Source organism: Corticimicrobacter sp., from assembly GCF_040137905.1.
Taxonomy (GTDB): Bacteria; Pseudomonadota; Gammaproteobacteria; order Burkholderiales; family Burkholderiaceae_B; genus Corticimicrobacter.
The window spans coordinates 57,672-142,390 of the sequence record NZ_JBEFDG010000071.1 but is presented as its reverse complement, the minus strand read 5'-3'; the positions used below and the strand labels follow the sequence as shown (position 1 = coordinate 142,390).

Genomic DNA, 84,719 nt, shown 5'->3' with positions numbered 1-84,719 from the left:
CAGGGTCCAGGGCGGATTGATGAGGAACATGCCACTGCCATAGAGTCCACGGCCATCTGGTGAGGGGGCATGTACGCTCAGCGTGGCGTTGAGCCAGCTCTTGACCGGCAAACGCATCAGTTTGCGGGGCAGGTCATGTGCCTCGCGCCGCGATACCAGGGGATACCAGACTGCGAATACGCCATTGGCAGCGCGTTGGAGACCCTCCTGAACAGCATGCAGGGTTGAGGCGTAATCCTGCTTGTTTTCGTAGGAGGGATCGATCAGCACCAGGCTGCGTCGAGTGGGGACAGGCAGCAGCCCTTTCAGGCCATCAAAGCCGTTGGCCACCTGCAGTGAGGCCTGGCGCTGCGCAGCCCGCCCGGCTTCGCGCAGGTTGGCCGACAGCACCTGCTGTTCGGTGGGATGCAGTTCGAACAGTCGCAGTCGGTCGTGCGGGCGCAGGGCGTCCAGCGTCAGCCAGGGTGAGCCGGGGTAGTAGCGCAACTGGCCATCCTGGTTGTACAGGCGAATGGCATCAAGGTAGCGGCTGACCAACTGAGGCTGTTGCGAGTCGGCGGGCAGCGACCACAGACGCGCGATGCCGCTTTCGTATTCTGCTGTCTGGCCCGCCCAGTCACCCTCCAGGGCATACATGCCGGCACCGGCATGGGTATCGATCACCCAATAGGCGGCTTCCTTGCGATTGAGGTAGTCCAGCACCTGGACCAGGATGGCGTGCTTGAGAACGTCGGCATGGTTGCCGGCATGAAAGGCGTGGCGGTAGCTGAACACGGCTCAATCCCTGCTGCTGGTGTCGTGTTTCATCAGGCGCTCTTTCTCGCGGGCCCAGTCACGGTCGCGCTCGGTGTCGCGCTTGTCGTGCAGTTTCTTGCCGCGAGCCAGGGCGATGTCGAGCTTGATGCGCCCACCCTTGAAATGCAGGTTGAGCGGCACAAGTGTAAAGCCGCGTTGCTCGACCTTGCCGATCAGCTTGCTGATTTCCTCTTCCTTGAGCAGCAGCTTGCGAGTACGCATGGCATCGGGGTGGATATGCGTCGACGCCGTGGGCAGCGGGCTGACGTGCATGCCCAGGATCCAGATCTCTTCGTCGCGCACGATGACATAGGCCTCCTTGAGCTGGACGCGACCAGCCCGGATCGCCTTGACCTCCCAGCCCTGCAGGACCAGACCGGCCTCGAAGCGCTCGTCGATGAAGTAGTCGTGGAAAGCCTTGCGGTTATCGATGATGCTCATGCATGTTATACCGGTAAAATCCTGTCATTCTATCCATTTACCGCGTTCCATGCATACTGTACAGCGATCTGTCCTCGTCCCCTACAGCGCGGCCCAGATGTTCGATCTGGTGGCCGCGGTCGATAAATACCCTGAATTCATGCCCTGGTGCGGCGGCGCAGCGATCCTCTCGCAGGATGAGCAAGGCATGGTGGCCACGGTCACGATCAGCTTTGCGGGGCTCAAGCAGCGTTTCACCACGCGCAATACGCACGATTATCCAGGTCGCATCGATCTGAAACTGGTCGATGGGCCGTTCTCCAGTCTCGAGGGCCGCTGGCAGTTCCAGCCACTGGCAGAGGATGCCTGCAAGGTACTGTTCACGCTGGAATATGATTTTTCCAGTCGGACGCTGGCAACGCTGGTGGGACCGGTATTCAACCGCATCGCCACCAGTTTCATCGATTCCTTCACCAAGCGTGCCGAATCCTGTTATGAGTGAAAAGGCATCGCCAGAATCGATGATGATACTGATTTGCCATGTGCCTGCTGATGTTGCTCCCTGGCAACAGTGTATGCAGATAGCCGTGGGCTCGACAGTCGGGCAGGCATTGGCGGCCAGCGACTTTGCCATGCGCTTTCCCGGCCAGGATCCCTGGCTGGATGGCGTGGGTGTCCATGGCAAAATGGTCGGCCCGGAACAGGTGCTGCAGGCGGATGACCGCATCGAGATTTATCGACCATTGGTATTTGATCCAATGGAATCACGACGCCGGCGTGCAGCACATAGACAACGCCAGAAAACGGACCGGAAATCCTGATTTCAGGCCATTCCGGCCACCTGGGCAAGGAGACGACATGAAGCAGGGCAACAGTGACGCAATGTCTACGGCATCTCCGTCTACGGCATCTCCGTCTACGGCATCTCCGGGTACAGCACAGCCTGCTGTTCTTTTCGAAGAGCGGCAGGCAGGCAGTGGCCGCATCGGCATCGCGACCCTCAATGCACCGCGCACGCTCAATGGCCTGACGCTGGGCATGGTCGATCTGCTGTATCCGCGCCTGCGGCAATGGGAAGACGACCCTGACATCGTTGCCATCGTGCTGGCTGGCGCAGGTGATCGCGCATTCTGTGCGGGTGGCGATCTGCATGGGCTGTATCGCGACATGTTGGAAAACGGCAGTGCCGCACCACAGGATCTGGTCTATGCACGTACCTTTTTCGAGCGAGAGTACCGGCTCGATCATGCCATTCATCATCTGCGCACGCCGGTGCTGGTCTGGGGGCAGGGATTCGTCATGGGTGGCGGCATCGGGCTGATGGCCGGTGCCAGCCACCGAATCGTACTGCCCAACTCCCGACTGGCCATGCCGGAAATCAGCATCGGGCTGTTCCCTGATGTGGGGGGAACCTGGCTACTGGCACGGGTGCCGATGCATGGAGGTCGTTTTCTGGCGCTGACCGGTGCCCAGTTGCAGGCAGAGGACGCCATTTTTGCCGGTTTGGCCGATTATCTGCTGCCCGAAGGGGGCTGGACTGCCTTGATGAACGCCCTGGAAACGACGGACTGGCCGAAGGACGTGGTGGCCCGACATGAGTGCCTGCATGTCTTGCTGGCAGGGTTGCAGCAACCCGAATGTGGGCCTATGGGGCCATTCCAGACGCATATCAGGCTGATCCATGCGTGTTGTGCCCATGCCGAACTGGATGCCACCTGGACAGCCCTGGCGGCCCTCGCGACGCATCCGGATCCATGGCTGGCACGCGCCGCACAGACCATGCTGGCCGGTGCGCCTGGTTCGGCCAGGCTGGCCTGGACGCTGATGCAGCATGGCCACGGGCGTTCGTTGGGCGAGATATTGCGCATGGAGCTGGATGCGGCGCTGCACTGTTGCGCAGAGGGTGACCTGCAGGAAGGTATTCGCGCCCTGTTGATCGACAAGGATCGCATGCCACGCTGGTCGCCGGCCACGCTGGCTGATGTCGATATGGCCTGGGGCGAGGCGCGTATCCGATTGGACTGGCCGGGTGCTCATCCCCTGGCGGATCTCGCTTGATTGACAATCAGGAAGCGGAAACACATATGCAAGCCGTTTGGGTCTTCAATGGTGCCATGGCGCGTTTTCCGTCCGGAGTCTTTACTTCTCTGGATCACGCCAAGGCCTGGATAAAATCGAATCGATTGACAGGTGTATTGACGCAATACCCTTTGGATCAAGGGGTTTATGATTGGGCGGTGGCAAAGGACCTGTTTTTGCCGCAAGAGGAAAAACAGCGATTGCCCGCATTTATCGGCAGCTTTACGTGTGCTGCCATGGAGCATATGCATTTTGAGGACGGCCTGGAGGATTGAGCCTGCCAGGCCATGTCTCTGCATTGCGCGATGGCGGCAGTATTCAGTCTGCCGTACCTTCCAGCGAGTAGGGCAACGCAGCAGGCGCAATCAGGCCGGCAGCGCTTTCACTGCCGAGTGCGTCAGGCTGAAGATAAAGCGGCCCGTCCATCAGCGCCAGCGGGGCCTCGAACAGCAGGTGCAGCACATCGCCCTGTCGGGCCGCATTGATGACGCGGCCTTCCGGGACAAAGGCTCCGGCATCGTCCTGTCGGCAGATATCCAGTCCGGGCAGGGAGTCTGTACTGGTTTCCAGTCCTGCCGGCACAGTGACGCAGCCTGCCGTCATGCGGCGCTTGACCGTGGTGCGGTAATGGCTGCGCGCCACCACTTCCTGGCCTGGATAGCAGCCCTTGCGAAAATTGACGCCACCGATCAGTTCGAAGTCCAGGCTTTGCGGAATGAACATATCCTGCGTAGCTGCCACGATCCAGGGCAGGCCGGCGCGGATATCCTCGGCCAGCCAATCCTGTGTTGCAGCCAATGCCGGACCTTCGGCTTGCGACGACAGCGCTGATTGAAGCGTTGCAGGCAAGGTCTCTGCATCCTGTGCTGCTGCGTCAATCACCAGCCAGCGGCCTACGCCAGCGCTGCCTGCCGGCATGCCGATCAGCGTCAGGCCATCGACTTGCTGCAGTGCCCAGGCATGGTCGGGCATAGCGGTGGTGGTATCCGGCAGACCTTCAGAGCACACTGCCGAATCGGCAGCAGCAAGGCTGCAGCCCAGAACCGGGGCATTGTCCTCGATCAGCAGGCGAACCTTGGCGCGCAGCACGAACATGGACAGGCGCTTGTGGATGGCGGCAGCGATGCTGCGCGACAGCAGCATGACGACTTCCGGGCCGTTGGCCCCCTCATGGCGCCAGACCAGCATGCTGGCGAGCATACGCCCTTTGGGCGAACAGTAGCCAGCGAGACGGGCCTGGCCAGCAGTCAGCCCGCTGATATCCTGGGTCATCTGCCCGTGCAGGAAGGAAAAGGCATCTTCACCCTGTGCGCGAATGACGCAGAAGTCAGTCAGACGCGCAATGCGTGCATGGGTGGCAAGGGATGTGAGCAGTGAGGCAGTCATGTCGGCAAATGGATTTCAATGTATGGCAAACCAAAATATCATAGTCCCTGGAACACATCCGGTACACTTCGGTTCACATGAAACGCATCATCCTTATTTTCCTGCTCGGGCTTCTGTCCCTGGTCCTGCTGCTGGCCGCTGCGGCAGGCGGAGCCTGGCACTGGGCCAACAAGCCTCTTTCCGTTGAACCGAACAAGGTCGAAATCGTCATCGAAAGCGGCGGCACGCCGCGCAGCGTCGCGCGCCAGCTCAATGAGGCCGGTGTCAGCCTGCACGAAGATGCCTTTGTCTGGCTGGCCCGTCTAAGTGGTCTGGACAAGCGCTTCAAGGCCGGTGCCTACGAAGTTTCGCCTTTGGATACCCCGCTGAGGCTGGCCCAGCGCATCGCCGATGGCGATGTCACGCTACGGCGCCTTACCCTGGTCGAGGGCTGGAGCTATCGCCAGATCAGGGCAGCGTTGGCAGCCCAGTCGGATATCAGGCAGACGCTGGAAGGGGTGGATGATGCCCAGTTGATGGAGCGCCTGGGCAGCGAGTTTTCGCATCCAGAAGGCCTGTTCTTTCCGGATACCTACACATTTGCACCTGGCACGACCGATTTCGAGATTCTCAGGCAGGCCTACCAGGCCCAGTTGCGCAGGCTGGACGAGGCCTGGCAGACACGGGACAAGGAACTGCCCGTCAAAACGCCCTACGAGCTGCTTGTTCTGGCCTCTATCGTTGAAAAGGAAACGGGTCATCACGAAGATCGGGCAGCGGTCAGCGGCGTCTTTGCCAACCGTCTGCGTATCGGCATGCCGCTGCAGACTGATCCGACCGTGATCTACGGCATGGGTGAGCGCTACCAGGGGCGTATTCGCAAGCGCGACCTGCAGACCGACACGCCCTGGAACACCTATACCCGCAATGGCTTGCCGCCCACGCCGATTGCCAGTCCGGGGCGGGCGGCACTGATGGCAGCAGCGCAACCCGGCACACACAAATACCTGTATTTCGTATCGCGCGGCGATGGCACGAGCGAGTTTGCCCAGAATCTGCAACAGCACAATCGCAACGTTTCGCGCTTCATTCTCGGAAGAAATCCATGAGTGACACAGTCACCGGCCGGCAGCAAGCGCTGCGTGGATGTTTCATCACACTGGAAGGCGTCGATGGTGCCGGCAAGAGCACGCATGTCGACTGGATTGTCACGCAGTTGCGCGATGCCGGGCTCGATGTGATCTCGACCCGGGAACCGGGCGGTACGCCACTGGGGGAAAAGCTGCGCGAACTGCTGCTGGGCGAGGACATGACGTTGGCCACTGAGGCGCTGCTGATGTTTGCGGCCCGCAACGAGCACCTTGAGCAGGTCATCCGGCCCGCACTGGCCGCTGGCCGCTGGGTGGTCTGTGACCGGTTCACGGATGCCACCTTTGCCTACCAGGGCGGCGGACGAGGCCTGGGCACGCAACGGGTGGCAGCACTCGAGGCTTGGGTACATCCCGATCTGCAGCCCGATCTGACGCTGCTTTTCGATGTGCCTCTCGAAGTGGCTCGCCAGCGTGCCGGCCAGGCCCGTGCGGCAGACCGTTTCGAACGCGAGGGCGCTGCCTTCTTCGAACGGACCCGCGCCGCTTACCATGACCGTGCCGTTGCCGCACCAGCACGCATCTGCCTGATCGACGGTACGCCGGATATCGAGTCGGTGCGAGCGCAGTTGAAACCCGTACTGCTGGCACAGATCGCAAAGGATGGGGCGGCATGAGCACGGCTGTTTTCCTGCCCTGGCACCAGGAGGCATTGTCCGACTGGCAACGCCAGAAATCGCGTTTTGCCCATGCCTGGCTGATTCATGGCGTGGCCGGGACCGGCAAGCTGGAATTTGCCCGCGCGGCGGCTGCCAGCCTGCTGTGCGAAAGTCCGCAGGCGGGTCAGGCCTGTGGGTACTGCCAGGCCTGTCAATGGGTGTCTGGCGGGAATCATCCGGATCTCAAGAGGATACGCCCCGACAGCGTGGCCCAGATCGAGGGGCAGGCTGACGAAGGCGAAGAGGGCGATGCGACAGGCGAGGGCGAAGCCGAAGGCAGCTCGAGCAGCCGCAAGAAAAATCCCTCCAGGGAGATCCGGCTCGAGCAGATCCGCGCGCTGGAGTCCTGGTTCCACCTGGCCACACATCGGGGAGGTTGGCGCGTAGTGCTGCTGTATCCAGCTGATGCACTCAATACGATTGCGGCCAATGCGCTGCTCAAGATATTGGAAGAGCCGCCGGAACATACCGTATTCCTGCTGGTAGTCGATGCCCCGGATCGGCTGCTGCCGACCCTGGTGTCGCGCTGTCGCAAACTGCCGTTGCCTGCACCCGGCTGGGATGCGGCGCTGGCCTGGCTGCAGCAGCAGGAACTGGCCGATGCCCCAGCCTGGCTGGCGGCCGCCGGTGGTGCCCCACTGCAGGCGCTGCGCCTGTCGCGCCAGCAACCACAACCCGTGCCGGCATGGCTGGAACAGGCCATCCAGACCCTGGCTCGCAACCAGCAACCCGATATCGGCCAACTGGCCGAAGACCTGGACAAACAACCGCCGGCACTCTGGCTGGATACGCTGCAGCGGTTCTACGTCGATCTGATGCTGGCGGCACACGGTCAGTCGGTGCGCTATTACCCGTCACACCAGCGTGAACTGGAAGGCATCGCCGGCCGGATGCCGGCAGCACGCCTCTCGGCGGCGCTGCAGTGGCTCAGCCAGCAGCGGCGGGTGGCCGGTCATCCTCTCAATGCCCGGCTCTGGTTGCATACCGTTTTGCAGAACACCCTGCTTTTCTCGGCTTGAAACATGTATATCGATTCACACTGCCACCTCAATTTTCCTGAGTTGCGCGTGCAGTTGCCGGAGATCCTGGCGAACATGGCCCGCAACCAGGTTACGCATGCGCTGTGCGTGAGCGTCAACCTGCCGGACTGGCCGGCCATGATGGACACCATCGCGCCACATGACAACCTGTGGGCCTCGGCCGGAGTGCATCCGGCCTACGACGATACGCCGGAAGCCTCGATGGCGCAGTTGCTGGACATGGCGGCCCATCCCCGCGTCATTGCGATCGGCGAGACAGGTCTGGACTATTACCACCAGGAGGCTGCGCCGGAATGGCAACTGACGCGTTTCCGGCAACATATCCGCGCAGCCCGGCAGTCTGGGCTGCCTCTCATCATCCACACGCGGGCTGCGGCCGAGGATACGTTGCGGCTATTGCGCGAGGAGCGTGCCGACGAGGTCGGTGGTGTCATGCACTGCTTCAGCGAATCGTGGGAAGTGGCCGAGGCTGCGATGGAACTGGGATTCATGATTTCCTTTTCCGGCATCGTGACGTTCAAGAATGCACACGTGCTGCACGACGTGGCACGTCGCGTACCGCTGGAGCGTATCCTGATCGAAACCGATGCCCCATACCTGGCACCGGTGCCGTATCGCGGCAAGCTCAACGACCCCTCCAAGGTCATCCATGTGGCCGAGAAACTGGCCGAACTCAAGCAGGTGCCACTCGCTACAATAGCGGAGCACAGCACCCGCAATTTCTTTTCCCTGTTCAACAAGGCGGCTGCATCCGCCTGATCCACGACGGAGCCGGCATGCCGCCCAAATTCTTTTCCCATGTCCAAAAACCCGTTCGCCACCTGGCGCTGCGGCGCATGCTGGCAGGCCTGTTGGCGGCAGCGACGCTGCCTGTCATGGCAGCCGATGCCGGCAACTGGTGGTTCTATGTCACCAATGACCGGGTCGCCGATATTCAGGAGTTGCTGAATGAAGGTGCCGATCCCAATCTGCGCACGGCCGATGGGCAACTGTCGGCCATCCAGGCGGTGCGCGAAGGATCCTGGGGCGTTTTCGATGCGCTGACCGGTGATGCCCGCATCGATCTCAATGCCGAGAACAGCCTGGGCGAAACCGCCCTGATGTATGCCGCCCTGGAAGGGCAGGAACAGCGTGTCAATCGCCTGATCGAGCGGGGTGCCAAGGTCGTCAAGCTGGGCTGGACGCCGTTGCACTATGCGGCAGCGGGTGGGCATACCCGAATCGCGGCGCTGCTGCTGGATCAGGGTGCCTTGCCCAATGCGCCTGCACATGATGGTGTCACGCCGCTCATGATGGCCATGCGTGCCAACAGCCATGATGCGGTGCAACTGCTGCTGGATCGAGGTGCCGATCCTGAAGCACAGACATCAGCAGGAAAAAGTGTTGTGGATTTTGCCGCAGAGCGGGGCCATCGACGACTGGCTCGCGCGCTTAGCGATCTGATCGCCGAGCGTCGCGCCGCGCGCCCAACCGGGCAGTGATCTCTTGCATGATGTGATCCGGTGACAATTAAATTTCAGATTTAATAATAGGGGACGCAACAGGGTTAGTCTCAGCTTGATTCGGCTTGGTGGCAGGGTTATAACTGCCCGAGAGTCGGTTCACCTGGAGACAATCCGATGTCATCGCACGTCACGCACGCCTTACCGTCCTACCTGGATAAAAATCATCTTGGCCCTTGGGGCATCTACCTGCAGCAGGTTGATCGCGTCACGCCTTATCTTGGATCGCTGGCCCGCTGGGTCGAAACGCTCAAGCGCCCCAAGCGCACACTGATCGTCGATGTGCCCATCGAGCTGGATGACGGCACGATTGCCCACTACGAAGGCTACCGCGTGCAACACAACCTGTCGCGCGGCCCAGGCAAAGGCGGCGTCCGTTTTCACCAGGATGTCACGCTCTCCGAGGTCATGGCCCTGTCGGCCTGGATGTCGGTCAAGACAGCGGCTGCCAACGTTCCCTATGGTGGAGCCAAAGGTGGCATCCGGGTCGATCCGCGCAACCTGTCGCGTGCCGAACTGGAACGCCTGACCCGGCGCTACACCAGCGAAATCAACCTGATCATCGGCCCCAACCAGGATATTCCTGCGCCTGACGTCAACACCAACGCGCAGATCATGGCCTGGATGATGGACACCTACTCCATGAACAAGGGTGTCACGGCCACCGGCGTGGTCACCGGCAAGCCCATCTCGCTGGGCGGCAGCCTGGGGCGGACCGAGGCGACCGGACGCGGTGTCTATGTCACCGCCTGCGAGGCCGCACGCGATATCGGCCTGAACGTGGCGGAATCCAAGGTCAGCGTGCAGGGCTTCGGCAATGTCGGCGGCACGGCTGCGCGCCTGTTCCACGATGTCGGTGCCAAGGTCGTAGCGGTTCAGGATCATACCGGCACCATCGTCAACGAGTTCGGCCTTGATGTGCCGGCACTGCTGGCCCATGTCGCAGAGCAGGGCGGCGTGGCAGGCTTTGCCAATGCCCAGTCCATCGATAACGATGCATTCTGGAGCCTGCAAACAGACATCCTGATCCCTGCCGCGCTGGAAGGTCAGATCACCGAACACAATGCCGGACAGATCACAGCACGCATCGTTGTGGAAGGAGCCAATGGCCCGACCACGCCGCAAGCCGATGACATCCTGACCGACAAGGGGGTCGTGATCGTGCCCGACGTGATTGCCAATGCCGGCGGCGTGACGGTCAGCTATTTCGAGTGGGTGCAGGACTTCTCGAGCTTCTTCTGGTCGGAAGATGAAATCAATCATCGCCTTGAGCGCATCATGCGTGATGCCTACAGTGCGGTGTCGCAAGTGGCGCGTGATCACAAGGTCACGCTGCGCACGGCAGCGTTCATTGTTGCATGCACTCGAATCCTGCAGGCGCGCGAGGTACGAGGTCTTTACCCGTAAGCATGCAGCAGCCTGGTGGCAGATGACCTCGTATCACTTTGCCACCCGAGCGCCATGGCTCGTAAGTGAATCAAGAGACCAGAGTCAGTTTTCAAAAGAACTGACTCTTTTTTTGATCTTGCCGTAGTAATAGCTTGCCTCAAGCAAGTGCTCGGCCAAGGTCGAACTCTCCGACCAGTCTATGACAAACCTGGGATACGTGGGCTTGTATATCCTTGGGTCCATGATTGAAATCATCTTTTCAAGCTCATTTTTCGTATTCATTAAAAAATGAATTGAAAATGGTGCCGGCTCTTCATTTTCGTGCAAGGCAATGGCAGCTTCGACGGCAGCCAGCGTTTTTCTAAAGAAATCGGTCATGTCTATATAATAAAAGGCAGTTTTGAGCAAATCTGCGAAATTGCAGTGCTCTGCCGCAATTGCCTTGCCTTTCTGCGTGACAGCATGAAAATCCATACATGCATTTTCGCATTGAATCGTTCAGTATTCCATCAGTACGGCTGCACTTTGCCAGCCAGCGCCCACAGACCAAAAAACAACAAGGTCATTCTTTTTGATGATGCCTTTCCGGATTGACTCGTGAAAGGCAACAAAAGGACTATTGGTTGCCGTGTAGCCAAAACGATGGGCTACGTGAGGTGCCTTTTCCTGATCCACGCCCAGGCGGGCGCATATCTTGGCGATATTGCCGATGGAGAATTGAGACAGCATGAATCCACCGATGTCCGCTGCGCATAAATGATGGCGTGCAAGCAGGGCCTGTATGGAATCCACGGCAGCATCCACACAGATACTGTCATCAAACGGGGTGAACTGAATCCGTGCCGATAGTCCGGGCTGGTGAATGTTTGAGAGCCCATTGCCTGGAAACAAGGAATTGTCGATGACCGATGTGTCGACATGAATCCGCGCATCGATAATGCCGCGGCCATGTGCCGTTTTCCGCAAAATGACTGCGGCGGCCGATTCTGCCATGCACGCGTGATAGACAGGGGCATCCTGACTGTGTGCGCCGAGAAAATCCGTACCGACGACCAGTGCTGATCGACAATCGGGGCGAGCCATCATGGCACGAGCCGCCTGGTCAAGTGCAATCACCATGCCAACGCAGTTGGCATTGAGATCATAGGCCAGTGTGTGGGAGGCCGCGCCGAGTGCATGGTGCAATTTCAGTGCCGTGGCGGGAATAAGGTACTCGGGCGTCTGAGAGGTGAAAATGATCAGATCCAGATCTTCTGCATCAAGGCCTGCCTGATCCAATGCAAGCCGGGAGGCGGCCTGTGCCATGGTCAGAGTCGTGTCTTGTCCGTTTCTGATCAGATAGCGTTTTTGGTGCCCCAATGCGTGCAATAAACCCTTGACGTCAATGTCGCGTTGCGCGAAGTGCTCGATAAACCATTCGTTGTCGACTTCATCCTCAGGATGCCACAGGCCGGTGGCGACGATTGAGACATTCTCCATTTTTCTGGCTCCTCGCAGTAGGGGGCTGAAGCTTTTCCAAATGCATTGAATTTATGTGAATTTTCATTCTAATGAAAACCGACCGCTTGAATTGGTTTTTTTCGATTTGGCTTTTCTGTTGAAAAAAATTGTTGCAAATGGAAGGGCGTTTGTTATTCTGGGTGTGCAGTTTTCATGATTTACAGATGGACGGGTCATTGCATTCAATTCACATATTATTTAAACCGCTTGAAATCCACTTGATCAACAAGGAGTGGCATTATGCTGAAAACTTGTGTGGAAGTCGTTGTGCAGGCAATCGAACGTCTCGGTGTTGGTCATGTCTTTGGTATTTCCGGCGGTCCTATCGTACCGTTGGTCGCACAGTTTGACGATAGCAACATACAACTGATTCTGGCCAAGCATGAACAGGGTGCGGCCATGATGGCCGATGGCTATGCACGCGTCAGCCGCAGCCTGGGCGTATGCTTTGCGACATCAGGCCCAGGTGCAACCAATGCGCTGACTGCCATCGCCGCGGCCCAGGCCGATTCCATACCTGTTTTATTGTTGACTGGACAGGTATCCCAGAAAACGTTCGGCAAGGGTGCGCTGCAGGAGGGAAGTGGCTTGCAGCGCAGTGCCGATCTGGTGCAAATTTTTCGCAGTGTCACGAATTATTCTGCCATGATCCCTTGTGCCGAGCAGACCATGCATATCCTGCGTTCTGCGCTGCGTCATGCCTTGTATGCCAGGCGTGGTGCGGCACATATCAATCTTCCTGCCAATCTGTTGCGGCTTCCTGCAGGAAATGAGTCGGCAATCGCTCTGGACAGCGCAATGCGAGGCAACCTGGTACCCAGCGACCATGCCTTGATGCGCGCAGCTGAACACATCTCCACGGCGCAACGGCCTGTCATTCTGGCCGGGCATGGTGTCAATCTGTCAGGAGCCTGGGAACCACTGCAGGCCTTGGCCGAAGCACTTGGTGCACCGGTTGCTACCACCCTCAAGGGCAAGGGTGCATTTCCGGAAGATCATGCCCTGGCAGTGGGGGTATTTGGCTTTTCAGTCAGTCCTGTCGCAGATGACTTGCTGCTCGGAGATATGCCGGACCTGTTGCTGATCGTGGGATCCAGCCTGGGTGAATTCCAGACGCACAGTTGGGAACCCGCCTTGACGGAAAACCGGATCTGCATCCAGATCGATATCGATGCCATGGAGATCGGCAAGAACTACACGGTAGATGCCGGGCTGGTTGGAGACGCCGGCATCACGCTCTCGAGACTGCTGTCAGTCATATCACAACGACATCGGAAGGTCTCGTCATGGGTATCCACAGCACAGGATCATCCCGATGCAATCCAGCTGCAGAATAACGATCCTGTGCTCAAGCCACAGGCTGTCGTGGCCTGCCTGTCGGAGCGATTGAGCAGGGAGGCGATTCTTTTTGTCGATGCCGGAAACTGCATGAGCTGGTCAGGGCAGTACTATCGCGCTGTCAGTCCAGGGGATTTCCATATGGGAATTGGCATGGGTGCCATGGGCCACTCCATTCCTGCCGCCATCGGGGGCAAAATTGCCGCACCGCACCGGCCTGTCGTGGCACTGGTCGGCGATGCTGCCTTCATGATGACCGGGACGGAGATTCATACCGCCGTTGAATATGGCATTGCTGTCATCTGGGTGGTATTGAATAATTGTGGACATGGCATGGTCTACAACGGTGAGGCGCTTCTTTATGGAAAGCCTGTCTTCAGCCTGTTCGATCAACGCATTGATTTCACGGCGATGGCTCAGGCCATGGGTGCTCGGGCGGCCACAGTGACCACGCTGGATGAATTCGATAGTGCGCTGGAAGATGCCCTGTTGGCAGATGCGCCCTTTGTTATCGATGTTCATGTGGATATTGAGCAAGTCCCGCCGGTTCTGCATCGCCGGATTGGCACATTGAAAAAATATTTCAATGCGGAGGAGATCTGAAAATGCACACCAGCCTCTCGCCAGCGAAATGCATGCCAGCTTTTTCAAAGATAGGTATCCTGGGCTGCGGTGCAGCATTTCCAGACCGGATTCGACACAGCGATGATCCGATATATGCCTCGATCAAACGACATCCGAATGCCCATGGCGTGATCGAGGCAGATACCTTCACAGGCGTACGCCAGCGCCATGTTCTGTCGGATGGACAGTCATTGATGGATCTGGCCAGCAACGCCTGCCAGGCTGCCTTGGCTCGTGCATGCATGACGGCATCACAGATAGACCGTCTTTATGGGTATCTCTCGGTCTCGGAATATCTGACGCCTAACGCCTTGTTTGCAGTCCATCGGCAATTGAAGCTGCCCGATGAAACGATGGTGATTCCCATCAACAGCGAGTTTTCCAATTTTTTGCTGTCGCTTATCCAGGCCTGGGAGGCCATTGCCTGCGGACACTCGCGAAGTGCGCTGATCAGTTGCGCCACGAACTGGTCGGCGCACATGGACTATACCCAGGGACATGCCATCAGTATCGGCGACGGGGCCGGTGCCGTGCTGGTCGGCCCGGATGCACCATTTGAGATTGTCGATTATGCCGTACAGACACTCAGTGCCAGATATGGTGCCATGACCATGCAGTCGCGGCCCAGGGAGGATATGCCGGGGCGAGAGCACGCGACGTATCGAATCGCGCCTGAAGCCGGGCTGGCCTCGTATGCCCAGGAAGGCATGGAGGGTCCGATCAGGCTGATCCAGGGGCTGCTGGCACGGCATGATATTGCGCCAGACCGTGTGGGACTTTTCATGCACCAGGCCACACGCATGCTCCTGGATCATTGGCACACGCAAATCGGCCCCTCGCGACTGTATGAGTCGCTGGAAACGCACGGCAACATGACCTTTGTGTCCGTTCCCGCCAACCTGGCACTGCATTGGGACGCCATCAAAGAAGACTACCTGGTGCTACACGCCCTGGGCACTGGTTTTCACCAGATTGCGGTCTTGCTGCGCCGAGTCCCTCGAAAGGAGTTCGAATAGGGTGTCCGTCATCAATCAGCGCGGCAGGTATTCCGGCCGGAATATGCCCTGGAGCTGCGCATACGGAATGATCAGTTCAGGCTGACCCATCGAGTAGGGCGCAATATCGTAGGTGTCGTACTTGACGATGGCATGGTCCTGGACCAGCGCGACATTGTCGCTTGGCTGGAAAGGCCAGAGCCGGTTGTACTGCTCGGGCTGCTCCTGGGCGTCGTCATTGTCTGCCAGCCAGCGGGTATGGGCTGCTCGCAAGGCCTGCTCGAACGCCGGGCGCTGTCCGGGCAGCAGGATATCGTCGAGCGACAGCACCTTGCCGAGGCGGCGATCCCAGTTGAGATATTGCGTGGCGTGCATGCCATGCGCCGCACCGGTCAGATAGTGTCCGCTTTTCAGTTCGGCCACGATCAGCGCCGGATCGTGGCGCAGCAGGCGGGCACGGAATTCGGACTGGTCCATGGGCTGGGCATGCTGCCAGAAATAGTCGCGGTAGGCTTCCAGCGTATCGAAAGTCTGGCGAGCATCGCCTTCACTTGCCGTCATGTAGGCCAGGGCGTGGTCGATGATGGCATTGAACCTGGGCTCGCCGCCGATCTCGAACGATTCCACATTGATAGACGGGCAACTGCCGCTGCATCCTGGCTTGTCCTGTTTCCAGTTGATGGCACGCACCCGGTCGTTGGCAAGGGCAGGGCGTGCTTCCGGTGTCGCTACCGCCGGTGACTGTGCGGCCTGTCCGGCAGCCGGCGTCGCTTCGACCGGTGGCGCACTGGTACGCACCAGGTCTCGCGGAGCACCACTGGCGCAGGCACCCAGCAACATGATGGTCGCGCATACGCTTGCGCACAGGCCTGCACTGCGCAGCGTGACTTGAGGGGTATTCATGGCAGGTTTCTCCTGGTTTCGCTCAGGCCACCCGGGCCACTGCGGCCTCGCCCTTGTCATAGGCCCGGCGCGTTGCATCTCGCTGTGCAATGCTATCGAACCAGCGCTTGAGATTGGGAAAGTCATCCAAGTCCTGACGCTGGCGCTCGTGCGGCACGATCCATGGGTAGCAGGCCATGTCGGCGATCGAATAGGCATTGCCGGCAATGAAATCGCGGTTTTCCAGACGGCGGTCGAGTACACCATAGAGGCGGGCGGTTTCCTTGACGTAGCGATCAATGGCGTATTCGATCTTGACGGGGGCAAAAGTCCCGAAATGGTGATTCTGGCCTGCCATCGGCCCGAGACCGCCCATCTGCCAGAACAGCCATTGCAGCGTTTCCGTCCGCACGCGGATGTCTGCGGACAGGAAACTGCCGGTTTTCTCCGCAAGGTAGAGCAGGATGGCACCGGATTCGAAGAGGCTGATGGCGGCACCGCCGTCGGCGGGATCGTGGTCGACGATAGCCGGAATGCGGTTGTTGGGCGCGATCCTGAGAAAATCGGGCCGGAACTGTTCGCCTGTGCCGATGTTGATGGGGTGGATGGCATAGGGCAGGCCGGCCTCCTCGAGGAAGAGCGTGATCTTGTGGCCGTTGGGGGTGCTCCAGTAATACAGGTCTATCATGCTAAATCCTTATCGGTCAGGCGAAATGTTGCCCAGCTGTTGCAGCCGATACTATACCGTCTCGGCCAGCAGGCGCTCTATCTCCGCCTCCAGGGCCGCCGGGCGCGTCGCAGGTGCATGCCGGGAAACAGGCTGGCCGTGCCGGTTCACGAGAAATTTGGTGAAATTCCACTTGATCGCCTGTGTGCCCAGCAGGCCCGGGCAGGACTGCCTGAGCCAGGCAAAGAGCGGATCGGCATCGGCACCGTTGACTTCGACCTTGGCACACATCTGGAATGACACCCCGTAGTCGAGGCTGCAGAACGAGGCAATCTCGTCGGCATCGCCGGGTTCCTGTCCACCGAACTGGTTGCAGGGAAACCCCAGTATGGTCAGCCCCCGGGTGTGCCAGCGCTCATGCAGGGCCTGCAGCTCCCGATACTGGGGTGTGAAGCCGCATTTCGAGGCGACATTGACGACCAGGACGACACGGCCGCGATATGTAGACAATGGGCAGGGCTGCCCTTGCAGGGTCTGGACTTCGAAGTCATAGAGGGTATGTGTCATGAAGCGAAAACTCCGTGCTGATGACGCCCGGCGATGCGGCGGGGAAGGGGTATGATACGTCGAAACAGCAAGTACCACCGGAGCATCCGACATGAGCGATATCATCGAACGCCTGCAATCCACGCTGGCCAGCGGCAAGGACGGCCTGCTGGTCCGTTTCGGGCTGGGCCAGGCCCTGGTCGAGCACGAGCGCTGCGAGGAAGCTGCCGAGCATCTGCAGGCGGCTCTGGCATTCGATGAAAAGCATTCCGCTTCCTGGCTGTGGCTGGGCAAGGCACTGGAAGGTCAGGGCAAGCTGGCCCAGGCCGTGCGGGCCTGGGAGTCGGGCCTGGCCGTGGCGCAGGCGCAGGGCGATCAGCAGATCGTGCGCATGCTGGAAGTGTTCCTCAAACGCCACCAGGGCAAGATCCCGCGCCCGACGATCTATCACAATCCGGTCTGCGGCACGTCGCGCAAGGTACTGCAGATCCTGCGCGATTACGGTACCGATCCCATCGTGGTGGAATACCTGCGTGACACGCCTTCGCGCCATACCCTGGCCGGCCTGCTGGCACAGGCAGGGCTGACGCCTCGCGAAGCCATCCGCAGCAAGGAAGAACTGTATAAAGTGCTGGGACTGGATGCAGCCGGGATTACGGATGACCAGTTGCTGGATGCCATGGCCGAGAATGCCATCCTGATCAATCGCCCGTTCGTCTCGACCCAGGCTGGCACGCGGTTATGCCGTCCGGCCGAAGTGGTGTTCGAGATTCTCTGACCATCAGGCAGCAACGACAACTGGTGGCAGTGCCTTGCGAGCTGACAGGAATTCATTCCAGGCTTCCTTGAGCAGCCATGCCAGCACTTTCCGGCGCGCTGCCAGCAGCCCCTTCATGCAGGAACCGGCATTTTCAACCTGCCTGATCTTTGCCTGTGCCTCTTGCCATAGCCAGTCCGGATCATAGCCGGCCCATTCGGGGGTTGTAGCAAAATAGGCCCCCCACAGTACGGGGGCCACCCACTCAAGAAGCGCTGTTTCGATATGGGGCAAATTGATATCGCGAGTCGCCCGTGCCAGATAGGCGTAATCCGTTTCGGTATCGAGGAAAAATTCCGACAGGATGATGACCAGTTCCCTGTCGGTGGGCCTGCCAGCCATCGTCGGGTTAGTCGTAGCGGCTGTTGCCCATGCTGTAGCGCCCGGCACCCAGCAGGAAGATGGACAGGGCACCGAACAGGAACATGCCTTGCAGCTCCAGGGCCCATCCACCTGATCGATCGATGGAAAGCAACTGACCCGTATGCGCCAGATAAAATGCCATCAGCATATGCACGACCACGATGAGTGCCGCCGGGCGCGTGAACAGGCCGATGATCAGGAGCAGGGGGGCCACGACCTCGCCCACATAGGCACCATAGGCGAAAAATTCGGGCCAGCCGCGCGCTGCCAGCATCCCCATGATGCCTTGCACGCCGTGCGTGAGCTTGTGCAGTCCGTGCAACAGCAACAGGCCGCCTACCGAGAGGCGCAGCACAAGTTTTCCGGCGTGATCGTACGACATAACGGGCTCCGTCCTTGTTTCATGAAGTGGCAGAATCTGGCGGCATTCCTGCGTCGGCAGGTGCTGGCACCCGTATAGTAATACGATCAGGGCTGGATTGTCGGCAGGGTATCCGGGTAGGTTCTGGGTGTATGTTGCGCCGGGCGGTTGCGGCCCTTGAGCAGGATGTTCCAGTAATAGAAGGGAAAATAGAACTTCTTGAGCCAGCCATAGCGGCGCCGTGGCACACGGGGATCAAGCGACAGGGTGGGGGTGATCACCCCGCCGTAGGTGAATTCCGCCAGCAGTACGCGTTCAGCCGAGGTGGTCACCGGGCATCCAGCATAGCCATCGTAGGCTGCCGTCAAGGGCTTGCCATCGAGCTTGGCGAGGAGATTGGCCGCCACGACCGGGGCTTGCTCCTTGATGGCGGCTGCAGTCTTGCTGTTGGGTGTCGAGGTGGCATCGCCCAGGCCAAAGATGTCGGCATGGCGGGCATGCTGCAGGGTGTGCTTGTCGATATCGAGCCAGCCACCGCCATCACCAAGGCCGCTTTCACGGATGAAGGCCGGCGCGCTCTGTGGCGGCACGACATGGAGCAGATCGAAATGGACGTCTTCCCGCTGGGTCTGGCCTTCGACCGTCGCTTCGAAAGTGGCGATATGGGCCGGGCCATCGACCGCCACCAGATGACGGCCAAAATGCGGCTGCGCCTTGTAGTGGGCAATCACCTGTTCCAGCGCCCTGGCGTAGAAAGGCACGCCGAACAGGGCCCCTGTGCCGGTATAGAAATGCAGTTCGGCGGTTTGCTGCCTGCGACGCAGATGATCTGCTGCAAGATAGAGCGCCTTCTGGGGGGCTCCCGGGCATTTCACGGCAGTGGCAGGCTGGGTAAACAGGGCCGTGCCCCCCTTGAAGTTGCGCAGCAGTTCCCAGGTGTACGGGGCAAGATCATAGCGATAGTTGCTGGTCACGCCATTCTGTCCCAGCGTTTCGGACAAGCCTGCAATTTTGTCCCAATCCAGATGGATGCCGGCCGCAATGACCAGTGCCTGGTATCCGATCCGACGGCCATCGGCCAGCACGGCCTGCCTGTTGTCGGCATCGATATGGGTGACGGCCTGCGCGATGTGCGCAATGCCGGATGGCAGCAGGGTGCGCGTTGCGCGGCGGGTCTGCTCGGGCTTGAACAGCCCGGCACCGACCAGCGTCCAGGCCGGTTGATAGTAATGCTGCTCGGCCGGATCGATGATGGCGATATCCAGGTCGGGACGGGCACGTTTCAGTTGTGCGGCCACGGCGATGCCAGCTGTGCCGGCACCGACGATGACAACGGCATGCCGGCTGTCTGGGGTGGCGATGTGGAGCGGATGCTGCTCGGTTGTTTGGGTCATGATATTTTTTGGCTATTGCAATGATTGCCAATTCTAATCCTGATGTTTTATAACCAAACAATCCAAAAATAATACCCTTATACGAAATTATTCATATAAGCAGGGTTCCAAGAATGCATTTTCATCCCGGAAGGATGAGCGAGTTGAGCACATGATCCTGCCATATGCCATTTATCTTCAGATAGGATTTCGCATATCCTTCTTTTACAAAGCCCAGGCTGCCAAGGGTCTTTCGGCTGCGAAAATTATCCGGAAGATGATTGGCCATGATCCGGTGCAATCCATATCTTTCATGGACATAGGTAATTGATTGCTTGAGCGACTCATGCATCAAACCTTGACCCTGACAGGCGTGATCGATTGAAAATCCCAGATGGCACGCCTGGAAAGCGCCAAACATGAAGTTTGTGAAGTTTATGCTGCCTATGACGCTCTGTTCATCCTTTGGCGTAACAACCATGAGCAAGCATTTTTTCGCTTCGTAATCGGCTGTGGCGTAGGCGATTCTTTCCGAGATGCCATCGAGGGTGAAGTATTCGTCATTGCGCAAAGGCTCGAATGGTGCAAAATTCGTCCTGTTCTCAAGCAGGTACCGCTGCAGGTTCTCTGCGTGATCGGAAGTCAGCAGAGATATATCTGTTCGCTCAGTGGATAGCAGTTTCATATCTCATCATTAAAAGCAGGCAAGGATCGCATCATGCCAGAGAAATATCCGATTCAGGTGGTCATCAATGCGAAGCGGTCAGCGAACGTCAGGCTCATGAATCGATACCCAGGCAAGCCAATCTCGGCACGGGCCATATTCGCATAATGTATATTATGTCAAATTATGGATGGAGTAGAAAACAGAGGTATACAAGCAGTCGCCTGCATGCTTGAATAAGGTTCCCTTCCACAACCAAGGATGGATGTACCATGAGTCAATACCGCATTGCAGTCATCGTCGGCAGCCTGCGCAAGGATTCCTTCAACAAGAAGCTTGCTCATGCCGTGGCGAAGCTGGCACCGCCCGAGTTCACGTTTGAACAGGTCGAGATCGGCAATCTGCCACTCTACAACCAGGACGACGATGCCCAGACCCCCGATGCCGTGCTGCGCTTCAAGGAGAAGATCCAGGCTGCAGACGGACTGCTGTTCGTCACGCCCGAGTACAACCGTTCGATTCCCGGCGTGCTGAAAAATGCGCTCGACCAGGGCTCCCGTCCGTATGGCAAGAACGCCTGGGCCGGCAAGCCAGGCGGCGTAATCGGTATTTCCATTGGTGCCATCGGTACGGCGCTGGCGCAGCAGCACCTGCGCAACGTACTGGTATTCCTGGATGTACCCACATTGGCACAGCCCGAAATCTTCCTGCAGGCAAAGGAAGGCTTCTTTGATGCAGATGGCAGCATCGGTGCAGGCAGCAAGGATTTCGTACAGAACTGGGTCAATCGCTACGCCGACTGGGTGCGCAAGCACAAGGCCTGATTACCAGCGATCATGCCATCATTTGGATGAAAAAAGCCGCCGGATTTTGGTTCCGGCGGCTTTTTTTTCGCCGGGCCGCCCCAAGACAAAAAGCGTCCCCTTGGGGGGCAGCGCCGGAGCGTAGCGACAAGCGTGGGGGTATTTTTTGATGGCCGTCATGCCCAGATGATGCGATCACGGCGAGACATCTGCAGAAGACAGGGCAACGTGTGCTGCCCCCCTCTTCTTCAGGATCAAGCCTGGGCTTCGCCCTGCTCCAGCAGCGCATCGACCACGGACAGCGCCGTCATGTTGACGATGCGGCGCACGGTGGCGCTGGTGGTCAGGATGTGCACCGGACGTGCGGCACCCAGCAGGATCGGGCCCATGGCCACGCCGTTGCTGCCCGTCATCTTGAGCAGGTTGTAGGCGATGTTGCCTGCATCCAGGTTGGGCATGATCAGCAGGTTGGCACGGCCCTTGAGCGTGCTGTCGGGATAGGCGCGGCTACGGATCGTGTTCGACAGCGCGGCATCGGCATGCATTTCACCGTCGATTTCGAGTTCGGGTGCACGTTCCATCACCAGACGGCGTGCCTCGGCCATCTTGAGTGACGACTCGGATTCCTGGCTGCCGAAGTTGGAGTGCGACAGCAGTGCAATCTTGGGCACCACGCCGAAGCGGATCATTTCCTTGGCGGCCAGCACGGTCAGCTCGGCCAGTTGCTCGGCCGTCGGGTTCTGGTTGACATGCGTATCGCAGATGAACAGGGTCTGGTCAGGCAGCATCAGCACGTTCATGGCACCGTAGGCTTCGATGCCTTCCTGGCGGCCGATCACGTCGTCGACATGGCGCAACTGGCGATCATACGAGCTGGTGGCACCGCACAGCATGGCATCGGCTTCGCCCTGGCGCAGCAGCATCGCACCGATCAGCGTATTGTTCTTGCGGATAATCGACTTGGCCAGATCGGGCGTGACCCCTTCCCTGCCCTTGATCTGATAGTAGCCGTTCCAGGTTTCGTAGAAGCGGCTGTCGCCTTCAGGGTCGACGATTTCGATGTTCTCGCCGTGCTTGAGGCGCAGACCGAACTTCTCGATGCGCATGTTGATCACCGAGGGGCGACCGATCAGGATCGGGAAGGCGATCTTTTCGTCGACCACGGTTTGCACGGCACGCAAGATACGCTCGTCTTCGCCGTCGGCGTAGACCACGCGCTTGCCGGAATCACGGGCCTGGGCAAACAGCGGACGCATCAACTGGCCGGAGTGGTAGACGAAGGACTGCAGCTTCTGGCGATAGGCTTCCATGTCCTGGATCGGACGGGCCGCCACGCCGGACTCTTCGGCAGCCTTGGCGATGGCCGGTGCGATCTTGAAGATCAGGCGGGGATCGAAAGGCTTGGGAATAATGTATTCGGGACCGAAGCTGAGGTCTTCGTCGGCATAGGCCAGGGCGACCTGATCGTTCTGTTCGGCCTGGGCCAGATCGGCAATGGCGCGCACGCAGGCCATCTTCATTTCTTCGGTGATGCGGGTGGCACCGCAATCCAGTGCACCGCGGAAGATGAAGGGGAAGCACAGGACGTTGTTGACCTGGTTCGGGTAGTCCGAGCGGCCCGTGGCGATGATGCAGTCCGGACGTGCCGCCTTGGCGATCTCGGGACGGATTTCGGGTTCGGGGTTGGCCAGCGCCAGGATCAGCGGACGGTCGGCCATGCTCTTGACCATGTCGGCGTTGAGCACGCCGGGGGCCGAGCAGCCCAGGAACACATCGGCACCGACCATGACGTCGGCCAGCGTGCGAGCCTCGGTCTGTTGTGCATAGCGGCGCTTGTTGGCTTCCATGTTTTCGTCGCGACCTTCCCAGATCACGCCGCGCGAGTCGACCACATAGACGTTTTCGCGCTTGATGCCCAGGTTGACCAGCAGGTCCAGGCAGGCGATGGCGGCCGCACCAGCACCCGAGCAGACCAGTTTGACCTGGTCCATGGCCTTGCCGACGACCTTGAGACCATTGAGGATGGCCGCCGACGAAATGATGGCGGTACCGTGCTGGTCATCATGGAAGACGGGGATCTTCATGCGCTCGCGCAGCTTCTTTTCGATGTAGAAGCACTCGGGGGCCTTGATATCCTCGAGGTTGACACCGCCCAGGGTGGGCTCCAGTGCCGCGATGATCTCGACCAGCTTGTCGGGATCGTTTTCTGCCAGCTCGATATCGAACACATCGATGCCGGCGAATTTCTTGAACAGGCAGCCCTTGCCTTCCATCACAGGCTTGGAGGCCAGCGGGCCGATATTGCCCAGACCCAGTACAGCCGTACCATTGGAGATGACGCCGACCAGGTTGCCACGCGACGTAAAGCGAGCCGCAGCTTCGTTGCCGTCCTTGAAGATGGCCATGCAGGCCTCGGCCACGCCCGGCGAATAGGCCAGCGACAGGTCGTCCTGGTTGGCCAGCGGCTTGGTGGGGGTGACGGAAATCTTGCCCGGACGGGGAAACTCGTGGTAGTCGAGAGCCAGCTTTGTCAAAGTATCGTCTGTCGGCATTATGGTCTTGAATCTGAGAAATAAAAAAAATGCCTGTCGTGCCCGACAGGCATCCTCGCGGTCGTTTCAGCACCGCACACCGTATTTCACCAGAAAATCAGGGGATTTGGTTGTGCAGTGCGCAAAGATCAGGGTTTGATGTCGATATTGAGCGTGGACAGCAGGCTCGGATTGCGCTGCAACTGAAACAGTACCGCAGTTGTGACCGGCTCGGCCGGTGCGATGCTCAGATCCAGCGTCTTGCCGCGTCCTGTCGCAAAATCGAACAAGGTACGGCAGGCCAGTTCGGGATCGTTGACATGGCTCATGTACTGATCCATGGGACATAGTGCGGCCTTGATGTCCAGAGAATCGGTGAAATCGTAGCCTTGCAAACCCGGCAGCATTGCCTCGGGATTTTCTGCACTCTTCTTCAGCGCGGTCTGGAAATATTCAATGAACCCCAGGTTTTCCAGTTTCAGTTGCAGATGGTCGAGGCGCACTTGCTGCAACTCCATCAGCACTGCGAACAGATTGATGCTGTCTTTCTTCATCTCGTCATTGAAGGTGCGGAAGGCCTGCACCTGACTCAGGCGCATGGCGTAGCTGCCGGACAGCATTTGGTCTTGCACAAAAGAGAATCTCAGTTCGCTCAGATCCTTGGCGTAGTCGCTCTCTGACGAAATACTGAAATCCAGCGGTGGCAATTCAAGCCCGCCAAAAACCGGATGGGTGCCACTGATGGGACTGTATCCGGCACCATTGCCAAGTCCCTCGACATCAAGCTGGAAACGCTGGTGCTCGGGTTGATTGATGACATCAGTCAGGACAATGCGCCTGACCTGAATTTCATTGCCTTTGTCTTTGACGGTAAAATCCTTGATGGTGATCTTGCCCAGGGGGGTTGCTGTCAGGCTATCCCAATGTGTCTTGTCCTGCAGATTGAAGGCTTTCAGGAACTGTTGCAATTCCTGCTCTGCTTTCGAAGCCACATAGGCTGAAATGCCAAACCAGATGGCAGCACCCAGCACCAGAACGATACCGGGAACCCACCATTTCAATGCGCTTTTTTTCATCATTTGAAACCGTCACAGCCTTGCTCATAAAGTTGTGACGGATCATATCAAACATTACCCGCCCAGATAGGCCTTGCGAATATCGCTGTTGGCCAGCAGATTCGCACCGGTATCGGCCATCACCACCCTGCCGTTTTCCAGCACATAGCCGCGGTCGGCCACCTGCAGCGCCTTGTTGGCGTTCTGTTCGACCAGGAATACCGTGATGCCTTCGTCACGCACGGTACGGATGATGTCGAAGATCTGGGCGATGATCAGGGGTGCCAGTCCCAACGTAGGTTCATCGAGCAGCAGCAGCCGCGGCTTGGTCATCAGGGCCCGGCCGATGGCCAGCATCTGCTGCTCGCCACCCGACATCGTGCCGGCACGCTGGTTGGCTCGCTCCTTGAGGCGCGGAAACAGCGAGTAGACATGCTCGATCCCGCGTTCGATTTCCTCGCGGCTGGCGAAAAAACCGCCCATCTTGAGATTTTCGGCGACCGTGAGGTCCGGAAACACGCGACGCCCCTCGGGAGAGATGGCGATGCCGCTGCGCATGATGTGGTGCGTCTGCTTGTTGGTGATGTCCTCGCCTTCGAACAGGATACGACCCTGCCTGGCCCGCGGCGAGCCGCAGACAGTCATCAGCAGCGTGGTCTTGCCGGCGCCGTTGGCACCGATCAGAGTCACGATCTCGCCCTGGTTGACCTCGACCGAAACGTCGTCGAGCGCCTGGATGGCACCATAGTAGGTGTGTACGCCTTCTAGCTTGAGCACTTATTCTTCCCCCAGATATGCCTTGATCACGCGCTCGTCGTTGCGCACTTCCTCGGGCAGGCCGAGTGCGATGGGTTTGCCGTGCTCCATGACCAGAATGCGGTCGGAGACGCCCATCACCAGGCTCATGTCGTGCTCGATCAGCAGCACCGATACGTCGTACTCACGTCGCAACTGGTCGATGAGCTGCTGCAGGTCGCGCTTTTCCTGGGGATTGAGGCCGGCAGCCGGCTCGTCCAGCATCAGCAGGCGTGGCTGGGTGATCATGCAACGGGCGATTTCGAGCCTGCGCTGGTGGCCGTAGGCCAGGTTGCCCGCCTCGCGGTTGGCATATTCGCGCAGGCCCATGAAATCGAGCCAAACTGCGGCGCGCTCTACCGCTTCCTCTTCGGAGCGGCGGTAGGACTTGAGGTTGAGCAGCCCAGGCAAGAGGCCGGTCTTGACCTTTGAGTGCTGCGCCACCATCAGGTTTTCGAGCACGGTCAGGTTCTTGAACAGTCGCACGTTCTGGAAGGTACGTACCAGGCCGTGGCGAGCCACCTTGTGGCTGGGCTGGCCCTGGATGGCCGTGCCATCCAGTTCGATCAGGCCTGAGGTTGGCTTGTAGAAACCGCCGATGCAATTGAATACCGTGGTCTTGCCGGCCCCGTTCGGGCCGATGATGGCGAACACTTCTTCCTTGCGGACGGCAAACTCGACATTATCGACGGCCAGCAGGCCGCCGAACCGCATGCTCAGCGAAGAGATTTTCAGCAGATCGCTGTTCATTTTTTCAACTCCATGTGCGGACGCTTCATGGGCAGCAACCCTTCGGGACGCCAGACCATCATCAGGACCATGACCAGACCGAACAGCAGCATCCGGTATTCGGCGAACTCACGGGCAAGTTCCGGCAGCACCGTCAGGACGATGGCCGCCAGGATCACACCCAGTTGCGAACCCATGCCACCCAGCACCACCACGGCCAGGATCAGCGCTGACTCGATGAAGGTGAAGGACTCCGGATTGACCAGTCCCTGACGTGCCGCGAAAAAGGCGCCACCGAAACCGGCGAACATGGCTCCCAGCGTAAAGGCCGACAGCTTGATGCGGGTCGGGTTCAGGCCCAGCGAGCGGCTGGCGATCTCGTCCTCGCGCAGTGCCTCCCAGGCACGGCCGATCGGCATGCGGATCAGGCGGTTGGAGACATACAGCGTGATGGCTGCCAGTGCCAGCGCCATCAGGTACAGGTAGATCACCATATCCTGGTTCTGGAAGTTCCAGCCCATGATCTGGTGGAAGGTTTCCTGCCCTTCTACACTGGAGCGGCGTGCCATTTCCATGCCGAAAACACTGGGCTTGGGAATGCCGGAAATACCGTCCGGACCACCGGTGAATTGGTACAGGTTGATCAGCAGCAGGCGGATGATCTCGCCGAACCCAAGCGTGACGATGGCCAGATAGTCACCCCGCAGCCGCAAGACCGGAAAGCCCAGCAGGAAACCGAACAGCGCAGCCATGCCGCCTGCCAGTGGCAGTGCCTGCCAGAAGCCCCAGTCAGCCCAGTGATAGAGCAGCGCATAGGTATAGGCCCCGACTGCGTAGAAGCCGACGAAGCCCAGGTCGAGCAGACCGGCGAAGCCCACTACGATGTTCAGTCCCAGGCCCAGCATGATGTAGATCAGTACCAGCGTGGCAATGTCGACCTGGCTGCGGCCGCTGAAAAATGGCCAGGCAATGGCGGCAGCCATGATGAGCAGCACGACCCATTTGTTGCCTCGGGCCGGCAGCGCCGGTACGGCACGCGGTTTGACACCCTTGAAGAAGCGCGTCAGCCAGGGCTTGCAAAGATGCAGGACGAACACGATGGCGGCACCGATGAACACCATGCTCCAGTCGCTTTCGAGCACGGTGCGCGGTCCCTGTCGGGTCAGGTTCAGGCCGTAGATCGGGGTAATGATGATTGCCGCCACCAGTGCGGCAAGGAATGCGTTTCGGAAGACGTAGGCCATCAGACTTTTTCCACCTCAGGCTTGCCCAACAATCCGGTCGGACGGAATAACAGGATCAGGACCAGCAGCGAGAACGCCACGATATCCTTGTATTGAGAGGAGATATAGGCAGCAGCGAAGGTTTCCGCCAGCCCCAGCAGCACGCCGCCCAGCATGGCGCCGGGAATGCTGCCGATACCGCCCAGCACCGCGGCCGTGAAGGCCTTGATGCCGGCGATGAAGCCGATGAAGGGATTGAGCTTGCCGATGGTCAGCGCGATCAGCACGCCGCCGACGGCCGCCAGCATGGCACCCAGCACGAAGGTGAAGGAAATCACCTTGTTGGTGTCGATCCCCAGCAGGTTGGCCATGTGCATGTCCTGCGAGCAGGCCCGCGAGGCACGTCCCATGCGTGAGAACTTGATGAACAGGCTCAGGGCGATCATCAGGGCCACCGTGACCAGGATGATCATGATGCGTGAATAGGGGACGGTGACCTCGAAATCGCCGCCCATCGAAAACCGCATGGCCCCCGATATGACGGCGGGTACGGCAACGTCGCGTGCCCCCTGCCCCAGCGCTACCCAGTTCTGCAGGAAGATCGACATCCCGATGGCCGAAATCAGCGCAACCAGGCGAGGACCACCGCGCACAGGCCGGTAGGCAACCCGCTCGACTGCAAAACCGTAGATCCCTGTGACGGCCATCGCGACCAGCAGCATGACGGCCACCAGGACGGGAATGGGCAACGAACCCTGCGTGCCCAGCGCGGTCAGGGTGACCAGGCCAACGTAGGCACCGATCATGTAGATTTCGCCGTGGGCGAAGTTGATCATGCCGATGATGCCGTACACCATCGTGTAGCCGATCGCGATCAGGGCATAGATCGCGCCCAGCGACAGCCCGTTGAACAACTGCTGGGTAAATTGGGGAATGAAATCAGACATGTATTAGAAGCTCCAGACAGCGAAGATCCCCACTCGAGAGATAAAATCCGGCGGACGGCCCGGTCAGGCCCATCCGCCGAAAAGGGACAATTTTACAGTTGTGTCTTGTTGCCGTCTTTATCCCACTCGAAGACTGCGAATTCGAAGTCCTTCAAGTCACCCTTGCTGTCGTACTCGACCTTGCCGATCACGGTGTCGAATGCATTGGCATGCATATAGTCGGCAACCTTCTCGGGATTCTCGCCCACCGCCTCGATGCCGGCAGCGATAATCTGCACGGCCGCGTAGGCCGGCATCTGGAAGGCACCGTCCGGATCACGCTTGGCATCCTGGAAGGCCTTGACCGCAGCGGCGTTTTCCGGGCGCTTGGTGAAGTCGGCCGGCAGCGTGACCAGCAGACCTTCGATGGCAGGACCGGCGATGGCTACCAGATCCTGGTTGGCAACGCCCTCGGGACCCATGAACTGCACGTTCAGGCCCTGCTCGCGCGCCTGGCGCAGCAGCAGACCGAGTTCGGCGTGATAGCCACCAAAGTAGATCAGGTCGGGGTTGAGTCCTTTGAGCTTGGTGATGACGGCGGAATAGTCGCTATCGCCCACGTTGATGCCTTCATAGAGCGCCACATTGACGTCGTGCTTTTGCAGGGCATCGCGCACCTGCATGGCCACGCCCGAACCGTAGGTCTGCTTGTCGTGCAGGATGGCAACCTTGCCCGGCTTGAGCGTGTCGGCGATGTACTTGGCAGCGAACGGCCCCTGCTGGTCATCGCGGCCGATGGTACGGAAGAAATAATGCGGCTTGATGGTGTCGGTCACGGCCGGCGAGGTGGCGCCCGGGGTGATGGCGACGATACCTTCGGATTCATAGACATTGACGGCCGGGACCGTGGTACCGGAGCAGGCGTGCGCCACGGCGAACTTGGCACCTGAATTGACCACGCGGTTGGCGGCCGGCACGGCCTGCTTGGGTTCGCAGCCGTCATCGATCAGGATGGCCTCGAGCTGCTTGCCCTGGACACCGCCGGCGGCGTTGATGACATCGATGGCGGTCAGGGCACCGGCCTGGATCTGGTCGCCGTACTGGGTGGACGGTCCCGTCATCGGCTGCGGGATGCCGATCTTGATGGTGTCGGCATGTGCGGCACCGGCCAGCGTCAGTGCGCCCAGTGCCAGCGAATAGGACAGCGTGCGGAATTTGAACAGCATAAGGCCTCTCCAGAGAATGTCAGTCTTTCCGGTGAACCGGAAAAGCAAATGTCGATTCAGTCAGGCAAGTATGTGGTGCCCGGCGTCACGACGCGTAACAACATCTGACATCATTCTGAAAGCAGCCGCCTGTCCCGTCACTTCGGACATTCCCCTATATTGCAGTGCAATGCAAATATGCAGTGGGCCTGCCAATGCCGGAAAGTTCGGCTTCCGACCTCGGCAGGCCCCGGACAGGAAGTCGCTGCGGATCAGGCCAGCTCGCAGCTCATCTGGCGGGCGCGCTCTGCCGCGGCAGCCATGGCGCGGCGCACCATGCCCTCGAAACCATCGGTTTCGAATAAACCCAATGCCGCTGCCGTCGTCCCTCCCTTGGAGGTGACTTTTTCACGCAATGTGTGCAGCGGATCATCCGACTGGCTGGCCAGTGTGCAGGCCCCCTGGACGGTGGCCAGGGCCAGCTCACGTGCCTGGACGGCATCCAGTCCCAGGTCGATCCCGCCCTGGATCAATGACTCCAGAAACAGGAATACGTAGGCGGGACCGCTGCCCGACAGACCGGTCACGGCATCGAGTGCCTCGTCGTCCCGAACCCAGACGGCCTTGCCGACTGCCTCGAACAACTGTGTGACCCAGGTACGATCGGCAGCCGTCACACCCGACAGCGCCGCCAGGCCAGTGGCGCCGGCACCGACCAGCGAAGGCGTATTGGGCATGCTGCGGACCAGCCGTGTCCAGGGCTGCTCAGCCGTGCCCAGCCAGCCGGCCAGCGTGTCGGCGCGCAGGCCGGCAGCAATGCTGACGATCAGCGTGTCGGCTTGCAGGAATGGCCGGGCGGCATCGATGGCAACCCGCATGTTCTGGGGCTTGACCGCAAAGAACCAGACCTTGCAGTCGACCAGTCCGGCATCGCAACCTGCGGCGGTGCCGGCACCGTAGGCCTGCCAGGTGTCTCGTGTTGCCTCGCCCGGATCGACAATGTACAGGTTGCCGGGCTGGCACAGGCCGGACTGGACGAAGCCGCGCGCCAGCGCCGTGGCCATGTTGCCCCCGCCGATGAACGCAATGCGGGAGGATGTCTGTGTATGTGTGGAAGTCATGGCGTGGAGCACTCAGAAAGAGGTTTCGGCCAGGATGCCCAGAAAAATGATGCAGCCGAACCAGGTATTGTTGAGAAAGGCACGGAAGCAGGCACTGCGTTCGCGATGCCGGATCCAGTAGAGATGGCGTACCGCGAGTCCGGCGGCCACCAGCAGGCCGCAGGCATAGGCCAGGCCATAGCCCAGCATGACCCCGCAGATCGCCAGCAGGCCCAGCGTGATGGCATAGCACAGGCCGATCATGACGAGATCATGGCGGCCAAAGGTGATGGCCGAGGTCTTGAGGCCCAGCTTGAGGTCGTCCTGGATATCGACCAGCGCATATTCGGTGTCATAGGCAACCGACCAGGCCACGTTGGCCAGCAGCATCAGCCAGGCAACGGCAGGCACCTCGTACTGCACGGCGGCGAATCCCATCGGAATGCCAAAGCCGAAGGCGATACCGAGATAGGCCTGGGGAATGGCGAAAAAACGCTTCATCAACGGATAGGTCACGGCCAGGAAAGCGGCCGCCAGCGACAACAGCCAGACCAGGCCGTTGAGCGGCAGGATCAGCAGCAGCGAGGCCAGTGCCAGTGCCGCAGCCACCCAAAGCGCCTCGACGGGACGGATCTGGCCTGTCGTCAGCACCCGGTTCTGGGTACGATCGACATGCAGGTCGAAGTCGCGATCGAAATAGTCGTTCATGGCACAGCCCGCCGAGCGCATCAGCGCCGTGCCCAGGCTGAAGATGACGATCAGGTGCCATTGCGGCCAGCCACCCGATGCAGCCCACAGCGCCCACAACGTCGGCCAGAGCAGCAGCAGGATGCCGATGGGCTTGTCCAGGCGCACCAGCCTGATATAGAGCGGCAGGCGGGCCTGCAGAAAGGCGGCAGAACTCATGGCGTAAATATCACAAAGCTGAGACGGACAAGACCACACTGTAACGTATCCATTTCCGTCCTGGCAAAACCGTATTCTGCGGCATCATCCCCCCTATCGAACGACTGTCATATATCATTCATACAATCATCGCCTGCCGCCCGTGACCCGGTGTGGCATTCGAGACGACCCCGTAAAAAAAGGAGACTGATCCCATGTCCATGCGCACATCCCTGCTGACCACCGCCCTTGCCGCTTCGCTGGGGCTGGCGGCCGGCTCGGCCCAGGCCGCCGCCGAAATCGAATTCTGGCATTCCATGACGGGGGCCCTCAATACGCGCCTGAATGAACTCACCGACGAATTCAATGCCTCGCAATCCGACTACAAGATCAACCCGACCTACAAGGGTACCTATGGCGAAGCGCTCAATGCCGGCATCGCAGCCTTCCGCGCCGGCAATGCGCCACATATTCTGCAGGTCTTCGAGGTCGGCACGGCAACCATGATGCATGCCCGCGGCGCGGTCAAGCCGGTCAGCGAACTGATGGTGGAAGCCGGCCAGGACTTCGATCCCGCCCGCTACATTCCGGCAGTAGCCGGTTACTACACGGCACCCGATGGCCGCATGATGTCGTTCCCGTTCAACAGCTCGACGCCGGTTTTCTACTACAACAAGGATGTCTTCAAGCGTGCCGGCCTGGATCCCGAGCAACCCCCCAAGACCTGGGCACAGGTCGAGGATGCGGCTCGCAAGATCGTCGAGTCGGGCGCGGCCCCCTGCGGTTTCACGACCAGTTGGCCGTCCTGGGTCCAGGCAGAAACGTTTTCGGCCTGGCACAATACCGAATTCGCCACCCGCAACAACGGCTTCGATGGCCTGGATGCACGCCTGGCCATCGACTCGGATCTGCATGTGCGGCATATCGATAACCTGGCTCGCCTGAGCAAGGAAGGCCTGTTCGGCTACGGCGGCCGCGGCAATCTGGGCGATTCGGTGTTCTACAGCGGCCAGTGCGCCATGAGCACGGCATCGAGTTCGGCCCAGGCCAACATCGGTGCCAACGCCCAGTTCGACGTGGGCATTTCCACGCTGCCCTATTACGACGACGTGGCAGGCGCACCGCAAAACACGATCATTGGCGGCGCTTCGCTCTGGGTATTCAACGGCAAGCCTGCCGATGAATACAAGGCCGTTGCCGCGTTCCTGGAATTCCTCTCGGGCACCGACGTGCAGGCGCGCTGGCACCAGCAGACCGGCTACCTGCCGATCACCACGGCCGCCTACGAGCAGACCAGGGCGTCTGGCTTCTACGACAGTCATCCGGGTGCCGACGTGTCGGTCGAGCAGATGATCGTCAAGACCACCGACAAATCGCGTGGCGTGCGCCTGGGCAACCTGCCACAGATCCGTGACATCATCGAGGAAGAGTTCGAACTGATCTGGGCCGGCAAGCAGGACGCCCGCCAGGGGTTGACCCGTGCCGTCGAGCGCGGCAATGAGGTGCTGACCCGTTTCGAGCGCAGCGCCGGACGCTGACGATGTGGCCGGGTGCCGTTTTCAGAAGCGTACCCGGCCTGTTACTTTCGTCCACAATCTGACCGGGGTGCGCCGCGCCTGCGCAGCCCCCTCGGTCGGCTAACGATGGTATCCTTGCGCCCGAACCATTTTCATTATCTTTGTCTGCATGGAAAAACGCGTCTATTTCCGTTCGCGCACCCTGCCCTACCTGCTGCTGGCACCTCAGGTCGCCGTCACGCTGGTATTTTTTTTCTGGCCGGCTGCGCAGGCCCTGTGGCAATCCATGCTGGAGCAGGACGTGTTCGGCATGGGGGCCGAATTCGTCTGGTTCGACAATTTCAAGACTTTGCTGGACAGCCAGGAATATAGGCAATCTTTCCATGTCACCGCCATTTTCTCGGTGCTGGTGGCCTTTTTCGGACTGGCGATCTCGCTGCTGCTGGCGGTCCTCGCCAACCGCGTCATTCGTGCCGCCTCTACCTACAAGACCCTGCTGATCTGGCCCTATGCCGTGGCGCCTGCCGTGGCGGCCGTCCTCTGGGTATTCATGTTCTCACCGGGCATGGGCATCCTGGCCGTCGGCCTGCAGCGCCTGGGCATAGGCTGGAATCCCCTGCTCAATGGGCAGGACGCGCTGACCCTGGTCATCATTGCCGCCGTCTGGAAACAGGTGTCCTATAACTTCCTGTTCTTCCTGGCCGGCCTGCAGGCCATCCCGCGCTCGCTGATCGAGGCGGCGGCCATAGACGGGGCGTCACCCTCGCGCCGTTTCTGGAATATCGTATTCCCGCTGCTGTCGCCCACCACCTTCTTCCTGCTGGTCATCAACGTCATCTATGCATTCTTCGATACGTTCGCCATCGTCGATGCCGCCACCCAGGGCGGCCCGGGACGGGATACCTCGATTCTCGTCTACAAGGTTTATCGTGACGGCTTCCTGGGCCTGGACCTCGGCTCCTCGGCTGCACAGTCCGTCATCCTGATGGGTATCGTGATCGCACTGACCGTCGTGCAGTTCCGCTATATCGATCGCAAGGTGAACTACTGATGATGGTAGAACGTCGCCCCTGGCTGGATCGCCTGTCCCACTTCATCCTGATCCTCGGCGTGGTGGCCGTGGCCTTCCCGCTGTATGTCGCCTTCGTGGCCTCGACCCAATCACTGGAGCAGGTGCGCCAGGTGCCGCTGTCGCTCTGGCCGGGCACGCACATGGTCGAAAACTACCTGCAGGCGCTCTCTGGTGGCTCGACCGTCGGCTCATCCGCACCGGTGGGTCGCATGATGTGGGTCAGCCTGGTCATGGCCATGGTCATCGCCGTCGGCAAGATCGCCATCTCCCTGCTGTCGGCCTTTGCCATCGTCTATTTCCGCTTTCCGGGCCGGCATTTCTTTTTCTGGATGATTTTCGTCACCCTGATGCTGCCGGTCGAAGTCCGTATCGCACCGACCTACCAGGTAGTGGCCGACCTGGGCATGCTCAACAGCTATGCCGGGCTGACCATCCCGCTGATCGCATCGGCCACGGCCACTTTCCTGTTCCGACAATTTTTCCTGACCGTGCCCGACGAACTGGTGGAGGCTGCCCGAATGGATGGAGCCGGCCCCATGCGTTTTTTCAGGGACATCCTGCTGCCGCTGTCGCGCACCAGCATTGCCGCCCTGTTCGTGATCCAGTTCATCTACGGCTGGAACCAGTATCTATGGCCGCTGATCACCACGACCAGCGAAGACATGTATCCGGTGGTCATCGGCATCAAACGGATGATTGCAGGCGGCGACGCCGCCACCGAATGGAACCTGGTCATGGCCACGGCCATCCTGGCCATGCTGCCCCCTGCGCTGGTCGTGCTGCTGATGCAGCGCTGGTTCGTCAAGGGCTTGATCGATACGGAAAAATAAGAGGCAAAGGCATCAATGGCTCATCTTTCTTTCAGGCAGGTTCGCAAGGAATATCCAGGCGCGACCATCATCGAGGGACTGGACCTGGAGGTCGAGGACGGTGAATTCATCGTCATCGTCGGTCCCTCCGGATGCGGCAAGTCCACCCTGCTGCGCATGATGGCCGGGCTGGAAACCGTCAGTGCGGGCAAGATCGCCATCGACGGCAAGGTCGTCAACGAACTGGAGCCGGCCGAGCGCGATATCGCCATGGTGTTCCAGAACTATGCACTCTACCCGCACATGACGGTGTACGAGAACATGGCCTATGGCCTCAAGATCCGGGGCCACGGCAAGAAGGACATCCAGGCCCGCGTCGAGGAGGCCGCCCGCATTCTCGAACTCGAGAAGCTGCTGCAGCGCAAGCCCCGCCAGCTCTCGGGCGGCCAGCGCCAGCGCGTGGCCATGGGGCGCGCCATCGTGCGCCATCCCAAGGCCTTCCTGTTCGACGAGCCACTATCCAACCTCGATGCCAAGCTGCGCGTGCAGATGCGCCTGGAGATCCAAAAGCTGCATCGCCGCCTCAAGACGACGAGCCTGTACGTCACGCACGACCAGGTCGAGGCCATGACACTGGCACATCGCATGGTGATCATGAACCAGGGTGAAGTCGAGCAGATCGGGACGCCGCGCGAAGTGTATGATCACCCCGCCTCCACCTTCGTGGCCTCATTCATTGGCTCGCCGCCGATGAACCTGATCAAGGTCCATATCGACAGCCACCACGATATTGCCCTGCCCGGCGGCAACTGGATGTCGGCACGCCAGATACAGGTTCCCTATGCGGCCATCCGCCAGGACTGCATCCTGGGTGTACGCCCGGAAGACCTGCGCATCAGCAACATGCTGCCTGCAGACAGCCCCAGCCATCCCGAGGAAGGCATGTGGATCTGCGTGGAAATGGTCGAGTCGCTGGGGGCCGAATGCCTGATCCATGGCAGGCTCGGACAGACTGCCGTGGTCTTGCGCCGGCCCGACGATCTGGTGGACGGAGAACAGATCGAAATCGGTGCCTGGCTGCGCCTCAAGCTTGATGCCGAACGGCCGTTGCACTGGTTCAACCTGCAGACCGGCAAGCGCCTGCCTGACAATACGGAGCAGGAAGGCGAGGATGGCGATGAGGAAGACGGGCTGGACAATAGCCTCACCGATAGTGAGGATGCCGACAGGCACGGGAACGCAAGCACCCGCGCCAGTACGATTCAGACACCAGCCGAAGGTACCTGATCAGTGCCTTGCATCAGGCTGCCATGCGCCTGATGCAACGAAAACAACGTTCAGCAGCACATCACACACGGCAAAGGGCTGGCATATATGCCAGCCCTTTTTCCTGCCTGTTTACTCGAAGGCGCTCTGGCTGCCGTCCTTGTGCCAGACGAAGACCTGGAAGTCGAACTCGTTCAGGTCGCCCTGCTTGTTCCAGGATACCGTGCCGATGGGCGTGTCGAAGCTGTTGGCGTGCAGGTACTCGGCCACCTTGGCGGGATCCGTGCTGTTGGCACCCTTGATGGCGTCGGCGATGACCTGAGTCGCCGTGTAGGCGGTCATCTGGAAGGCACCGGCGGCATTGCGCTGCTTGGCCTCGAAGGCCTTGACGATATCGGCGTTGCGGGGATTGCTGGCGAAATCGCTGGGCAGGGTCAGCAGCATGCCTTCGACGGCATCGCCGGCGATTGCATTGATGTCAGGATTGCCCGCGCCTTCCGGCCCCATGAAACGAGCCTTGAGGCCTTGCTCTGCAGCCTGGCGCATCAGCAGGCCCAGTTCGGGATGGTAGCCACCGTAGTAGACGAAATCAGCACCCGAACCGCGGATCTTGGTGATCACGGCAGAGTAATCCGTATCGCCGGCGTTGATGCCTTCGAACATGCTGACCTCGACGCCGCCAGCCAGCAGGTCCTGGCGTACGGCAGCAGCGATGCCCTGGCCATAGGACTGCTTGTCGTGCAGCACGGCAACCTTGGCGGGCTTGATCTTATCGATGATGAAGCGGGCGGCGGCCGGGCCCTGCTGGTCGTCGCGGCCCGTGGTGCGGAAGATGAACTCGTAGTTCTTGCCGTCGGTCAGGGCCGGTGCCGTGGCCGAGGGGGTGACCATGACTACGCCTTCGCCATCGTAGACGTCGGCAGCGGCGATGGTTGCCCCCGAGCACACGTGGCCGATCACGAAACCGATGCCATCGTTGACCACGCGGTTGGCTGCCACCGGACCTTGCTTGGGTTCGCAGCCATCATCGATGGTGACCAGTTCGATCTGGCTGCCGTTGATGCCGCCACCGGCATTGATGACTTCGACGGCGGTGAGCACCCCTTCCCGCACCATGTCACCATACTGGGTGACAGGCCCTGTGGTCGGACCGACCACAGCGAACTTGATGTTTTCGGCGGCCTGTACCGATGCGGCGGACAGGCCAGCGGCCAAAATGGCTGCCGCGATGGGCAGGCGACGGAACGAGATGGTCATGGCGATGTCTCCTGAAATGGCTGGATTGCAAACGACACAATTTACCAGACTTGTCGGGGCTGGCAAGCCTTATGCAGACCGCAAATCGTGCCTTTTGCATGCTGTGCAGGGCGGGTGCCGGCAAAGCAAGGCAGTGCCTGCATGTCCCACAAGCTTCTATATTTCAAATTGAAATATAGAAATCATCATATATTATTTCTGGTCATCGAAAAGCGCAGGCAATATAACGCCAATGTCTGAAAAGACGCCTCTTCATACCCAGGAACCGAAACATGATCAAGAAACTCATCGGCGTCTCGCTCGTTGCCGCCGCGCTTGGTGGTCAGGTCGCATCCGCACAACAGACCACGCTGCTCAACACGTCCTACGATATCGCCCGCGAACTGTTTGCCGAAATCAATCCCAAGTTCGAGGCACACTGGAAAGAAAAGACCGGCCAGGATCTGAAGATCGACCAGTCCTTCGCCGGCAGCTCACGGCAGGCCCGTGCGATCCTGCAGGGTCTCAAGGCAGATGTGGTTACCTTCAATCAGGTACCCGATGTCGATGTGCTGGCCAAGAATGGCCTGATCCGTGCCGACTGGCAACAGGCCCTGCCCAACAACAGCTCGCCCTACTACAGCACCATCGCGTTCCTGGTGCGCAAGGGCAACCCCAAGAACATCAAGAACTGGGACGATCTGGTTCGCGATGATGTGAGCCTCGTGTTCCCCAACCCCAAGACCTCGGGCAATGCACGCTACAGCTACCTGGGTGCCTGGCTCTATGCCAACGAGAAGTTCAATGGCGACGAGGCCAAGACCCAGGAATTCGTCGGCAAACTTCTGTCCAACGTCGAAAGCTTCCCTACCGGGGGCCGCGGCGCGACCGTCGCCTTTGCCCAGAACAATCAGGGTGACGTGCTGCTGACGTTCGAATCCGAAGTCAACAATATCGCCAACAGCGATGAGTTCAAGGCCGAGGAGTTCGAGGTCGTGGTGCCGCCGGTCAGCGTGCTGGCCGAATTCCCGGTTGCCGTGGTGGACAAGGTCGTCGATGAGAAAGGCACCCGCGAACTGGCCACCGAATACCTCCAGTACCAGTACACGCCTGAAATCCAGGCCCTGCTGGCCGGTTTCAACTACCGTGTGCATGATGCCGAGGCCCTCAAGGCCAATGCCGACCGCTTCCCCGAGATTCGCCTGCTCAATCCGCAGGAATTGATCGGTTCCTGGGACAAGATCACCGAAACGCATTTTGCCTCGAACGCCCAGCTCGACCAACTGCTGGCTGCCGGCAAGAAGTAAACTACCGGTCTTCTTCACCGTAAGGATCGCCTGATGCGCTTGACCGCTGCATCAGGCGTTGCATATTTCATGCCCCGCTTTTTTCTGCGCCACCCTACCCTGCCCGGCTTCGGACTGAGTTTCGGTGTCAGCACCCTGTTCATCTCGCTGGTCATCCTGCTGCCGCTGTCGGCGTTGCTGGTCTATGTCAGCGATATGAGCTGGAATCAGTACTGGCGCGCCGTCACCGACGCCCGTGTGCTGGCCAGCTACCGGGTCACCATTTCCAGTGCATTCTGGTCCACGGTCTTCGTCACCCTGGTCGGCATGCTGCTGGCCTGGATACTGGTGCGCTACGATTTTCCGGGGCGGCGCCTGCTCGATGCCCTGATCGACCTGCCCTTTGCCCTGCCCACGGCGGTGGCCGGCCTGACACTGGCCGTGCTGCTGTCCCCCAATGGCTGGCTGGGCCAGTGGTTCGCGCCCTATGGCATCAAGATCGCCTACGCCTATCCGGGCCTGGTGATCGCCATGATCTTCACCAGCCTGCCCTTCATCGTACGCTCGATCCAGCCCGTGCTGGCCGATATCGGTACCGAATATGAGGAGGCAGCCCAATCACTCGGTGCGGGGCATGCACAGGTGTTTTTCCGAGTCATCCTGCCAGCCCTGACGCCAGCGCTCATGACCGGGATGTCGCAGGCCTTCATCCGCAGTCTCGGGGAGTTCGGCGCAGTTGTCATGATCGCCGGCAACATTCCCTTCAAGACAGAAGTGACCTCGCTGATGATTTTCTTCAGGCTGGCCGAATACGAGTACGGCATGGCTGCCGCCATTGCCTCAGTGGTACTCGCGGCCTCGCTGCTGCTGCTGTTCGGCCTGCAATGGCTGCAGGGCTGGATACTGCCCTGGCAGAAAGGAAAGCAGTCATGATGCGCAAACCCCGCACCTGGCAACAATGGACGCTGATCGCCCTCGGGGTAAGCGTGGCGGGTCTGTTGCTGGTCCTGCCCCTGACCCTTATTTTCGTCAAGGCGTTCAGCGCGGGCTGGGCGGCATTCGTCGACAACGTGCTCGACGGCGACATGCGCCATGCCATCGGCCTGACGCTGCTGGCTGCCGTCATTACCATTCCGATCAATGTCGTCTTCGGTATCCTGCTGGCCTGGTGCGTGACGAACTACGACTTCCGGGGCCGCCGCCTGCTGATGACGCTGATCGACATTCCCTACGCGACCTCGCCGGTCGTGGCCGGCCTGTGCTATCTGGTGGTCTATGGCATGGAGAGCACTTTCGGCGGCTGGCTCTACCGTCACGATATCCAGCTCATGTTCGCCTGGCCGGGCATCGTCATGGTGACGATTTTCGTGACATCGCCTTTCGTGGCACGAATATTGATCCCGCTGATGCAGTCGCAGGGCTCGGACGAGGAACATGCCGCTCTGACGCTCGGTGCCAGCGGCTGGCAGATCTTCAGCCGGGTCACGCTGCCCAAGATCAAGTGGGCGCTGCTCTATGGCGTGGCGATTACCAATGCCCGTGCCGTGGGCGAGTTCGGCGCGGTGTCGGTGGTGTCCGGAGCCATCCGCGGCAAGACCCTGACGCTGCCCCTGCTGATCGAGCAGCTCAACGATGACAACAAGGCCGTTGCAGCCTTTACGGCGGCTGCGCTGCTGACCTCCATCGCCCTGCTGACGCTGATGGTCAAGACCGGGATGGAATGGCGTCAAGAGGCCCGGGCACGGGCTGGTTGAGGTGTGAAGCCGCGTCTTTTGCGGCATCGTTTCTCTGTGAGTGCCCAGATATTTTGGCACTGGCACTGGCAGTCAGCCGATGCCGCTGGCCTTCTTCCACTTGCGCAGCCGGCCACGTGCGTTGGCATACGGCGATGCGGTATTGAGCTGGATCATCCGACCCAGGGTATATTTTTCATACCAGGGTGTGCCATACAGAGCCGCATCGCTTTCCGCCTCGACCAGCGAGAGGATGCGGCCATGCACTTGCTCGAATTGCTGCAGCAGTTCGGGATAGGCGACATTCGCCTGATCGGCATAGAATTTTTGCGCCAGGCGTCCCAGCTCATTCCACTTGTAGCCGGTCTCGGGAAAATCCACCGGCTGTCCACTGGACCTGGCATTGCACCATTTCAGTACCAGCAGGTTCCAGCCGATCAGGTATGCAACGAGATCGGCCACGCTCATGTAGGTGCCCTGGGCATGTCCCTCCATGGTGGCAATACGGGCATACTCGGGCGGAATGCTGGCAAGATCAGTTGCCAGCTTCCGGTAGGTCGTGCGGATCGCATCAAGCAGCGCCTGCCTGTTTTGCGGTACGGCCACGGCCGTTGCCCCTGGCGTCGGAATTACTGCAGCAAGCTGCGCAGCATCCAGGCGTTCTTTTCGTGTATGTCGAGGCGGCGCGTGAGCAGGTCGGCGCTGGGCTGGTCATTGGCCTCGTCGACATGCTTGAAGGCGGCACGGGCGGTCTTGGCAACCGATTCGTTCCCCTTGACCAGCAGGCGAATCATGTCCAGTGCCTCAGGAACCGATTCAGGCTCCTCGATCGAACTCAGCTTGCTGTATTCGCGGTAGGTACCGGGGGCATAGTGACCCAGGGCACGGATACGTTCGGCGATTTCGTCGAGGGCATTCCACTGCTCGGTGTATTGCTCCATGAACATGGTATGCAGGGTATTGAACAGGGGACCGGTCACATTCCAGTGGAAATTGTGGGTCATCAGATACAGCGTGTACGAATCCGCCAGCAACTTGGACAGTTCCTGAGCGATGGCGGCACGATCCTTGTCGGAAATGCCGATATCGATCCGTACCGAGGCCGTCGTGGCGGTACGCTTGGTAGTGGATTTGGATGCTTTGGCCATGGACATGCTCCTGTATTTTTCAAAAAAGGCGATGCACCGCCCTTGACTGATGAGTGTCGCGATACGCTGTTATGCGCCGCGTACGACTAGGATACTACTGCTGCTGCCAGCTCACCCGTTTCGGTGACGCCCTCCAGCATCGTGACGCCAGGCAATCCGCACGCCAGTACCGACTCGGACAGCTTCTGGATCGCGGCCAGGCGGGGAAAGCTTTTGCGCCATGCCAGTACGATACGACGTTCCGGTACGGGCTGCTCGAACGGGATATAGCTCAGCAGCTCCGGCCCGCTGTGTGGCAAACTCATCGATGAGGCGGGCAGTACGGTTACACCGATACCTGCCGCCACCATGTGCCGTATGGTTTCGAGCGAGGAACCTTCAAAGGTGCGCTGGATGCCATCGCTGCTGGCGGAATAGCCAGACAGTTCCGGGCAGACTTCCAGTACCTGATCCCTGAAACAGTGGCCATTCCCCAGCAGCAGCATGGTTTCATCTTTCAGCTCTTCCGCACCAATGCTGCGACGCTCCGACCAGGGGTGCCCGCACGGCACTGCCACGGTGAATGGCTCATCGTACAACGGTCGCAGCGTGAGTCCTGCTTCGGGCAGCGGCAATGCCATGATGGCGCAGTCGAGTTCTCCCTGGCGCAGCAATTCGATCAGCTTGGAAGTAAAGTTCTCCTGCAGGATCAACGGCATCGTCGGGGTGCGGCGGATCTGTTCAGGCACCAGCCTGGGCAGCAGATAAGGACCAATGGTATGGATCACGCCGACACGCAGCGGCCCGATCAGGGGATCATGCCCCTGGCGGGCGATTTCCCTGAGGTTGGCACTTTCCTCAAGGACCTTCTGGGCCTGTGCCACGATACGCTCGCCGATGGGTGTGACGGAGACTTCGCTGCCACCCCGTTCGAACAGCGTAACCTCAAGTTCGTCTTCCAGCTTGCGGATGGCGACCGACAGGGTCGGCTGGCTGACGAAACAGGCTTCGGCCGCACGGCCGAAGTGTCGTTCCCTGGCGACCGCCACGATATATTTCAATTCGGTCAGAGTCATTTTCTTCAAGTCCTCAAATAGTCTTCCCTGCCGCGCAGCCAGCGCTGCAGGTGAGCCCGTGCGGCCTCTGGACAGGCCTGCCTCAGATAGGATGCGGCATCGCGGGCCTGCTCGGCCAGCTCCGCGTCTGCCTGCAGATCGGCAAAACGCAGCAATGCCACACCCGACTGCCGGACGCCCAAAAATTCGCCCGGCCCCCGCAGCTCCAGATCCCTGCGGGCAATCTCAAAACCATCTTCCGTCTCGAACATGGCACGCAGCCGTTGGCGCGCCACTTGCGACAGCGGTGCCTGGTACAGCAGCACGCAGATCGAGGCTGCGCTGCCGCGCCCCACCCGCCCGCGCAACTGATGCAGTTGCGCCAGTCCGAACCGTTCGGCATGCTCGATCACCATGGTGCTGGCATTGGGCACATCCACACCCACCTCGATCACGGTGGTGGATACCAGAATGTCCATCTGCCCGGCCCTGAATGCATCCATGATGGCGCTTTTCTCGGCCTGGGGCAGACGGCCATGGACCAGGCCGATACGCAATTCAGGCAAAAGCACCTGCAGGCCGGCATGGGTATCCACGGCATTCTGCAGGTCGAGGGCCTCGCTTTCCTCGACCAGCGGGCAGACCCAGTAGGCCTGTCGGCCCGCACGCACCGCGTCGGCCAGGTATTCGGCCAGTTCGCCGCGGCGATGCTCGGCAATCAGCTTGGTCTTGACAGGCGTGCGCCCGGGCGGAAGCTCATCGATGACAGACACATCGAGATCCGAGAAATAAGTCATGGCGAGCGTGCGCGGAATCGGCGTGGCGCTCATCATCAACTGGTGTGGCAACACGGCCCCCTCGTCGGGAGCCTGTTCGCCCTTGCGCCCGAGCGCGAGGCGCTGCCCCACGCCAAAGCGATGCTGCTCATCCACGATCACCAGCCCCAGTCGATTGAACGACACCTTGTCCTGGATGAGTGCCTGCGTACCGATCACCAGCGCAGCCTCACCGGACTCGATAGCGGCCTGGGCAAGGCGGCGCGCCTTCTGGCCCAGTCGGCCATTGAGCAGCACGGTGGTCACACCCAGCGGTGCCAGCCAGCTGTCGAGCTTGAGATAATGTTGCTCGGCCAGGATTTCGGTCGGAGCCATGAGGGCCACCTGCGCACCCGCGGCAATCGCCTGTACGGCCGCCAGTGCCGCCACCACAGTCTTGCCGCTGCCTACATCCCCTTGCAGCAGACGATGCATGGGATGGGTGCGAGCCATGTCCTGGCAAATATCGTCGACCACCCTGCGCTGGGCGGCAGTCAGGGCAAAAGGCAGGCGGGCCAGCAGGCGGGCCGGCAGCGTACCGGCATCCTGGGCCACGACCAGAGGCCAGGCCTGCTGGTGTTGCCTGAGGGCACGTGCTTCGGCCATGGACAGTTGCTGGGCAAGAAGTTCGTCGAACTTGACGCGCAGCCAGGCCGGATGCGTCTGGGATTCCATGCCATCGCCGGTATCACCCGGGCCGGGCGTATGCAATTGCGAGACAGCATCGCCGAATGGCATCAGTCCATAGCGCTCGCGTACGCTTTCAGGCAAGGGATCGCTCAGGTCTGCCTGGGCCAGCGCATGCAGTACCGCCTGGCGCAGCACCGGCTGGGACAGACCCGATGTGGTGGGATACACCGGCGTCAGGACTTCGGGCAGCGGTATCTCGCTGCGCCGGACGCGAGGATGTACCATTTCACAACCCCACAGGCCGCCGCGAACTTCACCCAGCGCACGGACACGCATGCCGGGTTCGACCTGCTTGACCTGGCTGGGATAGAAATTGAGCCAGCGCAGCGTGATTTCCGCATCGCCATCACTCAGCACGGCCTTGAGCTGCTTGCGTGGCCGGTAGCTTACCTCGTGACTGAGTATCTCGCCCTCGACCTGCGCCGAGCTACCTGGGCGCAGGGCACGCACAGGCACGATACGGGTCTCGTCTTCGTAGCGCAGGGGAAAGTGCAGGACGAAATCCATCGGTTCGACCAGTCCGAGCTTGCGGAACAGGCGACCCGTTGCAGATTTTTCATCAGGTGCGCTGTGCCGCCGCTGACGCGCAGCGGGACGGACAGCATGCGCCCCTCCCTTCGCCACGGGCATGTCGGCACAGCCTTGCGCCATCAGAGGACAATGATGGCTTCTACTTCGAACTGGGCACCCTTGGGCAGGCTGACGACACCTACCGTGGAGCGGGCCGGGTATGGCTGCGGAATCAGTTCCGACATGATGGCGTTGGCTGCCGCAAAGCGCTCAAGATCGGTGAGGAACAGGGTCAGCTTGACGATGTTCTCGAGCGTACCGCCCGCCGCTTCGATCACGGCCTGCATATTGGCGAATGCCTGGCGTACCTGGGCCTCGAAATTCTCGGCAACCAGTTCGCCGGTCTCGGGCTCGAGACCGATCTGGCCGGACAGGTAGACCGTACGGCCAGCGGGGGCTTCGACAGCCTGGGAGTAAGGGCCGACAGCGGCCGGGGCGGCATTGGTCTGGATGATTTTCTTGCTCATGACAGCTCCATTAATAAATGACTATTGCAGTTTAATATGCAATAGTCATTTTTAACAGCCTTCCCGGCAGCGGGCCGACTCTTTATTTCTCGACGAAGGCGCGCTCGATGACGTAGTCACCGGGTTGGCCGACGCCGGGCGATACCACGAAACCGCTGCCATCGAGCATCGCACACAGATCGTTCAGCATCTGCGGGCTGCCGCACAGCATGACACGATCATGCTCCGGATTCAGTTGCGGCAGACCGATGTCCTGGGCCAGCTTGCCGCTTTCGATCAGGGTCGTGATCCGGCCGGTGTTGCGGAATTCCTCGCGGGTCACCGTCGGGTAGTAGATCAGCTTCTCACGAACGACATCGCCAAAAAACTCGTTGTCGGGCAGTTCTTTTTCGATGAAATCGGCATAGGCCAGCTCGCTCACCCAACGCACGCCATGGATCAGCACGATCTTGTCGAATCGATCGTAGACCTCGGGATCCTTGATGATGCTCATGAACGGTGCCAGGCCGGTACCCGTGCCCAGCAGATAGAGATTCTTGCCGGGTTTGAGATCATCGACCACCAGCGTGCCGACAGGCTTCTTGCTGACCAGGATCTCATCACCGACCTGCAGATGCTGCAACCGCGAGGTCAGCGGGCCATCGGGTACCTTGATGCTGAAGAACTCGAGGTTTTCCTCGTAGTTGGCGCTGGCGATGCTGTAGGCGCGCATCAGCGGCTTGCCATTGACCTCCAGACCGATCATCACGAAATGGCCGTTGTGAAAGCGCAGGGCCGGATCGCGAGTCGTGGTGAAGGTGAAGAGCGTGTCGTTCCAGTGGTGAACGCTCAAGACGCGTTCGGTATTAAAGGCGGCCATGAATCAGATGTCTGCAAGAAAGTTAGGGGAATAGCGTGCACCCCTATTCTACCCGGTAGTTCCGAGAAGGATAATTGTTCCGCCCGTGCGGAAATAAGCTTATGTACGCTTTATAGTCCCTCCCGGGGCGCATCGTCATGACACGGATCAAACATTTACGCGATGCCCTCTCGATATCGATGCTGCCATAAAGCAGAAATCACTGATAACATTGATATTCATTATTAGACTTGCGTTTTCTCAAGCCACCATCACGGAGACATGATGATTCCTGCCCGCCTGTTGTCGCCCACCCTCCTAGCCGCCGTGCTCAGCCTGCCTATCCATGCCGCCGGCGCGGCCGAAGTCAACCTCTACACCACACGCGAGCCCGCCCTGATCCAGCCCCTGATCGACAGTTTCACCAACGAAACGCAGATCAAGGTCAATACCGTATTCCTCAAGGACGGCCTGCTCGAGCGCGTCAAGGCGGAAGGCGACAAATCGCCGGCCGACGTGCTGATGACCGTCGATATCGGCAATCTGCTCGACCTGGTCGAGGGCGGCGTGACACAGCCGATCGAATCCACCGTATTGCAGGAAACGATTCCAGCCAACCTGCGCAGCCCAGACAATGACTGGTTCAGCCTGTCCCTGCGTGATCGTGTGCTGTATGCCGACAAGGATCTGGACATTACCGAGTTCAACTATGAAGACCTTGCAGATCCGCGCTGGAAGGGCAAGGTCTGCATCCGTTCCGGACAGCATCCCTATAACACGGCCTTGATCGCCGCCATGATCTCGCATCATGGTGCAGAAGCGACCGAAACCTGGCTGCGCGGCGTCAAGGACAACCTGGCCCGCAAGGCCACCGGCGGCGACCGCGACGTGGCCCGCGACATTCTGGGAGGCATCTGCGATATCGGCATCGCCAATGCCTACTATGTAGGCCGCATGAAAAACAGCGAACCCGGCACCGACAACTACAAGTGGGGCGAAGCCATCAAGGTGATCCGTCCGACGTTCGAAGGCACAGGCGGCGGCACGCATGTCAATGTCAGCGGCGCAGCCGTTGCCCGACATGCCCCCAACAAGGCCGAAGCCGTGCAGTTGCTGGAGTACCTGGTGTCCGACAAGGCGCAGCAGCTCTACGCCGGTGCCAACTACGAGTATCCGGTCAAGGCAGGCGTCGAACTCGACCCTGTGGTCGCCAGCTTCGGCGAACTCCAGGTTGACGCCATCCCGGTCAGCGACATTGCCAAGAATCGCAAGCTCGCCAGCGAACTGGTCGACAAGGTCGGCTTCAACAACTGACGTGTCACTGTCCCGTCTCTCGCGCCACGGGTGGCAGGTGCCACCCGTGCTGATCGCCGCCTGTGTCCTGATTCCCATTGTTTCGCTGGCTGTTTCGGCCCTGTCCGGCAATCCGGCGCATTGGGCACACCTGGCCAGCCACGTACTGCCCGAAGCGCTTTCCAATACGCTGATCCTGCTATTGGCTGTGGGTGTGATCGTGACCCTGCTGGGCACCGTCACCGCCTGGCTGGTCACGGCCTATGATTTTCCTGGACGGCGCATCCTTTCGTGGGCATTGCTGCTGCCGCTGGCCGTTCCCTCCTACATCATCGCGTTTTCGTATGTGGACCTGATGCACCCGCTTGGGCCCATACAGGGTACCCTTCGTGCCGCCCTGGGCATCGACAGCCCAAGAGGACTCCGGCTACCGGATATCCGATCACTGACGGGCTGCATCCTGGTACTCGGTTTCGTGCTTTACCCCTATGTTTACCTGACGACCCGGATCATGTTCCAGACCCAGGCCGCCAGCCTTATCGAGGCCGCACGCATGCTGGGTGCCCGGCCACTGACCGTTTTTGTCCGGGTGGCCCTGCCGCTGGCGCGTCCAGCCATTGCGGTCGGCGTCAGCCTGGCGTTGCTGGAAGCCATGAACGACATCGGTGCCTCCGAGTTCCTGGGCGTGCAGACCGTGACCGTGGCGATCTACAGCACCTGGATCTCGCGCTCCGACCTGCCGGGTGCGGCACAGATCGCACTGGTCATGCTGGTACTTGTACTGGCACTCATCCTGCTGGAACGCCACGGCCGCCGGCACCAGCGCTTTGCCACGGCACGGCGTGCGCAACCCCTGCGCCCGATACGTCTGAGCCGCAGGGCCGGCCTGCTGGCCTTGCTGGCCTGCCTGCTGCCTGTCGTTCTCGGGTTCGCCGCGCCGGCCCTGCATCTGCTGCACGAAACATTCAAGCGCCTGCAGCATGAGCTTCCTTCACGCCAGTTGTTCGACAGCCTCGCCAACACGCTGCAGGTCTCGGCGCTGGCGACCGTACTGACCGTTGCCTGCGGGTTGCTGGTCGCCTGGGCCGGACGCGGTGCCTGGCGCAGCGGCGGCACATCCTCCGCCGGACTGGCCGCTCGCTTTGCCAGCCTTGGCTATGCAATACCCGGTACGGTACTTGCCATTGGCCTGCTGGCACCGCTGGTAGCATTCGATCATGCCCTGTCCGGACTGCTGGGACTATGGAACGACCGTGCGCCGCAATTGATTCTCATGGGCTCCATGGGCGGCCTGGTCATCATCTACATGTTGCGCTTCATGGCGATTGCCGTAGGCGGCATCGAATCCGGCCTGGAGCGCATTCCCCGCTCACTCGACCATGCGGCCGCCACACTGGGCGAGCGTCCCGGCGGACTGCTGCGTCGCATACACCTGCCGCAACTCTGGCCGGCGATTGCTGCAGCGGCCCTGCTGGTGTTTGTCGACACCATGAAGGAATTGCCGGCTACTCTGCTGCTGCGACCACTCAATTTCGATACCCTGGCCACCTGGCTGTATGCCGAAGCCGCACGCGGCACGTACGAAGAAGGTGCCATTGCGGCACTGGGCATCGTACTGGCCGGCCTGCTGCCCGTCATCCTGCTGGCCAGGGTCAATCGTCCTGCGCCCTAACCGCGATCCTCACCTCATGCCTTCCTATCTCACCCTTGAACATCTGCACCTGGCCTATCCCAATGGACGGTCGCGCTGGCACAGCGTGGTGCATGACCTGGACCTGAGTCTCGAGCAAGGGGAAATCGCCAGTCTGCTGGGCGAATCCGGCTGCGGCAAGACAACCATCCTGCGGGCCGTGGCAGGCCTCGACATGCCACGCTCGGGCCGTATCGTGCTTGACGGGCAGGAACTGGTGAATGATGGCTGTTTCGTTCCGCCAGAGCAGCGGCGCATCGGCATGATGTTCCAGGACTATGCCCTGTTTCCTCATCTGGACATCCGGGCCAACATCGGCTTCGGCATCCGACGCCTGCCAGCCGTGCAGCGTGCAGACAGGATTGCCGAAATGGCCCGGCTCGTCGGCCTCGAGCACAGCCTGGACAAATACCCGCACGAACTGTCCGGCGGGCAGCAGCAACGCATTGCACTGGCTCGCGCCATGGCACCGAGCCCTCGCCTGCTGTTGCTCGACGAACCCTTTTCCAGCCTCGATATCCATACCCGCGAGAGACTGGCTTTTGAAGTACGCGACATCCTCAAGGAAACCGGCACCACCGCGCTGCTCGTCACCCACAGTCAGGCCGAGGCCTTCGCTATCTCGGATTCGGTCGGGCTGATGCATGAAGGCAGGATCGTGCAGTGGGATACCCCTTACGGGCTGCACCACCACCCTGCCAGCGATTATGTCAGGCGCTTCATCCGCCACGGCGATGCGCTGGAGGATCGGCGCAACGAGATCTTCCAGCGCGCGCGCCCGGAGGTTGCAGCTCAGGAAAGTAGCGACAGCCAGGGCATATTGGCCTAGGGGTTGTGCGGCCCATCACCACCGGCGTGCATGACATATTCGTCCTGGCCGGTGATTTCCTCACGCTGCTCGTGAACGATCACGAATCCGTGGGATTGATAGAAGCGGACACTGGCCTCGTTGGCCTTGTAGACAGAAAGTGTCATGCGGGCTTTGCCAGCCATGGCATGTACCATCAGGGCACTTCCGACTCCCCGCCCCTGCATGCCAGGCACCACGAAAATCGCGGCCAGCCGATCATCCCCAAGCAGTGCATAAAATCCGATCACCTGCGAATGCTCTTCATAGACATATACGGCTGCGGCCGGCAGGTATAGATTGCGCATGTTTTCCAGCTGCGCACGCCAGAATTCAGGATCGACGAAGTCATGCGCCGCGACGGATGCTGACAGCCATACATCCAGCACCGACTCTACGTCAGTCTCTGCAAGTGCCCGGATCATCGCTCAACCCTGCATGCCGTACTCATTCCATGTCCAGTTCACGCAGCTTGCGGGTAATGGTGTTGCGCCCCAATCCCAGCCGACTGGCCGCCTCGACGCGGCGATTTCGGCAATGCTCGAGTCCGGCTGCCAGCACCAGGCGTTCGAATTCCCGGGTCATGCTCTGCATGACGGCAGGCTCGCCGCGCTGCAACCGTGTCCGGGCCTCCTGGGTCACCATGTCGTGCCAGTCCGGCAGGCCATGGACACTGCGGATGGCTTCCCGTACCGTATCGGCACGTCCGGCCTGCCCTCCGCCGGTTTGAGGCGGCACCTGGCCGTCAGCGATCTGACCGGGAAGGATCGGCAGGCTGCTGCGCACTTCCGGCGGCAGGTCATGCACTTCGACGATCTGGCTTGGGGCCATCACGGTCAACCAGTGGCAGAAATTCTCGAGCTGGCGCACATTGCCCGGAAATGGGTAGGCGCAGAGCGCTTCCATCGCAGCCGGGCTGAGCTGGCGCACCGGCACGCCCAGCGTCCGCGCGCTGATGGCCAGAAAATGTGCCGTCAGTTCGGGAATATCCTCGGCCCGCTCTCGCAGTGGCGGCAGGCGCAGCCGGATCACGTTCAGGCGGTGGAACAGGTCTTCGCGAAACTTGCCTTCAGCGACGCGTGTTTCGAGCGGCTGGTGCGTGGCGGCGACAATGCGGACATCGACCTGCACCGGCTGGGTACCACCGATCCGGTAGAAGCTGCCTTCCGACAGCACCCGCAGCAGGCGGGTCTGCAGTTCCAGCGGCATGTCGCCGATTTCATCGAGGAACAGCGTACCGCCATCGGCTTCCTCGAAGCGGCCACGGCGCAGCGAATTGGCGCCGGTAAAGGCCCCGCGCTCGTGGCCGAACAGTTCGGCTTCCAGCAGGTCGCGCGGGATGGCAGCGGTATTCAGGGCAATGAAAGGCCGCCCGGAGCGTGCGCCATGTCCGTGCAGGGCACGCGCCACCAGTTCCTTGCCGGTTCCGGATTCGCCGGTGATGAGCACGCTGGCACGCGAAGGTGCCAGGCGTCCGATGGCGCGAAACACTTCCTGCATCGCCGGAGCCTTGCCCAGCAGGAACGTACCGGAGACGTTGCCGGCATCACTGGATTCGGTGCCGCCGTTCGGGCCACTGCCGTCCTCGGCGTCCTGGTGATTGAGGGCCGCCTCGTTCAGTGCTCGGCGGATCAGTGCGACTGCCTCGTTGACATCGAATGGCTTGGCCAGGTAATCGAAGGCACCGCCCTGGAATGCCGCCACCGTGCTGTCCAGGTCGGTATAGGCCGTCATGATGATGACAGGCAGATCAGGATATTCCCGCTTGAGTCGTTCCAGCAGATTCAGTCCCGATTCTCCGGGCATCCGGATATCCGAAATCAGTGCGCCGGGATGGTCGTGGCCTGGCAGTTCAGCCAGGGCCTTGAGCACCGATGCCGCATCGGAAAAGCTGCGGGACTCGATACCGGCCCGCATCAGGGATTTTTCCAGAACCCATCGGATAGCCTGGTCATCATCCACGATCCATACAGTATTCATGGCCGCTCCATGGGTAAAAGTATTCTGAATTCGGTATGGCCCGGCTCGGACTCGAACTCGACCACACCGCCATGTTGCTGCACGAAGTCCTGCGCCAGGTTTAGGCCCAGGCCGGTACCACTGGCTCGACCTGTGACCAGGGGATGGAATACGCGCTCCTGGATTTCAGGAGGTACGCCGGGCCCATTGTCGATGACAGATACCACCAGAACCAGCCGATGTCGACGATCCATCAGCACCTGCTGGCGTGCCACGCGGGTACGCAGCGTGATCAGGCCGCCTGGTGGTTCCTGTTCGCACAGGACCTGTGCCGCATTGCGGATCACGTTGAGCAGCACCTGCATCAGCCGTGCGCCGTCCCCTGGAAAATCGGGAATCGATGCATCGTAATCGCGCCGGATATCCAGCCCGTACTGGCTGAACTCGGCACGCACCAGCATGGCCGCCTTTTCGCACAGCTCATGAATGTTGAGCATGGCAAAGTGCAGCGGTGCACGCTGCGGTGCCAGCAGCCGATCCACCAGGGATTGCAGCCGATCGGCTTCCGAAATGATGACCTGCGTGTATTCCTTGAGCTGGCGATCGTCCAACTCGGCTTCCAGCAACTGGGCGGCACCTCGCACGCCACCCAGCGGATTCTTGACTTCATGCGCGAGATTGCGCAGCAACTCGCGATTGCTACCGGCCTGCTCATACATCTGCTGGTTGCGCTCGGCCAGCAGTTGCTGCTCGATTTCCCGCAACTCGAGCATGACGGGCCAGGGTTGTTCATAGAGTGCCACGATGGACGCAAACACCGGCGTCGTTTCATGACCCTTGCGCAGATTGAAGAGCTGGCGCCGGTCAATGAATTGACCGGCGCATGCTTCTTTTAGTGATGCGTCCAGATCGGCACTTTCCGTCACCAGCGAGGTGCAGGACACGCCTTGCAGGACCTTGCGCGAACGGCCCAGCAGATTTTCTGCCGCACCGTTGGCGTACTGGATGTCCCCTTGAGCATCGACCAGCAGGATCGATGTAGCGAGCAGATCAAACGCATCCAGGTTCATTTGATCGCTCCAGGTCATGGTTGTGATGCGTGGATCAGTTGCTGTAGTACAGATCAAACTCGACCGGGTGCGGGGTCATGCGCAGGCGCGTGACTTCGTCCATCTTGAGGGCGATGTAGGCATCGATCGCGTCGTTGCTGAACACACCGCCACGGGTCAGGAACTCGCGGTCCTTGTCGAGTGCAGCCAGCGCTTCTTCCAGCGATGCGCACACGGTCGGGATCTTGGCATCCTCTTCCGGCGGCAGATCGTACAGGTTCTTGTCGGCCGGATCACCGGGGTGGATCTTGTTCTGCACACCGTCCAGACCTGCCATCATCAGGGCCGAGAATGCCAGGTAGGGGTTGGCCAGGGGATCCGGGAAACGGGCTTCGATACGGCGGGCCTTGGGGCTGTCCACATAGGGAATGCGGATCGAGGCCGAACGGTTGCGTGCCGAATAGGCCAGCTTGACCGGGGCTTCGAAGCCGGGCACCAGGCGCTTGTAGGAGTTGGTACCGGGGTTGGTGATGGCATTCAGTGCGCGGGCGTGCTTGATGATGCCGCCGATGTAGTACAGCGCAAACTCGGACAGACCGGCATAGACGTTGCCTGCAAACAGGTTCTGGCCATCTTTCCAGATCGACTGGTGCACGTGCATGCCGGAGCCGTTGTCGCCGAGGATGGGCTTGGGCATGAAGGTCACGGTCTTGCCATAGGCAGCCGCCACGTTCCAGATCGTGTATTTCATGATCTGGTTCCAGTCAGCGCGCTCGACCAGCGTGCTGAACCGGGTACCGATTTCACATTGACCGGGGCCTGCCACTTCGTGGTGGTGGATTTCGACCGGCACGCCCTGCTGCTCGAGCAGGATGCTCATTTCGGAGCGCAGATCCTGGAACGAATCGGTCGGGGGCACGGGGAAATAGCCGCCCTTGACGCGGGGACGATGGCCCATATTGCCACCGGGATAGTCGGTGCCGGAGGACCAGGCACCTTCTTCGGAACGGATCTTGACGAAGCTGCCGGACGGGTTGCTGTCCCAGGTCACGCCATCGAAAACGAAGAACTCGGGCTCGGGACCGAAGAAAGCCGTGTCGCCGATGCCGGTCGACTTCAGATAGGCTTCAGCGCGCTTGGCCAGCGAACGGGGATCACGATCATAGCCCTGCATGTTCGAAGGTTCGATCACATCGCAGGTCAGGATCAGCGTGGTTTCTTCACGGAACGGATCCAGGCGGGCGGTACTCAGGTCGGGCGAAAGCATCATGTCGGATGCTTCGATACCCTTCCAGCCGTGAATCGAGGAACCGTCGAAAGCCTGGCCGCTTTCGAGCTTGCCTTCATCGATTTCGCCGGTGGGAACGGTCACGTGGTGCTCGCGGCCGATGGTATCGGTGAAGCGGAAATCGACGAACTTGACTTCATGCGTCTCGATTTGCTTCAGAACGTCTTGAGTGGTCGCCATGATAGCTCCATAAAGAAAATAGCGATTCGGATGTGAGATGGCAGGTCGCCTTCCACCTTATGCTCCGGCTGGAACATGTTGCTTCAGCGCCCAGGCACAGATTATCAAGCAAAAAGCGTGCCAACTTGAAAGAACGGAGAATATGCATCAAACCGGGCGTTTTTCTGGCCACGACAGGATTGCCCGCACCATCTGCATGCACAGGCACCCAATGAAAGCACCACAATGGTGCTGCAAGTGCAAGCAGCACCATATTAGTGCAACACTTCGGATCAGGCCAGAAAGATTTCCTGCAGATCGTTCAGGAAGCGCCATCCCAGCGGCGTCGCCATCAGCCGCGTCGGATCCGTATCCAGCAGCCCCTTGCGGGCGGCCTCTTCCATCATCCTGGCGATGTTGGCCAGGGGAATGCCCGTACGCTCCTCGAACCAGGCCGTCGGAACCCCGCGACGCAGGCGCAATGCATTGAGCATGAATTCGAAAGGCAGTTCATCCAGCGCTGGCTGGCGTATTTCGGCAATATGCCCTCCTTGCCCCGCCAGCGCGGCATCGATCCAGCTCTGGGGCTGCTTCAGGCGAGCCTGACGAACAATACGGTCATGGAAGGTCAATTTGCCATGCGCTCCCGGGCCGATGCCAAGGTAGTCGCCAAATTCCCAATAGTTGCGGTTGTGCAGACACTGCTGGCCCGGCCGTGCATAGGCAGAGATTTCATAGCGTTCGAAACCGGCCTGTGCCATGCGCGACTCCAGCATTTCCTGCATGCCGGCGGCACTGTCCTCGTCGGGCAGCACCGGCGGGTACTTGGCAAATACGGTATTGGGTTCCAGTGTCAGGTGGTACAGCGACAGGTGTGATACCCCGCTACCCAGGGCCGTTTCAAGATCAGCTCGGCACTGTGCCTCACTCTGCCCCGGCAAGGCGTACATCAGGTCCAGATTGACGCGACCGACCAATCGCAGGGCAATCTCGATCGCCGCCCGTGCCTGGTCGCTGTCATGCACGCGGCCCAGGGCCTGCAAGTGGACGTCATTGAAACTCTGAATGCCCAGCGAAATGCGGTTGACGCCGGAGGCCGCATAGGCGGCAAAGCGCGCAGCCTCGACCGTGCCCGGATTGGCCTCCATCGTGACCTCGGCATCCGGCAGCAGGTTCAGGCGTGCACGCACCATGGCCAGCATGCGGTCCAGCGCCTGTGCAGACAGCAGGCTGGGGGTACCGCCGCCGATGAAGACAGAGATGACCTGGCGACCCCAGATATCGGGCAACGCTCCTTCCAGATCAGCCTGCAGCGCCTGCAGATACGCCTCTTCGGGCAAATCTGCGCCGGCCTGGTGCGAGTTGAAATCACAATAAGGGCATTTGCGTACACACCAGGGCACATGAATATAGAGAGACAGCGGTGGCAAACTGTGCATCTGCAGCCTGCCCTGATGCGCATCCGCCTGTGCCGACGCCATGCGCGCCAGCGGAATCACACGCATGACCTGCGGGCTGCTCATGTCGTCTGGCCCAGTTGGACCAGCAGTTGCTGCCAGGCCCGGGCCCGGTGGCTGATCTGGTTCTTGCGGACGGGTTCCAGTTCGGCTGCGGCACAGCCTTCGCTTGCCAGGAAAAACAAGGGATCATAGCCAAAGCCATGCGTACCGCGAGGCGCCTCGGCGATCTCTCCCTGCCAGAGACCTTGCGCAACCAGCGGCAGTGGATCCTCGGCATGCCGTACCAGCGCCAGCACCGCGACATAACAGGCCCGGCGGTCCGCATGGCCGGTCAGTTGCGCGAGCAGATGGGCATTGTTGGCGGCATCCGATTTTTCACCCCCGGCTCGCTGCGCATAGCGCGCCGAATAGACGCCGGGCGCACCGCCAAGCGCCTGCACGCACAGGCCCGAGTCATCGGCCAGCGCCGGCAGGCCGGATGCGCGGCTGGCGTGGCGTGCCTTGGCCAGGGCATTTTCGATGAATGTGGGATAGGGTTCTTCGGCCTCGCTGATCTGCAACGCTGCCTGCGGCAGGACTTCGACCCCGTACGGTGCAAGCAGGCCTGAGAACTCCTTGAGCTTGCCGGCATTGTTCGAGGCCAGCACCAGTCTGGAAAACGGAAATTGCAGTGTCATCATCAACCTGTCTTGTCAGTTTCAGGCCAGAATTGTAGCCTGCGGCTGCAACACGCCCACAGGTGGCGACAAAAGCTTGGTATGCTTGCCGTTCTTTTTTTCAGCCCCCATTCAAGCCCCTGCGCACGCCCCGGACCATGTCCCGTTTATACAAATACTTCTTCCGTGGCGTCATCGCCATTCTGCCCCTGGCCCTGACGCTTTACCTGCTCTACATCTTCCTGTTCTGGATGGAGAACATGTCGATGAGCGTACTGCACCCCTTCTTCGGCAATTTCTACATTCCGGGCATGGGGCTGGTGCTGGGTGTGCTCATCATCATGCTGATCGGTTACCTGGCCTCGCTGGAACGGATCCAGAAGCTGTTTCTGCTGGTCGAGCTGCCGTTCAATAACCTGCCGGTGGTCAAGAGCATCTATTCATCGATCAAGAACTTTGCCGACTATTTTTCGAGCAGCACCAAGGCCGGGTCGCAACAGGTCGTGCTGCTGCGCATGCCCGGTCATGAGTTCGAACTGGTCGGCCTGGTCACGCGCCGTGACATGGAGGGTCTGCCCGAGGGGTTCCTGCCGGGAGCGCGGGTGGCTGTCTACCTGCCCATGGGCTATATGATCGGCGGCTACACCATATTCGTGCCTGAGTCATGGGTCCATCCGATCCAGATGTCGGTCGAAGAGGCCATGCGCTCTTCGCTGATTGCCTGGATGGCGCGCGCCGATGCCAGCCAGGCCATGCCTCCGGTTCCGCCCATTCATCCAGAACCCCCGCCTGCCGCCGGCAATGGCGGCGATACACCACCTGCGCCGCCGCCTGCTCAATGACGCCCTGAGCCGTTGCCCCCTGCCGCTGGCGTTTTTGCTGCGGCAATAGGGGCATGCTCGTGGGCATGATCATGGTCATGGTGATGCCCGGATTGCACTTCGGCATGACCGTGCGGGTGAGCATGCTGATGGTCATGCGCAGGTACGGCCGCCCGGCTGGCAGACGGCCGGCGGCCCAGCAGCCTCAGGCCATTGAAGACCACCAGCAGGCTGGCCCCCATGTCGGCGAACACCGCCATCCACATGGTGGCCTGCCCCGCAAAAGCCAGGGCAACGAATACGGCCTTGATCGACAGCGCCAGCGTAATGTTCTGAACCAGGATACGCGATGTCTTGCGCGACAGGGCCACCAGTTGCGGCAACTTGCGCAGGTCATCATCCATGATGGCCACATCGGCAGAGGCAATCGCGATATCCGAACCCAGCGCACCCATCGCAATACCTACGTCTGCCTGCGCCAGGGCAGGAGCATCGTTGATGCCATCGCCCACCATGGCCACACGGCCCCCCTGCTCCTGCAGCGTGCGGATCACGGCCTGCTTGTCTTCCGGCAGCAGGCCGGCACGCACGTCATCCAGGCCTACCGACTCTGCAATCACTGCCGCCACGTGCGGATTGTCACCACTCAGCATCATGGTTTTCACGCCCATGCCATGCAGCGTCACCAGCGCCTCGCGGCTGCTGGGCTTGATCTGGTCAGCCACACCAAACCAGGCCTGGGCCCGACTGCCGTCAGCCAGCAGCACCACCGTTCGTCCCGCCCGTTCGGCCGCTTCGATCTGCGCCAGCACGGCATCAAGGACGATACCGGATTCCCGCATCAGGCGGGCATTGCCGAGCAACCAGCGCTGTCCGCCAATCACGCCCTCGATGCCACCGCCCGCAATGGCTGCGAACTGCTCGACCTCATCGATTACCAGTCCATCCTGCCGTGCCTGCGCCGCAATGGCCTGCGATACCGGATGATCAGACTGTGCCGCCAGGCTGCCCCCCAGCCGCTGGGCTTGAACCGGATCGAGCGTCGCACCGTCAAAGCATTCCATGTCGAGCTGGGCCGGGCGTCCCTGAGTAATGGTGCCGGTCTTGTCGAAGGCCGCCCAGGACAGCATGCGAGCCGTTTCCAGGTAGGCGCCACCCTTGATGAGAATGCCCTGCCGTGCTGCCATGGCCAGACCGCTGACAATGGTGACCGGCGTGGAGATCACCAGCGCGCATGGGCAGGCGATCACCAGCAGCACCAGCGCACGGTAAAGCGCGTCCAGCCAGGGCATGCCCAAGGCCAATGGCGGCACGACAGCCACCAGCAGTGCCACCAGAAATACCGCCGGCGTATAGTAGCGCGCAAAGCGATCGACAAAACGCTGGGTCGGTGCCTTGCTGCCCTGGGCGCTTTCGACCGCTTCGGCCACGCGTGCCAGCGTCGAATCCTGGCTGGTGGACACCGTTTCGAACACCAGCATGCCCGAGGTATTGATGCTGCCGGCATAGAGCATGTCGCCCGGTCGCTTGTCGACCGGCACGCTTTCGCCGGTAATCGGTGACTGGTCAACAGCCGAGACTCCCTCCACCACCCTGCCGTCGAGCGCGATCCGCTCGCCGGGCCGGGCCCGCGCCAGACTGCCGACGGGCACCTGTGCCGTAGGCATATCCAGCCAGTTGCCATCCGCCTGCCGAAGCTGTATTTCATCCGGTGCCAGCGAAACCAGCTCATGGATGGCCGCACGGGCGCGATCCAGCGAGCGAGCCTCGATCAATTCCGCCAGGGTGAAGAGAAACATCACCATGGCAGCCTCGGGCCACTGGCCGATCAGCACGGCCCCTGTCACGGCAATGCTCATCAGGGCATTCATGTTGAGATTGAGGCTGCGGATTGCCAGCCAGCCCTTGCGATAGGTACTCAGGCCGCACAGGCCAATGGATGCGATCGCCAGCACCAGCACCAGCCAGCCCGGCGCATCCAGCCAGTGCGCCACTTCGGCACCGAGCGCAGCCACGCCTGCCACGATCAGGGCGGGCGGAATCCGCGTCATGGGCGGTGCCGTCCGTGGTGCACCCTCCTGTTCGGGCACGCCGGCCAGGCCGATATCCGTCAGCGCCTGCAGGATGGGTGGCAGGCTGCCTGCATCATGCCTGACGGTCAATACGCGCTGGACCAGGTTGAAGTCGAGTTCTCGCACGCTCTCCATGCCGCGCAGGCGATTGCGGATCAAGGCCTCTTCTGACGGACAGTCCATCTGGTCGATGCGTATCCGTGAATGTTCGAGTGGCTGTGTCATGGCGGGGGTTTCCTGTAGGACCGATCTTGCGTATGATCATTAGAAACCCTGAAGCGACTTTAGAGTCAAGCACCAACAGGAGAGACGCGCCATGACACTCAAAATCGGCGAACTGGCCCGGCAAACACACTGCACGGTCGAAACCATCCGCTACTACGAACAGGCCGGCCTGCTGCCCGCGCCACTGCGCAGCAGCGGCAATTACCGGCTCTACAATGACAGTCATATCGAGCGGCTGCACTTCATACGGCATTGCCGTACGCTCGATATATCGCTGGAGGAAATACAGACGCTGCTGGCCTACAAGGATACGCCCGAGCAGGATTGCGCCCATGTCAATGCGCTGCTCGACACCCATATCGACAGGCTGGAAACACATATCGCCACCTTGCTGTCACTCAAGCAGCGCCTGCAGGACCTGCGTGGACAATGCAGCGGCTCTCATCCGGTCGAGAACTGCGGCATCATCCAGGGGCTGGAACACTGTTCCTGCGAAACAGCGGTCAGTCCTGCCTGACCCAGTTGATCTCCAGCGGCTCATCCAGCGCAAAGCGCTGCAGATGGGTGGCGATGACACCCTGCAACCACTCCAGGCGCTCGGCATCCTCGTGGATAGCCTGCAACACCAGGCCTTCATCATCCGCATCGAATACCGCACGGGCCTGGGCATCGAACGGAATCTCGGCGTGCGTCTCGGTCGAAACGACTTCAAACTTGTGCGACCAGTGCTTGCAGAGCTTGAACAGATAGCGTTTGCCCTGTGCGGTCTTGACGTGTGCGATCGATGTCGCCATGCAGTGATCTCCTAGAAAAATCAGTCCAGCAACCGGATCGGTGTGCCCTTCAGCCAGGCAAGGATATCCTCGACCGCATCCGGGTAGTAAATCCGGTAATTGTCCTCGGTAGCATAGCCGATGTGCGGACTGAGCACGGTATTGGGCAATGCAATATAAGGGTTGCCTGGTGACAACGGCTCGTCGGCATAGACATCCAGCCCGGCCCCGGCGATCCTGCCCTCGTGCAGTGCGGCAAACAGTGCTGCCTCGTCTACCAGACCGGCCCGTGAGGTATTGATGAAATAGGCATGTGCCGGCATCCGCGCGATGCTGTCGGCGTCGACGACCCCCCGTGTCCGCTCGCTCAGGACCAGATGCAGGGAAACCGCATCGGCACGCTCGAACAGTTCTGCCTTGCCGACCCGTTGCACGCCCGCCTGGCTTGCGCGCTCATCGGTCAGGTTGGGACTCCAGGCCAGCACCTCCATGCCGAACGCCTGCCCTACCCGCGCCATCCTGCTGCCCAGCTTGCCCAGGCCGACCAGCCCCAGCGTACGCCCCTCCAAAGCGAGGCTCAATTGTGTCTGCCAGCGGCCATCACGCAAGGCCCGGTCTTCCTCGACGATCCGCTTGTGCAACGCCAGCAGCAACGCCCAGGCCAGTTCGGCTGCCGGGCTGCCCTGGGCCCGTGTACCCGAAACAACTATCCCGCGCGACTTGCAGGCAGCGACGTCGATGGCGGCATTGCGCATGCCGGTGGTCACCAGCAATCGCAGCGCCGGCAAGGCTTCCAGCAGCTCGGCCGGAAATGCCATGCGTTCGCGCATCGCCACGATGACTTCGGCGTCGTCCAGTGCCTCACGGGCATCCTGTTCACGCAGAGGCTGGTCAAAAAACACCACCTCGCAGTCAGCAGGCAGGCGTGACCAATCGGCAAAGGCAGGCGCAACGCGCTGATAGTCATCCAGGACAGCGATTTTCATGGGAACTCCGGCAAGGAACTGTGTGGATACTGAAACATAAGGCAGCGGTGTCGCTCACCCCGCAATGCCCATGCTGAAAACAGGGTCAGGAACCCAAGCTTCAATCAGGCAGGCTGTCCAGCCGCTCCAGCCAGGGACGGCGCTGCGCATCGCTCACAAAGCTTGCCTGCAGGCTGTTGCGTGCAATGCGCTTGAGCTCGGCACGGCTCAACGACAGCGCCGCTGCAGTGTCGATGTAGTTCTGCGCCACATAGCCGCCGAAATATGCGGGATCATCCGAGTTGATCGATACATTCAGGCCGGCGTCGAGCAAGGTCTTGAGGTTGTGTTCGGCCAGCGTATCGAAGACCCGCAGCCGGACATTCGAAAACGGGCAGACCGTCAGTGGAATCTGTTCACGCGCCAGGCGCGCCATCAGGGCCGGATCCTCGCTGGCTCGCACACCGTGGTCGATGCGCCGGCTCTGCAGCAGGTCCAGGGCCTCGATGATGTATTCGGGCGGACCTTCCTCGCCCGCATGCGCGACGACCGGCAGGCCCAGCGTGCGGCACTCGGCAAACAGACGCTCGAACTTGGCGGGCGGGTGCCCCAGCTCCGATGAATCCAGCCCCACGCCATGAAGCCGATGCAGGTGCGGGCGGGCCTCGTCCAGCGTGGCAAAGCCCTCCTGCTCGCTCAGGTGGCGCAAAAAGCTCATGATCAGGCGCGTGCTCATGCCCCAGCGCTGTTGCGCTTCGGCACAGGCGCGCTCCAGGCCCCCCAGTACCGTGGCGAAGGGCACACCGCGCACCGTGTGTGTCTGCGGGTCGAAAAACAGCTCGGCATGCACCACGCCATCGGCATGGGCCCGCTCGAGATAGGCCAGCGCCAGATCATGAAAATCCTGCTCATGCAGCAGCACGGCCGCACCCGCATAGTACAGATCCAGGAAGCTCTGCAGATTGTTGAAATCGTAGGCCGCGCGCGTCTCCTCGACGCTGTCCCATGGGAGTGGCACCGAATTGCGACGGGCCAACTCGAACATCATTTCGGGTTCCAGCGTGCCTTCGATATGCAAATGCAGTTCGGCCTTGGGCAAGGCGATGACAAATTCTTCCAGATTCATGAGTGCTCCTTGGGGAGCGCCGATTTTAGCAACGGGCCGGCAAATGCGTCAGGCAAGTGCCGGCCTCGTTTGTTGTATCGCTCGTATCGTTCAGAAATCGTAGCGCACGTTCAGCATCGCGCTGCGCGGCTCGCCCCAGGTATAGGTGCTGTAGAAGTCCATCATCGTGTAGTACTTCTTGTCGAAGATATTGTTCACGTTGAGTGAGGCCGACAGCTTCTTGTTGAACTGGTAGCGAGCCATGGCATCGAACAGCCAGTAGCCATTGATGGTGTGGCGTACCGTGCCGACGGTCGGTCGGTACACATCCCCCCAGGTCTTGCTCTGCCAGCGTGCCCCGCCACCCAGCGTCAGGCCACGCAGGTCACCTTCGAAGCGATAGCTGGTGTAGAGCATGAACTGGTGCTCGGGCGCAACCGTAGAGATCTTTTCGCCATTCTGCCGTGCCACCTGATGGTTGTAGCCTGCCTGGATCTGCCAGTTCGGCGTCAACTGGCCTGAAATCTCGGCCTCGAAACCCTTGGTCTTGACGCCCTGCTCTGCCCGATAGGCAACGCCACCGTTGGGCGTCCTGCCTCCTGTGGCCACAGCGTAATTATCCTGCCGGAGCTGGAACACCGCGAGGCTGGCATTCAGGCGCCCATCCAGGAATTCGGCCTTGATACCGGCCTCATAGTTGTTCCCTTTAAGCGGATCCAGCGTACTGCCGGATTCGGTCTGCTCGGACTGTGGCTTGAAAATGCTGGTATAGCTGGCATAGACCGAGAAATTGCGGTTCAGGTCATAGACTGCGCCCAGATAAGGCACGACCATGTCGGATTCGCGGATATCCTCGCGCTTGTAGTTGGCGAGGCGGGTCCCGAGGATCAGCTTGAAATCATCATGCAGATTGAGCCGGGTCGAGGCATAAAGGCCGTTTTCGCGGGTCACCTCATGATTGGTATAGATATTGCCCTGTGACCAGTCCGGCTCGGGCACGTTGCCATTCCATTGGTAGTAGTCGCTGACGGTACCGATATAGCCAGGCTGCGGCCCCCACCCGGTATTACGCCAGACACGACGGGAAAGGCTGCCACCCAGTACCAGTTCGTGTTCGCGGCCAAATAGCTGGTATGGACCGCTGGCATAGAAATCACCGGCGTTGCTGGTCGTCTTGCCCTTGTAGCGCCCCAGCCACAGGCTTGTACCCGAACCATTGGCGGGATCGGGATTGCCTCCCGCCGCCGCGCCCAGGGGTGCATCGTAGCCATTGATCTGATGGTTGAGCTGCAGCTTGGCCATCCAGCCGTTGTCGAATTGATGCTCCAGCGTGGCAAAGGCGCTGCGCGTGTACTGTTCCCAGCGGCTCCAGTTGGCACCATTGTTGAACGAGCGCGGCATATCATTGAAATTGCCATTGCTGTCGTAGATCGGGATACCACCCCAGCTCGACGCCTTGGGATCATTGTCCTGCCAGTCCGCACCCAGCGTCAGCAACGTATCGGGCGTGAGATCGACCTCGGCAATACCGTAGAACACCGAGGTACGCCGTGAATAGCGATCAGCTTCGGCATGCTTGTCCTGCCAGGCTGCCACCGCCCTGCCCCGTACCCGGCCCGAGGCATCGAGCGGGCCGCCCACGTCCAGCTCGGTCCGGTAGGTATCCCATGAACCGGCACCTGCGCTCAGATGTCCCTGAAAATCGCGTGTGGGTTTCTTGCGTATCAGGTTGAGTGTCGCCCCAGGGTCGCCGCTGCCGGTCAATAACCCGGTGGCCCCCTTGAGCACCTCGACCCGATCATAGATCGCCATATCGCTCAACGTATTGCCTGCCGAGTAGGCCGAATTGCGCTCCATCGGCATACCGTCATACTGGAAATTCTGGATCGCAAAGCCCCGTGCCAGGTACTGTGTCCGCTCGCTGTCATAGGTCACGATACTGACACCCGGCGTATGACGGATCACGTCATCGATGGATGTCAGGTTGAAATCATCCATGCTCTGGCGCGTGACCACACTGATGGATTGCGGCGTCTCGCGCGGCGTCAGCACCATGCGGGTTGCGGTGGCAATCGTGCCGGGAGTATAGGAGCCACTGCCTTCGGTGATGTCGCCCAGCGCATTGGCCATGACAGTGACCTGCTCCAGTGACTGCACCGACGCCGCAGACGTGTTTTCCTGGTGCGGCTCCAGGATGTAGCCATCGGCCGTGCGCACGGCCACATAGCCCGAACCGGCCAGCAGCAGACGAAAGCCCTCGGCAACGGAATGACTGCCCTGCAAGCCTGCTCCCGTCCCGCCCTCGAGTGCTCCGGCATCCATCGCCAACGCCACGCCGGACTGACGTGCGAAATCATTGAGCACCTGATGCAACGGCCCGGCCGGCACGTCATAAACGCGAATACCATCCGGATGCCGGGCTGTCTGCGCCTGTGCAGCCTGGCCGCTCCAGGGCAACAAGGCTGGCAGCAGCATCAGTGCCATGCCGATCGCTGCAGCAAGAGGTGCCCGGTCAAATACCGGGCGAATGGGAAAACGGGAAGCCATATCGAGTCCTTGTGAGGTTGCTTTCCTTCACATAGACGGACGAACTGGAAAAAGCGGAACCCGCTTATGGCTGTTGCACCCCTATCCAGGTGAGATACGACGTCATGCTGTGCAATCTGAGATCGGGAAAGCTGCGCTGCAACAGTTGCAGCGCCTGCTCCGGCCGGTCCAACGGCAATACGGCGGACACCCGATAGCGGGCCAGCGCCTGTGCATCGAACAACAGGTAGCCACGCCGATGGCGTCCAAGTTCGGCCAGTACTTCCGGCAGCGGCCTATCCTGTACGATCAACTGATGGTCATGCCAGGCCTGTTCGGTCGTGATGGCATCGATGCGTTGCTGCGGACCGTAGCCGACGGCCGTGACGGCAATCTGCTGCCCGGCCTCGAGCACACGGGCCTCAACGTGCCCTGATGGCTGTATCGATACGCTGGACTCCAGCATCGTCAGTTGTGCCGCCTCTGGCGTCAGGCTGACGATAAAACGGGTTCCCAGGGCCTGCATGTCACCAAACGGGGTCTCCACCACGAATGGCCTGGACGGATCGGGTGCGACATCGACCCAGATGCGACCCTGCAACAGCTTCACGATCCGGTGCTCACCCGACAGTTCGATATCGACAGCCGTATTGCCATCCAGAGCCAGCAACGTACCATCTGCCAGTTTTTGCTGCTGCCATTGCCCCGCAGGCGTACTGACATCGGCCAGCAGGACAGCAGCGGGATAGGCCCTGAAGAACAGCCAGACCGGGATGGACAGCAACAGGCACAGCACGGCCATGCGTACGTTACGTCGCAGCCGTTCACGACGTCGGCCGATGGCCTCGACGCTGTGCTCGAGCGCACGTCGCGCCGGACCGGGCAAGGCGCTGTTGCCAGCCCCGACATGCCGCACGCGACCAATCAGAACCTCCAGGGCCAGCGCAGCTTCGGCATGCAGCGGATCACGTTGCTTCCAGCTCTCGAATTCATGTTCGACTGCGCTGCGATCTTCGGTATCATCGTCCGAACTCAGGCGCACCAGCCACTCTGCAGCCTGCGCACGGATAGTCTGTTCGTCATGCATGATCAGGAAATGCCGCCTGACAATGCAGCAAGGCTTGCACCAGGTATTTGCGTACCATGCGGGTCGAGACGCTCAGGGCCTCGGCAATGGTGCTTTGCGGCATGCCTTCCAGGTAGTGCATGAGAAAAGCCTGACGAGGCCTCGGAGACAGGGACTCGAGCATGATGCTGATGAGTTCGAGCGCCTGCAGTGTCTCGAGTATCTGCTCGGGAGACGGATAGCCAGGGCATGATTCCGCCAGTGCAGCCAGCTCGGCGAGATAGCGCTGCTCGATCATTTGCCGGCGCGCCCGGTCGATCAGCAGATGCTGTGCAGTGGTCGTCAGAAACGCCTTGGGGGTACGCATGCCAGATAGCGCATCCCGCGACAGCATGACCTTCAGGAAGGTATCCTGGGTCAGGTCTTCGGCATGATGCGCGCAGCCCAGCTTGCGCCGCAGCCAGCCGTAAAGCCAGCCGCGATGATCGCTGTATAGCTGTTCGATCGCGCCTTGCAGCGATTTTTCTGTCTGGAACATGCCAAATAAATCGATGTGATTCTCATTTTATATTCCAGAATAACATAAACGTCACTCACATACCCTTGGCCCGGATCAAGCCAAAGGTGCTGCAGCCGCAGCCAGCCCGATGCCTGCTTCCAGACTGCTGCCAGCCATGGATTGAAAAGCCTGTTCTGCCTCTTGGATCCGATTTTCGACAGAGGTAACATCCTGAGCTGTCTGCCTATCCTGCTTTGCCGTTTCCTGAAGTTTTTTCTTGATAGCCTCAAGCAGCGATTTCAGCGCCTGAACCGTTTCCTGCAGCGATCGGGCATCCTCCCGCTTCTGTCGCGCCTCCTGCTGCCGTTCAGCCGAAGCTGCCTGTCCGCGAACATCAATGACTGCACTGCCTGTCAAAGAGGCATTATCAGGGGATCGCGATGCGTCGGCTTCTTTCGAGGGCACATCATGTCCTGACGCTTCCTCCAATCCTGACACGGCAGAAAGTGAGGCTGTCTCTGCCTGTGCCCCTTCGGTCGCCACAGGTGACGTAGTACCGACGGATGCTTGCCCGCTGCTGCCTCCGTCAGCGCCACTTGAGCCCAATACCGCTGCCAGCCCCTGAATCTGCGAAGCCAGTTGTTTCAGTTGACGCAGGATACCCTTGACACTGGCACCATCCGACATCATCAGCAGGGCTTTGAGTCGGGCAATTTCGCGCTTGATTTCCTCCAGCCTCGCCCGTGCCAGTTCCTTGCGCGCGTCCAACGCATCCTGCTCCAGGCGTTGCAATGCTTCCGCCATTTTTCCAGTTTCCTGGAAACGCTTTTTTGCCCACTCGCTCAATGTGACCGACACATCAGAAACCGCATTTTTATCGGTATCAAGCAACTGTTGACTGCCAGGACTCCCCGGTTTCCCTGTGGAACGCGGGGAATTCAAGGAAATCAAAGTGCCACTATTGAACGAAACGGAAGTCACCATGCTGTTCTCTTCGCCATTTTCCCCATACCAATACCTGTATACGGCAGGAAAAAGGAATTTTTTACTGATGACTCCGTTCCGGTTGCTTCAGCGCATATCGTTCATCCTACACAAAACACATCAGGCGTCGCGATCCACAGCAAAGGCCGACCAGGCCTGGCGGGTCGGCATGATCTCGAGACGATTGATGTTGATGTGAGCCGGCAACGTGGCCACATAGAAAATCTGCTCGGCGATGTCTTCGGCGCTGAGCGGCGTGGTGCCGCGATAAAGCTTGTCCGAGGCAGCCTGATCGCCCTTGGTGCGCACCAACGTGAATTCGGTTTCCGCCATGCCGGGCGCAATATCGGTGACTCGTACACCTGTGCTCAGCAAATCGCAGCGCAGGTTATAGGTAAATTGCTGTACGAAGGCTTTGCTGGCCCCATAGACATGGCCGCCCGGATAAGGCCACTGCCCTGCCACCGATCCCAGATTGACAATGCTGGCACCGGCACCGGTCTCGATCAGTTGCGGCAACAAGGCATGCGTGACATTGACCAGTCCGGTCACGTTGGTGTCGATCATGGTGTGCCAGTCCTGCAGGGCCACTTTCTGGGCCGGCACGGGTGCCAGCGCCAGTCCGGCATTGTTGACCAGCGACGTCACCGGACGGAAATCCGCCGGCAGCGCATCGACTGCGGCCTGTACGGCAACGGCATCGCGCACGTCCAGCGTGACGATATGCACCGGCACCTGGGCGGCCAGTTCATCGCGCAGGGCTTCCAGACGCTCGGTGCGACGGCCGGTCAGTACCAGCGACCAGCCGCCCTGCGCGAAGCGGCGTGCTGCAGCCCGCCCGAACCCGGATGTTGCGCCAGTGATGAAAACGACCTTGCTCATTTCTGTACCCCCTGTGTTTGACAATCAGCAGATTATAATAATCGTCCCTGAATGAACAGCCTGCATATACGATGCGCCTGGGCCGATCCCGCCAAAGCAGCAATATAGAAGACCGCCGCCGGAATGGCCCGCGAGCAGGCCGTGCCGGCATCGGTCTGGGCACCATTGTCCTCGCGCTGGTGGCACTGTACTTCGGCGTCGATCCAGCCGTGGTGCTGCAAATGGCCGACCAGGGTACCTCGCCACAAGCACCGGCCACCCAGACCACAGGTGCGCCGACCGACGCGCAGGGGCAGTTCGTTTCCCGGGTGCTGGGCGAGACCGAAGACACCTGGCGCACGATTTTCAACGAACAGACCAATGGCCGCTATCGCGATGCCACACTGGTGCTTTATCGCGGTGCCACGCCGACCGCCTGCGGCACCGGCCAGTCCGCAATGGGACCGTTCTACTGCCCTGCGGATACCCGCGTCTATATCGACCTGGCCTTTTTCGACCAGATGGCCAGCCAGATGAATGCCCCGGGCCAGTTTGCCCAGGCCTACGTGATCGCCCATGAAATCGGCCATCATGTACAGCACCAGCTTGGTACGCTCGAACGCATCAACCGGCAGCGCGCTGCGGCCTCCACAACCCAGGCCAACCGGCTGTCGGTTCGCCTGGAGCTGCAGGCCGACTGCTATGCCGGTGTCTGGGCACATCATGCCGATGCGGCCCGCCAGATCCTCGAGGCCGGCGACGTCCAGGCGGCGCTGGATGCCGCCAGCGCCGTCGGCGACGATACCCTGCAGCGCCGTCACCAGGGCCAGATCGTCCCCGATTCATTCACGCACGGTTCGGCCCAGCAGCGCATGCAATGGTTCAGTCGCGGCCTGAACAGTGGCCAATTGCAGGATTGCGATACTTTTTCCACCTCCCCCTGACCCTCTCGTCTTCCTTAGATCATGTCCATCCAGCAGATTGTCAGGCCCGCCGCCAACGAAAGCCTGCTCGAGAACCCGTGCCTCAACTGCGGGGCCTGCTGCGCCCATTTCCGGGTTTCCTTCTATTGTGGCGAAATCAGCGATGGACAGACAGGGACGGTGCCTCCCGAACTGGTCACGCAGATCGGTCCCCTGCGTGCCTGCATGAAAGGGACCGAACATGGCGGCGCACGCTGCGTTGCCCTGCGTGGGGAACTCGGCCAACCGGGCATCCACTGCGCCATCTATACGTTGCGGCCTTCCACCTGTCGGGATTTTCCTGCCTGGGAGGCCGATGGCAGTCCCAATCCCGACTGCCAGCGTCTGCGCATGAAAATCGGCCTGCCCCCGTTGCCACCACTGGTGAGCGAAGATGACGATCAGGATCCCAGCAACACGCCACCAGGCCAGCATGATATTGCAGCCTGAGCACCCGGTTTGACCTAAAGCAAGCGTCCTGTCGAAGATCACCGGCAGGCTGGGCGAACTGTTATAGAATCTGCGCATGTCCGTCCGACACCACGTACCTCGCTCTGCTCACGGCTTCATGCGCCTTCTGGTCTGCATGGGTCTATTGCTGTGGCTGGTTCGCGCCGTGCTGCCGGTCGGCTACATGCCAGATCGGGATGCGCTGCGCCAGGGCAGCCTGTCGCTGATCTTCTGCTCGGCCGAAGGTCATGGCGACCCTGCAGCCCGGACTGCCTGGTACCAGCGTGAAGGCCATGCACTGCCGGGCCTGCTCGATTCCGGCGACGAAAATCCGGCGGCAGACAACCCTGCCTGCCCATTTGCCTTGCTGGCAGGGGCTGGCCCCCTGCCTTCGCCACAGGCATTGCCTGGTCCTATCATTCGGCTGGCGCTTGCGCCATTACCCATCCTCGAACTGCCGGCTGTCGCACCGGTGCCGGCAGGACCGCCGCTTGGATCCCGTGCTCCGCCTGCATTGGCTGTTTCCGCATAATTACCGGACGCACCCGTCCGGGCATGCCGCGCCATGGGTGAGGCATGCCGCACCATCATAGAGATAGAACAAAGGATTTTTCGATGAGCCTTCATTCAAGCCGGCGCCTGTTCCTGGCCGCCATGGGCGCGTTGACACTGGCCGTGGCCGGTTGCAGCCAGAGCGATGAACTGACCGACATCAATGGCATCGACCTCAGTACCGCCAATCTCGGCAAGTCATTCGAACTGACCGATACCGAAGGCAACACCCGCACCCTCAAGGACTTCGAGGGCAAGGCGGTCATGATTTTCTTCGGCTTCACGCAGTGCCCCGATGTCTGCCCGACGGCCCTCTATCGTGCCACCGAGGTCAAGCAAATGCTGGGCGACGATGCCGACAAGCTGCAGGTTCTCTTCATTACGGTAGACCCGGAGCGCGACACACCGGAAATCCTGAAGTCCTATGTCACTGCTTTCGATCCCGGCTTCATCGGCCTGTACGGTGACCTGGAACGTACTGCCAAGACAGCACGCGATTTCAAGGTCTACTACGAAAAGGTCCCGACAGCATCGTCCTACACCATCGACCACACGGCCCTGAACTATCTCTATGACACCAAGGGCCGCTTGCGCCTGGCGCTCAGGCACACACAAACAGCCGAAGAATACGCTGCGGATATCCGCAAAGTACTGGCAGCCAACTGATCGCCGTCACATCAAAGGAATATGACATGAAAAACCTGATTACCCGTACCCTCGCCCTCGCACTGGCAACGACCGCCTTTTCGGCATGGGCCGATCACGCCGGTCACAGCACCCAGCACCAACCCGTTCAGGTCGAACAGGCCTGGGTACGCGCGACCGTGCCGCAGCAGACCGCCACCGGCGCCTTCATGCTGATCACGGCCGACACCGACAGCAAGCTGGTCAAGGCCGCCTCCCCCCTGTCCGACAAGGTTGAAGTCCATGAAATGAAGATGGAAAACGACGTCATGCGCATGCGCCAGGTCGAAAACCTGCCCCTGCCTGCCGGCCAGGCAGTGGAACTCAAGCCGGGTGGCTATCACATCATGATCCTGGACCTGAAGGAACAGGTCAAGGAAGGCGATCATGTCCCACTGACGCTGACCATCGAGAATGCAGCCGGCCAGCAGGCTGACATCGAAATCCAGGCTCCCGCACGCGCCCTGGCTGCCGGCAACGCTCATGGAGCGCATGGTCAGATGCAACATGATGGCCAGTCGCACAAGCACTGAAGCGCGCCGGATTCGCATGTGGCGCGCAGCATTGGGCGGTAGCATTGCTGCCTTGCTGCTGTCGCCTGCTGCCCAGGCAGCGGGCGACGTGCTGCCACTGGCACGCCAGAAAACCTGTATGTCCTGTCATGCGCTGGAGCGCAAGATGGTCGGGCCTGCCTACCTGGATGTAGCGGCCCGCTATGCCGGCCAGCCGGATGCCGCGGCACGGCTGGCACAGAGCATCATGCAGGGCAGCCGAGGCAACTGGGGACCCGTACCGATGCCAGCCAGCCCCAGGGTCACACCTGCCGAGGCAGGCCAGTTGGCTCGCTGGATACTGTCGCTGCAACCATGACGGCAAAACGACAACTGCTGACCGGACTGCTGGCAGGTGCCCTGGTCTGGTTCCTGGGCTATATCATCGTTCCCCCCACGACCGGACGAACAGCACTAGGCTACCAGGCACTTCCCGAAGGGATGAACGTGCCTGCGAATGCAGATGGGCAGCCAGTCGCGGACAATGGCCGCCGCATCTATGCCGATGCCTGCCTGTCCTGCCACCAGCCCCTGGGGCAAGGCCTGTCCACTGTCTTTCCTCCCCTGCGTGGCACGGACTGGGTCACCGGCTCGCCGGAACGGCTGATCCTGGCCGTACTGCATGGCATTACCGGGCCCATCCAGGTCAACGGCACGACCTTCAACAGCTTCATGCCAGGCTTCGGCCAGCAACTCGATGATGAAGAGCTGGTTGCCGTCCTGAACTATATCCGCAACAGTTGGGGCAACCAGGGCAGTCCCCTGGATACCAGCCTGGTTGCCAATGTTCGCCAGCGCTCGGCAACACGCCAGTCCCCCTGGCGCAGCCAGCAGGAGCTGGAATCCTTCCTTGGTGATCTCTTTCCTGAGACAGTGGAGCCGGCCGCCCCATGAAACCCATGCAGAAAACCCTGCTTGCCATTGGTGCCGTACTGCTGCTGGCCGTAGCGGCGCTCTACCCGACCACCCGTGGCTTCCAGGCGCTGACGGCCGATACTGCACGGCGCGTCGAACTGGCCCGGGATCCCAGGCCATTGCCATCCATGACGCTGGTCGACCAGCAACGGCAGGCCTTCGATCTTCAAACCTATCCTGGACAGCCTGGTCGCTGGACCGTGGCAACGCTGGTCTATACCCAATGCACGGCCATCTGCCGTGCCAGCGCCACCGGACTGGCATATATCCAGGAAGCGCTGGCCGAACATCCGGCGCTGGAAGGACGCGTGCAGTTGCTGACGCTCAGCTTCGATCCGGCTCGCGATACGCCCGAGCAACTCGACGCCTATGCCCGCCAGTTGCGGGCACGCGCAGATATCTGGCGCTTTGCCACGGTGACGCAGGAAGCGGACCTGCTGCGCATGCTGAACCTGTTCGATATCATCGTGCTGCCGGACCGCATGGGTGGCTATGACCACAATGCGGGCCTGTTCCTGGTCAATCCTGAAGGCCGTATCATGCGCGCCTACGATGTCACCCGCCCGGACCTTGTGCTGGCCGACCTGCTGGCGTTTTCCACGCTTGCTCCATGACAATGCGCCGCTGCTGGTCCCATCCCCTGATCCCCGGCCTGCTGTTGCTGCTGACTGCGCTGGCGCGCCCCTGGCTGGAAGCCTCGATGGCCCGCCACATGGCGCTGGAATTGCCAGCCCTGTTCATCGTGGGCTGGCTGTCGGCGCGACATCTCAGGCCTGCCGCTGGCACGCCATTCCATGCGTGGAATCAGGAGGGCATCCCTGCCCTGCTGCTGGCCTCGCTGATCACGCTGTTCTGGATGATTCCCCTGGCACTGGATGCCGCAGTGCTCGATCCAGGCGTGACGGCGCTGAAAGTCTGCTCGATCATCGTGGCTGGCCTGCTGGCAGGCTGGTGCTGGCCCCGCCTGCACCTGATCGTGCAGGCCCTTTTCCTGTTCAACTGGACCGCAATGAACCTGCTGATCGGCATTCTGTATATCGGTGCGCCTCAACAACTATGCAGTACCTATCTGGCCGACGACCAGCTCTGGGCAGGGCGGGGGTTGATTGCCTGGAGCCTGCTCGCCATGGGCGGCTGGATTGCCTGGTGGGTGCTTCAGTTGAGTCGCAGACTGCGCTGAACCTGTAGACAGTCGATCAGGTCGGCGCAACTCATTGGTCGTCCCAGCAGGAATCCCTGGGCCTGATCGCATTTCTGGCGCTGCAGCCAATGATGCTGACGCTGGGTTTCCACCCCTTCTGCCAGTACTTCCAGTCCCAGCTTGTGCGCCATCGCAATAATGGCGCTGACCACCGTCGCCTGGCTATCTGCCTGCTCGATTTCGCTGATGAATACGCGGTCGATCTTGAGGCGCTGAACCGGAAAACGGATCAGATAGGACAGGCTGCTGAAGCCGGTGCCAAAGTCATCAATCGCGATGCTCACGCCACGCTCGCGCAACTGGGCAAGAATGGGCAGAACATCCTCGACACTGTCCATCAGCGAGGTTTCCGTGATTTCCAGCTCGATCAGGCGAGGATCAGCCCCGGACTCCTGCAGGATGTCATTCAGGCTCGCCAGAAAATCCTCATGAATCAATTGATGCGGCGACACATTGATGGCAATCCTCAGTTCCGGCTCGCCCAGCACCTCACGCACCTGTCCGATCTCTTCGCAAGCGCGACGCATGACCCAGGCCCCTATCGGTACGATCAGGCCACTGCTTTCGGCTATAGGAATGAATTGATCAGGGCCAACGCTGCCCCAGACCGGGTGCTGCCAGCGCAACAACGCTTCGAGTGCGACCACCTTGCCAGTCGCCACGTCGTATTGAGGCTGGTAAGCCAGCCAGAACTGGTCGCGATCAATGGCAGTTTCCAGAGCCTGCTCCAGTTCGTGATGGCGCGCCACGCGCTGGGCCATTTCCTGAGAAAAGGCCTGGCACTGGGAACGGCCTCGTCGCTTGGCCTCGTACATGGCCATATCCGCATACATCATCAGTGCCGCGGAATCCGTGGCATGATCAGGGGCCAGGCTGATGCCCAGACTGGCGGTGATGCGGAACTCATACTCATTGACGCGAATCGGCATTCCCAGGCGAGCCAGCAACTTGGTTGCCAAGCGTCGGGCATTGTCCAGGCTGCCGATATCGGGCAGCACCACGATAAACTCATCACCGCCCAGCCTGGCCACGGTATCGCTTTCGCGCACGGCCTTGCGCAGCCGCTCGGCCACCTGGGCCAATAAATGGTCACCGATATGGTGACCCAGCGAATCATTGATACGCTTGAAATTGTCCAGATCGATCAGCAGGACACCCACGGAATTGCCGTATCGGCTGATGCGCCTGAGCGCCGTGTCCAGCCGATCCTGCATCAGGACACGGTTCGGCAGGCCGGTCAGGATATCGTGGTGGGCGATATGCTGGATATATTCATCGGCGCGTTTGCGCTCGCTGATATCGAACGCCATGGCCAGAAAGCCCGACACGCCTTCATTGGCATCCTTAAGTGCGGACAGTGTCAGTTGTACTGGAAACTTGGAACCATCCCGGCGCACGTACATCCACTCTTGTCCGCTGCCCCGTGCATGGCTGGCATACGCGACAAACAGACTGAAGTCCTGAGGGCCGGCATTGTCGACCTGCGCATGTGACAACTCCTGGATGCGCAGGCGTATCTCTTCCCCATCATGGATCTGCAGCAGGTTGACCCGCCCGACCAGATCGGCCGCTTTGTGCCAGAGCATTTTCTCGCTGGTCGGGTTCATGGACACGATCGTGCCGGACAGATCCGTGGCAATGATCGAAAACGGTGCCGCCTCGATCATGGCCTGCGCAAGATGCTGCGCCTTGGCAGCTTCGTTCTGTGCCTGGCGGCGGGCCGATGCATCATAGATGGACACCATAACCCAGGTTGCACCATCGACCGGCAATGCATTGAGTCCAACCTCGACAGCCAGCTCGGAACCATCCTTGCGGCGTCCCCTGACCTCACGGGAGGCTCCCATGACCCGACTGACCGGATTGTCCATGAAAGAACGCCGCATCCCCTCATGACGGGGACGACTGCGCGAAGGTATCAGAACATCGACAGATTGCCCATGCAGTTGCGCCAGTTCGTAGCCGAACAGGCGCGACGCATAGGTATTGGTGTAGATGATGATTCCATCCTGATCTGTCAACAGCATGGCGAATGGCATCGAATCAACGATGCCATGCACCATGCTGCGCATTTCAGAGAGGCCTGTTTCGTTTTGCTTCATGGAGGTCGGTGTCACAAGCGACGACGATCGAGCACTCCATCAGCATCACGGATGAATTAGCCGATCCTTGCATCACTGTTGCCTTTTTATTTCCCGAAAGATCGGGAGAAACGTAATAAAAAAGAACTGAACGTGTGTTTTATTGAAAACACAGTACGATTTTGTAATAAAAATCAATTGCAAGGCAATGGCAATCTGGGTATGGCTTGAGCTTGGTCAATCTCAGAAAGAATAGCGGTAATTGAAGTGCACCATATCCAGACCGGGATTGGGGCGCTTGATGCCCGCATTTGAATAATGCGACAGACGCAAGCCAATCTGCTGACTGGAGGACATCTGCCAGCCAATGCCAAGCTGGTCGGAGAACTGGAATGCGGTACTGAGGTTCTTGTCCGCAAAGCGTGTGCGGTTGAAGGCGCTCACACCAATGCCGGCCTCGAGAAAGACACTGTCAGTCATCCACCAGCGGAACATTGGCGTGGCAGCAACCTGCCACAGGCTCGACGGCTGGCGTGAGCCGCGGGCATGCCAATAGGCCACGCCGGCTTCGAGGGAAAGATCGAACAGTGGGCGGGCATCCGATCCTTGATACGTCCACAGTACAGGAGACGTCCAGTAGGCTTCGACGCGCTCCATGCTGCCCGTAGCCCCGACACGCACACCCACACCACCGTTATCGGCATGAGCAGCGGAAATACCTGAAATCGCCAGTGCCAGGGCACAAGCCAGTCGTGTCATTTTTTGCATTTTTAACCTTTTAAACCAAGACTTATGGCGATTTTGAATCGCCAAGATGCCCCTCATGATATTGCGAAGCACAACTGCTGTCTTTAGAAGTGACATTTTACAACACATGACCTGGCTGACTTTTTGGTGCATTTTGCCGACAAGCAGAGAGGAGCATTCTCATGCATGTATTTGTTTCAATTTCCGACAAAAATACCAGGGAATATTTTGTTTGTGCTATTGTCTCAACTCATATATATGACTGCATGTTAATACGCTTTCACAATCGTCGCCCTCCGCGTCGATCGTCATTTCCCGTTTGCTTCTCAATTACGTAGGCCCGTCCGATGACCTGGTTCAACAACCTGAAGATTTCAGCCAAACTCCTGATATCCTTTATAACTCTGCTCATATTGATGACCATCGTCGGTCTGTTTGCCGTCTGGCAAATGTCCCAGGTCAATGGCGCAGCCAACGAGATCGCACGCCACTGGGCACCCAGCGTACGTATCAGCCTGACACTCGAGCGCGTCCTGGCGCGTGTACGCTCCACTGAATTCCAGCACATACTCGGTGATGAGGCCCGCATGGCCTCCCTGGAGAAAAGCCTGGCAGACCGCTACGGCGAATTCAAGTCTCTCGCAGCCGAATACCATCAGCTTGGCCTGAACGGAGCCGAACAGGCACGCCTCGACGGATTGCTCAAAACACTGGATGCCTACCTTCTTGCCCACCAAGAAATTCTTGCGACTTCACGCGCCGGAGCCAAGGATGCCGCACTGGCACTGACATCGGGCGCATCCCTCAAGGCCTATCGCGATATCGAAAAACAATTCTCCGATCTTCGCAAATTCAGCCAGGAAGGCATCGATGACGCCACGGCACAAGCAGATGAAGCCTATACCTCGTCACAGCGCTGGATCATCGCCCTGCTGGGCTGCGGCGTACTGATTGGACTCCTCATGGCCGGACTGGTGTCCCGGGCCATCAGTCGACCCCTGGATGCCGCCCTGCAATTATCGCAACGCGTCGCTGAGCAGGATCTCACTGCAGAGGTCAACGTGCACAGCCGGGACGAAACCGGTCAACTGATGCAGGCACTCAATACCATGAACGCCACCTTGTCGGGCGTGATCGGCAATGTACGCCAGAGCACAGCCGTCATCAGCGCCGCAGCCAGTGAAATCGCCAGCGGCAACGCCGACCTGTCGAGCCGGACGGAATCGCAGGCCTCCAGCCTCGAGGAAACCGCCGCCGCCATGGAGCAATTGACAGCGACCGTTCGACAGAATGCCGATAATGCAGATGCAGCGCGCCAACTGGTCAACACGGCAGCACAACTGGCAGGCGAAGGCGGAGAAATCGTCGAGCGCGTCGTCTCCAACATGGGGGCCATCCGCCAGACCTCCGGCAAGGTCGGCGACATTATCGGCGTGATCGATGGCATTGCCTTTCAGACCAACATCCTGGCACTCAACGCCGCGGTCGAGGCGGCGCGTGCCGGCGAACAGGGCCGCGGTTTCGCCGTGGTGGCCAGCGAGGTGCGAAATCTGGCACAACGATCAGCCGCCGCAGCGCGGGAAATCAAGGAATTGATCGATGGATCGATCGAGCAGGTCCGTGCCGGTGCCGATCTGGCTGACCAGGCAGGGGCCTCCATGCAGCGTGTCGTCGATTCAGTCCGCCAGGTGACTGTCATCATGGGCGAGATCGCTGTCGCCAGCCGTGAACAGCATACCGGCATCGAAGAAGTCGGCCATGCCGTGACACAGATGGATGAAAGTACGCAGCAGAATGCCGCCCTGGTCGAACAGGCTGCTGCGGCCGCCCATTCCTTGCGTGATCAGGCAGTCGTGCTTGAAGAGTTGATGGCGATGTTCAAGCTGAAGCAGTCGGTACGCGTCGCACTGGCGGCCTGACGACACACTGGCCGGGCTCCGCATTGAAGTCCGGCCACACTTGTTTGTCTTAACAAACAGGCCGGATTGAATGCAGCAAAGAAAAAGCGCTTGCACAACGCAAAAAAGCCCGGTATCAACCGGGCTTTTTCTTGAATCTGGCTCCCCAACCTGGACTTGAACCAGGGACCTGCGGATTAACAGTCCGTCGCTCTACCGACTGAGCTATTGGGGATCAGTGAAGTCCGTTATTCTAGCACAAACAAAACCAGAAAAACAAACCCCTGTTTTTATTTCGAATCAGGAACTGCCTCTTCTTCCGATCCGTCATCTTCCGGCACCGGACGCTGGCCACTGAGGATGGATTTGATCTTGAGTTCGTCTTCGTCAGGCTCGCCACGGGCTTCCCGCTCGGCTGTCTTGACACCCTTGTGGCGCACATCGGCACCATGCACCAGGTAGATCACGCGTTCTGCCATGTTTTTGGCATGATCGCCGATACGCTCGATGGCCCGGGCAATGAAAATCATGTCGATGGCGCGGGAGATGGTACGCGGATCTTCGATCATATAGGTGATCAGATGACGCAACGCGGCCTTCCACTCACGATCGACTGCCTTGTCGCGGCGCACGACCTCGGCAGCCTGCACGGCATCGAGACGGGCAAAGGCATCCAGCGTCTGGCGCAGCATGTCCAGCACATCGCTGGCCATGTGATGCAACTCAATCAGCGGCATTTCACGCGAGCCACCTTCGTAGATGCGACGCGTCACCGAGGCGACCTTGCCTGCCTCGTCACCACAGCGCTCCATGTCGGTCAGCATCTTGGAAACCGCCAGCAGCATGCGCAGGTCAATGGCGGCCGGCTGGTGCCGGGCCAGCACATGGCTGATGTGCTCGTCGATCTCGACTTCCATCTGGTTGACTTCTTTCTCGTGCGTACGCACCTTTTCAACCAGCGCAAGATCACCGTCGGCCAGTGCCAGGGCAGCCGTGTTGATCATGGTTTCAACTACGCCGCCCATGCGCAGGAAACTGGAGCGCACAAGCTCCAGATCCGTGCTGAACTGCGTATAAGTATGCTCGGCCATCATGGCTCCTTTCGATTCAATCTATGAATACCGACCCAAGGTTGAAGCATATGACCCTTATGTGACAGGCATATGTCAAAGCGTGGCCTCGCCCAGGCGCTGGATGCCGTTTTCACCGGCAAGCAACGCAATGCTGGCCGGGGCCAGTGCGAACAGCCCGCAGCAGACGACACCGGGGATGTTGTTGCAGGCCGATTCCAGTTCTGCGGGTGACACGATGTTCAGACCCGACACATCGAGGATACAGTTGCCATTGTCAGTCACGAAGCCTTCGCGCAACACCGGCTTGCCACCGTAGGCCTGCAAGCGGCGAGCCACTGACTGGCGGGCCATCGGAATCACTTCCAGCGGCAGCGGGAACGCACCGAGGCGCTGTACCAGCTTCGAATCATCGGCGATGCAGACAAAACGCTGCGCCACCGAGGCGACGATCTTTTCGCGAGTCAGCGCACCGCCTCCCCCCTTGATCATGCACAGGTTGGCATCGATCTCGTCAGCACCATCCACATAGACCGGCATGGTCGTCACGTCGTTCAGGTCCAGGACTGCAATGCCCGCTGCCTGCAAGCGCTGGGCACTGCGCTCGGAACTGGCCACGGCCCCCCTGAAACGGTCCTTGAGTGCCGCCAGTTGATCGATGAAGCAGTCTGCCGTCGAGCCTGTGCCCACACCGATGACGACACCCTCGGCCAGCAAGGGTTCGATCAGCTCGATCGCCGCTGCCGCAGCCTGCTGCTTGAGCGTCTGCGCGGATACGCGGGGAGAGGTGGCATCAGACATGTTTTTATATCCTGTGTATCTTGTTCAAAAATCCAACTGTCGGGCCGCGAGGCACTCAAAGCGGTGGCGCCGCAGAGTCTGTGTCTGCTGCAGCGGCATGGTCCTGCTGTGCGTCGGGCAACACCTCGACCGCCTTGAGGCTGCTCAGCATGACTCTGGCGCGGGTTTCGGTCTGACCGATTTTATTGCTTGCCGTCTCCAGCGTCTTGCGCACACTGGCCAGCGCATCCCCGAATTTCAGGAATTCGGACTTTACGGTACGCAGCATGCCCCAGACCTCGGACGACCGCTGCTCGATGGCCAGCGTGCGAAAGCCCATCTGCAGGCTGTTGAGCAATGCCGCCAGCGTCGTCGGCCCCGCCAGGTTGATGCGCAGCCGCTGCAGGCGATCGGCCATGCCTGGCAGGCGCAACGCCTCGGCATAGAGCCCTTCGGTCGGCAGGAACATCACGGCAAAGTCGGTGGTGTATGGCGGCGCGATATAGCGCGAGGCAATCAGCTTGGCCTGGACTTCGAGGGCGCGTCCCAGAGCCTGTGCGCATTGGCGCACCGCTTCCTGATCACCCTCTTCCTGGGCCTGCATCAGCCGTTCGTATTCTTCCTTGGGAAACTTGGCATCGATCGGCAGCCAGACCGGCCCTTGCCCATCCGTACCGCCTGGCAGGCGAATCGCAAATTCGACCATGGCATCGCTGCCCGGCACGGGCTTGACATTGGCCTCGTACTGTCCGGCCGTCATGGTGTCTTCCAGCAGGCGCGCCAACTGGACTTCGCCCCACGTCCCGCGCGACTTGACGTTGGTCAGCACCCGCTTCAGGTCGCCCACCCCTGCCGCCAGGCTCTGCATTTCGCCCAGCCCCTTGTGCACGGCATCGAGCCGTTCGGACACCAGCCGGAAAGACTCACCCAGCCGCTGTTCCAGGGTGGCATGCAGCCTTTCATCCACGGTCTTGCGCATTTCTTCCAGGCGGGCCGCATTTTCGGTGCGAATATCACGCAACTCCTGCGTGATCGCCTGGCGTGTGTCCTGCATACGGCGCTCCGTGGATTCGGTCAGCGTATGCAGTTGCAGTGTCAGGTCACGTGTGAAGCGGCTCAGTGATTCGGCATGCTCCTGCCGCGCGGCTGCCGCTTCCTGCACCAGGTCGCGACGCAAGGCCGCGAAGGCGCGCGGCAAAACCACGATCAGAACCAGCAGCGCCGCCGCTGCCAGTATCAGCGGCAGCAACGGCAGCCAGGATTCAGGCTGCATCGAAACGCTTCGTGTAGGCTTTTTCGCTGAAACCCACGCCGACCTCTCCGTCTGCAGCAACAGCCAGCGGACGCCGAACCAGTGCGGGATAGGCCTCGATCAGGGCCAGCCAGCCGGCCTCGTCACTCACCGCACGCTGCGCATCGGAAAGATTGCGCCAGGTCATCGAGGCACGATTGACCAGCTTTTCCCAACCCCCCAGTTGTGCTGCCGCATCTCGCAGCAACGCGGGATCCAGAGGATGATCGCGATAATCCACGAAGGCATGGGCAATACCGTGCGCATCGAGCCATTGGCGAGCCTTGATGCAGGTGCTGCACTTGGTCAGTCCGTACAGGGTCAGGGTACTCATGAACGCTCCTTGCGGTTCTGCATGCGGTGGGCCAGGATGGCGCACAGTCCCACCACCAGGATGAAAATGGTTGCCAGGGCATTGACCTCGGGTTTGAGGCCCAGACGCACGCGGGCAAACACTTCGAGCGGCAACGTGGTGTAGCCCGGCCCCGACAGGAACGAAGCCACCACCACATCGTCCAGCGACAGCGTGAACGACAGTAGCCATGCCGAGGCCAGTGCCGGTGCGATCAGTGGCAGCGTGATCAGGAAGAACACCTTGAGCGGGGTGGCCCCCAGGTCAAGCGCGGCCTCCTCGAGCGAACGGTCCATGTCACGCAGGCGCGACTGGATGATCACGGACACATAGGCCACGCACAGCATGACATGCCCCACCCAGATGGTAAACATGCCCCGGCCTGCCGGCCAGCCCAGCACCGAGCCCATTTCGACGAACATCAGCAACAGGGATATGCCCAGGACAACCTCGGGCACCACCAGAGGCGCGCTCAGCATGCCGGCGTACAGCGTAAAGCCCCTGAAGCGTCCCATGCGGGACAGCACCACGCCGGCCCAGGTACCGATCACGACGGCTGCCGTGGCTGTCAGGAATGCGATCCGGAACGATAGCCAGGCAGCACGCAGCAGCGCATCGTCGTTGAACAGCGCGTAGTACCAGCGCAGGGAAAAGCCTGTCCAGTCGGTGACCAGCGATGAGGCATTGAAGGAATACACGATCAGGGTGATGATCGGGATGTACAGGAAGGCAAAGCCCAGCCCGAGCGCCAGCCAGCGGCCATATGCACGATTGCTGCCCATGCTCATCGGCTCCTCTGGTCCATCTGCCTGACCTGGTTGTACTGGAACAGCGCCAGCGGCACCAGCAGCAGCATAATCATGATGCAGGTCACGGCGGCGGCAGCCGGCCAGTCCGTGTTGTTGAAGAACTCGGTCCACAGCAGGCGGCCGATCATCAGCGTGTTGGCCCCCCCCAGCATTTCCGGAATGACGTACTCGCCCACCGATGGAATGAACACCAGCAGCGCACCGGCGATCACGCCCGGACGCGACAACGGCAGGGTCACCTGCAGAAAGGCTTGCCAGGGCCGAGCACCAAGATCATAGGCAGCCTCGAGCAGCCGGTTGTCGAGCTTGACCAGGTTGGCATACAGCGGCAGGATGAAGAACGGCAGGTAGGTATAGACCATGCCGATATATACCGCCAGGTCGGTCCGATAGATCTCCAGCGGCGCATCGATGATGCCCAGCCCGCGCAGCAGATTGTTGAGCAGGCCATCATTGCGCAGAATGCCGACCCAGGCATAGACGCGCAGCAATTGCGAGGTCCAGAATGGCAGGATTACCGCCAGCAACAGCAGCCCGCGAATCGACGGATGGGCACGGGCGATGTGATAGGCCAGCGGATAGCCGATCAGGATGCAGCACAGCGTGGTCACGGCGGCCATCTTGATCGAGCTGAGATAGGTCGCCACATACAGGCTGTCCGTCAGCAGCAGGATATAGCCGCGCAGATTGAGCTGGATGCTGATGACCTCGTCCTTGAACTCGGCCAATGGTGTGTACGGGGGAATGCCGAAATCAAGATCTGCAAAGCTGATCTTCAGTACCAGCACGAACGGGGCCAGGAAAAACAGCAGCAACCACGCAAACGGCGGCGCAATCGCCAGTGTGCGCTGCGTCGGCAGCCAGCGCTTCCAGTCGATCTTCATGTCGCCAGCACCGTCGCGCTGTCATCGTCCCAGCTGATATAGACCTCATCATCGATGCCCGGCGCGTCACTCTGCGCCAGCGCCAGACTGGGCACGCTGGCCTCGATCTGCTTGCCGGAGTCGAGACGGATCTGGTAGAGCGCGTAGCTGCCCATCCAGGCCAGATGGCTGACCACGCCATGCGCCCAGTTGCTGTCTTCTGCAGGCTGTTCACGCAGGACCTGGATGCGCTCGGGACGAATTGAGACGTAGACTTCCATCCCCAGCGGCTCGCTGATCCCGTGGCTGACATACAGCGGCCGGCTCAGCTCGTCGCACTCGATCGAGACATGGTCGGGCTCATCGACCACGATGGTACCCGTGAACAGATTGGTCGAACCGATGAAGCCCGCCACGAAACGGGAATTGGGAAAGGCGTAGACATCGTGTGGCGTACCGCACTGGATGATCTGCCCATCGGTCATGACCGCCAGCCGGTGCGCCATGCTCATGGCCTCATCCTGATCATGCGTCACCATGATGCAGGTCACGCCCACGCGGTCCAGGATGCGTACCAGTTCAAGCTGAGTCTTCTGCCGGATCTGCTTGTCGAGCGCCGACATGGGCTCATCGAGCAACAGCAGCTTGGGGCGCTTGACCAGGCTGCGGGCCAAGGCCACGCGTTGCTGCTGCCCCCCCGAGAGCTGCTGGGGCTTGCGCCGCGAATACTGGCCCATCTGCACCAGGTCCAGCGCCTCGAACACCCGTTCATGGATCTCGTTGGCCGGCACCCCTTCCTGCTTGAGACCGAAGGCCACATTGCTGGCCACGCTCATGTGCGGAAACAGCGCATACGACTGGAACATCATATTGACCGGCCGGCGATACGGCGGCACATGGGTGATGTCTTCGCCGTCGAGCAGGATCTGACCCGAGGTCGCCTGCTCGAAGCCGG

At 60.4% G+C, this 84,719-nt stretch carries 87 protein-coding genes, 1 tRNA gene and 1 pseudogene (1 of these 89 only partly in view); 36 read left to right on the top strand and 53 right to left on the bottom strand.

Annotated elements, in window-relative coordinates; translation table 11 throughout:
* Positions 1-774: 23S rRNA (adenine(2030)-N(6))-methyltransferase RlmJ (locus ABN482_RS12605; RefSeq protein WP_349504313.1), on the bottom strand; the 774-nt coding region annotated here is incomplete at its 3' end.
* 3 nt (positions 775-777) lie between these two features.
* The gene (gene smpB / locus ABN482_RS12600; RefSeq protein WP_349504312.1) at positions 778-1,236 is read right to left on the bottom strand and encodes an SsrA-binding protein SmpB; all 459 of its coding nucleotides are present in this window, start codon (positions 1,234-1,236) and stop codon (positions 778-780) included.
* 49 nt (positions 1,237-1,285) lie between these two features.
* On the opposite strand from smpB, the gene ABN482_RS12595 reads away from it, so the two are divergent.
* From ABN482_RS12595 to ABN482_RS12580, 4 genes are all read left to right on the top strand, one after another.
* Positions 1,286-1,717 (top strand): type II toxin-antitoxin system RatA family toxin, encoded by a 432-nt coding sequence (locus ABN482_RS12595; protein WP_349504311.1) that lies wholly within the window; start codon positions 1,286-1,288, stop codon positions 1,715-1,717.
* Between the two features lie 73 nt (positions 1,718-1,790).
* Positions 1,791-2,036 (top strand): RnfH family protein, encoded by a 246-nt coding sequence (locus ABN482_RS12590; RefSeq protein ID WP_502877290.1) that lies wholly within the window; start codon positions 1,791-1,793, stop codon positions 2,034-2,036.
* Positions 2,037-2,073: 37 nt separating this feature from the next.
* Positions 2,074-3,273, top strand: coding sequence for an enoyl-CoA hydratase/isomerase family protein (locus tag ABN482_RS12585; RefSeq protein WP_349504309.1), 1,200 nt, complete (start codon positions 2,074-2,076; stop codon positions 3,271-3,273).
* Complete coding sequence (locus tag ABN482_RS12580; RefSeq protein WP_349504308.1) at positions 3,270-3,569, top strand: DUF7710 domain-containing protein; 300 nt, start codon at positions 3,270-3,272, stop codon at positions 3,567-3,569. The genes ABN482_RS12585 and ABN482_RS12580 overlap by 4 nt, the downstream gene beginning before the upstream one ends.
* Positions 3,570-3,612: 43 nt before the next feature.
* Here ABN482_RS12580 and ygfZ read toward each other — a convergent pair whose 3' ends face one another.
* The gene (ygfZ, locus tag ABN482_RS12575) at positions 3,613-4,680 is read right to left on the bottom strand and encodes a CAF17-like 4Fe-4S cluster assembly/insertion protein YgfZ (protein WP_349504307.1); all 1,068 of its coding nucleotides are present in this window, start codon (positions 4,678-4,680) and stop codon (positions 3,613-3,615) included.
* A 77-nt stretch (positions 4,681-4,757) separates the two neighbouring features.
* Here ygfZ and mltG point away from each other — a divergent pair, with 77 nt between their 5' ends.
* From mltG to ABN482_RS12545, 6 genes are all read left to right on the top strand, one after another.
* Positions 4,758-5,768, top strand: a complete 1,011-nt coding sequence (gene mltG / locus ABN482_RS12570; RefSeq protein WP_349504306.1) for an endolytic transglycosylase MltG — start codon at positions 4,758-4,760, stop codon at positions 5,766-5,768.
* Entirely contained in the window at positions 5,765-6,424 is a 660-nt protein-coding gene (tmk, locus tag ABN482_RS12565) for a dTMP kinase (RefSeq protein WP_349504305.1), read from the top strand. The genes mltG and tmk overlap by 4 nt, the downstream gene beginning before the upstream one ends.
* Entirely contained in the window at positions 6,421-7,485 is a 1,065-nt protein-coding gene (holB, locus tag ABN482_RS12560) for a DNA polymerase III subunit delta' (RefSeq protein WP_349504304.1), read from the top strand. Before tmk ends, holB begins: the two co-directional genes overlap by 4 nt.
* Positions 7,486-7,488: 3 nt before the next feature.
* Positions 7,489-8,265, top strand: coding sequence for a TatD family hydrolase (locus ABN482_RS12555; RefSeq protein ID WP_349504303.1), 777 nt, complete (start codon positions 7,489-7,491; stop codon positions 8,263-8,265).
* 17 nt (positions 8,266-8,282) lie between these two features.
* Positions 8,283-8,987 (top strand): ankyrin repeat domain-containing protein, encoded by a 705-nt coding sequence (locus ABN482_RS12550; RefSeq protein ID WP_349504302.1) that lies wholly within the window; start codon positions 8,283-8,285, stop codon positions 8,985-8,987.
* A 138-nt stretch (positions 8,988-9,125) separates the two neighbouring features.
* On the top strand, positions 9,126-10,415 hold the full coding sequence (locus tag ABN482_RS12545) for a Glu/Leu/Phe/Val family dehydrogenase (protein ID WP_349504301.1): 1,290 nt from the start codon (positions 9,126-9,128) through the stop codon (positions 10,413-10,415).
* 84 nt (positions 10,416-10,499) lie between these two features.
* Here ABN482_RS12545 and ABN482_RS12540 read toward each other — a convergent pair whose 3' ends face one another.
* Positions 10,500-10,871 carry a hypothetical protein gene (locus ABN482_RS12540; RefSeq protein WP_349504300.1) on the bottom strand — a complete coding sequence of 124 codons (372 nt, stop codon included), beginning with the start codon at positions 10,869-10,871 and terminating at the stop codon, positions 10,500-10,502.
* 24 nt (positions 10,872-10,895) lie between these two features.
* Complete coding sequence (locus ABN482_RS12535) at positions 10,896-11,876, bottom strand: 3-oxoacyl-[acyl-carrier-protein] synthase III C-terminal domain-containing protein (RefSeq protein ID WP_349504299.1); 981 nt, start codon at positions 11,874-11,876, stop codon at positions 10,896-10,898.
* A gap of 261 nt (positions 11,877-12,137) precedes the next feature.
* Here ABN482_RS12535 and ABN482_RS12530 point away from each other — a divergent pair, with 261 nt between their 5' ends.
* Together ABN482_RS12530 and ABN482_RS12525 are read left to right on the top strand one after the other, a co-directional pair.
* On the top strand, positions 12,138-13,838 hold the full coding sequence (locus tag ABN482_RS12530; RefSeq protein WP_349504298.1) for a thiamine pyrophosphate-binding protein: 1,701 nt from the start codon (positions 12,138-12,140) through the stop codon (positions 13,836-13,838).
* A gap of 32 nt (positions 13,839-13,870) precedes the next feature.
* Positions 13,871-14,875 (top strand): 3-oxoacyl-ACP synthase III family protein, encoded by a 1,005-nt coding sequence (locus tag ABN482_RS12525; protein ID WP_349504297.1) that lies wholly within the window; start codon positions 13,871-13,873, stop codon positions 14,873-14,875.
* Between the two features lie 15 nt (positions 14,876-14,890).
* Here ABN482_RS12525 and ABN482_RS12520 read toward each other — a convergent pair whose 3' ends face one another.
* From ABN482_RS12520 to ABN482_RS12510, 3 genes are read right to left on the bottom strand one after another with little or no spacing between them, the layout of a single operon-like run.
* Positions 14,891-15,757, bottom strand: coding sequence for an RsiV family protein (locus tag ABN482_RS12520; protein WP_349504296.1), 867 nt, complete (start codon positions 15,755-15,757; stop codon positions 14,891-14,893).
* A 22-nt stretch (positions 15,758-15,779) separates the two neighbouring features.
* Entirely contained in the window at positions 15,780-16,424 is a 645-nt protein-coding gene (locus tag ABN482_RS12515) for a glutathione binding-like protein (protein ID WP_349504295.1), read from the bottom strand.
* A 51-nt stretch (positions 16,425-16,475) separates the two neighbouring features.
* A complete protein-coding gene (locus tag ABN482_RS12510) occupies positions 16,476-16,970 on the bottom strand; it encodes a glutathione peroxidase (RefSeq protein ID WP_349504294.1) in 495 nt (164 codons plus the stop codon).
* A 91-nt stretch (positions 16,971-17,061) separates the two neighbouring features.
* Here ABN482_RS12510 and arsC point away from each other — a divergent pair, with 91 nt between their 5' ends.
* On the top strand, positions 17,062-17,727 hold the full coding sequence (gene arsC / locus ABN482_RS12505) for an arsenate reductase (glutaredoxin) (RefSeq protein WP_349504293.1): 666 nt from the start codon (positions 17,062-17,064) through the stop codon (positions 17,725-17,727).
* A gap of 3 nt (positions 17,728-17,730) precedes the next feature.
* Here the strand turns inward: arsC and ABN482_RS12500 are convergent, their stop codons facing one another.
* The 4 genes from ABN482_RS12500 to ABN482_RS12485 form a co-directional block, all read right to left on the bottom strand.
* Positions 17,731-18,108, bottom strand: coding sequence for a DUF7079 family protein (locus ABN482_RS12500; RefSeq protein WP_349504292.1), 378 nt, complete (start codon positions 18,106-18,108; stop codon positions 17,731-17,733).
* Positions 18,109-18,115: 7 nt separating this feature from the next.
* The gene (locus ABN482_RS12495) at positions 18,116-18,511 is read right to left on the bottom strand and encodes a DoxX family protein (RefSeq protein ID WP_109060760.1); all 396 of its coding nucleotides are present in this window, start codon (positions 18,509-18,511) and stop codon (positions 18,116-18,118) included.
* Positions 18,512-18,597: 86 nt separating this feature from the next.
* A complete protein-coding gene (locus ABN482_RS12490; RefSeq protein WP_349504291.1) occupies positions 18,598-19,884 on the bottom strand; it encodes an NAD(P)/FAD-dependent oxidoreductase in 1,287 nt (428 codons plus the stop codon).
* A 121-nt stretch (positions 19,885-20,005) separates the two neighbouring features.
* A complete protein-coding gene (locus ABN482_RS12485; RefSeq protein ID WP_349504290.1) occupies positions 20,006-20,548 on the bottom strand; it encodes a GNAT family N-acetyltransferase in 543 nt (180 codons plus the stop codon).
* Positions 20,549-20,799: 251 nt separating this feature from the next.
* On the opposite strand from ABN482_RS12485, the gene ABN482_RS12480 reads away from it, so the two are divergent.
* On the top strand, positions 20,800-21,351 hold the full coding sequence (locus tag ABN482_RS12480) for an NADPH-dependent FMN reductase (RefSeq protein WP_349504289.1): 552 nt from the start codon (positions 20,800-20,802) through the stop codon (positions 21,349-21,351).
* A gap of 233 nt (positions 21,352-21,584) precedes the next feature.
* Here ABN482_RS12480 and ABN482_RS12475 read toward each other — a convergent pair whose 3' ends face one another.
* From ABN482_RS12475 to ubiA, 9 genes are all read right to left on the bottom strand, one after another.
* Positions 21,585-23,882, bottom strand: coding sequence for an NADP-dependent malic enzyme (locus ABN482_RS12475; RefSeq protein ID WP_349504288.1), 2,298 nt, complete (start codon positions 23,880-23,882; stop codon positions 21,585-21,587).
* 128 nt (positions 23,883-24,010) lie between these two features.
* Entirely contained in the window at positions 24,011-24,940 is a 930-nt protein-coding gene (locus ABN482_RS12470) for a hypothetical protein (protein ID WP_349504287.1), read from the bottom strand.
* A 51-nt stretch (positions 24,941-24,991) separates the two neighbouring features.
* On the bottom strand, positions 24,992-25,693 hold the full coding sequence (locus ABN482_RS12465; RefSeq protein WP_349504286.1) for an ABC transporter ATP-binding protein: 702 nt from the start codon (positions 25,691-25,693) through the stop codon (positions 24,992-24,994).
* Positions 25,694-26,461, bottom strand: coding sequence for a high-affinity branched-chain amino acid ABC transporter ATP-binding protein LivG (gene livG, locus ABN482_RS12460; protein WP_349504285.1), 768 nt, complete (start codon positions 26,459-26,461; stop codon positions 25,694-25,696).
* Positions 26,458-27,684, bottom strand: coding sequence for a high-affinity branched-chain amino acid ABC transporter permease LivM (locus tag ABN482_RS12455; protein ID WP_349504284.1), 1,227 nt, complete (start codon positions 27,682-27,684; stop codon positions 26,458-26,460). The genes livG and ABN482_RS12455 overlap by 4 nt, the downstream gene beginning before the upstream one ends.
* Entirely contained in the window at positions 27,684-28,610 is a 927-nt protein-coding gene (gene livH / locus ABN482_RS12450; RefSeq protein ID WP_143858168.1) for a high-affinity branched-chain amino acid ABC transporter permease LivH, read from the bottom strand. The genes ABN482_RS12455 and livH overlap by 1 nt, the downstream gene beginning before the upstream one ends.
* Positions 28,611-28,702: 92 nt before the next feature.
* Positions 28,703-29,815: a high-affinity branched-chain amino acid ABC transporter substrate-binding protein gene (locus tag ABN482_RS12445; protein ID WP_349504283.1), complete on the bottom strand. Its 1,113-nt coding sequence runs from the start codon at positions 29,813-29,815 to the stop codon at positions 28,703-28,705.
* Between the two features lie 251 nt (positions 29,816-30,066).
* Positions 30,067-30,915 carry a pyrroline-5-carboxylate reductase gene (gene proC, locus ABN482_RS12440; RefSeq protein ID WP_349504282.1) on the bottom strand — a complete coding sequence of 283 codons (849 nt, stop codon included), beginning with the start codon at positions 30,913-30,915 and terminating at the stop codon, positions 30,067-30,069.
* Between the two features lie 12 nt (positions 30,916-30,927).
* A complete protein-coding gene (gene ubiA / locus ABN482_RS12435; protein ID WP_349504325.1) occupies positions 30,928-31,782 on the bottom strand; it encodes a 4-hydroxybenzoate octaprenyltransferase in 855 nt (284 codons plus the stop codon).
* Positions 31,783-32,000: 218 nt separating this feature from the next.
* On the opposite strand from ubiA, the gene ugpB reads away from it, so the two are divergent.
* The 4 genes and pseudogenes from ugpB to ABN482_RS12415 all read left to right on the top strand — a co-directional run.
* Complete coding sequence (gene ugpB, locus ABN482_RS12430; protein ID WP_349504324.1) at positions 32,001-33,317, top strand: sn-glycerol-3-phosphate ABC transporter substrate-binding protein UgpB; 1,317 nt, start codon at positions 32,001-32,003, stop codon at positions 33,315-33,317.
* 148 nt (positions 33,318-33,465) lie between these two features.
* Positions 33,466-34,347: a sn-glycerol-3-phosphate ABC transporter permease UgpA gene (gene ugpA / locus ABN482_RS12425; RefSeq protein ID WP_349504281.1), complete on the top strand. Its 882-nt coding sequence runs from the start codon at positions 33,466-33,468 to the stop codon at positions 34,345-34,347.
* A gap of 2 nt (positions 34,348-34,349) precedes the next feature.
* On the top strand, positions 34,350-35,198 hold the full coding sequence (gene ugpE / locus ABN482_RS12420) for a sn-glycerol-3-phosphate ABC transporter permease UgpE (RefSeq protein ID WP_349504323.1): 849 nt from the start codon (positions 34,350-34,352) through the stop codon (positions 35,196-35,198).
* A 15-nt stretch (positions 35,199-35,213) separates the two neighbouring features.
* Positions 35,214-36,320: pseudogene (locus tag ABN482_RS12415) on the top strand (sn-glycerol-3-phosphate import ATP-binding protein UgpC); the annotation flags it as partial.
* 255 nt (positions 36,321-36,575) lie between these two features.
* Here the strand turns inward: ABN482_RS12415 and ABN482_RS12410 are convergent.
* On the bottom strand, positions 36,576-37,700 hold the full coding sequence (locus tag ABN482_RS12410; RefSeq protein WP_349504280.1) for a high-affinity branched-chain amino acid ABC transporter substrate-binding protein: 1,125 nt from the start codon (positions 37,698-37,700) through the stop codon (positions 36,576-36,578).
* A 272-nt stretch (positions 37,701-37,972) separates the two neighbouring features.
* Here ABN482_RS12410 and cysP point away from each other — a divergent pair, with 272 nt between their 5' ends.
* The 3 genes from cysP to cysW all read left to right on the top strand — a co-directional run bounded on the left by cysP (position 37,973) and on the right by cysW (position 40,719).
* Complete coding sequence (cysP, locus tag ABN482_RS12405; RefSeq protein WP_349504279.1) at positions 37,973-38,986, top strand: thiosulfate ABC transporter substrate-binding protein CysP; 1,014 nt, start codon at positions 37,973-37,975, stop codon at positions 38,984-38,986.
* A 69-nt stretch (positions 38,987-39,055) separates the two neighbouring features.
* The gene (gene cysT / locus ABN482_RS12400) at positions 39,056-39,898 is read left to right on the top strand and encodes a sulfate ABC transporter permease subunit CysT (RefSeq protein WP_109061016.1); all 843 of its coding nucleotides are present in this window, start codon (positions 39,056-39,058) and stop codon (positions 39,896-39,898) included.
* Positions 39,898-40,719, top strand: a complete 822-nt coding sequence (gene cysW / locus ABN482_RS12395; protein WP_502877292.1) for a sulfate ABC transporter permease subunit CysW — start codon at positions 39,898-39,900, stop codon at positions 40,717-40,719. The genes cysT and cysW overlap by 1 nt, the downstream gene beginning before the upstream one ends.
* Before the next feature lie 72 nt (positions 40,720-40,791).
* Here the strand turns inward: cysW and ABN482_RS12390 are convergent, their stop codons facing one another.
* The 6 genes from ABN482_RS12390 to ABN482_RS12365 all read right to left on the bottom strand — a co-directional run bounded on the left by ABN482_RS12390 (position 40,792) and on the right by ABN482_RS12365 (position 46,281).
* On the bottom strand, positions 40,792-41,304 hold the full coding sequence (locus tag ABN482_RS12390) for a ClbS/DfsB family four-helix bundle protein (RefSeq protein WP_349504277.1): 513 nt from the start codon (positions 41,302-41,304) through the stop codon (positions 40,792-40,794).
* 23 nt (positions 41,305-41,327) lie between these two features.
* On the bottom strand, positions 41,328-41,846 hold the full coding sequence (locus ABN482_RS12385) for a Dps family protein (protein ID WP_349504276.1): 519 nt from the start codon (positions 41,844-41,846) through the stop codon (positions 41,328-41,330).
* An 86-nt stretch (positions 41,847-41,932) separates the two neighbouring features.
* Positions 41,933-42,901, bottom strand: coding sequence for a LysR substrate-binding domain-containing protein (locus tag ABN482_RS12380; RefSeq protein WP_349504275.1), 969 nt, complete (start codon positions 42,899-42,901; stop codon positions 41,933-41,935).
* Between the two features lie 5 nt (positions 42,902-42,906).
* Positions 42,907-45,015, bottom strand: a complete 2,109-nt coding sequence (gene recG, locus ABN482_RS12375) for an ATP-dependent DNA helicase RecG (RefSeq protein ID WP_349504274.1) — start codon at positions 45,013-45,015, stop codon at positions 42,907-42,909.
* 20 nt (positions 45,016-45,035) lie between these two features.
* Entirely contained in the window at positions 45,036-45,422 is a 387-nt protein-coding gene (locus ABN482_RS12370; protein ID WP_109060784.1) for a Rid family detoxifying hydrolase, read from the bottom strand.
* An 82-nt stretch (positions 45,423-45,504) separates the two neighbouring features.
* On the bottom strand, positions 45,505-46,281 hold the full coding sequence (locus ABN482_RS12365) for a ferredoxin--NADP reductase (RefSeq protein ID WP_349504273.1): 777 nt from the start codon (positions 46,279-46,281) through the stop codon (positions 45,505-45,507).
* A 261-nt stretch (positions 46,282-46,542) separates the two neighbouring features.
* On the opposite strand from ABN482_RS12365, the gene ABN482_RS12360 reads away from it, so the two are divergent.
* Genes ABN482_RS12360 through ABN482_RS12350 form a run of 3 tightly spaced genes read left to right on the top strand, consistent with a single transcriptional unit; the run spans position 46,543 to position 50,072 of the window.
* Positions 46,543-47,574, top strand: coding sequence for a Fe(3+) ABC transporter substrate-binding protein (locus ABN482_RS12360; RefSeq protein ID WP_349504272.1), 1,032 nt, complete (start codon positions 46,543-46,545; stop codon positions 47,572-47,574).
* 1 nt (position 47,575) lies between these two features.
* Complete coding sequence (locus ABN482_RS12355; protein ID WP_349504271.1) at positions 47,576-49,225, top strand: ABC transporter permease; 1,650 nt, start codon at positions 47,576-47,578, stop codon at positions 49,223-49,225.
* Positions 49,226-49,241: 16 nt separating this feature from the next.
* Positions 49,242-50,072, top strand: coding sequence for an ABC transporter ATP-binding protein (locus tag ABN482_RS12350; protein WP_349504270.1), 831 nt, complete (start codon positions 49,242-49,244; stop codon positions 50,070-50,072).
* On the opposite strand, the gene ABN482_RS12345 is transcribed toward ABN482_RS12350, so the two are convergent.
* The 6 genes from ABN482_RS12345 to rdgB form a co-directional block, all read right to left on the bottom strand.
* Entirely contained in the window at positions 50,069-50,515 is a 447-nt protein-coding gene (locus ABN482_RS12345) for a GNAT family N-acetyltransferase (protein ID WP_349504269.1), read from the bottom strand. The genes ABN482_RS12350 and ABN482_RS12345 overlap by 4 nt on opposite strands.
* 22 nt (positions 50,516-50,537) lie before the next feature.
* Positions 50,538-52,070 (bottom strand): nitrogen regulation protein NR(I), encoded by a 1,533-nt coding sequence (gene ntrC, locus ABN482_RS12340; RefSeq protein WP_349504268.1) that lies wholly within the window; start codon positions 52,068-52,070, stop codon positions 50,538-50,540.
* On the bottom strand, positions 52,067-53,119 hold the full coding sequence (glnL, locus tag ABN482_RS12335) for a nitrogen regulation protein NR(II) (protein WP_349504267.1): 1,053 nt from the start codon (positions 53,117-53,119) through the stop codon (positions 52,067-52,069). Before glnL ends, ntrC begins: the two co-directional genes overlap by 4 nt.
* A gap of 34 nt (positions 53,120-53,153) precedes the next feature.
* The gene (glnA, locus tag ABN482_RS12330) at positions 53,154-54,566 is read right to left on the bottom strand and encodes a type I glutamate--ammonia ligase (protein ID WP_349504266.1); all 1,413 of its coding nucleotides are present in this window, start codon (positions 54,564-54,566) and stop codon (positions 53,154-53,156) included.
* Positions 54,567-54,838: 272 nt separating this feature from the next.
* Positions 54,839-56,026 (bottom strand): radical SAM family heme chaperone HemW, encoded by a 1,188-nt coding sequence (gene hemW / locus ABN482_RS12325; RefSeq protein WP_349504322.1) that lies wholly within the window; start codon positions 56,024-56,026, stop codon positions 54,839-54,841.
* Between the two features lie 38 nt (positions 56,027-56,064).
* On the bottom strand, positions 56,065-56,685 hold the full coding sequence (rdgB, locus tag ABN482_RS12320; RefSeq protein WP_502877289.1) for an RdgB/HAM1 family non-canonical purine NTP pyrophosphatase: 621 nt from the start codon (positions 56,683-56,685) through the stop codon (positions 56,065-56,067).
* 134 nt (positions 56,686-56,819) lie between these two features.
* Between rdgB and ABN482_RS12315 the strand changes: the two genes are divergently transcribed.
* A complete protein-coding gene (locus ABN482_RS12315) occupies positions 56,820-57,503 on the top strand; it encodes a DUF502 domain-containing protein (protein WP_349504265.1) in 684 nt (227 codons plus the stop codon).
* On the opposite strand, the gene ABN482_RS12310 is transcribed toward ABN482_RS12315, so the two are convergent.
* On the bottom strand, positions 57,497-59,779 hold the full coding sequence (locus ABN482_RS12310) for a heavy metal translocating P-type ATPase (RefSeq protein WP_349504264.1): 2,283 nt from the start codon (positions 59,777-59,779) through the stop codon (positions 57,497-57,499). The two genes, ABN482_RS12315 and ABN482_RS12310, sit on opposite strands and share 7 nt — an antisense overlap.
* Before the next feature lie 91 nt (positions 59,780-59,870).
* Between ABN482_RS12310 and cadR the strand changes: the two genes are divergently transcribed.
* On the top strand, positions 59,871-60,296 hold the full coding sequence (cadR, locus tag ABN482_RS12305; protein ID WP_349504263.1) for a Cd(II)/Pb(II)-responsive transcriptional regulator: 426 nt from the start codon (positions 59,871-59,873) through the stop codon (positions 60,294-60,296).
* On the opposite strand, the gene ABN482_RS12300 is transcribed toward cadR, so the two are convergent.
* The 8 genes from ABN482_RS12300 to ABN482_RS12265 all read right to left on the bottom strand — a co-directional run bounded on the left by ABN482_RS12300 (position 60,283) and on the right by ABN482_RS12265 (position 68,579).
* Positions 60,283-60,573, bottom strand: a complete 291-nt coding sequence (locus ABN482_RS12300; protein WP_349504262.1) for a DUF2218 domain-containing protein — start codon at positions 60,571-60,573, stop codon at positions 60,283-60,285. The genes cadR and ABN482_RS12300 overlap by 14 nt on opposite strands.
* Positions 60,574-60,593: 20 nt before the next feature.
* Complete coding sequence (locus tag ABN482_RS12295) at positions 60,594-61,538, bottom strand: D-2-hydroxyacid dehydrogenase family protein (protein WP_349504261.1); 945 nt, start codon at positions 61,536-61,538, stop codon at positions 60,594-60,596.
* Positions 61,539-61,638: 100 nt separating this feature from the next.
* Complete coding sequence (locus ABN482_RS12290) at positions 61,639-62,643, bottom strand: adenosine deaminase (protein WP_349504260.1); 1,005 nt, start codon at positions 62,641-62,643, stop codon at positions 61,639-61,641.
* A gap of 90 nt (positions 62,644-62,733) precedes the next feature.
* The gene (locus ABN482_RS12285; RefSeq protein WP_349504259.1) at positions 62,734-65,169 is read right to left on the bottom strand and encodes a TonB-dependent siderophore receptor; all 2,436 of its coding nucleotides are present in this window, start codon (positions 65,167-65,169) and stop codon (positions 62,734-62,736) included.
* A 64-nt stretch (positions 65,170-65,233) separates the two neighbouring features.
* Complete coding sequence (locus ABN482_RS12280) at positions 65,234-66,235, bottom strand: FecR family protein (RefSeq protein ID WP_349504258.1); 1,002 nt, start codon at positions 66,233-66,235, stop codon at positions 65,234-65,236.
* Positions 66,228-66,752 (bottom strand): sigma-70 family RNA polymerase sigma factor, encoded by a 525-nt coding sequence (locus tag ABN482_RS12275; RefSeq protein ID WP_349504257.1) that lies wholly within the window; start codon positions 66,750-66,752, stop codon positions 66,228-66,230. Before ABN482_RS12275 ends, ABN482_RS12280 begins: the two co-directional genes overlap by 8 nt.
* 75 nt (positions 66,753-66,827) lie before the next feature.
* Positions 66,828-67,697 (bottom strand): coiled-coil domain-containing protein, encoded by an 870-nt coding sequence (locus tag ABN482_RS12270; RefSeq protein WP_349504256.1) that lies wholly within the window; start codon positions 67,695-67,697, stop codon positions 66,828-66,830.
* A gap of 120 nt (positions 67,698-67,817) precedes the next feature.
* Entirely contained in the window at positions 67,818-68,579 is a 762-nt protein-coding gene (locus tag ABN482_RS12265) for an SDR family NAD(P)-dependent oxidoreductase (RefSeq protein ID WP_349504255.1), read from the bottom strand.
* Between the two features lie 71 nt (positions 68,580-68,650).
* Here ABN482_RS12265 and ypfJ point away from each other — a divergent pair, with 71 nt between their 5' ends.
* The 9 genes from ypfJ (at position 68,651) to ABN482_RS12220 (ending at position 73,852) form a co-directional block, all read left to right on the top strand.
* Positions 68,651-69,502, top strand: a complete 852-nt coding sequence (ypfJ, locus tag ABN482_RS12260; protein WP_349504254.1) for a KPN_02809 family neutral zinc metallopeptidase — start codon at positions 68,651-68,653, stop codon at positions 69,500-69,502.
* 21 nt (positions 69,503-69,523) lie between these two features.
* Positions 69,524-69,970 (top strand): YkgJ family cysteine cluster protein, encoded by a 447-nt coding sequence (locus ABN482_RS12255; RefSeq protein ID WP_349504253.1) that lies wholly within the window; start codon positions 69,524-69,526, stop codon positions 69,968-69,970.
* A gap of 76 nt (positions 69,971-70,046) precedes the next feature.
* Positions 70,047-70,502 (top strand): DUF2946 family protein, encoded by a 456-nt coding sequence (locus ABN482_RS12250; protein WP_349504252.1) that lies wholly within the window; start codon positions 70,047-70,049, stop codon positions 70,500-70,502.
* Between the two features lie 83 nt (positions 70,503-70,585).
* Positions 70,586-71,188 (top strand): SCO family protein, encoded by a 603-nt coding sequence (locus ABN482_RS12245; RefSeq protein ID WP_349504251.1) that lies wholly within the window; start codon positions 70,586-70,588, stop codon positions 71,186-71,188.
* A 26-nt stretch (positions 71,189-71,214) separates the two neighbouring features.
* Positions 71,215-71,739, top strand: a complete 525-nt coding sequence (locus tag ABN482_RS12240) for a copper chaperone PCu(A)C (RefSeq protein WP_349504250.1) — start codon at positions 71,215-71,217, stop codon at positions 71,737-71,739.
* A 16-nt stretch (positions 71,740-71,755) separates the two neighbouring features.
* Positions 71,756-72,076 (top strand): c-type cytochrome, encoded by a 321-nt coding sequence (locus ABN482_RS12235; protein WP_349504249.1) that lies wholly within the window; start codon positions 71,756-71,758, stop codon positions 72,074-72,076.
* Positions 72,073-72,651 (top strand): c-type cytochrome, encoded by a 579-nt coding sequence (locus tag ABN482_RS12230; protein ID WP_349504248.1) that lies wholly within the window; start codon positions 72,073-72,075, stop codon positions 72,649-72,651. Before ABN482_RS12235 ends, ABN482_RS12230 begins: the two co-directional genes overlap by 4 nt.
* Positions 72,648-73,286: an SCO family protein gene (locus ABN482_RS12225; RefSeq protein WP_349504247.1), complete on the top strand. Its 639-nt coding sequence runs from the start codon at positions 72,648-72,650 to the stop codon at positions 73,284-73,286. Before ABN482_RS12230 ends, ABN482_RS12225 begins: the two co-directional genes overlap by 4 nt.
* Positions 73,283-73,852 carry a DUF1404 family protein gene (locus tag ABN482_RS12220; RefSeq protein WP_349504246.1) on the top strand — a complete coding sequence of 190 codons (570 nt, stop codon included), beginning with the start codon at positions 73,283-73,285 and terminating at the stop codon, positions 73,850-73,852. The genes ABN482_RS12225 and ABN482_RS12220 overlap by 4 nt, the downstream gene beginning before the upstream one ends.
* Here ABN482_RS12220 and ABN482_RS12215 read toward each other — a convergent pair.
* Together ABN482_RS12215 and ABN482_RS12210 are read right to left on the bottom strand one after the other, a co-directional pair.
* Complete coding sequence (locus ABN482_RS12215; protein ID WP_349504245.1) at positions 73,828-75,975, bottom strand: putative bifunctional diguanylate cyclase/phosphodiesterase; 2,148 nt, start codon at positions 75,973-75,975, stop codon at positions 73,828-73,830. The two genes, ABN482_RS12220 and ABN482_RS12215, sit on opposite strands and share 25 nt — an antisense overlap.
* A 222-nt stretch (positions 75,976-76,197) precedes the next feature.
* The gene (locus ABN482_RS12210) at positions 76,198-76,713 is read right to left on the bottom strand and encodes an acyloxyacyl hydrolase (RefSeq protein ID WP_349504244.1); all 516 of its coding nucleotides are present in this window, start codon (positions 76,711-76,713) and stop codon (positions 76,198-76,200) included.
* Between the two features lie 335 nt (positions 76,714-77,048).
* Here ABN482_RS12210 and ABN482_RS12205 point away from each other — a divergent pair, with 335 nt between their 5' ends.
* Positions 77,049-78,620 carry a methyl-accepting chemotaxis protein gene (locus ABN482_RS12205; protein ID WP_349504243.1) on the top strand — a complete coding sequence of 524 codons (1,572 nt, stop codon included), beginning with the start codon at positions 77,049-77,051 and terminating at the stop codon, positions 78,618-78,620.
* A 138-nt stretch (positions 78,621-78,758) separates the two neighbouring features.
* Here ABN482_RS12205 and ABN482_RS12200 read toward each other — a convergent pair.
* From ABN482_RS12200 to ABN482_RS12165, 8 genes are all read right to left on the bottom strand, one after another.
* A tRNA-Asn gene (locus tag ABN482_RS12200) sits at positions 78,759-78,834 on the bottom strand.
* Positions 78,835-78,889: 55 nt separating this feature from the next.
* Entirely contained in the window at positions 78,890-79,690 is an 801-nt protein-coding gene (gene phoU / locus ABN482_RS12195) for a phosphate signaling complex protein PhoU (protein ID WP_349504320.1), read from the bottom strand.
* Between the two features lie 75 nt (positions 79,691-79,765).
* On the bottom strand, positions 79,766-80,470 hold the full coding sequence (rpiA, locus tag ABN482_RS12190; RefSeq protein WP_349504242.1) for a ribose-5-phosphate isomerase RpiA: 705 nt from the start codon (positions 80,468-80,470) through the stop codon (positions 79,766-79,768).
* 55 nt (positions 80,471-80,525) lie between these two features.
* Positions 80,526-81,722: a DNA recombination protein RmuC gene (locus ABN482_RS12185; RefSeq protein ID WP_349504241.1), complete on the bottom strand. Its 1,197-nt coding sequence runs from the start codon at positions 81,720-81,722 to the stop codon at positions 80,526-80,528.
* Positions 81,712-82,074, bottom strand: a complete 363-nt coding sequence (locus ABN482_RS12180; RefSeq protein ID WP_349504240.1) for a Spx/MgsR family RNA polymerase-binding regulatory protein — start codon at positions 82,072-82,074, stop codon at positions 81,712-81,714. The genes ABN482_RS12185 and ABN482_RS12180 overlap by 11 nt, the downstream gene beginning before the upstream one ends.
* Positions 82,071-82,874: an ABC transporter permease subunit gene (locus tag ABN482_RS12175; RefSeq protein ID WP_349504239.1), complete on the bottom strand. Its 804-nt coding sequence runs from the start codon at positions 82,872-82,874 to the stop codon at positions 82,071-82,073. Before ABN482_RS12175 ends, ABN482_RS12180 begins: the two co-directional genes overlap by 4 nt.
* Before the next feature lie 2 nt (positions 82,875-82,876).
* On the bottom strand, positions 82,877-83,785 hold the full coding sequence (locus ABN482_RS12170; protein WP_349504238.1) for an ABC transporter permease subunit: 909 nt from the start codon (positions 83,783-83,785) through the stop codon (positions 82,877-82,879).
* On the bottom strand, positions 83,782-84,719 hold the 3' portion of the coding sequence (locus ABN482_RS12165) for an ABC transporter ATP-binding protein (RefSeq protein ID WP_349504237.1). 208 nt of this gene lie beyond the right edge of the window; only the last 938 of its 1,146 coding nucleotides appear in the window; its start codon lies off the right edge, out of view; the stop codon is at positions 83,782-83,784. Before ABN482_RS12165 ends, ABN482_RS12170 begins: the two co-directional genes overlap by 4 nt.

Bases quoted from the DNA above. Each gene is read 5' to 3' on its own strand.
- ABN482_RS12485 (WP_349504290.1), bottom strand. From the start codon at position 20,548: ATGAAACTGCTATCCACTGAGCGAACAGATATATCTCTGCTGACTTCC.
- ygfZ (WP_349504307.1), bottom strand. From the start codon at position 4,680: ATGACTGCCTCACTGCTCACATCCCTTGCCACCCATGCACGCATTGCG.
- ABN482_RS12235 (WP_349504249.1), top strand. From the start codon at position 71,756: ATGTGGCGCGCAGCATTGGGCGGTAGCATTGCTGCCTTGCTGCTGTCG.
- ABN482_RS12275 (WP_349504257.1), bottom strand. From the start codon at position 66,752: ATGTTCCAGACAGAAAAATCGCTGCAAGGCGCGATCGAACAGCTATAC.
- ABN482_RS12590 (WP_502877290.1), top strand. From the start codon at position 1,791: ATGCAGATAGCCGTGGGCTCGACAGTCGGGCAGGCATTGGCGGCCAGC.
- livH (WP_143858168.1), bottom strand. From the start codon at position 28,610: ATGTCTGATTTCATTCCCCAATTTACCCAGCAGTTGTTCAACGGGCTG.
- ugpA (WP_349504281.1), top strand. From the start codon at position 33,466: ATGGAAAAACGCGTCTATTTCCGTTCGCGCACCCTGCCCTACCTGCTG.
- ABN482_RS12500 (WP_349504292.1), bottom strand. From the start codon at position 18,108: ATGGCTGGCAGGCCCACCGACAGGGAACTGGTCATCATCCTGTCGGAA.
- ABN482_RS12520 (WP_349504296.1), bottom strand. From the start codon at position 15,757: ATGAATACCCCTCAAGTCACGCTGCGCAGTGCAGGCCTGTGCGCAAGC.
- ABN482_RS12245 (WP_349504251.1), top strand. From the start codon at position 70,586: ATGAGCCTTCATTCAAGCCGGCGCCTGTTCCTGGCCGCCATGGGCGCG.
- ABN482_RS12270 (WP_349504256.1), bottom strand. From the start codon at position 67,697: ATGGTGACTTCCGTTTCGTTCAATAGTGGCACTTTGATTTCCTTGAAT.
- ABN482_RS12510 (WP_349504294.1), bottom strand. From the start codon at position 16,970: ATGACACATACCCTCTATGACTTCGAAGTCCAGACCCTGCAAGGGCAG.
- ABN482_RS12215 (WP_349504245.1), bottom strand. From the start codon at position 75,975: ATGAAGCAAAACGAAACAGGCCTCTCTGAAATGCGCAGCATGGTGCAT.
- ABN482_RS12475 (WP_349504288.1), bottom strand. From the start codon at position 23,882: ATGCCGACAGACGATACTTTGACAAAGCTGGCTCTCGACTACCACGAG.
- ABN482_RS12300 (WP_349504262.1), bottom strand. From the start codon at position 60,573: ATGGCGACATCGATCGCACACGTCAAGACCGCACAGGGCAAACGCTAT.
- ABN482_RS12370 (WP_109060784.1), bottom strand. From the start codon at position 45,422: ATGAGCAAGAAAATCATCCAGACCAATGCCGCCCCGGCCGCTGTCGGC.
- ABN482_RS12365 (WP_349504273.1), bottom strand. From the start codon at position 46,281: ATGGCCGCCTTTAATACCGAACGCGTCTTGAGCGTTCACCACTGGAAC.
- ABN482_RS12230 (WP_349504248.1), top strand. From the start codon at position 72,073: ATGACGGCAAAACGACAACTGCTGACCGGACTGCTGGCAGGTGCCCTG.
- ABN482_RS12205 (WP_349504243.1), top strand. From the start codon at position 77,049: ATGACCTGGTTCAACAACCTGAAGATTTCAGCCAAACTCCTGATATCC.
- mltG (WP_349504306.1), top strand. From the start codon at position 4,758: ATGAAACGCATCATCCTTATTTTCCTGCTCGGGCTTCTGTCCCTGGTC.
- arsC (WP_349504293.1), top strand. From the start codon at position 17,062: ATGAGCGATATCATCGAACGCCTGCAATCCACGCTGGCCAGCGGCAAG.
- ABN482_RS12285 (WP_349504259.1), bottom strand. From the start codon at position 65,169: ATGGCTTCCCGTTTTCCCATTCGCCCGGTATTTGACCGGGCACCTCTT.
- proC (WP_349504282.1), bottom strand. From the start codon at position 30,915: ATGACTTCCACACATACACAGACATCCTCCCGCATTGCGTTCATCGGC.
- ABN482_RS12555 (WP_349504303.1), top strand. From the start codon at position 7,489: ATGTATATCGATTCACACTGCCACCTCAATTTTCCTGAGTTGCGCGTG.
- glnL (WP_349504267.1), bottom strand. From the start codon at position 53,119: ATGAACCTGGATGCGTTTGATCTGCTCGCTACATCGATCCTGCTGGTC.
- smpB (WP_349504312.1), bottom strand. From the start codon at position 1,236: ATGAGCATCATCGATAACCGCAAGGCTTTCCACGACTACTTCATCGAC.
- ABN482_RS12515 (WP_349504295.1), bottom strand. From the start codon at position 16,424: ATGATAGACCTGTATTACTGGAGCACCCCCAACGGCCACAAGATCACG.
- cysT (WP_109061016.1), top strand. From the start codon at position 39,056: ATGCCCCGCTTTTTTCTGCGCCACCCTACCCTGCCCGGCTTCGGACTG.
- ABN482_RS12280 (WP_349504258.1), bottom strand. From the start codon at position 66,235: ATGCATGACGAACAGACTATCCGTGCGCAGGCTGCAGAGTGGCTGGTG.
- ABN482_RS12550 (WP_349504302.1), top strand. From the start codon at position 8,283: ATGCCGCCCAAATTCTTTTCCCATGTCCAAAAACCCGTTCGCCACCTG.
- ABN482_RS12210 (WP_349504244.1), bottom strand. From the start codon at position 76,713: ATGACACGACTGGCTTGTGCCCTGGCACTGGCGATTTCAGGTATTTCC.
- ABN482_RS12225 (WP_349504247.1), top strand. From the start codon at position 72,648: ATGAAACCCATGCAGAAAACCCTGCTTGCCATTGGTGCCGTACTGCTG.
- ABN482_RS12185 (WP_349504241.1), bottom strand. From the start codon at position 81,722: ATGCAGCCTGAATCCTGGCTGCCGTTGCTGCCGCTGATACTGGCAGCG.
- phoU (WP_349504320.1), bottom strand. From the start codon at position 79,690: ATGGCCGAGCATACTTATACGCAGTTCAGCACGGATCTGGAGCTTGTG.
- tmk (WP_349504305.1), top strand. From the start codon at position 5,765: ATGAGTGACACAGTCACCGGCCGGCAGCAAGCGCTGCGTGGATGTTTC.
- ABN482_RS12545 (WP_349504301.1), top strand. From the start codon at position 9,126: ATGTCATCGCACGTCACGCACGCCTTACCGTCCTACCTGGATAAAAAT.
- ABN482_RS12255 (WP_349504253.1), top strand. From the start codon at position 69,524: ATGTCCATCCAGCAGATTGTCAGGCCCGCCGCCAACGAAAGCCTGCTC.
- ABN482_RS12455 (WP_349504284.1), bottom strand. From the start codon at position 27,684: ATGGCCTACGTCTTCCGAAACGCATTCCTTGCCGCACTGGTGGCGGCA.
- ABN482_RS12445 (WP_349504283.1), bottom strand. From the start codon at position 29,815: ATGCTGTTCAAATTCCGCACGCTGTCCTATTCGCTGGCACTGGGCGCA.
- cadR (WP_349504263.1), top strand. From the start codon at position 59,871: ATGACACTCAAAATCGGCGAACTGGCCCGGCAAACACACTGCACGGTC.
- ABN482_RS12250 (WP_349504252.1), top strand. From the start codon at position 70,047: ATGTCCGTCCGACACCACGTACCTCGCTCTGCTCACGGCTTCATGCGC.
- ABN482_RS12410 (WP_349504280.1), bottom strand. From the start codon at position 37,700: ATGACCATCTCGTTCCGTCGCCTGCCCATCGCGGCAGCCATTTTGGCC.
- ABN482_RS12295 (WP_349504261.1), bottom strand. From the start codon at position 61,538: ATGAAAATCGCTGTCCTGGATGACTATCAGCGCGTTGCGCCTGCCTTT.
- ABN482_RS12490 (WP_349504291.1), bottom strand. From the start codon at position 19,884: ATGACCCAAACAACCGAGCAGCATCCGCTCCACATCGCCACCCCAGAC.
- rpiA (WP_349504242.1), bottom strand. From the start codon at position 80,470: ATGTCTGATGCCACCTCTCCCCGCGTATCCGCGCAGACGCTCAAGCAG.
- ABN482_RS12495 (WP_109060760.1), bottom strand. From the start codon at position 18,511: ATGTCGTACGATCACGCCGGAAAACTTGTGCTGCGCCTCTCGGTAGGC.
- ABN482_RS12470 (WP_349504287.1), bottom strand. From the start codon at position 24,940: ATGATGAAAAAAAGCGCATTGAAATGGTGGGTTCCCGGTATCGTTCTG.
- ABN482_RS12530 (WP_349504298.1), top strand. From the start codon at position 12,138: ATGCTGAAAACTTGTGTGGAAGTCGTTGTGCAGGCAATCGAACGTCTC.
- ABN482_RS12535 (WP_349504299.1), bottom strand. From the start codon at position 11,876: ATGGAGAATGTCTCAATCGTCGCCACCGGCCTGTGGCATCCTGAGGAT.
- ABN482_RS12220 (WP_349504246.1), top strand. From the start codon at position 73,283: ATGACAATGCGCCGCTGCTGGTCCCATCCCCTGATCCCCGGCCTGCTG.
- ABN482_RS12170 (WP_349504238.1), bottom strand. From the start codon at position 83,785: ATGAAGATCGACTGGAAGCGCTGGCTGCCGACGCAGCGCACACTGGCG.
- rdgB (WP_502877289.1), bottom strand. From the start codon at position 56,685: ATGATGACACTGCAATTTCCGTTTTCCAGACTGGTGCTGGCCTCGAAC.
- cysP (WP_349504279.1), top strand. From the start codon at position 37,973: ATGATCAAGAAACTCATCGGCGTCTCGCTCGTTGCCGCCGCGCTTGGT.
- ABN482_RS12315 (WP_349504265.1), top strand. From the start codon at position 56,820: ATGTCCCGTTTATACAAATACTTCTTCCGTGGCGTCATCGCCATTCTG.
- ABN482_RS12345 (WP_349504269.1), bottom strand. From the start codon at position 50,515: ATGATCCGGGCACTTGCAGAGACTGACGTAGAGTCGGTGCTGGATGTA.
- ABN482_RS12310 (WP_349504264.1), bottom strand. From the start codon at position 59,779: ATGACACAGCCACTCGAACATTCACGGATACGCATCGACCAGATGGAC.
- ABN482_RS12265 (WP_349504255.1), bottom strand. From the start codon at position 68,579: ATGAGCAAGGTCGTTTTCATCACTGGCGCAACATCCGGGTTCGGGCGG.
- ypfJ (WP_349504254.1), top strand. From the start codon at position 68,651: ATGCGCCTGGGCCGATCCCGCCAAAGCAGCAATATAGAAGACCGCCGC.
- livG (WP_349504285.1), bottom strand. From the start codon at position 26,461: ATGAACAGCGATCTGCTGAAAATCTCTTCGCTGAGCATGCGGTTCGGC.
- ugpE (WP_349504323.1), top strand. From the start codon at position 34,350: ATGGTAGAACGTCGCCCCTGGCTGGATCGCCTGTCCCACTTCATCCTG.
- ABN482_RS12585 (WP_349504309.1), top strand. From the start codon at position 2,074: ATGAAGCAGGGCAACAGTGACGCAATGTCTACGGCATCTCCGTCTACG.
- ABN482_RS12175 (WP_349504239.1), bottom strand. From the start codon at position 82,874: ATGGGCAGCAATCGTGCATATGGCCGCTGGCTGGCGCTCGGGCTGGGC.
- ABN482_RS12540 (WP_349504300.1), bottom strand. From the start codon at position 10,871: ATGGATTTTCATGCTGTCACGCAGAAAGGCAAGGCAATTGCGGCAGAG.
- ABN482_RS12240 (WP_349504250.1), top strand. From the start codon at position 71,215: ATGAAAAACCTGATTACCCGTACCCTCGCCCTCGCACTGGCAACGACC.
- ABN482_RS12595 (WP_349504311.1), top strand. From the start codon at position 1,286: ATGCATACTGTACAGCGATCTGTCCTCGTCCCCTACAGCGCGGCCCAG.
- ntrC (WP_349504268.1), bottom strand. From the start codon at position 52,070: ATGAATACTGTATGGATCGTGGATGATGACCAGGCTATCCGATGGGTT.
- glnA (WP_349504266.1), bottom strand. From the start codon at position 54,566: ATGGCGACCACTCAAGACGTTCTGAAGCAAATCGAGACGCATGAAGTC.
- cysW (WP_502877292.1), top strand. From the start codon at position 39,898: ATGCGCAAACCCCGCACCTGGCAACAATGGACGCTGATCGCCCTCGGG.
- ABN482_RS12385 (WP_349504276.1), bottom strand. From the start codon at position 41,846: ATGGCCAAAGCATCCAAATCCACTACCAAGCGTACCGCCACGACGGCC.
- ABN482_RS12525 (WP_349504297.1), top strand. From the start codon at position 13,871: ATGCCAGCTTTTTCAAAGATAGGTATCCTGGGCTGCGGTGCAGCATTT.
- ugpB (WP_349504324.1), top strand. From the start codon at position 32,001: ATGCGCACATCCCTGCTGACCACCGCCCTTGCCGCTTCGCTGGGGCTG.
- ABN482_RS12360 (WP_349504272.1), top strand. From the start codon at position 46,543: ATGATGATTCCTGCCCGCCTGTTGTCGCCCACCCTCCTAGCCGCCGTG.
- ABN482_RS12350 (WP_349504270.1), top strand. From the start codon at position 49,242: ATGCCTTCCTATCTCACCCTTGAACATCTGCACCTGGCCTATCCCAAT.
- holB (WP_349504304.1), top strand. From the start codon at position 6,421: ATGAGCACGGCTGTTTTCCTGCCCTGGCACCAGGAGGCATTGTCCGAC.
- ABN482_RS12180 (WP_349504240.1), bottom strand. From the start codon at position 82,074: ATGAGTACCCTGACCCTGTACGGACTGACCAAGTGCAGCACCTGCATC.
- recG (WP_349504274.1), bottom strand. From the start codon at position 45,015: ATGCCCGTGGCGAAGGGAGGGGCGCATGCTGTCCGTCCCGCTGCGCGT.
- ABN482_RS12290 (WP_349504260.1), bottom strand. From the start codon at position 62,643: ATGAATCTGGAAGAATTTGTCATCGCCTTGCCCAAGGCCGAACTGCAT.
- hemW (WP_349504322.1), bottom strand. From the start codon at position 56,026: ATGGCGTCGGCACAGGCGGATGCGCATCAGGGCAGGCTGCAGATGCAC.
- ABN482_RS12380 (WP_349504275.1), bottom strand. From the start codon at position 42,901: ATGACTCTGACCGAATTGAAATATATCGTGGCGGTCGCCAGGGAACGA.
- ABN482_RS12480 (WP_349504289.1), top strand. From the start codon at position 20,800: ATGAGTCAATACCGCATTGCAGTCATCGTCGGCAGCCTGCGCAAGGAT.